At 43.7% G+C, this 115,343-nt stretch carries 113 protein-coding genes, 5 pseudogenes and 2 riboswitches (2 of these 120 cut by a window edge); of the genes and pseudogenes, 24 read left to right on the top strand and 94 right to left on the bottom strand.

What is annotated here, in order from left to right:
- A protein-coding gene (locus tag MKX59_RS13545; protein WP_069080612.1) for a copper amine oxidase N-terminal domain-containing protein crosses the window boundary here: on the bottom strand, positions 1-619 show its 5' portion. Its footprint begins 386 nt before the window's first position; only the first 619 of its 1,005 coding nucleotides appear in the window; it begins with the start codon at positions 617-619; its stop codon lies off the left edge, out of view.
- A gap of 250 nt (positions 620-869) precedes the next feature.
- Here MKX59_RS13545 and MKX59_RS13540 point away from each other — a divergent pair, with 250 nt between their 5' ends.
- Positions 870-1,787, top strand: a complete 918-nt coding sequence (locus MKX59_RS13540; RefSeq protein WP_075154260.1) for an AEC family transporter — start codon at positions 870-872, stop codon at positions 1,785-1,787.
- A gap of 344 nt (positions 1,788-2,131) precedes the next feature.
- On the opposite strand, the gene MKX59_RS13535 is transcribed toward MKX59_RS13540, so the two are convergent.
- From MKX59_RS13535 to MKX59_RS13505, 7 genes are all read right to left on the bottom strand, one after another.
- Positions 2,132-5,203, bottom strand: coding sequence for a X2-like carbohydrate binding domain-containing protein (locus MKX59_RS13535; protein WP_076265284.1), 3,072 nt, complete (start codon positions 5,201-5,203; stop codon positions 2,132-2,134).
- A gap of 472 nt (positions 5,204-5,675) precedes the next feature.
- The gene (locus tag MKX59_RS13530) at positions 5,676-6,848 is read right to left on the bottom strand and encodes a M20 metallopeptidase family protein (RefSeq protein ID WP_053325583.1); all 1,173 of its coding nucleotides are present in this window, start codon (positions 6,846-6,848) and stop codon (positions 5,676-5,678) included.
- 114 nt (positions 6,849-6,962) lie between these two features.
- Positions 6,963-9,095, bottom strand: coding sequence for an ABC transporter ATP-binding protein (locus MKX59_RS13525; protein ID WP_076159580.1), 2,133 nt, complete (start codon positions 9,093-9,095; stop codon positions 6,963-6,965).
- Between the two features lie 45 nt (positions 9,096-9,140).
- Positions 9,141-10,037: an ABC transporter permease gene (locus MKX59_RS13520; RefSeq protein WP_053325585.1), complete on the bottom strand. Its 897-nt coding sequence runs from the start codon at positions 10,035-10,037 to the stop codon at positions 9,141-9,143.
- Positions 10,038-10,067: 30 nt separating this feature from the next.
- Positions 10,068-10,994, bottom strand: a complete 927-nt coding sequence (locus tag MKX59_RS13515; RefSeq protein ID WP_028541690.1) for an ABC transporter permease — start codon at positions 10,992-10,994, stop codon at positions 10,068-10,070.
- Positions 10,995-11,044: 50 nt separating this feature from the next.
- Entirely contained in the window at positions 11,045-12,661 is a 1,617-nt protein-coding gene (locus tag MKX59_RS13510) for an ABC transporter substrate-binding protein (RefSeq protein ID WP_049828432.1), read from the bottom strand.
- Between the two features lie 284 nt (positions 12,662-12,945).
- Positions 12,946-13,455, bottom strand: a complete 510-nt coding sequence (locus tag MKX59_RS13505) for a GNAT family N-acetyltransferase (RefSeq protein ID WP_023988942.1) — start codon at positions 13,453-13,455, stop codon at positions 12,946-12,948.
- A gap of 116 nt (positions 13,456-13,571) precedes the next feature.
- On the opposite strand from MKX59_RS13505, the gene xerS reads away from it, so the two are divergent.
- The gene (gene xerS / locus MKX59_RS13500; RefSeq protein WP_023988943.1) at positions 13,572-14,672 is read left to right on the top strand and encodes a tyrosine recombinase XerS; all 1,101 of its coding nucleotides are present in this window, start codon (positions 13,572-13,574) and stop codon (positions 14,670-14,672) included.
- 4 nt (positions 14,673-14,676) lie between these two features.
- Here the strand turns inward: xerS and mobB are convergent, their stop codons facing one another.
- The 11 genes from mobB to MKX59_RS13445 form a co-directional block, all read right to left on the bottom strand.
- Positions 14,677-15,225 (bottom strand): molybdopterin-guanine dinucleotide biosynthesis protein B, encoded by a 549-nt coding sequence (mobB, locus tag MKX59_RS13495; RefSeq protein WP_069080608.1) that lies wholly within the window; start codon positions 15,223-15,225, stop codon positions 14,677-14,679.
- A complete protein-coding gene (locus tag MKX59_RS13490; RefSeq protein ID WP_053325587.1) occupies positions 15,222-16,499 on the bottom strand; it encodes a molybdopterin molybdotransferase MoeA in 1,278 nt (425 codons plus the stop codon). Before MKX59_RS13490 ends, mobB begins: the two co-directional genes overlap by 4 nt.
- A 366-nt stretch (positions 16,500-16,865) precedes the next feature.
- Entirely contained in the window at positions 16,866-16,997 is a 132-nt protein-coding gene (locus MKX59_RS13485; RefSeq protein WP_256026492.1) for a hypothetical protein, read from the bottom strand.
- On the bottom strand, positions 16,970-17,518 hold the full coding sequence (locus MKX59_RS13480; protein ID WP_071558668.1) for an accessory gene regulator ArgB-like protein: 549 nt from the start codon (positions 17,516-17,518) through the stop codon (positions 16,970-16,972). Before MKX59_RS13480 ends, MKX59_RS13485 begins: the two co-directional genes overlap by 28 nt.
- Positions 17,469-18,182 carry a hypothetical protein gene (locus MKX59_RS13475; RefSeq protein ID WP_013310481.1) on the bottom strand — a complete coding sequence of 238 codons (714 nt, stop codon included), beginning with the start codon at positions 18,180-18,182 and terminating at the stop codon, positions 17,469-17,471. Before MKX59_RS13475 ends, MKX59_RS13480 begins: the two co-directional genes overlap by 50 nt.
- A 192-nt stretch (positions 18,183-18,374) precedes the next feature.
- Positions 18,375-18,827, bottom strand: coding sequence for an SRPBCC family protein (locus MKX59_RS13470; RefSeq protein WP_028541695.1), 453 nt, complete (start codon positions 18,825-18,827; stop codon positions 18,375-18,377).
- Between the two features lie 186 nt (positions 18,828-19,013).
- Entirely contained in the window at positions 19,014-19,769 is a 756-nt protein-coding gene (locus MKX59_RS13465) for a DUF4247 domain-containing protein (protein ID WP_028541696.1), read from the bottom strand.
- 13 nt (positions 19,770-19,782) lie between these two features.
- Complete coding sequence (locus MKX59_RS13460; protein WP_028541697.1) at positions 19,783-20,289, bottom strand: DUF4178 domain-containing protein; 507 nt, start codon at positions 20,287-20,289, stop codon at positions 19,783-19,785.
- Positions 20,290-20,313: 24 nt separating this feature from the next.
- Positions 20,314-20,721 carry a DUF350 domain-containing protein gene (locus MKX59_RS13455; protein WP_013310484.1) on the bottom strand — a complete coding sequence of 136 codons (408 nt, stop codon included), beginning with the start codon at positions 20,719-20,721 and terminating at the stop codon, positions 20,314-20,316.
- A 131-nt stretch (positions 20,722-20,852) separates the two neighbouring features.
- The gene (locus MKX59_RS13450; RefSeq protein ID WP_013310486.1) at positions 20,853-21,521 is read right to left on the bottom strand and encodes a PspA/IM30 family protein; all 669 of its coding nucleotides are present in this window, start codon (positions 21,519-21,521) and stop codon (positions 20,853-20,855) included.
- Between the two features lie 87 nt (positions 21,522-21,608).
- Complete coding sequence (locus MKX59_RS13445; RefSeq protein WP_023988950.1) at positions 21,609-22,631, bottom strand: NADH:flavin oxidoreductase/NADH oxidase; 1,023 nt, start codon at positions 22,629-22,631, stop codon at positions 21,609-21,611.
- A 305-nt stretch (positions 22,632-22,936) separates the two neighbouring features.
- Between MKX59_RS13445 and MKX59_RS13440 the strand changes: the two genes are divergently transcribed.
- Positions 22,937-23,743 carry a polysaccharide deacetylase family protein gene (locus tag MKX59_RS13440; protein WP_340858481.1) on the top strand — a complete coding sequence of 269 codons (807 nt, stop codon included), beginning with the start codon at positions 22,937-22,939 and terminating at the stop codon, positions 23,741-23,743.
- A gap of 198 nt (positions 23,744-23,941) precedes the next feature.
- Here the strand turns inward: MKX59_RS13440 and MKX59_RS13435 are convergent, their stop codons facing one another.
- The 3 genes from MKX59_RS13435 to MKX59_RS13425 form a co-directional block, all read right to left on the bottom strand.
- The gene (locus tag MKX59_RS13435; RefSeq protein ID WP_023988952.1) at positions 23,942-24,610 is read right to left on the bottom strand and encodes a 3D domain-containing protein; all 669 of its coding nucleotides are present in this window, start codon (positions 24,608-24,610) and stop codon (positions 23,942-23,944) included.
- Between the two features lie 6 nt (positions 24,611-24,616).
- Positions 24,617-24,785, bottom strand: a riboswitch (cyclic di-AMP (ydaO/yuaA leader).
- Positions 24,786-25,019: 234 nt separating this feature from the next.
- Positions 25,020-25,742 carry an amino acid ABC transporter ATP-binding protein gene (locus MKX59_RS13430; RefSeq protein ID WP_068942600.1) on the bottom strand — a complete coding sequence of 241 codons (723 nt, stop codon included), beginning with the start codon at positions 25,740-25,742 and terminating at the stop codon, positions 25,020-25,022.
- Positions 25,729-27,192 carry an ABC transporter substrate-binding protein/permease gene (locus MKX59_RS13425; protein ID WP_023988953.1) on the bottom strand — a complete coding sequence of 488 codons (1,464 nt, stop codon included), beginning with the start codon at positions 27,190-27,192 and terminating at the stop codon, positions 25,729-25,731. Before MKX59_RS13425 ends, MKX59_RS13430 begins: the two co-directional genes overlap by 14 nt.
- A 148-nt stretch (positions 27,193-27,340) precedes the next feature.
- On the opposite strand from MKX59_RS13425, the gene MKX59_RS13420 reads away from it, so the two are divergent.
- Positions 27,341-28,519: a M20 family metallopeptidase gene (locus tag MKX59_RS13420; protein WP_264453699.1), complete on the top strand. Its 1,179-nt coding sequence runs from the start codon at positions 27,341-27,343 to the stop codon at positions 28,517-28,519.
- Positions 28,520-28,561: 42 nt separating this feature from the next.
- Positions 28,562-29,632 carry a hypothetical protein gene (locus tag MKX59_RS13415; RefSeq protein WP_339200227.1) on the top strand — a complete coding sequence of 357 codons (1,071 nt, stop codon included), beginning with the start codon at positions 28,562-28,564 and terminating at the stop codon, positions 29,630-29,632.
- An 80-nt stretch (positions 29,633-29,712) separates the two neighbouring features.
- Here MKX59_RS13415 and glgA read toward each other — a convergent pair whose 3' ends face one another.
- Together glgA and glgB are read right to left on the bottom strand one after the other, a co-directional pair.
- A complete protein-coding gene (glgA, locus tag MKX59_RS13410) occupies positions 29,713-31,164 on the bottom strand; it encodes a glycogen synthase GlgA (RefSeq protein ID WP_340858480.1) in 1,452 nt (483 codons plus the stop codon).
- Positions 31,165-31,185: 21 nt separating this feature from the next.
- Positions 31,186-33,108 carry a 1,4-alpha-glucan branching protein GlgB gene (glgB, locus tag MKX59_RS13405; protein WP_023988957.1) on the bottom strand — a complete coding sequence of 641 codons (1,923 nt, stop codon included), beginning with the start codon at positions 33,106-33,108 and terminating at the stop codon, positions 31,186-31,188.
- Positions 33,109-33,344: 236 nt separating this feature from the next.
- Between glgB and MKX59_RS13400 the strand changes: the two genes are divergently transcribed.
- Positions 33,345-34,571, top strand: coding sequence for a glucose-1-phosphate adenylyltransferase (locus MKX59_RS13400; RefSeq protein ID WP_023988958.1), 1,227 nt, complete (start codon positions 33,345-33,347; stop codon positions 34,569-34,571).
- Positions 34,572-34,650: 79 nt separating this feature from the next.
- Here MKX59_RS13400 and MKX59_RS13395 read toward each other — a convergent pair whose 3' ends face one another.
- The 5 genes from MKX59_RS13395 to MKX59_RS13375 form a co-directional block, all read right to left on the bottom strand.
- A complete protein-coding gene (locus tag MKX59_RS13395; RefSeq protein ID WP_023988959.1) occupies positions 34,651-36,081 on the bottom strand; it encodes a sensor histidine kinase in 1,431 nt (476 codons plus the stop codon).
- Positions 36,078-36,776, bottom strand: coding sequence for a response regulator transcription factor (locus tag MKX59_RS13390; protein WP_023988960.1), 699 nt, complete (start codon positions 36,774-36,776; stop codon positions 36,078-36,080). The genes MKX59_RS13395 and MKX59_RS13390 overlap by 4 nt, the downstream gene beginning before the upstream one ends.
- 1 nt (position 36,777) lies before the next feature.
- Positions 36,778-38,112, bottom strand: a complete 1,335-nt coding sequence (locus MKX59_RS13385; protein ID WP_023988961.1) for a hypothetical protein — start codon at positions 38,110-38,112, stop codon at positions 36,778-36,780.
- The gene (locus MKX59_RS13380) at positions 38,109-38,834 is read right to left on the bottom strand and encodes a phosphonate ABC transporter ATP-binding protein (RefSeq protein ID WP_023988962.1); all 726 of its coding nucleotides are present in this window, start codon (positions 38,832-38,834) and stop codon (positions 38,109-38,111) included. The genes MKX59_RS13385 and MKX59_RS13380 overlap by 4 nt, the downstream gene beginning before the upstream one ends.
- A gap of 82 nt (positions 38,835-38,916) precedes the next feature.
- Positions 38,917-40,074 (bottom strand): MFS transporter, encoded by a 1,158-nt coding sequence (locus MKX59_RS13375; protein WP_023988963.1) that lies wholly within the window; start codon positions 40,072-40,074, stop codon positions 38,917-38,919.
- A 437-nt stretch (positions 40,075-40,511) separates the two neighbouring features.
- Here MKX59_RS13375 and MKX59_RS13370 point away from each other — a divergent pair, with 437 nt between their 5' ends.
- Entirely contained in the window at positions 40,512-41,429 is a 918-nt protein-coding gene (locus tag MKX59_RS13370) for a hypothetical protein (protein WP_023988964.1), read from the top strand.
- 66 nt (positions 41,430-41,495) lie between these two features.
- Positions 41,496-42,260: an HAD family hydrolase gene (locus MKX59_RS13365; protein WP_028541704.1), complete on the top strand. Its 765-nt coding sequence runs from the start codon at positions 41,496-41,498 to the stop codon at positions 42,258-42,260.
- Positions 42,261-42,329: 69 nt separating this feature from the next.
- On the opposite strand, the gene MKX59_RS13360 is transcribed toward MKX59_RS13365, so the two are convergent.
- The 8 genes from MKX59_RS13360 to pdhA all read right to left on the bottom strand — a co-directional run bounded on the left by MKX59_RS13360 (position 42,330) and on the right by pdhA (position 53,744).
- On the bottom strand, positions 42,330-44,678 hold the full coding sequence (locus MKX59_RS13360; RefSeq protein ID WP_028541705.1) for a type IA DNA topoisomerase: 2,349 nt from the start codon (positions 44,676-44,678) through the stop codon (positions 42,330-42,332).
- A 563-nt stretch (positions 44,679-45,241) separates the two neighbouring features.
- Complete coding sequence (locus MKX59_RS13355) at positions 45,242-46,729, bottom strand: glutamate synthase subunit beta (protein WP_023988967.1); 1,488 nt, start codon at positions 46,727-46,729, stop codon at positions 45,242-45,244.
- 238 nt (positions 46,730-46,967) lie between these two features.
- Positions 46,968-47,456: a dihydrofolate reductase gene (locus tag MKX59_RS13350; protein WP_340858479.1), complete on the bottom strand. Its 489-nt coding sequence runs from the start codon at positions 47,454-47,456 to the stop codon at positions 46,968-46,970.
- A 17-nt stretch (positions 47,457-47,473) separates the two neighbouring features.
- Complete coding sequence (thyA, locus tag MKX59_RS13345; RefSeq protein ID WP_340858478.1) at positions 47,474-48,268, bottom strand: thymidylate synthase; 795 nt, start codon at positions 48,266-48,268, stop codon at positions 47,474-47,476.
- 254 nt (positions 48,269-48,522) lie between these two features.
- Complete coding sequence (gene lpdA / locus MKX59_RS13340) at positions 48,523-49,944, bottom strand: dihydrolipoyl dehydrogenase (protein WP_023988970.1); 1,422 nt, start codon at positions 49,942-49,944, stop codon at positions 48,523-48,525.
- Between the two features lie 3 nt (positions 49,945-49,947).
- On the bottom strand, positions 49,948-51,561 hold the full coding sequence (locus tag MKX59_RS13335; RefSeq protein WP_028541707.1) for a 2-oxo acid dehydrogenase subunit E2: 1,614 nt from the start codon (positions 51,559-51,561) through the stop codon (positions 49,948-49,950).
- Positions 51,562-51,595: 34 nt separating this feature from the next.
- Positions 51,596-52,576, bottom strand: coding sequence for an alpha-ketoacid dehydrogenase subunit beta (locus tag MKX59_RS13330; protein WP_013310510.1), 981 nt, complete (start codon positions 52,574-52,576; stop codon positions 51,596-51,598).
- Positions 52,577-52,676: 100 nt separating this feature from the next.
- Complete coding sequence (gene pdhA / locus MKX59_RS13325) at positions 52,677-53,744, bottom strand: pyruvate dehydrogenase (acetyl-transferring) E1 component subunit alpha (RefSeq protein ID WP_340858477.1); 1,068 nt, start codon at positions 53,742-53,744, stop codon at positions 52,677-52,679.
- A 255-nt stretch (positions 53,745-53,999) separates the two neighbouring features.
- Here pdhA and MKX59_RS13320 point away from each other — a divergent pair, with 255 nt between their 5' ends.
- On the top strand, positions 54,000-54,734 hold the full coding sequence (locus MKX59_RS13320) for an alpha/beta hydrolase (protein WP_316243783.1): 735 nt from the start codon (positions 54,000-54,002) through the stop codon (positions 54,732-54,734).
- 144 nt (positions 54,735-54,878) lie between these two features.
- Here MKX59_RS13320 and MKX59_RS13315 read toward each other — a convergent pair whose 3' ends face one another.
- On the bottom strand, positions 54,879-55,343 hold the full coding sequence (locus MKX59_RS13315) for a low molecular weight protein-tyrosine-phosphatase (protein ID WP_023988973.1): 465 nt from the start codon (positions 55,341-55,343) through the stop codon (positions 54,879-54,881).
- A 148-nt stretch (positions 55,344-55,491) separates the two neighbouring features.
- Between MKX59_RS13315 and MKX59_RS13310 the strand changes: the two genes are divergently transcribed.
- Complete coding sequence (locus MKX59_RS13310) at positions 55,492-56,133, top strand: thiamine diphosphokinase (protein ID WP_069080597.1); 642 nt, start codon at positions 55,492-55,494, stop codon at positions 56,131-56,133.
- Between the two features lie 280 nt (positions 56,134-56,413).
- A complete protein-coding gene (locus MKX59_RS13305; RefSeq protein WP_028541710.1) occupies positions 56,414-56,911 on the top strand; it encodes a C40 family peptidase in 498 nt (165 codons plus the stop codon).
- Between the two features lie 65 nt (positions 56,912-56,976).
- Here the strand turns inward: MKX59_RS13305 and MKX59_RS13300 are convergent, their stop codons facing one another.
- The 26 genes from MKX59_RS13300 to metH all read right to left on the bottom strand — a co-directional run bounded on the left by MKX59_RS13300 (position 56,977) and on the right by metH (position 84,608).
- Entirely contained in the window at positions 56,977-57,669 is a 693-nt protein-coding gene (locus tag MKX59_RS13300; protein ID WP_340858476.1) for a response regulator transcription factor, read from the bottom strand.
- Positions 57,670-57,807: 138 nt separating this feature from the next.
- Positions 57,808-58,869 carry a ThiF family adenylyltransferase gene (locus MKX59_RS13295; RefSeq protein ID WP_053325600.1) on the bottom strand — a complete coding sequence of 354 codons (1,062 nt, stop codon included), beginning with the start codon at positions 58,867-58,869 and terminating at the stop codon, positions 57,808-57,810.
- Positions 58,866-59,633, bottom strand: a complete 768-nt coding sequence (locus MKX59_RS13290; RefSeq protein WP_338532477.1) for a thiazole synthase — start codon at positions 59,631-59,633, stop codon at positions 58,866-58,868. The genes MKX59_RS13295 and MKX59_RS13290 overlap by 4 nt, the downstream gene beginning before the upstream one ends.
- Positions 59,634-59,635: 2 nt before the next feature.
- Positions 59,636-59,839 carry a sulfur carrier protein ThiS gene (gene thiS / locus MKX59_RS13285; RefSeq protein WP_013310519.1) on the bottom strand — a complete coding sequence of 68 codons (204 nt, stop codon included), beginning with the start codon at positions 59,837-59,839 and terminating at the stop codon, positions 59,636-59,638.
- Positions 59,836-60,984 (bottom strand): glycine oxidase ThiO, encoded by a 1,149-nt coding sequence (gene thiO / locus MKX59_RS13280; protein WP_340858475.1) that lies wholly within the window; start codon positions 60,982-60,984, stop codon positions 59,836-59,838. Before thiO ends, thiS begins: the two co-directional genes overlap by 4 nt.
- A gap of 64 nt (positions 60,985-61,048) precedes the next feature.
- Positions 61,049-61,642 (bottom strand): thiamine phosphate synthase, encoded by a 594-nt coding sequence (locus MKX59_RS13275; RefSeq protein WP_081391172.1) that lies wholly within the window; start codon positions 61,640-61,642, stop codon positions 61,049-61,051.
- A 264-nt stretch (positions 61,643-61,906) separates the two neighbouring features.
- Positions 61,907-62,015: riboswitch (TPP riboswitch) on the bottom strand.
- Positions 62,016-62,108: 93 nt separating this feature from the next.
- A complete protein-coding gene (locus tag MKX59_RS13270) occupies positions 62,109-63,662 on the bottom strand; it encodes an ABC-F family ATP-binding cassette domain-containing protein (protein ID WP_023988981.1) in 1,554 nt (517 codons plus the stop codon).
- A 183-nt stretch (positions 63,663-63,845) separates the two neighbouring features.
- The gene (locus MKX59_RS13265; RefSeq protein ID WP_028541715.1) at positions 63,846-64,835 is read right to left on the bottom strand and encodes a hypothetical protein; all 990 of its coding nucleotides are present in this window, start codon (positions 64,833-64,835) and stop codon (positions 63,846-63,848) included.
- Entirely contained in the window at positions 64,822-65,376 is a 555-nt protein-coding gene (locus MKX59_RS13260) for a hypothetical protein (protein ID WP_028541716.1), read from the bottom strand. Before MKX59_RS13260 ends, MKX59_RS13265 begins: the two co-directional genes overlap by 14 nt.
- Position 65,377: 1 nt before the next feature.
- Positions 65,378-65,773 carry a hypothetical protein gene (locus MKX59_RS13255; RefSeq protein WP_076264873.1) on the bottom strand — a complete coding sequence of 132 codons (396 nt, stop codon included), beginning with the start codon at positions 65,771-65,773 and terminating at the stop codon, positions 65,378-65,380.
- A 40-nt stretch (positions 65,774-65,813) separates the two neighbouring features.
- Positions 65,814-66,293, bottom strand: coding sequence for a hypothetical protein (locus tag MKX59_RS13250; protein WP_023988985.1), 480 nt, complete (start codon positions 66,291-66,293; stop codon positions 65,814-65,816).
- Between the two features lie 51 nt (positions 66,294-66,344).
- A complete protein-coding gene (locus tag MKX59_RS13245; protein ID WP_340858474.1) occupies positions 66,345-68,429 on the bottom strand; it encodes a hypothetical protein in 2,085 nt (694 codons plus the stop codon).
- A complete protein-coding gene (locus MKX59_RS13240) occupies positions 68,419-70,254 on the bottom strand; it encodes an ATPase, T2SS/T4P/T4SS family (protein WP_053325607.1) in 1,836 nt (611 codons plus the stop codon). The genes MKX59_RS13245 and MKX59_RS13240 overlap by 11 nt, the downstream gene beginning before the upstream one ends.
- The gene (locus MKX59_RS13235) at positions 70,255-71,112 is read right to left on the bottom strand and encodes a hypothetical protein (RefSeq protein WP_023988988.1); all 858 of its coding nucleotides are present in this window, start codon (positions 71,110-71,112) and stop codon (positions 70,255-70,257) included.
- The gene (locus MKX59_RS13230) at positions 71,109-71,822 is read right to left on the bottom strand and encodes a hypothetical protein (protein ID WP_071558653.1); all 714 of its coding nucleotides are present in this window, start codon (positions 71,820-71,822) and stop codon (positions 71,109-71,111) included. Before MKX59_RS13230 ends, MKX59_RS13235 begins: the two co-directional genes overlap by 4 nt.
- A 22-nt stretch (positions 71,823-71,844) precedes the next feature.
- Positions 71,845-72,831 carry an SAF domain-containing protein gene (locus tag MKX59_RS13225; RefSeq protein ID WP_075154275.1) on the bottom strand — a complete coding sequence of 329 codons (987 nt, stop codon included), beginning with the start codon at positions 72,829-72,831 and terminating at the stop codon, positions 71,845-71,847.
- Between the two features lie 39 nt (positions 72,832-72,870).
- Positions 72,871-74,364, bottom strand: coding sequence for a serine/threonine-protein kinase (locus MKX59_RS13220; RefSeq protein WP_081326442.1), 1,494 nt, complete (start codon positions 74,362-74,364; stop codon positions 72,871-72,873).
- 181 nt (positions 74,365-74,545) lie between these two features.
- Positions 74,546-75,604, bottom strand: coding sequence for an SAM-dependent methyltransferase (locus MKX59_RS13215; protein WP_076264882.1), 1,059 nt, complete (start codon positions 75,602-75,604; stop codon positions 74,546-74,548).
- Between the two features lie 22 nt (positions 75,605-75,626).
- Positions 75,627-76,400, bottom strand: a complete 774-nt coding sequence (locus tag MKX59_RS13210) for an ABC transporter ATP-binding protein (RefSeq protein ID WP_076264870.1) — start codon at positions 76,398-76,400, stop codon at positions 75,627-75,629.
- Positions 76,397-76,711: a thioredoxin family protein gene (locus MKX59_RS13205; protein ID WP_076264869.1), complete on the bottom strand. Its 315-nt coding sequence runs from the start codon at positions 76,709-76,711 to the stop codon at positions 76,397-76,399. The genes MKX59_RS13210 and MKX59_RS13205 overlap by 4 nt, the downstream gene beginning before the upstream one ends.
- Complete coding sequence (locus MKX59_RS13200) at positions 76,708-77,046, bottom strand: cyclic-phosphate processing receiver domain-containing protein (protein WP_025724126.1); 339 nt, start codon at positions 77,044-77,046, stop codon at positions 76,708-76,710. The genes MKX59_RS13205 and MKX59_RS13200 overlap by 4 nt, the downstream gene beginning before the upstream one ends.
- Before the next feature lie 72 nt (positions 77,047-77,118).
- Entirely contained in the window at positions 77,119-77,967 is an 849-nt protein-coding gene (locus MKX59_RS13195; protein WP_179085457.1) for a deoxyribonuclease IV, read from the bottom strand.
- Positions 77,957-78,775, bottom strand: a complete 819-nt coding sequence (locus tag MKX59_RS13190) for an Fpg/Nei family DNA glycosylase (protein ID WP_028541727.1) — start codon at positions 78,773-78,775, stop codon at positions 77,957-77,959. The genes MKX59_RS13195 and MKX59_RS13190 overlap by 11 nt, the downstream gene beginning before the upstream one ends.
- Positions 78,776-78,845: 70 nt before the next feature.
- Positions 78,846-79,694, bottom strand: coding sequence for a TIGR01457 family HAD-type hydrolase (locus tag MKX59_RS13185; protein WP_081384262.1), 849 nt, complete (start codon positions 79,692-79,694; stop codon positions 78,846-78,848).
- 464 nt (positions 79,695-80,158) lie between these two features.
- A complete protein-coding gene (rnz, locus tag MKX59_RS13180; RefSeq protein WP_028541729.1) occupies positions 80,159-81,088 on the bottom strand; it encodes a ribonuclease Z in 930 nt (309 codons plus the stop codon).
- A 79-nt stretch (positions 81,089-81,167) separates the two neighbouring features.
- Positions 81,168-84,608, bottom strand: a complete 3,441-nt coding sequence (gene metH / locus MKX59_RS13175; RefSeq protein WP_068942630.1) for a methionine synthase — start codon at positions 84,606-84,608, stop codon at positions 81,168-81,170.
- A gap of 281 nt (positions 84,609-84,889) precedes the next feature.
- On the opposite strand from metH, the gene MKX59_RS13170 reads away from it, so the two are divergent.
- A complete protein-coding gene (locus MKX59_RS13170; protein WP_023989001.1) occupies positions 84,890-85,432 on the top strand; it encodes a 1,2-dihydroxy-3-keto-5-methylthiopentene dioxygenase in 543 nt (180 codons plus the stop codon).
- A 99-nt stretch (positions 85,433-85,531) separates the two neighbouring features.
- Here MKX59_RS13170 and MKX59_RS13165 read toward each other — a convergent pair whose 3' ends face one another.
- From MKX59_RS13165 to MKX59_RS13150, 4 genes are all read right to left on the bottom strand, one after another.
- Positions 85,532-86,326: an HAD family hydrolase gene (locus MKX59_RS13165; RefSeq protein ID WP_218638979.1), complete on the bottom strand. Its 795-nt coding sequence runs from the start codon at positions 86,324-86,326 to the stop codon at positions 85,532-85,534.
- A 155-nt stretch (positions 86,327-86,481) separates the two neighbouring features.
- Complete coding sequence (locus tag MKX59_RS13160) at positions 86,482-86,991, bottom strand: hypothetical protein (protein ID WP_023989003.1); 510 nt, start codon at positions 86,989-86,991, stop codon at positions 86,482-86,484.
- 120 nt (positions 86,992-87,111) lie between these two features.
- Positions 87,112-87,318, bottom strand: a complete 207-nt coding sequence (locus MKX59_RS13155) for a DUF896 domain-containing protein (RefSeq protein ID WP_013310543.1) — start codon at positions 87,316-87,318, stop codon at positions 87,112-87,114.
- A gap of 108 nt (positions 87,319-87,426) precedes the next feature.
- Positions 87,427-87,795: a LysM peptidoglycan-binding domain-containing protein gene (locus MKX59_RS13150; protein ID WP_034095187.1), complete on the bottom strand. Its 369-nt coding sequence runs from the start codon at positions 87,793-87,795 to the stop codon at positions 87,427-87,429.
- 188 nt (positions 87,796-87,983) lie between these two features.
- Between MKX59_RS13150 and lexA the strand changes: the two genes are divergently transcribed.
- The 5 genes from lexA (at position 87,984) to MKX59_RS13125 (ending at position 90,968) form a co-directional block, all read left to right on the top strand.
- Positions 87,984-88,610, top strand: a complete 627-nt coding sequence (gene lexA / locus MKX59_RS13145) for a transcriptional repressor LexA (protein ID WP_013310545.1) — start codon at positions 87,984-87,986, stop codon at positions 88,608-88,610.
- Between the two features lie 282 nt (positions 88,611-88,892).
- Entirely contained in the window at positions 88,893-89,195 is a 303-nt protein-coding gene (locus MKX59_RS13140; protein ID WP_028541732.1) for a hypothetical protein, read from the top strand.
- Between the two features lie 236 nt (positions 89,196-89,431).
- Positions 89,432-89,596, top strand: coding sequence for a hypothetical protein (locus MKX59_RS13135; RefSeq protein WP_013310546.1), 165 nt, complete (start codon positions 89,432-89,434; stop codon positions 89,594-89,596).
- A gap of 40 nt (positions 89,597-89,636) precedes the next feature.
- Positions 89,637-89,777: a hypothetical protein gene (locus tag MKX59_RS13130; protein ID WP_167348633.1), complete on the top strand. Its 141-nt coding sequence runs from the start codon at positions 89,637-89,639 to the stop codon at positions 89,775-89,777.
- Between the two features lie 699 nt (positions 89,778-90,476).
- Complete coding sequence (locus MKX59_RS13125; RefSeq protein WP_023989006.1) at positions 90,477-90,968, top strand: PLAT/LH2 domain-containing protein; 492 nt, start codon at positions 90,477-90,479, stop codon at positions 90,966-90,968.
- An 853-nt stretch (positions 90,969-91,821) separates the two neighbouring features.
- Here MKX59_RS13125 and MKX59_RS13120 read toward each other — a convergent pair.
- The 5 genes and pseudogenes from MKX59_RS13120 to MKX59_RS13095 form a co-directional block, all read right to left on the bottom strand.
- Positions 91,822-91,929 (bottom strand): hypothetical protein, encoded by a 108-nt coding sequence (locus tag MKX59_RS13120; protein WP_023989007.1) that lies wholly within the window; start codon positions 91,927-91,929, stop codon positions 91,822-91,824.
- Between the two features lie 884 nt (positions 91,930-92,813).
- Positions 92,814-93,083, bottom strand: a complete 270-nt coding sequence (locus tag MKX59_RS13110; protein ID WP_023989009.1) for a CPCC family cysteine-rich protein — start codon at positions 93,081-93,083, stop codon at positions 92,814-92,816.
- 503 nt (positions 93,084-93,586) lie between these two features.
- Entirely contained in the window at positions 93,587-93,973 is a 387-nt protein-coding gene (locus MKX59_RS13105; RefSeq protein ID WP_179085455.1) for a hypothetical protein, read from the bottom strand.
- Positions 93,974-93,987: 14 nt separating this feature from the next.
- Positions 93,988-95,133: a hypothetical protein gene (locus tag MKX59_RS13100; protein ID WP_076264866.1), complete on the bottom strand. Its 1,146-nt coding sequence runs from the start codon at positions 95,131-95,133 to the stop codon at positions 93,988-93,990.
- Between the two features lie 153 nt (positions 95,134-95,286).
- Positions 95,287-95,488 (bottom strand): annotated as a pseudogene (locus tag MKX59_RS13095) (YolD-like family protein).
- 932 nt (positions 95,489-96,420) lie between these two features.
- Here MKX59_RS13095 and MKX59_RS13090 point away from each other — a divergent pair.
- Positions 96,421-96,753: a hypothetical protein gene (locus tag MKX59_RS13090; RefSeq protein ID WP_023989013.1), complete on the top strand. Its 333-nt coding sequence runs from the start codon at positions 96,421-96,423 to the stop codon at positions 96,751-96,753.
- 57 nt (positions 96,754-96,810) lie between these two features.
- Here the strand turns inward: MKX59_RS13090 and MKX59_RS13085 are convergent, their stop codons facing one another.
- The 6 genes and pseudogenes from MKX59_RS13085 to MKX59_RS13060 all read right to left on the bottom strand — a co-directional run.
- Complete coding sequence (locus MKX59_RS13085) at positions 96,811-97,614, bottom strand: Kelch repeat-containing protein (protein WP_218638978.1); 804 nt, start codon at positions 97,612-97,614, stop codon at positions 96,811-96,813.
- Between the two features lie 25 nt (positions 97,615-97,639).
- Complete coding sequence (locus tag MKX59_RS13080) at positions 97,640-98,047, bottom strand: Kelch repeat-containing protein (protein ID WP_076264865.1); 408 nt, start codon at positions 98,045-98,047, stop codon at positions 97,640-97,642.
- Positions 98,048-98,380: 333 nt separating this feature from the next.
- The gene (locus tag MKX59_RS13075) at positions 98,381-98,863 is read right to left on the bottom strand and encodes a hypothetical protein (protein ID WP_028541738.1); all 483 of its coding nucleotides are present in this window, start codon (positions 98,861-98,863) and stop codon (positions 98,381-98,383) included.
- Between the two features lie 404 nt (positions 98,864-99,267).
- Positions 99,268-100,716: pseudogene (locus MKX59_RS13070) on the bottom strand (6-phospho-beta-glucosidase).
- A 22-nt stretch (positions 100,717-100,738) separates the two neighbouring features.
- Positions 100,739-101,203: a PTS sugar transporter subunit IIA gene (locus MKX59_RS13065; protein ID WP_340858473.1), complete on the bottom strand. Its 465-nt coding sequence runs from the start codon at positions 101,201-101,203 to the stop codon at positions 100,739-100,741.
- A gap of 78 nt (positions 101,204-101,281) precedes the next feature.
- Positions 101,282-101,419, bottom strand: a pseudogene (locus MKX59_RS13060) (PTS transporter subunit EIIB); the annotation flags it as partial.
- Positions 101,420-102,087: 668 nt separating this feature from the next.
- On the opposite strand from MKX59_RS13060, the gene MKX59_RS13055 reads away from it, so the two are divergent.
- Together MKX59_RS13055 and MKX59_RS27595 are read left to right on the top strand one after the other, a co-directional pair.
- Positions 102,088-102,993 (top strand): EamA family transporter, encoded by a 906-nt coding sequence (locus tag MKX59_RS13055; RefSeq protein WP_340858472.1) that lies wholly within the window; start codon positions 102,088-102,090, stop codon positions 102,991-102,993.
- 986 nt (positions 102,994-103,979) lie between these two features.
- A complete protein-coding gene (locus MKX59_RS27595) occupies positions 103,980-104,222 on the top strand; it encodes an IS3 family transposase (RefSeq protein WP_091002005.1) in 243 nt (80 codons plus the stop codon).
- 547 nt (positions 104,223-104,769) lie between these two features.
- On the opposite strand, the gene MKX59_RS13050 is transcribed toward MKX59_RS27595, so the two are convergent.
- A complete protein-coding gene (locus MKX59_RS13050; protein ID WP_340858471.1) occupies positions 104,770-105,522 on the bottom strand; it encodes a collagen-like protein in 753 nt (250 codons plus the stop codon).
- Between the two features lie 482 nt (positions 105,523-106,004).
- Between MKX59_RS13050 and MKX59_RS27590 the strand changes: the two are divergent.
- Positions 106,005-106,428: pseudogene (locus MKX59_RS27590) on the top strand (MepB family protein).
- A gap of 107 nt (positions 106,429-106,535) precedes the next feature.
- Here MKX59_RS27590 and MKX59_RS13035 read toward each other — a convergent pair.
- The 5 genes and pseudogenes from MKX59_RS13035 to MKX59_RS13015 all read right to left on the bottom strand — a co-directional run bounded on the left by MKX59_RS13035 (position 106,536) and on the right by MKX59_RS13015 (position 109,177).
- The gene (locus MKX59_RS13035; protein ID WP_340858469.1) at positions 106,536-106,892 is read right to left on the bottom strand and encodes a DNA methyltransferase; all 357 of its coding nucleotides are present in this window, start codon (positions 106,890-106,892) and stop codon (positions 106,536-106,538) included.
- On the bottom strand, positions 106,846-107,064 hold the full coding sequence (locus MKX59_RS13030; RefSeq protein WP_023989025.1) for a hypothetical protein: 219 nt from the start codon (positions 107,062-107,064) through the stop codon (positions 106,846-106,848). The genes MKX59_RS13035 and MKX59_RS13030 overlap by 47 nt, the downstream gene beginning before the upstream one ends.
- Before the next feature lie 404 nt (positions 107,065-107,468).
- A complete protein-coding gene (locus MKX59_RS13025; protein WP_071558644.1) occupies positions 107,469-107,924 on the bottom strand; it encodes a DinB family protein in 456 nt (151 codons plus the stop codon).
- A gap of 54 nt (positions 107,925-107,978) precedes the next feature.
- Positions 107,979-108,236 (bottom strand): YdcF family protein, encoded by a 258-nt coding sequence (locus MKX59_RS13020; protein ID WP_075154283.1) that lies wholly within the window; start codon positions 108,234-108,236, stop codon positions 107,979-107,981.
- 302 nt (positions 108,237-108,538) lie between these two features.
- A pseudogene (locus tag MKX59_RS13015) lies at positions 108,539-109,177 on the bottom strand (hypothetical protein).
- Positions 109,178-109,312: 135 nt separating this feature from the next.
- On the opposite strand from MKX59_RS13015, the gene MKX59_RS13010 reads away from it, so the two are divergent.
- Entirely contained in the window at positions 109,313-109,639 is a 327-nt protein-coding gene (locus MKX59_RS13010; protein ID WP_023989029.1) for a hypothetical protein, read from the top strand.
- Between the two features lie 61 nt (positions 109,640-109,700).
- Here the strand turns inward: MKX59_RS13010 and MKX59_RS13005 are convergent, their stop codons facing one another.
- The 5 genes from MKX59_RS13005 to MKX59_RS12985 form a co-directional block, all read right to left on the bottom strand.
- Complete coding sequence (locus MKX59_RS13005) at positions 109,701-109,826, bottom strand: hypothetical protein (protein WP_023989030.1); 126 nt, start codon at positions 109,824-109,826, stop codon at positions 109,701-109,703.
- A gap of 170 nt (positions 109,827-109,996) precedes the next feature.
- Positions 109,997-110,167: a hypothetical protein gene (locus tag MKX59_RS13000; protein WP_340858468.1), complete on the bottom strand. Its 171-nt coding sequence runs from the start codon at positions 110,165-110,167 to the stop codon at positions 109,997-109,999.
- 144 nt (positions 110,168-110,311) lie between these two features.
- Positions 110,312-110,530 carry a hypothetical protein gene (locus tag MKX59_RS12995; RefSeq protein ID WP_264453675.1) on the bottom strand — a complete coding sequence of 73 codons (219 nt, stop codon included), beginning with the start codon at positions 110,528-110,530 and terminating at the stop codon, positions 110,312-110,314.
- A 54-nt stretch (positions 110,531-110,584) separates the two neighbouring features.
- Positions 110,585-110,857 (bottom strand): hypothetical protein, encoded by a 273-nt coding sequence (locus MKX59_RS12990; RefSeq protein WP_071653168.1) that lies wholly within the window; start codon positions 110,855-110,857, stop codon positions 110,585-110,587.
- A gap of 177 nt (positions 110,858-111,034) precedes the next feature.
- A complete protein-coding gene (locus MKX59_RS12985) occupies positions 111,035-111,178 on the bottom strand; it encodes a hypothetical protein (protein WP_340858467.1) in 144 nt (47 codons plus the stop codon).
- A 401-nt stretch (positions 111,179-111,579) separates the two neighbouring features.
- Between MKX59_RS12985 and MKX59_RS12980 the strand changes: the two genes are divergently transcribed.
- Both MKX59_RS12980 and MKX59_RS12975 read left to right on the top strand, forming a co-directional pair.
- Positions 111,580-111,978, top strand: a complete 399-nt coding sequence (locus tag MKX59_RS12980) for a hypothetical protein (RefSeq protein ID WP_340858466.1) — start codon at positions 111,580-111,582, stop codon at positions 111,976-111,978.
- Positions 111,962-112,318, top strand: coding sequence for a DUF6199 family natural product biosynthesis protein (locus MKX59_RS12975; RefSeq protein WP_233903729.1), 357 nt, complete (start codon positions 111,962-111,964; stop codon positions 112,316-112,318). Before MKX59_RS12980 ends, MKX59_RS12975 begins: the two co-directional genes overlap by 17 nt.
- Before the next feature lie 28 nt (positions 112,319-112,346).
- Here MKX59_RS12975 and MKX59_RS12970 read toward each other — a convergent pair whose 3' ends face one another.
- From MKX59_RS12970 to MKX59_RS12955, 4 genes are all read right to left on the bottom strand, one after another.
- Positions 112,347-112,532 carry a hypothetical protein gene (locus MKX59_RS12970; protein ID WP_068942649.1) on the bottom strand — a complete coding sequence of 62 codons (186 nt, stop codon included), beginning with the start codon at positions 112,530-112,532 and terminating at the stop codon, positions 112,347-112,349.
- A gap of 1,115 nt (positions 112,533-113,647) precedes the next feature.
- Complete coding sequence (locus MKX59_RS12965; RefSeq protein WP_076295965.1) at positions 113,648-114,367, bottom strand: hypothetical protein; 720 nt, start codon at positions 114,365-114,367, stop codon at positions 113,648-113,650.
- Positions 114,368-114,493: 126 nt separating this feature from the next.
- Positions 114,494-115,015 carry an accessory gene regulator ArgB-like protein gene (locus tag MKX59_RS12960; RefSeq protein WP_076295966.1) on the bottom strand — a complete coding sequence of 174 codons (522 nt, stop codon included), beginning with the start codon at positions 115,013-115,015 and terminating at the stop codon, positions 114,494-114,496.
- On the bottom strand, positions 114,966-115,343 hold the 3' portion of the coding sequence (locus MKX59_RS12955) for a hypothetical protein (RefSeq protein ID WP_076295967.1). 336 nt of this gene lie beyond the right edge of the window; only the last 378 of its 714 coding nucleotides appear in the window; the start codon falls outside the window, past its right edge; it ends in the stop codon at positions 114,966-114,968. Before MKX59_RS12955 ends, MKX59_RS12960 begins: the two co-directional genes overlap by 50 nt.

Here is a 115,343-nt window from a genome sequence, read left to right as displayed (position 1 = left end):
TCTTCGAGAATTCACCCAGCTTTTTGTAGCTGTCCAGATCGGACACATTAGCCAGTACCGCCTCCTCCTGCATGTAAACGGCATCAGTCACATTTCCGTTTTCAGCCAGTAGCTCAGCTGCCTCAGTCAGTGCTTTACCAGAATTCCGGATCAATTCAAGTTCAGCAACCTGCTCCGGAGTCAAACGGTTTGGGTATTTCGTAAGCAGCAGATTCGCAATAACCGCTCCTGCCGGCTTATCCTTCGTATTTTCTACCGCGTGAAGCAGACCCTTATAACCGTTGCGTCCCTTGTGACCATTATGGTCTTTGGACTCCTCGTATGTATCATCTGTTACTGCAACAGGTTCGGTTTTTCTGATTTCTGCGTGTTTGTCTTTTTTACTGTTTTCATCCTTTTTCCCGGATGCTTTGTCTTTTTGTTTTTTGGACTGATCATTGTCTGAGTCATGGGGATTGATTGGCTCTTCCCCGCTCTTTTCATTCCCGTCTTTAACAGACGTCTTTGCTTCCTGTTTGTTCTCCTGATCATTTCCGCGTCCCTGCTTGGCTTCAGCGGTTCCCGCTGCCAAACCCAAGACCAGTATACACGCTAGTAAAGCTGTCCAAGTGTTTCTCATGATGCGATTCCTCCTTATAGTAAAGACCGGGCTCAAATGTCCCTAGATGTATTAACGGCTTCTCTAAGCTGATTTTTTATCTTTTCTTATCTAATGTGTGAGACACTACTATAGCTGCAGTCCATATTGTCAAAATCACTATAAAATTTTATTATACGCCTAACCTATTTACACAGTATAATGAGAATTACACATGCATTTTTAAGAATCAGCCTTTACATTCGCATAATAGAAAGAAGATGAAACAGACATGTTCGGCACCATTCTTTTGGACGTTGTTTTACCTATTTTTGTACTTATCGGTTTTGGTTGTATCATGCAATATTATTTTCGACTGGATTTGTATACCTTAGCTAAAATCAATTTTTACTATATCACCCCCGCAGTTGTGTTTACAGGTCTTTATAACTCGGAAATTTCTTTAATGCTCATGGGTGAGGTTTCACTTTTTTATGCCTTGTACATAGCTATTCTGTACGTAATCAGCACTACCGTCGCCAGATCTCTGAAATACAGCCCCGGAATGCGCGGAGCTTTTACAAATAGTGTGATGCTAGATAATTCAGGAAATTATGGTCTGCCAATCAATCAGTTGGTGTTCAAAGGTGACCCGTTGGCCATTTCCGTTCAAGCTCTGATTATGACCTTTCAAAGCTTTGTCACTTTTACATACGGCACTTTTGTTGTGCAAAACGGCAAGGCCAATACTCGAAAAATATTAATTAATTTTTTAAAAATGCCTGTTCCCTATGCGCTTGCGCTAGGTTTGCTCCTAAATCTGCTGCATAGTCCATTGCCTAATTTACTGGCTGAACCTTTGAATTATATTAGTCAGTCGATGGTTGCCGTGGCTCTGCTTACTTTGGGAGCACAAATTGTGCAATATCCCTTTCGTTTGCGCCGGACAGCCGTGTACATCAGTATGGTACTGCGCCTGATTGCTGGTCCAATGGTCGGTTTTATGCTCGTCTTGCTGTTGGGTCTTAAGGGGATTCCGGCTCAAGCCTTGCTCATTGCATCGGGTATGCCTACCGGCGTTAATACAAGTATTTTGGCGGAAGAATATAAAAATGAACCCGATTTTGCCGCACAAACAGTATTACTTTCTACGATTGTGAATGTCATTACGATGACACTGTTAATTTCAGCATCTCGGCATCTTGTTTGAGGTGTATGATAAATATAAAAAATGGATTAGAGACGCTTTTTGTCTAAGGACAGGAGCGTTTCTTTTTTGAGATAAAAGAACATATGTTCGTGTTAGTGTTTCTTTTTTCTACTTAAAGTGGTGTGTTTGTTTTGTGGAGATCGTATGCGAGAAAGAGTTTTTTTTCTATTATGAATTTTTCATATAGTGAAATAATTATATTATATAATTTGAATCTCTATTAGTAGCTGTTTTCAACTTGTCGTTGCTTTTTCCCCAAAAAAAGAATGCGGGACAACAGGTCGTCAAAAATAAAGCCAGCTCACTCATTAGAGTGGCTGACTTAGGATTATCCTTATTAAGGTTTAGGGCTCAATTCCCCATTGCTTGCTTCCAGACAGGTAAGCGGTTATTTTAGCAGAATCTTGTAAACTGTTTGCTGTGGGATTAAATGAATAATCATCGGTTTGTGTGTAACTGCTCCAGTCCTCTTTGGATATCCGGGTTTGCAACTCCACACTTTGACCGGGTTCTAAAGAACCCGCAGCCGATTTAAACCCGATTTCTGCATAAGAATCTGCCCCTGGCTTCGCATTGGATAATGTTTTGAAGCTAGCAATCACATTCCCTGTACCGACGCTCGACCAATCCGTGAAGAAATTTTGTGCTTTCTCCCCGTTAATGGTGTAATAATAACGCAATGTCACGTCTGCTAGGGAAATTGATGAGGTTCCCGTATTGGTTATTTTAAATTTGGAACTGATTGTATTGCTTGTGGCGGATACATTCCCATTGAAGGTTTGCACCTTCAGAACGCCCTCGCCTGTTCCCGGCTCACTTGGCGTATCCTCTTTCACCGTAATCGTAAACAACGCATCATTGCCTGTACTAAAATGGAAGTTTAGTGCTGTCTCTCCTTTAGGAAGTTTAGATAAATACTTGTTGGTAAGAACGACTGTTTCTTCACTAAGCGTATAATCTTCACCTTTGTTCAACACCACACTCCCCTGCTTAATAGCTTCTAGCGTATTGCCGTTAAGTGTTAGCTTGACAGTAAGATCCGTATTGCTGGTATCCACTCCATAGGTTGCAGTCGTTGGTGTAATACTTGCTTGCCCGGTAGACGGCTGATCACCACCCACACGATCTGCCACCAGAATGCCGCGGCCATTCGTTCCCAGATAAGCACGTCCATAAACCCGAGGGTCCCCAATAATTTTGGTCACTCGAGCATATTGATGCTTGTCGTCATTAATGCGCGCCCAGTTTGCGCCAGCATCGTCCGAACGGTAAAATCCACGTGTACCATCAATTTTACCAACGATAAATACCGCTGCATTCGTACGGTTCGGCGCTGCCTTACCAAAGCCTACAAAATCCGCTTCCTGCACATTATCGAGTTTGGTGAATGTAACACCTGAATCCTTGGAATGCCATAAGCCGTATGGTCCTCCATCCTCGGAGCCTCCGGCGAACCACACATCTCCTTCTGCTCCTCGTACAGCATCAATATCAGCATTGCCTGCTGTCGGCAAGCCAGTTACCGCTGATGGCGTAAAGGATACGCCTCCATTGGTGCTCACATATATTTTCCCGGAGGCAAATGCGTAATATTTATTAGGGTTCACTCGGTCAGAGACGATCTTTGCATTCGCTGGAATCCCTGTGCTTGCTGTCCATGAGTTGCCGCCAGTTTTGGAGTAGAACACACCTTTGTCTGATGTACTCCACAGCAAGCCATTACCATCTGTTGCTACGGCGATGCTGCCTCCTCCTGCTGTACCGGAAGGCTCACTATTTGCTTTATACCAGTTGGCTCCTCCATCATTGGAAAAACCGATGGATTTGGCATTTGGATCTTTTTTATAATCCGCTTTACCTACTCGGGCCATAAAAGAAGGATTCAGCTCGGCATAATCAATGCTTTCGCTGCTTGTAAAGGTCGGATTATCCAGCATTTTAGCTGGAGCCTTGAATAAATCGTCATGTCTGAATCCAGAGACATCACCTACTGCGCTCACCAAAGGCGCGCCGGTTGGAGGGCTCACCAGATCCAAAATTGCCGTTTCCTCTACCCCTTTAGCGGCTACTGAAATATCCAGCTTTCCGCCTTTATCCCAATTGGTCAGATTTTTAGAGCCATAAATCGTAGCTCCGGTGCCGTACAACATATGGTCTGAATTAAATGGATCTATCTCCAGATCTCCAATCATCCACCCCAGCTTGGGCGATACTTCCGGTGGTGCAGGGTTGGCATTGAAAGTCAGCCAAGGCGCACCGCTTATATCCAGATTGTATTTCAGCTTACGAGACGGATAACCATCAAATTCCCAAATAGGATTCCAAGTTGCCCCACTATCAGTGCTGCGATAAATCGTTTCATCCGGCCACCAGGCATTCAACGTAGCAACCATGAGTGTACCTGGCTTCTGGGCATCCACCGTCAGTCCACCATATCCAAAATGATTGTCCGCACTACTGCTACCTATGGGGCTAATGTTAGTCCATTGCCCGCTTGCTGTATTCAATTTCCACAGTTCACCCTTTGATCCATCATATGGACCTGCTCCATCGCTATAAGAAATATATAGATTGCCGTCCGGTGATAACACACCGTGATGTGGCAAATAGCCCGTAGGCTGTCCCGCTATAGCAGACCAGGTTGTCCCGCCATCTGTACTGCGATAGACACTTTGCTTTTTATCTGCAACACCTACATAGATCGTCTGCGTTGCTTTACTGGAAGAGCCTGTTTTTTTGTCAAAGGTGATCCACGCTAAACCGACAATGTCGCTGGTATATTCATTGGAAGGGTCCTGTACATACGTCCCTGGATTCGGGAAACTGCTTACCTTGCTCCAAGTTGCTCCAAAATCAGAGCTTTTCCATAGTCCATTACCACTTCGAGCTCCAAAGAACAAAATATTATTTTTATTTGGATCAATCGTCAGACGTTCACCCATTGAACGCCCCGGCATATTGCCCCCCACCTTAAAAGGAAGCTTGGTTGTCTGCCACGTATTGCCCCTGTCGATGGAACGCATAATTTGCCCGTTTTGTTTATCCCATGAATTAGTATACGTACCTGTAGCTATATATACACGATTCGGATCAACAGAATCAGTCGCTAGTGCATCGACACCATTTTTGTTCCAATCCTCCCAGCCCACAGAATCCGTCAGCGGAATCCAACTCTCATTGGCAGCATTCCAGCGGTAAGCTCCTCCAATATCTGTACGGGCATAGATCAGGTCTTTTTCCGTTTCATTAAAAATAATGCCAGGTACAAAACCACCTCCTCCACCCGTAACCACACTTTTCCAACTGTAATCGTCACTTGGAGCAGCATGAGTCGGCGCTATCATTCCTGTCCAGGAAGCACCCGCTACCACAAGCGCCAAACAAGCAATTCTCAACCTGTTTTTTGCCTTAGTCAATGAATTCAACCTCCTTCTTCATTATCAATTGAATATGCGAGTCATTTTGAGATAAAAGTAATCAGCCGATTCTGAATTCGTTCCTATCGTTATCGTTGCTTCTCACAATTCTGACAAATGTCCTCTCAGACTCACCCCCATTCATTCCCAATAAATACGGTGCAACACTGGTTTTGTTAGCGCTTACATCGGTGTCTTGCTCAATAGATTCGTCATCTTTTTCCCATTTCCTTGTGCGAAAAATCAAGATAATACAATTTTATCTCCTGCTCCGCAGCTTATAATAGGAGGTTTGAACTTCCTTCAGAGTTAATACCTTTTATTTAATTCTATTATGAATTTTTCATATAGTGAATTAATTACTTAATTTTCATTCTTTATGGGTGTCAAAATACTTGGATTTACAACAAAAAACCGCGCTATGCGCGGTTCCAGCTTCGTTAATATGTCGTCAGTCATAAACATATGCCTATTATTGCAAGTATTCAAGCGCCAGTGCTAAAAAAATATGCCCTGAGACGAGCAATGCCCGCTCATCAAAATCAAAGTGAGGATGGTGATGAGCAAAATGCGTTCGTTCATCCTCATTGCGTGCACCCACATGAATGAAGGCTCCCGGTCGATGCTCCAAATAATAAGCAAAATCCTCTGCTCCCATGACCGGCTTCAAATCCAAAAAAGCGTCTGCTCCATACAGTCTGCCGATGAGCTCGCGTACACGTTCCGTTTCGGCTTCGGCATTCACCAAAGAAGGATAGCCATTCAGATAGTCAATTTCGTATCCGGCATGATAAGCCTCAGTCAACCCCTTGACGATACTGCGAATTTCATTCTCGGCTTCCTTACGCACTTCCTTATTAAACGTACGTACGGTGCCTTCAATTTTAGCCTTATCTGCAATCACATTAAAGGCAGTTCCAGCTTGAAATACCCCAATCGTTAACACTGCTGATTCAATAGGGTCCACCCTGCGACTAACCACCTGCTGCAACCCGTTCACAATTTGACTGCCGATAACAATAGAGTCCACCGTCTGATGCGGTCGTGCGCCATGCCCGCCTTTACCGTTGATCTGGATCGTAAACGCGTCGACAGCCGCCATCGCAGGCCCACTCTTTAATCCAATTTTACCAAAAGGAATTTCAGATGCGAGGTGAATACCATATACCGCCTCTACCCCATCCAGACAGCCATCCTCAATCATAAACTTGGCTCCGCCAGGCGGTTTTTCTTCCGCATGTTGAAAAATAAACACAAGCTTTCCCTTCAGCGCCTCACGGTTATGGCTCAACACGCGTGCCACTCCAAGTAACGCAGCCGTGTGACCATCATGTCCGCAGGCATGCATAACGCCCGGAACGGTCGATTTATAAGGCACATCCTTTTCATCCTGAATGGGAAGTGCATCAAAATCAGCACGAAATGCAATCGTTCTACCTGGCTGACCGCCTTCTAAAAACCCGAGCACACCGTTTCCACCCACATTCGTTCTTACCTCAATACCAAAAGAGCGCAATTGATCGGCGATAAATGCAGACGTATTCGTTTCTTCAAAAGACAGCTCGGGATGCTGATGTAGATGTCTTCTCCACGCAATCAGCTCTTGTTCATCATCTTTTAATTCCTGAACCCATTTATCTAGCATAATACCCTCTTTTCCTATTGAATTTATATACTTCTATCCTTATCTTACCATGAACGGCCTGTAGAATGTAGCTCTCTTATCATGCCGATAGCAGATCAAAGGAAGGGGTTGAACCTAGGCCGGGTAATGACAAGCGGCATAATGTCCTGTGCTAATTGCTGTCAGCTCAGGTGCTTCCTCACGACAACGCGAGGTCGCTAGTGGACAGCGGGTATGAAAACGACAGCCGGATGGCGGCTTCGCAGGCGAAGGAATCTCACCTTGTACCGTAATTAGCTCCCGACGGTTTTTCGGATTTGGATTAGGTATCGAGGCAACAAGCCCCCGGGTATACGGATGGGCAGGATGCCTGAACAACTCGTCACTTGGCGCAATTTCTACAAGTTTCCCCAAGTACATAACCCCTATCCGATCTGAAATATGGCGGACAATGTGCAATCCGTGTGCAATAAACAAATAGGTTGTATCCAGCTTACGCTGTAAGTCCTGAAGCAGATTGACAATTTGTGACTGAACGGAAACATCCAAAGCCGACACTGCCTCATCCGCCAAAATAAACTGCGGTTGCAGAGCAATGGCACGGGCTATCCCGATTCGCTGCCGCTGTCCTCCCGAAAATTCATGCGGAAACCGCGTAACCAGCGAAGGTGATAATCCAACAGCGCTCAGGAGTTCTTCCACCCGTTCCTGCTTTGCCTTGCCATACAACCCTTCATGAACCGCAAGCGGCTCCCCTATGATATCTCCCACATTCCACCGTGGATCAAGTGATCCGTAGGGGTCTTGAAAAATCATCTGCATATCACGGCGAACGGATCGCAACTCAGAATTTCCTAAACGTGTCAGCTCCCGATCCTGGAACCATACCTGCCCTGAGGTCGGACGTTCCAGCTGCATCAGCAGCCGGCCTAAAGTAGACTTACCGCTGCCGGATTCTCCGACCAATCCAAAGGTTTCGCCCTGCCGGATTGAGAACGATACATCATCCACCGCCCGGATCGAAGCACCCGTCCGACCGGGAAAGCTTTTTTTCACCGGATAATACTTGCGAATTCCATCCACTCTAAACAAGTCCTGCTTGTTCTGGACGGTTTCCGTGATAGTCTCATTGGATTTAGGGGAGTTCTTTACCTGTACGCCATGACTGCTCACCTTAGCCCCATCAACAGCAGATACGTTCGTCAATTCTTCCTTTACTTCGGTTGCCTTTGCAACAGCATCTGCCGTGATCTGCCCTTTCACCGATAGCTCTGTAATAAACCAATCGCCGGACGCAGCCAATTGCTCCGAATGCCAGCAAGCTACCTCGCGTTCATCCTTGGCTGCCAGCGGTGGCGCTTCGTTTTTGCATTGATCTGTCGCATGCGGGCAACGCGGGTGAAACAAGCAGCCGGAAGGCAATGCACTCAGGCTCGGAATTGCCCCCGGGATCGAAAACAGCTTGCTGCTGCGATCTGTATCCAGTGTAGCCACCGAACGAAGTAACCCTCTAGTGTAAGGGTGCAATGGCAGCTCGAACAGTTCTTCCGTTACTGCTTGCTCCACAACTCGACCGGCATACATCACAACAATTCGATCCGCAACCTCTGCGGCAATACCCAAATCATGCGTAATCAACAGAATCGACATGTTGAATTCTGTCTTTAATTCCTGAAGCAATTGCAAAATTTGTGACTGAATCGTTACATCCAGCGCCGTTGTTGGTTCATCCGCTATTAGCAGCTCAGGGCCACATGAAAGTGCCATTGCAATCATCGCCCGTTGTAGCATCCCACCGGACAGCTCTCCGGGGTATTGCTTCATACGAATTTCCGGTTCAGGAATCCCTACCCTGTTCAGCAAATGAACCGCATGAGCCCATGCTTGCTTTCGTGTCTTCCGGTCATGCTCCATGATGATTTCTATCAGCTGATACCCGATAGTGTACACCGGATCAAACGCCGACATCGGCTCCTGAAATACCATCGCCATCTTTTTACCACGAAGTGAGCGTAATTCCTGCTGTGACAAAACGGTCAAATCTATGCCCTGCAACCGTATTTGTCCTTGGGCAATTCGTCCGTTCTCATAATCGATTAGCCGCATAATCGCCTTGGAGGTAATCGTTTTTCCGCTGCCAGATTCACCGACGAGGCAGACCGTTTCTCCCGCCCTGATCGTCAGTGATACGTTGTCGAGTGCTTGCAGCAAACCTTTTTTAGTGTGAAAATCGACCGACAAATGTTCAATCTCCAGCAATGATGACAAACGAACTCCCTCCTTCTATAGCACTTAAGAATAGGCTTCCTGATGCTAGTTTGCGTTCTTTTTCGGGTCCAACTGGTCTCTCAGCTTGTCGCCCAAAATATTGACTGACAACACAAACAACGTAATGGCTAGGCCAGGAAAGGTACATATCCACCAAGCTACTGTCAAATATCCTCGTCCTTGAGACAATACTGTTCCCCAATCTGGAATTTCCTTTACCGTGCCAAGTCCCAGAAAGCTTAATCCCGATCCGGCCAAAATAGCGCTACCGATGCCAAGCGTCGCCATCACGAGCAAAGGGGACAAGGAATTAGGAAGCACATGACGCCAAAAGATGCCGAAAGGTGTAACTCCGATGGAACGCGAAGCAATGACGTAAGAACGTCCTTTTATACTCATAATTTGGCCTCGCATAACTCTTGCATAACCGGGGACAGCAGATATGGCTACCGCCAGCACAATATTGAACAAGCTTGGGCCAAGAGCCGCCGCAATCGCCAAAGCCAGCAGAATTCCGGGAATAGTCATCAAAATATCTATAAATCGCATCAGTATCGAATCCACTGTACCGCCAATGTAACCTGAGAGCGCACCAATAATTCCACCCACCAGACCGCCGACGAGTACCGACATAAAGCCAATAAATAGAGAATCCCGACTTCCGTGAACAACCAGACTGAATACATCCCGCCCAAAATAGTCCGTTCCGAACCAGTGAGACGCACTTGGTCCTTGTAATATATGGTCGCTTAACATTTCTGTGGGTGCATAAGAAGCAATCCATTGCGGAAACGCCGCACAGACGATTACGAACACAATAATCAGTCCCGCCGCATATAAGAACCCATCCGACACTCCACCGAGCCGCCACCTTCCAGTTTGCCGAGCTACCCGCAGCTTTCTTTCCTTCCAAATTGTTTTGGCAGCCATTGTTTCTCTCAACCGACTTCCTCCTCCCTGAATCCTTCCGGCTTACGCCGAGCGTCTAACCCTTGGATCAATGAACGTATACGATATATCCACCAGCAGATTTACGATCACATACATGATGGCAGAGAACAATACAACTCCCTGCACAACTGGCAAGTCTTTAGCCATAATTGCGTCCGCAATTAAACGCCCAATGCCTTGCCGTGAAAATACCGTCTCACTCACAACTGCTCCGGCCAGCATTTCTCCCATCAGCATCCCGATCATCGTTATCGCTGGAATCAACGCATTGCGTAGCGCATGGCGATACATAATAACCTTCTCAGACAAACCCTTGGAACGGAGCGTTACGATGAACTGCTCATTAATGACTTCCAGCATACTGTTACGCACCATTCTGACAATGAACCCTGCACCGACAATGCCCAAAGTGAGAGACGGAAGCACAAGAGTTTTCCAACCGTCCGAGCCCATAGCAGGCAGCCATCCCAAGTGAATGGAGAAAATAAGCAACAGCAGAATGCCTGACCAGAATGTGGGCATAGAAATGCCGAACAATCCAACGATTCGAGCGATGATATCAATCGGTTTATCCCGATGAATGGCCGACAGCACTCCAAGCAGGACACCAATAATGACCGAAATAGCAGAACCGGCAAGCGTCAGCGCCAGTGTAGGCGGGAGATTGACCCATATTTTAGGCAGCACCGGATCAGCATTGAGCAGTGATTTTCCAAAATCACCTTGTAGCAGATTTCCGAAATAGTTCAAAAACTGAACATGAAAAGGCTGATCCACTCCCAGCTTATGACGCAAATTGGCGATCATCTCTGGCGTGGCCGTTGAAGGGTCAAAAATCGAATCCACCGGGTCCCCCGGGAGCAGATACAAAATGCTGAATACTAAAATGCAGGAACCCAGAATGACCAACAAAGAAGTAACCAGTCTTTCTGCAACAGCTCTGATCATAGCCCACACTCCTTCCTTACTGGATGGTCCCCAGAAATTATTTAGCAATACTATTTTTGAATACGCACATCGTTAAAGAGCGGATAACCCACTAAATCGAATTTGAGACCCTGCACTGACTTGGCTGCTCCAACCGTATAAGGGAAAACATAAATCGGAATGATGACGGCCTGATCACGTATTAGCTGTTGCACCTTTTTATAAATCTCCTCCCGCTTGGCATCGTCCTGTTCAATAGCTCCCTGCTCCAACAGCTTGTCGACCTCTGGATTGGAGAAGTTAGGAAGTGTAGGCCGCTGATTTGGTGCCGCTGTGTGGTAAAAAGCATATAAAGCGTTCGGGTCCACATTGACCTGGCTATTTCCGTAGAAATCATAGTTTCCGTTCGTATATACAACTGTTGCAATATCCTTGGTAATTTCAATCTTCACATCAACACCGATTTTCTTCAGCTGCTGCTGAATAATGGCTGCAATGTCGTTCCGTTTTTCACGGTTCGGTGTGCCGTCTACATAATGCAGCGTAAGACGTTGTCCATCCTTCACCCGGAAACCATCCGTTCCCTTAACCCACCCCAACTCATCCAGTAACTGATTGGCCTTGTTAAGATCAGGCTGTAAACCGTTTTCCAGTGATTTATCATATCCAAAAATACCTGGAGTGAGTGGCGACCAAGCCTGTTCATAAGTTCCTAGATACAGCGTTTTGACGACCGTCCCCACATCAATACCATATTGTAATGCCTGCCTCGCCTTTAATTCATTCCACGGTGTCTTCTTTTGGTTAATGAACAGCGTATATGGCAGTCCTAGGGTATTGACCTGCAACAATTGGAAATTAGGGTCACTCTTCAACGTTAAAATGTTCTGCGGTGGGACGGTTTCAGCGGCCAAAGCCTGCCCACTCTGCACACTGCCGATCCGGGTCGCCTCCTCCGGAACAATTTTAAAGGTCACGCTGTCCAAATACGGTGCTCCCTGATTCTCAATAGTTTCCGGTGCCCATTTGTAATCCGGGTTACGTTCGATTTTGATTTCTGCATTTTCGTCCCATTTTACAAACTTAAAGGGCCCTGTACCCACTGGATGCTTACCGAATTGATCTCCATATTTTTTAACTCCTGCCGGTGAAACAATGGCTACTGCCGGAACACTTAAATTGCTCAAAAAAGCCTGCGATGGTCGTTTCAGATTCAATTTAATCGTGTATTCGTCAATCACCTGTGAGGATTCATAGGGAGCCAGCAAGTTAGCGGCATTACCTACTACGGCTTGCGGATCAATAATTCGATCATAGCTAAATTTAACGGCTTCCGCATTGAACGGGGTTCCGTCATGGAACTTAACATCCTTGCGCAGCTTGAATGTATAGCTTTTGCCATCCTCGGAAACGCTCCATTCGGTTGCCAGCCAAGGCTTAATCGTATTGTCTGGTAGCTTTACCACCAAGTTATCGAATATCGCACGATATACCCGAGATGCTACTGCCAATCCACTCTTATGCGGGTCCAGTGAATCCGGCGATGTTGCCAGTGCATAGGTAAGATCTCCACCTTCTGCAGCTTGCCCGCCTCCCGCTGCATTCGCCTCAGTATTCGTAGAATTGGCCCCGCTATTACCCGAGCATGCCGATAAGACCAGCACCATCGACAGGGTTAAAGCTACCATTTTTGCAAATCGACTTGTTCGTTTCACCTAAAAACACTCTCCGATCTGATGGGTGATGTTATGATTACATTGCATTTTTGGAGCCGATGTTTCATTGTCGATAATTCCAATCAGATATATATGAATTATGTTAATAACTGTATACCTGCGTTTTTATAGTGTCAATGCAGGTTCTAATTGGAATGATCTATAGATGGATAGAAGACTTGAATTGACAACAAAAAAGAGCCGATAGGATACTCTCCTCGACTCTTTTTCATTACTTACTTTCTATTTCGAATTTTTCAGGTATTGAAAAACTGACTGATATTCCCTCTTACCGGATGTGTCTGTTCCCTGTACTCACCTTTCGTATAGCTTCCAATCACCTTACGCCAAAAGGACTGTGCCGGCCTATTCGTGCTCATTTGGGTCACCTTCCAACGTCCGTTAAAACGTCCAAACAGCTCATGAGCCGCCCAAGTCCCAACCCCATTATGCCGATAAGGACGAAGTACAAAGAACTCAGCCATGTAGTAGTCAGCTTCTCGATTGCTGGACATTCGGTCAACGAGTGCAAAACCCACAGGAATATCCTGTCTCCAAATCAGAAAAGGTAGCTTCTGTTCACCGCTCGTCCAATATTGATACAAGTCTGGATAAGCCGGGAATGTCCCCTTCTCAGTGACATCAATTCGAAGATAGGCTGTAAAATCATATAAATAAAATTGCATGAGCTGTACAATAATGTCCTTTTGCGACTCCGGTACACTCTTAATAGACAGCTTCAGTTCCGATTTGATATTATACCCCATACTTTCACCTCTCTTGGCGGTTCAATCTGTTCTTTAACTTCGAATTACATCCCATCCAGTGCTGTTCAAAATATGCTAAAATACATATATATTATGACCGGACGAGGTGGAACTCAATGAATATACAAAAGATCATCGACCGGCGCAAACTAGATGAAAAAATGCCGGGATTACCATGGTACGTGCAGCAATTTATGGATTATAAGCTGCCCGACCTGTCCCCTTCCACATTACTAGAATATGTGCGGGATTACGAAGCTTTCTTTTCATGGCTTCGCGCGGAAGGCTTGTCCACCGGAGAAACGAATGCCCAAGTTACACTGGAAGAGTTGGAGACACTTCATATGGACAGTATTACAGGCTTTCGATTATTCCTGTCTACTAAGCGCGAAGGCTCCAACTCCCGTATTACCATTTCACGTAAGCTATCGTCTCTGCGTTCGCTTTTTCATTATTTAAGTCAGATCGCTGAGGATGAAAATTTTTATCCGTTGCTCAAACGCAACATTATGGCTAAGGTCGAAATCAAGCGTATACATAAACCCAAGGATACGGCGGCTAAGCTTAAAGGTAAAATACTGGAAGAGGAAGAACTGCTTGAATTCATCGGTTATATTTATGAAGGCTATGGTCAAGATTTGGCCGATAACAAGCAGGCATTATACTCCTATGAACTAAATAAGGAACGGGATGCCTGCATCGCCAGCCTCATTCTGAACTCAGGCCTGCGCGTATCTGAAATCGTCAATCTGAATCTGGACGATTTAGACATAAACAATAAACTATTATATGTGTACCGCAAAGGCAATAACGACGAAACCTTTAAAACGCCGGTGTATTTCCGCGAGCAATCCAAAGATGATCTCGTACTTTATTTGTCCCTGAGACATACCCGTTATCGCGCTCCAAAAAAAGAAAAGGCTCTCTTTGTCACACGTCCTAACGGCAGTACAGAAGGCAAACGAATGACCAAAAGAGCGATTCAGGCAATGATCATTAAGTACGCCAAACGGTTCGGCAAGCCTTACCTTACCGTGCATAAGCTTCGTCATTCCTTTGCTACTGACTATTATTTACAAAATGATATTTACAAAACAAAGGAACAGCTGGGGCACGCTTCGACAGAAACAACAGAAGTGTATGCTCACCTGACTGACAAAACCATGTCTCAGGCGATCGAACGGCGGGTAGAGACTCTAACCGACTCAGCCGATTGATGTCTCACCCCTGCTCATTCCTCATTCCTTCTATCTGCTTTTGAATCTGTTCGAGTAGCCAGCGGCCTGCGGGTCCGTTGGCCTCGGCAGGATATATCTGTATCATTTCATCTGAGTAGTGACCTTGAGCCCAATCCATTTGATGCTCCCAAACCGCTACTCCCTGTACATTTGTCAGCTTATCGGTAAGCTGAGCATCCGATTGTTCCCGCACCATGACCAGCTTCGGATAATCCTCTTGCTTGAAGCCTTCTAGCAACACACAATCATAGGCCTGAAAATGCCGGATCAGTCCGGTGACAGGCTGACTATTCTCCTCTAAAATGGCTGTTCTTCCAGCCGAAACAATAGCTATGCCTTCAGCACCCGCCTGTCGGTGCTTGAACGTATCTGTACCCTCATGATCCATTTCAAATTCATGTCCATCATGCTTAATCACTGCTACGCGTAGACCTGACTTCTGCACATAACGAATCAATCCTCCGAGAAAGGTCGTTTTTCCCGTATTTTTGAATCCGACGATTTGACATACAAATGGATGTTTCGTATTCACGTCACCTGTCCACCTTGTAACACCAGTACACGCACCTCTTCACCTTCGCGTAATCCTTCTGTTGTGGGAGGAATCACGATCAGACAGTCGCTGTCCTTAATGGTCACCATGACACTGGATTCATCTACTCGCGCAGGAATCGCGTATACTTGTCCACCACGTATCTCCAGAGAGCTGCGTACAAAGCGTGTATAGTTGTTTACCTTCATATAATCTGCGCCTAACTTCGCCGTCCAGGTTTGTAAATATGGATGTGCCGAAGATAACATCATTTGGATCGTCGGCCGTACAAACAGCTCACAGCCTACAAAGCACGCACCGGGGTTGCCTGAAAGCGCAAATAACAGCTTGCCGTCAATTACTGCGGCTGTGGTCACACTTCCTGGACGCATCGTAACCTTGTTGAACAGCATATTCACATCTTCTTGTCGTACCAGATCACCCATAATATCAAAATCCCCCACCGATACTCCTCCACTCGTGACCACGATATCATAGGCATCTATCGCTTCACGTACAGAAGTACGGGCAAGGCTCAAATCATCATGAATGGCTTGTAAAATAAACGGCTCTCCTCCTGCCTCTCTAATTTGAGAAGCCAACATATATGTATTACTGTTTCGAATTTTCCCCGGTTGTAACGGCTCATCCACTGCAAGTAATTCCGATCCTGTAGAAAATACGGCCACCCTTGGCTTCCTGTAAACAGGTACCCGGTGTACTCCAAAAGTAGCCAGTACCGAGATGTGCCCTGCTCCCAGGCAGGTTCCCTTACTAAGCAAAAGCCGACCTTCCTGAATCTCATGACCAATCTGTGTCACATTTTTGCCAACTTCTATACGCTTCTTCAAGCCGACATATGTCTGTGCGTTTTCCTCACGCAGCTGTGTCGCTTCCAGCATGACAACCGTGTCCGCTCCTTCAGGTAATTGCGCTCCTGTCATGATGCGGGCAGCCATTCCAGTCTCCACCCGCTTGTCCGATACGGTGCCACATGGAATTTCATCAATCACATGTAGCCAGATTTCCTGACCGGATGAGCACACTTCGGTGTCCGAGCCTAGGATCGCATAACCGTCCATACCTGACCGACGAAAACGGGGATACGGGTGTGGTGCGGTCAAATCCATCGCCAAATAACGTCCATGCGCCTGCTCCAGCTCTACGTCTTCCCTTTCACCCTGTTTAACATAGCTAGCTATCCTGCTTTGTGCCTCTTCCACCTGAACTGCTTTACGCTGGAATTTTTCTGCGTTTAATGATGTATGATTCATAATCTCACTCCGTTCTTCTAAAATGCCCTCTTTCTGTTATAACGCTAAAACCGTTATCTGGCAAATCGGGAGGGGGTGTTTAGATCTTCGACTTCGGTTGCTTTTACCCCTATTGACAGTCTAAGTATGTATGGCAATAAAAATAACCCGTGAATTCTACGGGTCATTTCTATAACTTTTTAAGTGCTTTAAGCTTATTATGAGACATAGAGCAAGTGAAGTCAGATTCTTCGAATCGTACCTCCAAATGCGTTAGACTCGATCTCACAAAACCAAGTCGTGATAGCTGAAAAGCTTCCTTGCAAGTCTGTGCGGTTAGCCCGATCGTATAAAAGCAATGCCCCAAATTGAAAACGCGGTACTTCATCAGTTCTTTTCATTTTTCTTAAGCTCAGCCGGTATCGGTTTAGCACCAAATACTGTTTTTTCATTTTTGGTAGATTCGTTAGCGTATTTTCCCAGTCTTATATTTAAAACTCTCGCCAATCTCTTATCCATTTTCGCTCACCTCCTTTCCATAAAGGAAGAATGCTGAATGCTTGAATAGCTAAAGCTAAGCATATTATGTGGGACTGTATAAAAAAATTCACTGCGCAAACCAAAACACATACCGTTTTATAATATTTGTGGTTATTGGTCTTATGAATATAAATAAAATGATTGGGTGCATAAACTAAAAACACTAATATTGAACAAGCATTAATAATTGAAATTGTAGATAAATTTAAAGAGACGAAGGGTATAGTTACACATATTACCGTTGTAAAACAGACACAAAATGTAAGATTGCTGAAGTGTGCCCCTCCTGAAAATCTTCTTACAAACATGATAGTAACCAGAGCAAATAACGATCCCCAAAAATGCCCGGTCATCCAAGCGATAACCGCAACCATTAGTATTGATGATACTTCGGTAATTTTTATACCAAGCGCATACTCCATCACTTCTACACTTGTTGGACCATCAGGATCAGCTTTTTTTATTTCCGTTGCGATGTACCTTGATAGCGCTTCTAGCACCCTCGTAATCTCCTCTCTCTGAAAAGAAATACGACAAGCCGAAAGTAAGCAATGAAATGGATAGTAATCCTATGGTATTTGAGCTATAGAGCATATACAAAGTAATAAAAATGGTGGCAGCTGATATTAGAGCACCTAGAATCAACAGCTTATTTAGGGACGATAAGTAATTTTCAGCTCTTAAAAAATCATGTGGAGGCTGAATTATAAACGAGAATCCAAAGTTATATTTTCCCATCACAAAAGAAATAAAGTACGCAATAATAATAGAAGATAACTGAATAACGTAAATAGAAGAGCCAGAAGTATCATTAATAACACCTGGTTCTGCTACGCCGAAAAAATTCGCAAACAGAAATACAAATAGTTGTAGGTTAATGTAGGCCGTTAGACCAGAACCAGCAGAAAAAGCTGCTAAATGGGTTTTGATCCCTAAACCGAATCTAAAAAAGATAACCATTAACAAATACTGAAGCGGCAAATCTAATTTAGGCAAGCCTATAACTTCCCTCATTAGAAAGGAAAACAAAGCTATGCCAATTGCATAAAATAATATTTTTCTACGATATTCCCTCACGGGAAGCATATAAAGCTTTAAGACCAAAATAACAGCGGCCAAAGCATCGAATACACCAAGTAATATATATAAAAAAGCAGATAACACAGATACACCATCCTCTTATTTCGCCTGTTGTAATTGTATATTTTACTATTAGATGTGGCAATGAAATAATCTAGTAAACTGGTAATATTTGTTTTTATGTAAGGTAAATATTTATTTTTGTCATCAAAAAATATAAAAAGAACGATTTTAAAATCGTCCTCTTGTTGCAGTTTTAGCCTGGAACCTTCTGAATTATCTATCTGGCATCATCCTTTTGTCGAGCTGCTCAAGTACAAGCGGCCAAGCCTGCTCATGTTGATTTCTTGAATTCTCGTCTGGTAAACCTGCATGCGTTAAGTAAAGATGCGTGCCATTACCGCGAGGTTTAAGCTCAACAGTGAGAACTGTTTCAGCTCCCTTGGTACCGCCTTCGCCAGTAATCCAAGTCAGCTCGATCAGTCGGTTTTGCTCAAGTCTTAGAAATCTTCCGTAATGTGGATGACGCTTCCCCTCAAAATGCGTTTCGAAAAAGAAGGTCGAGTTCACTTTAGCCTCCATTAATACTGATCCTGGGGCTGCAAACCAACTGTCAAACTGCTTCGTCCAAGCCTGATACAGGACATTCGGAGAACACTCCATTTTTCGTTCCACCATTAGATTAAATGGTCTTTGTGAAAGATCTGGCCAAGAAATAGATAGTACCATTTAATTTTCAATCCCTTCAATCAAACAAAGTTTTGATTATCTCTACATTATTATATCCATAAAAGTGTAGGTTTGGCTGTGCCGCTAGATGATCACCAACGTCATCTCTAAAAATAAAAAAAGGAACTGTGCATCAGTACCACAGTTCCGCGAATCTTTTGTTTTCAAATAAATTGACGATACCCATTATCGTCGACTTCGTCGGCTGATTTTACCTGAACCGCTACGTGTTTTGGGCTTACTATAAGATCTACGCGGCGAATCAAATATGCTGGAACCGTCGCTGTCGCTCCGGTCACGTGAAATCGAGCCTCTGCTCGGTGAACTGCTGGACCCTCTGTCAAACAAACTTCCGCTTGATCCAACGCTAGAATCCGAGTTCTTTCCTCTACGGGTAACCGAACCTTTCCGCTCCACCGTAATCGGCGGAATTGCCTTTTTCTCCTGCACTGTAGGAGCACGATATTGGCCCTGAGAAGGTCGGTATACATCTCTGCTGGAGTAGCCTCGATAGGAGCCTGAACCACGCAACGAATCAAACAGAGCATCTAGTACAGTTGCGGTTAAGTATCCTTTTAGAAAGCTTGAACTGTAATTTTGTTCGACATACTTTTTACTGTCAATTTCAATGAGTGTATCTTCCTTCTTAGCTGGATCTTGCTGCAAATGGTACCACTCATCGCTATATACCAGAAACATCCGCTCATTGCTCTGCGGTGACATTTGTTCCGGTGTACGCTGTTCTTTCAATTCCTCCGCTACTTCCGGGACTGTCTTGCCAGCTGCCCGGTATACATACGAGGTCGAGTTTCCGCTGCCACTAACCGATTCCAGCGGATACGTATCTTTTACACTTGGCGCGCCGCAGCCGCTTAACACGGATACGAACAAGCTCAGCGCCACAATGACCTTTAATGCATACTGCCAGGTGCGTTTGCTCATGTGTAACCCTCTCCTAGCTTGCCCGAATAACCTTGACGTCTCCGGTAATCACTTCTTCTCCTTCATAAAGCATAAAGCGACCGTCCTGCCACTCTACTCGCAACAGATGGTAATCATCAGACTGGTACTGCCACACATGCTGCTCTCCACCCTGTCGGAAAGGAGCACGGGCCATGACGGTAACATGCCCAGAATACTGCTCCTCCAAATGATACGTTGTATCATCCAACTCTAAAATGGTCGGCACTTCCTCAGGGTTGTCAAGTCTGCCGTCGATGGCCTGATATAGTCCAAATTGCAGTGTTTCCCGTTCCTCAATATGAAGATAACTGACTTGATTACCATCCTGAAGCGTCAAAACAACGGCATTCCGGGCACGATTATGTACACGACCTACCACTTCATAGGTGACAAGCGACACTTCACAGATATCACCTGGATTTAAGTGAAGCATGCTTTTCTCTGCTTTCGGCGGCTCCGGCTTAGCAAATAGATTTGAAATTCGTTTCCACACACTCATGGTTATATTCCTGCCTTTCTTAGCCTAGAAGCATGCTGTAATGATCAAGGCGCCAACCAGATGCAGCGCTCCTGAAAACAGACCGAAACCAATTTTACCTTCCTGTGTCCCTTTATCCAGATCAAACTGAGCCCAGTACCGCAACAGCAGACGTACAATAACTTCCAAAACAAGCAGGATGACAAAGGCAATCACAGAATACACAAGCGCTTCGAGCAAATTATTAGCTGTAGCGATAGAGCCTGACAAGATATAACCTTGTGCAACTAACTTCATAATCATTCGTACCGTTACGGCCATATTTCCAGCCTTCACTTCGGCAAAATCCTTATACTTCGTAAATAAAGAGTCGACATACATTAATGCGAAGATCAAAATAGCCCCCGCACCAGTCCATACAAGCATTGCTTTCATCGTTTCTAAAAAATGCATTTCATACCATCCTCCACATCTTCTTGACCTTCATATAATGTTTTACGCCTCCAGGCAGGGAAAAGCGAAGGAGAAAACGTTTCTCCTTCGCTTCCTGAGCAATCACTCTTGGCGGCACTGCTAAAATGTTCTTATTTATTTTCGTATTGCTTCAACAAAGCGGCAAGCTCATCATCCACGGCGCTTTTCTTATCCAGCTCCTTGAACTCCTCATCCAACGATTTTTCCTTAGAAGACATTTCGTTGCTCGCTTCGGCACGTGCTTCTGCTTGCAGCATTTTTTCTTCCATACGCTTCAATCCGGCAGTTGCCGTATCAGAGCTAAAACCGTTCATAGCTTTGTTAATTTCAGTTTGCGCTTTAGCTGCATTATAACGGGCAACCAGTGTCTCGCGCTTGTTTTTCATTTCTGTCAGCTGTCTGCGCATTTCATCCAGCTTGCCACGCAGGTTATCGGCTGCAGCTTTGTTCTGTTCGTAACCAGCTTTGAACTCATTCATTTTTTGTTCAGCAGATTTCTTTTCTTCCAGCGCGCGACGAGCCAGATCTACATTTTGTGCTTTTGCAGCGGTATGTGCCTGTTCTTCGCGTTTCTTTACCAAAGCAGCCTGTTCTTCGTATTGCTGTTTGAATCTCTTTTCAATAGCAATTTGAGCGGCTACCGCTTTCTCTGCATCTTCCAGGTCCTCTTGCATATCACGAATGTATTGATCCGTCATTTTAATTGGGTCTTCTGCCTTGTCAATAATGGCGTTAATGTTGGACATCGTAAGATCTCTTAATCGTTTGAAAATAGACATGTGAAGTTCCTCCTAGAGTTGAATGCTTAAATTTTAAGCTCTGTACACATGTTTACGCAAGCTTTGCAAAGAGGGTTTCAAAAATATCTAAAAGCCGCGCAAATAAGGCTCTGGGATGTCGGCCTGTACTTTTAGCTCCCGCGATGCATGCAACGCCCAATAGGGATCACGCAGCATGGCACGGCCTATTGCTACCAGATCAGCTTCTTTCTGCTGAACAACCCGACGGGCGTCCTCATAATCATCCAGTAAGCCAACAGCAATTACAGGTACATTCAGCTTTTCACGGATGGTATGAGCCAAATCCACCTGATAGCCGGCACGCGCAGACGGGCCTCCGCCAGAACCAATCGGACCCTCACCACCAGAAGAGATATGGAAAATGTCCACACCCGCATCACGATATCGTTCCCCTACGCCTGTTATGTATTCCACATTATATCCATCCTCGACGTATTCTTTGGCAGATATCCGCATAAGCACAGGCATATCAGCAGGAAGAACCTCTTTAACAGCATGTATGACCTCAACACCGAACAGTGACAAATCCTGCCCATATTCATCTTCTCTGGCATTTGTTAAAGGCGAATGAAATTGATGGATCAGATAGCCGTGAGCGCCATGTATCTCGACCGTGTCAAAACCTGCTTCCACCGCGCGGCGCGCGCCTTCTTTGTATGCCTGAACCAGTTCCCTGACTTCAGCTGTCTTTAAGGCGTGCGGCTCTTTAAAGCGTTCGCTAAAAGGAATCGAGGAAGGACCCACAGGTTGCTCAGCATCTTCAGCCTTGCGTCCAGCGTGGCCTAGTTGAATGCCAATTTTGGCACCATACTTGTGAACTTCCTCTACAATCTTACGATATGCAGGAATATGTTCGTCACTCCAAATACCCAAATCACGATCTGTAATACGTCCATCTGGATGGACCGCTGTCATTTCCACAATAATAAGTCCAGTGCCTCCTACTGCCCGGCTCACATAATGGACATGATGCCAATCCGTTGGATTTCCGTCCTTGGCCTCCACGCTGTATTGGCACATCGGGGGCATGACAATCCGATTTTTTAAAGAAAGCCCCTTTAATTGATAAGGAGTAAACAAGTCGGTCACTTTTATCCATCCTTCCTTCAATTCCATGTCTGTATAATTATGAATTGCATCCCCATTATACACCAGCTGTCACGGTATACCGAATTCGTTGTAAGGCTAAAACTTGCGAAAATGCTCCTGTTTTCGGTCATGTTTAAGAGAATATGTACGTTTAGCTCCATCATCTTCATTGATAATCGTTTCATCGTGGACTTCTTTCCAGTCGTTTATGAGCCGAACTTGGTAACCAGCATATTTTTAATAGGACAGGTACATAATAGTCGAGAGCACCACTAGGTATCACTGCACGGAAAGGGGGGATACATATGCCGTACAGGGGAGTGTTGCCAGGCTTGGCACTGTTACTAGCATTTTCAAGTTTACCCGTTCACGCGGATGCGCCTCCCAACATCGGAACGCCCCATCCCAAGGAAGCAACTGTTGCTTCTTCTGTACAACAGAGCACAGATCGAGCAACTCCTACATTAGCAATGCTGCGAAAAAAACATGCGGACATTTTTAAAATGTGCGGCCCACACACCCGCCAAATTGCCCTAACCTTTGATGATGTGCCCGATTCTAGGTATACGCCGCAGGTTTTGGACGTATTACACGCCAATGGCATCAAAGCTACATTTTTCATCGTCGGTCACCGTGCGGAAAAGCATCCGGGGATCATACGCCGTATTATCCGTGAAGGCCATGCTATAGGAAACCATTCCTATACTCATCCGGATTTTAGGAAGGCCACACCAGAACGCTTTCGCAACCAGATTACAAAAACAGAACGTATTTTACAAGCCAGCGCAGGTTTTCGCCCCAAGTTGATTCGTCCACCCTACGGTGAAATCACGGAGCCTCAAATCCAGTGGGCACGTCGTCATGGCTACATGATTGTCAATTGGAATGTAGACTCTCTCGACTGGAAGGGACTAAGTAAAACACAAATTCAGCGCAATGTGATCCCAGCTACTGGGCCTGGCTCTATTATTTTAATGCACGCAGGTGGAGGTCAAAGTTCCAACTTGCAAGGCACTGTCCAAGCTCTGCCGGGTCTAATTCACTCTCTAAAAGCTAAGGGCTACAAATTTGTGACAGTCCCCCGGCTACTCCACACATCGGAACAGAAATAACCATATGTTTATGATTGAGCTACAAGCTAAAGCAACGTAAAAAGGCTGTCTTACCAGCAGAAGTTTTCTGCTCGTCAAGACAGCCTTTTTTATGGATAGGACCTGATAAGAGTCTGACCTAGTTATATGCGGTAGGATACAGGCATTAAGTTTACATAATATATATTATGTTTAATTAAACCATATACACGTATAATGCTATTTATCAATAACGTACAGCTTCACATTTTGAAATCCAAAGTCGTTCACAAATGATTTGTTGCCAGGAATAAAGATATCAATCCGTTTTCCTGTAATGGCGCTGCCCTGATCACGAGCGACAGCTACAAAAGAATGATCCGGCAAACCTGGGTGGGAATAGCCTGTAACCAGCACTTTCGTGCCCATCGGAATGACGTTCGGGTCTACCGCAATTGTACCTAGTTTAAGCGGATTGCCGTAGTAGTCCACAGCTCCCCATTTACCATTCTCATCGGCTGCGGCAGAATACGCAGTAGCCTTAACGTCAACTATTTTGCTATAGTTAAATGTTTTGCCCCACGCTTCAATCGTTGGCCCCTCATTCGCTGGTGCTTTCTCCGTAAGAAGCTGAGGCTTCGAATCCGAAGCTGCATTCACACTTTTTTCACCAGGTACCTTAATTTGCAGACCTGCATATATATTGTTAGAGGCAATGTTTGGGTTCGCCTTCGTCAGCTCGTCCACTGATACTCCATAACGTTGAGCAAGCAAAAAGAAGGTATCGCCATCTTTGGCAGTATGAAGCGAAGCAGCATCCGCTACTCCAGCTGTCTGTGCCAGCCCTGCAATGGCTGCGGCAAGCACCGCAAATTTCATGGTTTTTCCAATATGTTTTAGATGTTTCAAAGATATGTACCTCCTCTGTTATGCCTGCGAAGTTAGCTGTCGGATTCGGACTCAGGAGAAGCCCTATGCTTGTGCAATTCACCCCTAGGCATATTCCATATCGTCTTATGACGTTTCGGAAAGACTGCCGTTGTTACGTCCCCCGCACTTCCCATAGTTTGGGCCCAGCATTCAGCGTTTGTCATAACCGCATGCTGTCCCGGTAAGTTTTGGCTTACTGCATAATATCACAATTTTGTAACCTTATCCGCATGAAAATGTTGGGAACCTTGAACATCATACTATACTCGTTACAATTTTGTCACCAAGAAATCGATATTTGTTACGAAAATATGGTGAAATGGTGACAAAAAAAGAAAAAGCCCTCCGTCAAACGGAGGGCTTTTTTATAGCTCATATCAGCACTTTCTTACAATACTTTGGCAAGAAAATCACGGGTGCGATCATGGCTTGGAGTACCAAATACCTGCTCTGGTGTACCTTGTTCCACAATTTGACCGTTATCCATAAAGATGATTCGATCGCCTACCTCGCGGGCAAAGCCCATTTCATGCGTCACGATTACCATGGTCATGCCGCCTTCGGCGAGCTTCTTCATTACATCCAGAACCTCTCCAACCATTTCAGGGTCCAATGCAGAAGTCGGCTCATCGAACAGCATTACGTGCGGCTGCATGGCCAAAGCACGCGCAATCGCAATACGTTGCTTCTGACCACCGGATAGCTGGTTCGGATAGGTATTCTTCTTATCCTCAAGCCCTACGGTACGCAGGAGTTCTAGCGCAATTTTTTCCGCTTCCTTCCCTGACTGTCTTCTAACCTGCGTTGGTGCTAGCGTCAGGTTCTGCAACACTGTTTTATGCGGGAACAGATTAAAATGCTGGAACACCATCCCCATCTTCTCCCGGGTTACATTAATATTATGACCACGAGCTGTAATCGGCTCGCCCTCAAACAAAATCTCCCCGTTCGTAGGCTGTTCTAGCAGATTCATGCAACGCAAAAACGTACTCTTCCCCGAACCGCTGGGACCGATGATGACGACGACTTCACCTTTGGCGATATCTATATCAATGCCTTTTAAAATCTCATTCTTGCCGAACGATTTACGCAGTTGTTTAACGGTGATCACTGGCTCTCAACTTCCTTTCCCATAAACCCAGCAGCTTAGACAAGCTGAATGTCATTACAAAATAAATAGCGGCTGCGATTACGAACGGACTTAACCCTTCGTAGGTAATGTTCTTAATGACCTGGGCCTGATACATAATATCCACCATCCCAATGGTCGAAATAATGGATGATTCTTTAATGATCGTAATAAACTCATTACCGATAGCAGGCAAAATAGATTTAAATGCTTGCGGCAAAATGACATGACGCATAGCTTTGCCTCGTCCCATACCCAATGAACGGGCAGCCTCCATCTGTCCACGGTCTACTGCCTGGATACCTGCACGGAAAATTTCAGCCAGATATGCCGAGCTATTCAGAGACAATGTGATTATACCAGACTGGAGTGGAGTAAAATTGACACCCAGCGTCAAAGCAACCCCGTAGTGAATAATCATGAGTTGCACCAGCATAGGTGTGCCACGCAGTATCTCTACATAAGTGGTACCTAACCACTCAATGATGCGTACTCCACTCATACGTAGCAAGGATATGATCAGACCAATGATGAATCCGAACAGTACTCCGAGCGCAGACAGCAACAAGGTGTAGCCGATACCCGTAGCGTATAAACTGCGGTATTTCCAAAAAATATCTACAATGTTATTAGAAGAAACCTGACGATCCGCAGAAAGTGCACTCGCTTCCGTGGAAAACTTCTCAATCGACCCGTCTGCTTTCAGGCGAGCCAACGTTTTATTTACAGAAGCAAGCAATTCTGCATTCCCTTTACGGATACCTACAGCTGTTTCTGCTCCCGCATCCTCAGGCACAGCCTTGGCAAGGGTTACGGTACCGTCTAACGTGTATCCTTTAGCAACCGTATCTTCGATCACGACAGCGTTCACACGCTGGGTCCGCAGCTGGAGTACCAGGTCAGATATTTTATCCAGTGAAGTTACAGAGGCATTGGGCACTTTTTGAGCAATCTCTTCCTGAATACTTCCCTTTTGTGCTCCGATCTTCTCGCCTTTCAAAGCATCCATCGTCGGATATTTGTCTTTATCCTCTGGGCGTACCATGATGACTTGCTTGGAGCGATAGTATACATCCGAAAAATCAATACTCTTTCTGCGTTCATCCGTTGGTGTCATACCGGACAGTACCAAGTCTACACGACCACTTTGCAGAGCAGGCAGCAAAGAGTCAAAACTCATGTCTTCAGGGACCATCTCCGCATCCAAATCTTTGGCGATTTCCTTGGCGATATCCACATCGAACCCAACAATGGTATCCTTACCGTTAATGACTTTATGAAACTCATACGGCGGAAAGTCGGCACTCATGCCCACTACAAGTTTTTTCTGTGGCTTTGCTTCCGTTCCGTATGCATTGAGCATGGGAAGACCAGTCAACAGCAAGATAACCGCCGTCAAAACCAGGGCGGTAAAACGATATGCCTTTTTCAATCTTTTTTTCTCTCCTTAAATTCTTTATAATAAATAAGATTGTGTCATTATAAATGAATATGCATGATTATGCAATGAATGTTATAGTACAATTTCAGCATACCTAACGCAGTACCTACATTACAGCTTATATAAAGGAGTTTTCAGCATGGATTTTAAACAGACCATTCAACAGACCATCGAGCAGCATGCCCCACGGTTTAAGGACATTTCGTTATTTATTGGCGCAAATCCTGAACTTGGAAACGAGGAATTTCTGGCCGCTGCCCGTTTAAAAGAAGAACTGGTTTTTCACGGATTTGAGGTCCAGGCACCTGTATTGGGCATAGAAACAGCCTTTATTGCAACTTACAAAGCTGCAAAACCCGGGCCGGTTGTCGCTTTTCTGGCAGAATATGACGCTCTGAAAGGTCTAGGACACGCCTGTGGGCACCATTTGATATGTATGATGAGTACTGGTGCTGCCGTCGGCCTCAAGTCGATCATCGACGAAACTGGTGGAGAAGTACGGGTATATGGCACACCTGCCGAAGAAACACGCGGTGCAAAGGTCCCTATGGCCGCTGCCGGATTGTTTGATGATTGCGACATCGCACTTATGACGCATCCTTATGACCGTTACGAAAAATCAGGCAAATCACTGGCGATTGATGCTGTACAATTCGAATTTTTTGGTCAATCTGCTCACGCGGCTGCCAGCCCGCACGAAGGCATTAACGCGCTGGACGCTGTGATTCAAACGTTCAATGGCATCAATGCGTTCCGTCAACAAGTAAAAAGTACAGTGCGTATCCATGGGATCATTAACCAGGGTGGGCAAGCAGCCAATATTATTCCTGATTACGCCTCAGCCCAATTTTATGTAAGAGCGGCTACACGTCAAGAACTGAACCCACTGACTCGCCGTGTTATTCAAATTGCTGAAGGAGCTGCTTTACAGGCCGGGTGTCGTTTGGAGACCTCCAATTATGAGACTTCTTATGATGAAATGGTCACGAACCGTGTACTTTCCGATGCGTTTACCGCAAATTTGGTGCAGGCTGGCATTTCACAAGAAGATATAACGGAAGGCGAAGATCACGGCTCCATGGATATCGGAAATGTATCGCTTCATTGCCCTGCTATCCATCCTTACATTCAAGTTATTGACGAGAAGCATGCCTTGCATACACCAGAATTCCGCGATTTGGCGATGCAGGACCGGGCCATGGAAGGAACGCTGCTGGCTGCGAGAACTTTGGCATGGACTGCTTGCGATGTAATCACGAATCCTGAACTGCTAGCCCGGATAAAAAAAGAATTCGCTCTGCTGAATAACGAACGCTAAATCTTAATTCCGTGTTCTTTCAGAAAGGAGTAGTCAGCCATCATGGATAGTATGAGCAGCTTTTGGACGTTGTTTATTGTGGTGATCCTCTTCATTTTTTGGTTTATATTCCGTGCAATACGCAGAAACCGGGGAAACAGAAAAACACGGAGCCGGAATGCTTTTTTCCTCAGCTCCCCATCCCCTTCGTCCCTTGCGCAGGAGCGTCATCCAGAGATTACAGAGCTGATGCAGCTACTGGAGCAATCCATTCCCGCCTCCTATGCTCATAGCGTAAGGAGTCGTGTAATCGAAGCCCACCCTGAGCTGACGGAGCAAGAATATGATTGGCGCTGGCATGAGCTAAAACGATATTTTATGCTATGCGCGATTATGAATCGAGTGCCTATGTTCAGTAGTGATGTGGATGAATTATGGCACGAAATGTTGATGTTTACCCGCGAATATCAGCAATTCTCGGAAGCTTTTTTTGGTCGTATGCTTCACCATGCTCCTCATTCCGGCGGCTCTCAGCCGATGCCTGAGGAGCGGGCGTGGTTTGACTGGTTGTATGTAGAATGCTTTGGCTGGAACCGCTATAGCGCCAGTTTGTGGGGAACTTTTTTTAATCATCCATTACCTAGCGACGAGCTTTCGCGCTATTACAAACTCACAACTTCCGCGCAGCCAGCAGGTGACCGCTGGAATACGCAGGAGAATATAGCCATTTCACAGCAGGCCCAACAAGCGGTTCATAAGATTGTACAACATCTGCGCGAGCGGGTGAATAAAGCGGTGGATGATCCTGAGGGTAAGCAATTGCCTAAGGTCAACTATTTACAGGTCGACTACTTGTTATTAGCTTTTGTGTGGTATTCATGGTATCAACCTGAGCAATTTGCCATACACATGCACCCGGATGCTACAGGTAATGCCGTATTAGCTAGCTCATCCGGCTGTAGCTCGGCAAGCGGCTGTTCGAACTGGGATACACATCACTCGCACCATCATTCCTCTCATGACAGTTCTCATCATGGAGGCTCTTCTCATCATGATTCAGGCGATTCTGGTAGCCATTCTTCGTGTAGCAGTGGCTCTTCATGTGGAAGCAGCTGTGGTGGTGGGGGCGACTGATCATAGCAAAAAAGGGAATTCCTCAGCCAGAAAACTTGGCTAAAGGGATTCCCTTTTTCTTTAACATGACTGGGGTGTTCCTACTCTGTCCAGTCCGTTTTTGTTAGCAAATGGTAAATATCCATATACGCTTCGGCTGAAACATCCCAACTATATTCTCCTGCAAAAGCCGTCTGTGTAAGCTTCGACCAATGCTCAGATTGGCGATAAAAATGAACAGCACGACGAATGGTGTTCAGCATATCATGTGCATTGTAGTTCGTGAAACTAAATCCGTTTCCTTCACCTGTGGATTCATTGTAAGCCTGCACAGTATCGTTAAGGCCCCCTGTTTCTCGTACAATAGGGATACTTCCATAACGAAGTGCCAGCAGTTGGCTGATCCCGCAAGGTTCAAACCTTGATGGCATAAGATACATATCGCTTGCCGCATATATTTTTCGTGACAGAGGTTCGCTAAAAGCGAGCTGCGCCGACATTTTCAGTGGATAGCGTCCTGCTGCCTCACGGAACCAATGCTCAAAAGCCGGATCCCCTGTTCCCAGCACGACAAACTGGAGATCATCATAATACAAGATTTCGTCAAGCACTCTCGTTACCAGATCTAGCCCCTTCATATCTACAAGCCGGGTTACCATGGCAATCATAGGTACGTCTGGCCGCACCGGCAGACCCAGCTCCTTCTGCAGGCCAATTTTGTTTTCCTTTTTCTTTGTCAGACTCGTGCGGTACTTCGTATAAATACGATTGTCCGTGGCAGGATTGTAGCTTTTGGTGTCAATTCCGTTCACAATCCCCGTTAAGCGACCCTGATCTCCCAATTTACGAAGCAGACCCTCCAGCCCATATCCGTAAAATTCCGTTTGAATCTCCTCTGCATAGGTTGGACTTACGGTCGTGACATGATCCGAGTACGTAAGCCCACCTTTCATAAAATTCAGTCTGCCATGATATTCCACACCCTCGGGGGTGAAATAGCTCCCATCCAGGTTGAGCAGCTCAGTTAAGACCTCATACGGAAAATCCCCCTGATACAGCAGATTATGTATCGTAAACACTGTGCGAATATCACTGTAGAAGGGCAAATGTCGATAATCAGCATTCAGAAGCAGCGGAACCATCGCCGTATGCCAATCATGACAATGCAAAATATCCGGCCGAAAGTTCAGTTCAGGCAGCACTTCTAAAATCGCCCGGTTAAAAAAGGAAAAACGTTCGCCATCATCCATATAACCGTAAATACCGTCACGACCGAAGTAATACTCATTGTCTATAAAATAAACCTTGATTCCGTCTAATGTCAGTTCCTCTATTCCACAATATTGATTACGCCAGCCTACGGCTACTTGCTTCACCGCTACCGGACGCAGAGACTTTTTATAAGTATTGGGAATCCCCGCATATTTAGGTAAAATGATTCGGACGTCGCACCCCGCCTGACGAAGTGCCTTCGGCAGTGCGCCAATGACATCAGCCAACCCGCCTGTTTTAATAAATGGATGTGCTTCTGCTGCCGCAAACAAAATGTTCATATGTGCTTCCTCCTTATGTGTTTAATCTGCTTTTTTAGGCCTCCGAGGCGCTTTCTTGAGTATAACGATGCTCAGGGGTGGTATGGTCACCTCCAAGCTGTGAAGCTGTCCGTGGCAAGGGATGGGGGCGGTCCGTATTATTCCCGTATTCAGCTGGTCCCTTCCCCCAAAGTCCTTATGATCACTGTTCAGCAGTTCGATATAACTCCCGGCCTTTTCCAGCCCAATTCGGTAGTTCTCTCTGGGCACGGGCTGAAAGTTAATAAGCACGACCAGTGTATCTCCCGGCTTTTTACTTTTACGTAAATACGTAATTACGCTCTGCCCACGGTCCTCCGCCTCAATCCACTGATATCCATCCCACGAATGATCCAGTTCCCATAATGCCTTTTCCTGAATATACAAATGATTCAGCGCTTTCGTAAAGGCGTGCAGCGAACGGTGACTGTCATAATCCAGCAGAAACCAGTCAAGCTGCTCCTCATCCTTCCATTCGATGAATTGGCCGAATTCCCCTCCCATAAATAAGAGTTTTTTGCCCGGTGAGGTGATTTGGTAACCGAGAAGCGCTCGAAGCCCGGCAAATTTTTGCTCATAGCTACCCGGCATTTTATCAAGCAACGACTTCTTACCATGAACAACCTCATCGTGCGACAACGGCAGTGTAAAATTCTCGCTGTACGCATAAGCTATGGGGAATGTCAGCAAATTATGGCGCTCCGGCCTCTGATCGAAATCCGTTTCGATATAATCAAGCGTATCGTTCATCCAGCCCATATTCCATTTGTAATTAAAACCGAGTCCTCCATCGCTTACCGGGGAAGTCACCATCGGCCAGGCACTGGACTCCTCTGCCATCATCAGAGCATACGGATAATAGCGGAATACTGTTTCATTCAGTTGTTGAAGGAAGGCAATAGCCTCCTCATTTTCAATGCCTCCTTTAGAGTTAAAACGATATTGACCGTCCTGCTTTTCAAAATCCAGTCGTAGCATACTCGTCACTGCATCTACGCGCAGGCCGTCAATATGGTACACATCCATCCAGAATAGCGCATTAGATATCAGGAAAGAACGCACCTCCGGCTTGCTGTAATCAAACGTCAGTGTTCCCCAGCCGGGCTTTTCCGCAATCAGCGGATCCGCGTATTCGAACAGGGGCGATCCGTCAAACAGCCTTAATCCATGAGCATCCTTGGCAAAATGGGCTGGAACCCAATCCATCAGCACTCCGATTCCCGCCTGATGGCAACGATCCACCAAATACATAAAATCATGCGGTTCTCCATACCGGCTTGTGAGTGCAAAATATCCGGTGAGCTGGTAGCCCCAGGAAAGATCATACGGATGTTCACTCAGCGGCATCAGCTCAATATGTGTATACCCCATATCGGTCACATAAGGCACAAGAAGATCTGCTATTTCCCTGTATGTATAAAACGTACCATCTTCTTTTTGCTTCCAAGTGCCCAGATGAAGCTCGTATATGTGCAGAGGCTTTCCATAAGGTGCTCTACGTTTTCGGCGCCAAATCGCATCGTTCCAAGCATAACCATCTATAGAAGCTACCACAGAAGCCGTTGCCGGTCTCACTTCAGCACGTACCGCGTAAGGGTCTGCTTTCAGGAATCGTTCACCGTTTGCCCCCGTAATGTCGTATTTGTAAAAAGTTCCTTGGGATATCCCCGGAAAAAAACGACTCCAAAAACCGGATTTGGGAACCCTATATAAGGAATCCTGTTCCCCATTCCAGTTGTTGCGATCTGTAGCAAGCCCGACATGGAGAGCATGAGGAGCCCAGACCGTAAAGCGGACGCCCTGTTCTCCGTTCTCCACAGTAAGGTGGGAACCCAAAGATCGGTAGCTGTGATAAAGCGTTCCTTCATGAAACAAATAAATATCTTCCGATGAAATAGCCTGTTGCGGAAGAGTTTGGTCTGTCATCACGTCACCACCCTTATATGTTTTGTAAGTAAAAATGTATGAATCGGTAATGCATTCGCTTTTGGGTCAAAGCTGACCTGAGTTATTACCCCATTCTAGCCACAATGAACAGAAAAATGACTAGGAAAAAAATAAACCTTAGTTTTGGGGGAATCTTATATACCTTATGGTTTCAAGAGTACCCCATACCGTTTATGTATGTACTACACTGACAACTAAACCGGGAGGGAAACGAAATGTTTAATAAAGAATGCATTGCCATGCTGCTGGCAGGCGGAGAGGGACGCCGTCTTGCTCCCCTTACTTCAACGATTGCAAAACCCGCCGTACCTTTTGGCGGTCATTACCGGATCATCGATTTTCCTCTCAGTAACTGCGTAAATTCAGACATTGATACTGTAGGTGTACTGACGCAATATGAGGCAGAATCCTTGCACGAACATATCGGGGATGGAACACCATGGGGTCTTACAAAAACAGATGACAAAGGAATTACCCTGCTTCCATCTTATAACACAGGTAACGCTGAATACTTAGGAACGGCAGATGCTATTCATAAGAATATCGAATATATTGACAGCCAAAATCCGGAGCATGTGCTTATTTTATCCGGTGATCATATTTACTATATGAATTATCGTGAAATGCTGAACCACCATAAGGAAAAAGGAGCTGCAGCTACCATTTCTGTCATGGAGGTACCTTGGGATGAAGCACACCGTTTTGGTGTTATGAGTGCCGATGAAGATCTGCGTGTCACAGAATTTGCAGAGAAACCGGAGAAACCGGAAAGTAATTTGGCCTCCATGGGGATTTACCTTTTCAAATGGGATTACTTAAGAAATTACCTGTTAGAAGACGCACAGGATGCTCAATCCAGTCATGATTTTGGTAAAGATATCATACCTAAAATGTTAGCGGACCAAGAATCCTTGTACGTTTATGAATTCCAGGGCTATTGGAAGGACGTGGGTACCGTTAAAAGCCTATGGGATTCACACATGGATTTGTTACAGGATGATTGTGCTATCGACCTTCAACGCAAGGACTGGCCGATGTATACACGTGAACGCCGCACAAGGTTGAGCGCACAAAAGGTACCTAACCGTCAAACACAACCATTGGGTAGCTTGTTGCATGATTCCTGCCAAGTAGAGGGCCGAATAGAACGCTCCGTTGTATTTAGTGGTGTCGAGGTAGGTAAAGGATCAGCCATCAAAGAAAGTATCGTTATGCCTGACACACGTATTGGACGTAACGTCCATATTGAACATGCGATTATCGGTGAAGGTGCTGTGATTCGCGATGGTGCTGTCATTAAAGGTAACCCGGGCGAAATTATGGTCATCGGACCCAATGAAACGGTATTTGGTAAAATGGCGGTACGACCGCAAACTACACGTATGCTGAAAGAAGCTTACGAGCGCAATACACGCTTGCGTGCCGAAGGTTTTACTTCATAACGTACCCCCAAATTAAAAACAGCCAGCCCTCCCGATTGAGAGGACTGGCTGTTTTTCTAATTACACCTATAAGTAGGCTTTAAATCTGTCCTTCAGTAAGTTGTGATGGTTCCACGGACTGCTCTGCTTGCAGAGCAGGTAATGAAACCGTAATGGTAGTTCCAGCCCCCAATTCACTTCTGATGAGCATCTGACCATGATGACGCTCGATAAACTGTTGCGAGATTGCCAATCCCAGTCCAGTACCACCGTTTTGGTGGTCTACCTGGAAAAAGCGGTCTCTGACTCTGGCAAGATTTTCAGCACTAATTCCAATCCCTGTATCTTGTACGGATATCTCGATATTGCCATCAATCCGTTGTAGAGACAGGAAAATAATTGAGCTTTCATGCGAAAACTTGATAGCATTGTCCACAATGTTCAAAAACACCTGTTTTAGACGGTTACCGTCTCCATGGACGAGATATGCCGTTTCCTCCGAATCCAGCTGAAGTTTTATCTGCTTCATTTCTGCTTTGGCCCATACGTTCAGCATAATTTCCTGCAAAAGCTCCCGTAGATCCACCGTTCCCATCACAAGCTTCATGGCATTTTGCTCCAGCTTGGAAAAATCGAGGATTTCCTCCACCAAGCCAATCAGTCGATCCGTCTCTTTAGAAATAATCTTCATCCCGATTTTCGTCTCTTCCGGGTCATAACCGCCAGAATTTAACGTTTCACTCCAACCTTTAATAGATGTAAGCGGAGTACGCAATTCATGAGATATGGATGATATAAAATCATCCTTGATTTGATTTGTTCTGACAATTTCCTGTGCCATATAGTTCAGAGTCGAAGCCAGTTCACCCAACTCATAGCGATAATCGCCTTCAATGCGTGCATCAAACCTCCCCTGAGCCATCTGAGCAGATACATCGCGGATATTATTAATTGGTCTAACAATGGAATTCGCGAGCCCTGTACTGACCACAAATACAATAACCAGTACAGCTGCCATGATGCCAAGAGAAAACAGCGTAATCGTAAACAACTTATCATTTACCAATTCCAGCGAAGTCGTATACCGAATAACATACACCTGGTCTCCGACGATATTGTCCAGTTTTTGAGATACCGCCATCACCTGCTGCCCCGTACTCGGTTGCTTTCCGATCCATTTGCCCGTATCTCCAGCTAATGCTTGTGTCACATCACTTGTTTGCACACTTAGATCTGCTGCAAAATTAGTCGAGTTATCAATTACATTTCCCTGTTCATCAAGCAACTGCAGTTCAGTGAAGGGCAGAGAAAATGTATTTAACAAATACGATTGCAAAGACTGTTCCGGCTCTTTGAATTTGGGTGCAAATTCACTTACCGATTCGATACGGCTTTCGATATGTTTGTAAATGGAATCGTAATAGTACGACCGGAGTGCAAACATAAAAATGACTTCTACTAACAGAAGCGCCAAGAACACTACGAAAAAATAGTGAAGCACAATCTGTCGGCGAATCCCCTTTTTGATCATTGAGACTGACCTTTCCATTTATATCCATGTCCCCACACTGTTTGTAAAAAAGCTGGCTCAGATGGATTGTTTTCAATTTTCTGCCGCAAACGTCGGATGTTCACATCCACAATTTTCGGATCGCCCATATATTCCTTGCCCCATACGTGATCAAGTAGAACATCTCGGCTGAGCGGCGTGTTTTCTTTTTCGAGAAAAAATTGAATCAGGGAAAACTCAGTCGGTGTCAACTCGATCAGCTGCCCGCTCTTCTTAAATTGCTTAGCAATCAAATCTAGCGTAAACGGTCCAGACTGGAAGGACACTTTGGCTGCTGTTTCACGATGTACATTCACCCGACGCAATAACGATTGAATACGTGCAATCAGCTCCGTCGGGCTAAAAGGTTTACTCACATGGTCATCGGCCCCTACAGACAAGGCATACACCTTATCCTGCTCCTGTACCTTCGCTGTGAGAAAAATAATGCCGATGCGTTCATTCGTTTCCCGGATTCTCCGACAGACTTCAAAACCATCCATACCGGGTACCATTACGTCAAGCAGTGCAATATCAATATCCCGCACCGTGTTCAAAATATTCAGAGCCTCATGCCCTTCCGACGCCTCCAGCACCTCAAAACCGTTACGTTTCAAGTTAATGACGATAAAACTGCGAATGGATTCCTCGTCTTCCATGATTAAAACTTTACTCACTCTACTCTACCTGCCTTTCCCCCATCTTGTTTTTTATGGTTTTACGCGGTTCCAGCTCACTGGATCGCTTAATGCCAATGACCTGCGCATTCGTTCGCCACAGTTGGCTATACCCTTCGTTGTTTCGCTCCCATTGTGACAACGAGAAAAATTTAATTTCCGCTATCGTTTTGTCTGTATCATCCAAAATGAAGCGCAAATAGCTGTCCTTCTTCGAAACTTTCGGATCAATCGTCACCTTGCCATGCAGCTCTTTCGGTAATCTGAAGTAGACCTGTTCATTAGAATCACGATACTGCTGCTGCTTAAAAATCGTCCCTTTCGCCCCGTCCCACTGATAGAACGACACAAAATATGGAACCTCATCCAGCGGCTTGTTACTCCAACCTTTTGGCTTCTCCAAATTACCAAATTCCAGAATACCGTCACCATCCACATCACCACTGGCGATGGTCGCATCCTTAAAGGTGACATCCATAAGATTAAGCTTCCTGAGCTTGCCGTGATCCATCACAATGACATTGGAGACGGTAGTGGTCTGGGCAATTTTGGTATCTATAACAATCCCCTGCCTACCCTCGGCTACCTTGCCAGCAACGACATTATAGACACCTAAGACCTGACTGTCCAAATCCAACGATCCGATTTCCTTAAAGGTTCCCCCACTGAATTGAAATGTTTTAACTGTAAAGAATTCATTACGTCGCAGCGTGATAATCGTCAAATCATTCAAATTATCCCCGTTCAAGTCCATCTTGTTATGGTTAAAATCATCTACGACGAAGTCCGTATAGCCTGTAGCATATATTTTCTCCAGAGTTCCTCCGGTATAGGAATACACGATGAGTCCCTTCTGATCCCCGCCATCGCCACTATCTCCACTGGAAAAACCCGCTACAATATCGAGTGTTCCATCATTCGTTAAATCCACGAGCTTAAATGACTCTAGCACAGTGCCTTCCCCATCAAACGTTAGCTTCTTTACCCACGTTCCGCCCTGATCTTCAAACAAGGCACCATGTATTTTTACGCTCTCATCTGGCGTTTCATAAAAGAGCACTGCTTCGTCTGTGCCATCATTGTTCAGATCACCCGTCCGAATTGGCGTCGGGTCATCTGGGTCATTCGGTCTTAAAGGCTGTACCGCCCCTAGTTGCGTATTCACTGCACCATTCAACTGCTGTTTCTCGTCAGACATCGTCGGTGTCTCCATCAGCGAAATGGGATCGCTAATAACATTACAGCCGCTTAAAAATCCAGCAAGGAGCAGCAAGGAACAGCAGCCAGCTACCATTCTCAACAGCATTATTTTCACTTCTCTTGCCGTCCCCTTCACAATTTGTTCTTTTCTGCTTGTGTCAATCGTCTTCCCTGAATATCAAACACCAATTCACCATCATTCAACCCCCATATACGGGAAGCAAAGCGTTCAGCCATTTCCAGCGGCAATACAGTAATGATCGTCACCCGCTCGTCAGAACACAGCTTGCGAAAGGTCTCCAATACATGCGCTGCCGAAGCTGGATCAAGTCCATTTACAGGCTCATCAGCTAAAATAACTTTGGCTCCGTGCACGAGAGCACGCGCAGTCGCTACCCGCTGCCGCTCGCCACCGCTGAGCTTGTCGCATTTATCATGCGCCTTATCCAGCAGACCCAGATCCTCCAGTACGTCCATCGCTCCCATGTAATCGTCGGAACGCACCATACCGGTCACCATTCTCCACATTGGAGTTTGACCGGATCTGCCAATGAGCACATTTTTAAGAGCGGTTCGATTCATATTTAGATGCGGGTTTTGCTCCAGGTATGCCCATTCCCGCTTTATTTTCATCTTGCCCGTCCACCCGGATTTCAGCACATCATTGCCACCTACAATTAAACTGCCTTCATCCCATGGCTCTAGTAAAGCAAGACAGCGAAGCAACGTCGTTTTGCCGCTTCCACTTGGCCCTACTATGGCAATGAATTCGCCCTGATGAATTTCAGCATCAATTCCTCGAAGTAGCTGGGTCCGTTCAGGCCCCACTTGCTTGGTCAGCTTCCGAATTTTAATCATCTAAGTGATTCCCCTTTGCGCGCCATCAATACTGTTTATATTTTATAGTAAATGTGAAACAAATACCATGCAAACCGCAGTTTTAAACCGCCGGTACTCTTTTTCTGGAAAACAGACCTAACAATCCGAAAACAACGTAACTACCTCCAAGGACAAGAAACATGCTGCCTTGAGTTCCATAGTCCAGCAATCCTCCGCTAATATTAGGTCCGATCACACTTCCCAGATTAAAGTGAAAGGATGCCAGTACATTCGCGGCTGCTAAAAATGATTTGGGCAGCAGATCAGCGGCATAGGCCAAACCGAGGGAGAAAAAGGAGCCTACTAAACCACCTGCTAGGGTCAGCAATATCAAAGTGAACATAAAATGATTACCGCTCCATGGTAGCAACATAAAGGTTATTCCCCCTGCTATACCTACGCTCATTAGCACCTTTTTACGTCCCCAACGGTCACTCAGTATCCCTAGCGGTAGCTGCAGCACTAACCCTCCCAAACTGACGAACGGCAGCAAGGCGGCGATTTCATCGGTATGAAAGCCAATACGTAGGCCATAGACTGGAAAGTTACTGTTCAGGCTCGCTTCCATATAGCCGTATAGAAATGCTGGCAAAAGAGCGTACCATGCCCAGCTGTAACTGCGACGAAATCTTTGAGTGGGACGTGCCTCGGACTCCAGCTTCTCCGGTCTGGAGTCCGGCAGCTTAATTAACACCAACAGCAAGACAAGCAAGCACAATAAGGCCAACGCAGCGAATGGAACCAGCATTCCATAATCGAGTAGCCATAATCCCAATGGTCCTAATGCAAAACCCAGACCGTATGACATACCATAAAAGGAAATGTTGCGGCCTCGCTTCTCTGCTGGAGTCACCAGCAATATCCATAGCTGCGCAGAGTAGTGCAGTGCACTGTCACCAATACCTACTAGCAGACGCAGTACGAACCATACCCGAATATCAGGGATTAGCGGGAACAGCAGCAGCGTAATGAGCACTAGCACAAGCCCTCCGGCCATCAGCTTTTTGAACCCTAACAAGCCCAATGTCCGTTCTGCCACCAACGTCATTGCGAATGAGCCAATATACAGGGCAGCCGCATTCATTCCGTTTAGTGAAGATGAAACTCCCATTTGTTCCAACGAGATAGACAGAATAGGTAATAATAAACCTTGGCATAATCCAGCAACAATAATAACAGCAATTAAAATAAAATAATGAACCCGTAACGACGACGACATCCTAGCTCCTCCTGATCGAACAAATAAAATAATTAAAATTAATGTTAAGAAATGATTTGCATTTGATTCCATAATCAATAATAATTCTTATCACTATGTATTCCATACCGTCCTGCAAAACCGACAAACACATACAAATTCAGGTGTAATTAGTGTATTAGAGAATAGAAGAAAAAAATCGCCATCTGAGATGACGATTTTACGGAAAGAGCTTGTCTGGTATGTATCCGACTCCTTTGGTTAAGGAGCCTCGTATGTTCAATCCGAACCCATTCACGTCACAACGCACTATTTCATATTATAGTGGACAATCCCTGGCAGAACAAGCCATAATAAATAAGTGAGCAATTATTAAAATGCTCATGTTTTGCTTATGGACGGGCTTAATTACGTTCACCGCTCTGGGCTAGAAGACAGAATAGGAGGCATTGGGTTCCATGAGTTATCAAATTAAAATAGACACTTCTCCAATTTATGAATTGCTCGGCAGCTTCATGGCCTATGTGACTAAAAAGTGGGTCCAAGATATGGACTTGGGCCATGAATGGATCGACAAGGTGGATGCACGACTACAACATGAAGTTCGTACTGAGCTTGCTACAGCTCAGGATTGCCCTTTTAGCGATTATGACGCACTCTATGCCTGGGCGTTACTTCGACCGGAATCGGATGAAATATCTGATTATATCTCTTATTTGGACCACGGTCCGGATAAAGATATGTTTGAGCTGCTCGTTCCGCATATCCCTTTTTTAACCTTTGAAGAATCTTTACGCATTCGTAAGGTATACGCACCACTCCTCAAATTGTGGGATCGTGATTATTTTCGGGCCTTGGAAGGCGAACTACGTGTGTTGGCAGAAGAAGACGCTGCGGAAAAGCGCATGCTACTGAGTAAAATGGAACCGGAAGCACTGGTTGAGTATGCGACAGCTGGACTAGTCGTGCCACACATGGAAGACCTGGATACAGTAGTCCTATTTCCGGTTGTCCATAATCGCCCGATTAATTCATACTGTTTTTATACCCGCACACTGCTGATCCAGTATCCAGTAGATATTCCCGAGGAGAGCGAGGAAGAACCGCCTACGCTTCTGCTACGGCTCACTCGTGCGGTCAATGATCCGCAGCGGCTGCGAATTCTGCGTTATGTAGCTCAAGGTCCTAAGTCTCTCGAAGATATGCGCCATGATTTGAGCCGTTTGGAAGATACACTCATGTCTGATATGATGATTTTACGAGTGGCTGGTCTGCTCCGTATTCACATCGGACGTTATCATAAGGAAAAATTCAGCATCCGTCCCGATGGCGCGGCTGATTTACAGGTATTTTTGGAATCCTATATTGGATTGTAATTTGAATTGTACTTTTAGTTATAACCAAAGCAGCGTTAAAGCTTTGGCTTGGAAGGAGTATGCATCATGTCGTATCCGAAGCAGCACATTTTATTTGATCTTGATGACACCTTAGTCCACTGCAACAAGTATTTTGACCTTATCCTCAACCACTTTTTCGATTTGCTTCAGGAATGGTTTGCAACTCATAATCTAACGAAAAATACGATTCGTGAAAAACAAATCGAAATTGATGTGGCTGGAGTTCATCAAGTGGGCTTTGCCAGCGAGCATTTTCCACAATCTCTGATAGATACGTACCAATTTTTCTCGGAACAATTCGGACGCCGTCTCGATTTTCGGGAAGAGCAGGAGCTTCGCTCTCTTGGCCGAAGTGTGTACGAACAGGAAATCGAACCGTATCCAGGCATGGTCGAAACGTTGAACTCCCTCCAAAAAGCAGGGCATTCCCTCCACCTTTATACTGGGGGTGAGCAGATCATTCAAGAAAGAAAGATTGAACAAATGAAACTGGCTACCTACTTTAATGAGCGCATCTACATTCGCCAGCATAAAAATGTCGAAGCACTGGAAGAAATCATCCAGATGAATCGCTTGGACCGAAGCATCACCTGGATGATCGGGAATTCTCTGCGCACTGATGTATCTCCAGCCCTTGCCGCAGGTATTCATGCTGTGTATCTCAAGCAGCCTAAGGAATGGATTTACAATATGGTTGAATTGCAAAAAAACGTGAACTCCGTGATGTATACGATACAGAAGCTAACGGAAGTACCACGAGTTATCCACGAAAGCATACAATTGCATCAACAAAAAAGGACCCTCGGATAGGGTCCCTTTTTTGTTTTTAAAATGTTATTCAACCTTTGATTCAGCCAAAATGGTGGTCTAAACCCTGTCTCAGGATTCCTCTCGAACGCTAAGTTGTCCTGTACCTGGCTCATTCAGAACAATTCGCGCTTTCACGGTCGATCCATCTTTACGCTTAAAAGACAACAATTGCGTCTGTCCCTTCGTCAACAGAGATTTGAGCATCGTTCCGGTAATCTGCTTTCCAGCATATTCCTTCCAGACGACAAAGCCACAACCCTTCTTGTAGTGGCTGCACCCATACCCTTTGCGGCCTTCTATAATGCTTCCGCCGCAATTAGAGCGTGGGCAGCTACCCAAAGCTTGCCTTTGGCTCACCGAAAAGCCTGAGGCTCCTTCGGAGGAGCTGCGTGCAGCGGAACCCGCTGTTCCCGCAGCACGACTTGCTGGTGCTGCTGCCTGCTCCAGCGTTGCGCTTCCACCGCGTCCTGATGTAGCACGCCCCACCCCTTTAGCGGCGGTGCCTCCACTCGCGCGTGCATTACGTGCGCCTTCTTTTCCAGCTGCACGCTTTCCCCTTGCTTCCTCGCCAAAGGCATTTGCCGGAGCCGGTGGCTGCTGCCTCACCTTGTCAATGATGGACAACGTAAATCTTTTAACGTTATCCATAAACTTCTCTTGAGCCGCCTCTCCTTTGGAAATTTGGTGTAGACGACGTTCCCATTGACCAGTCATCTCCGGCGAGGCTAATAGATCAACCCCAGCATGACGGATCAGGTCAATAGCCATCTTTCCCTTTTCCGTAATAAGAATCTTTTTGCCCTTCATTTCAATATAGCCAACCTTTTTCAATCGTTCAATTGTGGCGGCCCGCGTCGCAGGTGTGCCTAAACCGGCGTCCTTCATGACCTCACGCAATTCCTCATTCTCCATCTGTTTGCCCGCGCTTTCCATCGCCTTAAGCAATGTACCCTCCGTGTAGCTTTTAGGGGGCTGAGTCGCCTTTTCTTTCATCTCGGCCCGAACACAATCCACGGGACGCCCCGCATCAATCTCAAACTTCTTATCCGTCCACTCGTCCGTTTCCTCTTCATCCTCTTTTTTCGGTGATTTGCTCTTTTTACCTTTATCCTGATCAGCCTTACTCAAAACCACTTTCCATCCCAAGGAAAGAAGCTCTTTGATATTTGTTTTAAACAGATGCTTGTCCACCTGTGTCATTACGGTATGCATTTTGTATTCAGCAGGTGGGAAAAAATGTGACAAAAACCTGCGAATAACCAGGTCATATACATTTTGCTCCTCCTTGTTTAACGTTCCTGGCCTTTTTAACGTCGGCAGAATAGCATGGTGATCCTCAACACGAGATGGATTGCAGACCGATTTATTCTGTTTATGGACCAAATTGGGGTTGGCTTGTTGTACCAGATCAGCATAAGGACCTGTCCCCAGCATCCGTAGTGCCTTGTGCATGCCGTCTATATTTTGCTCTGTCACATAGTTAGAATTGGTACGCGGATAGGAAATGACCTTGTGTCGCTCATAAAGCGCTTGTGCCACATCCAGTGTTTTTTTGGCCGAATAACCGTACTTGGCATTCGCCTCGCGTTGAAGCAGCGTTAAATCGTACAATTTAAAAGGATACTCTTTTGTCTGCTTAGTATCATATTTGGTGATTTTACCTGTTTTTCCACGAACGGCCGCAGCGATCGCCTCAGCTTCCTCTGGCTTCGTCAACCGATCCCCCTGCCACGCACCTTTGTACTTGATCTGTTCTTGCTTAAATTCAGCCCACACATCATAGAAGGTTTGAGACTGAAATGCCTCAATTTCCTTTTCCCGGTCATGAATCAGTGCCAGCACGGGAGTCTGCACCCGTCCTACTGACAGCAGTGTATTATGTCGTGTTGTGAACGCTCTGGAAGCATTCATTCCGATCAGCCAGTCCGCTTCACTTCGTGCCCTCGCAGCTTGAGTCAGAAATTCAAACTCCGAAGCATCTCGCAATCGTTCAAAGCCTGTCGCAATACTTTCCGCTGTCAAATCTGAAATCCACAGCCGCTTAACTGGCTGATGCAACTTCAATTGCTGCTGAATCAACGCAAAAATATATTGCCCTTCCCGTCCAGCATCACAAGCATTTACGATAGCATTGCAGCGTTTAGCCAGTTCACCAATCATTTTCAGCTGATCTTTTGTTTTCGGATTCGGTACAATTTTGAACTGCTCAGGGATAATAGGAAGATCCTTAATATTCCATCGTTTGTACTTATCATCGTATGCATCCGGCTCAGCCAAACCCAACAAATGTCCGATCGCCCAGGTTACAATGTATTTCTCACCTTCCAAATAGGTACGGTTATTTTTAGCCCGCGGCTCCATAACAGCGGCAATCGTCCGTCCCATATCTGGTTTCTCAGCAATAATCAACGTCTTCATTCATACTCCATTCCTTCCTGACGGCCTTCTGTTTCTCCTCCATGAATCATACATATACATGGAATGTTAATGAAAACACAGGTATCCTGGCCTCATGCAAAAGGAGCCTTCTCCCGATGAAAGCTCCTTTGTAAATTCATTTAGTCAAACGCTTCAACAATATACGTGTATTATACCATAGATGCCATGCTTCTCTCAGGTCATGATTTTAAACAGTCAATAAAAGTTATGTATATGTTAATTTATATTACATAAATATCGGATTTTATCTAATTTTCTTGTGAATTAATTCTTTTTTCTATAAAAAAGCTACACTAAACACTCTTTTTTATGTTATGATCATTTTATATAAGAGATATATGATTACACAACTGAATAAAAGTCATATTATATAACATACATTTCACAATACTTTACATACCACCATAGAAAATTAATTGAGAAAAATATTGTAGACCAATAAACATTTATTCATCTTTCACTTCTGAGACACTCAGCTTGAAATACAATAAAACCCCATCCGAAGATGGAGCTTTGACTGATCCGTAACATAAAATTTATAATTACACCAAAACGGTAGCGCCCATGAGGTATTTATCAACCTCTCGTGCAGCTTCGCGACCTTCATTAATAGCCCACACGACAAGACTTTGTCCGCGACGCATATCACCTGCAGCAAAAACCTTATCTACATTGGTAACATATTTTCCATAACGTGCTTTAACGTTGGAGCGACGATCCGTCTCCAAACCAATTTGCTCTACAATCGTTTGCTCAGGACCATCAAATCCAATGGCAATAAGAGCAATTTGTGCAGGGAATATGCGCTCCGTACCTGGAATCGGTTGATAGATTTTGCGGCCCGTTTCATCAACAATCCGTTGAATTTGAATGGTGTGTAGCTCTTTCAAATTACCGTTCTCATCACCTACAAATTTGGTCGTCATGATGGAGAACTCACGCGGATCTTCTCCGAACAGCGCCTTCGCTTCTTCCTGTGCATAATCGAGAGAATACACGTTTGGAAATTGTGGCCAAGGATTGGCAATCGGGTCACGCTCCATAGGCGCTTTGGTGTGAGTACCAAATTGAGTGACACTCCGACAACCATGACGCAAAGAAGTAGCTACACAGTCTGAACCCGTATCACCACCACCGATTACAATAACGTCTTTACCTTGGGAGGACAAATAGTTGCCATCTTCCAGGTTGGAATCCAAGTAACTTTTGATGGTACCATTCAGATAGTCCATCGCATAATGAACACCCTTCAAATCGCTACCTTCAATGTTGAATTCTCTTGGCTTCGTAGAACCACCGCATAGGACAACCGCATCATATTCAGCAATCAACTGATCGGTAGGGATATCTTTGCCGATTTCCGTATTTGTGATGAATTGAATACCTTCAGCCTCTAGCAAATCCACACGCCGCTGAACAACCTTCTTATCCAATTTCATAGACGGTATTCCATACATCAATAATCCACCCACACGGTCCGCACGCTCATACACAGTCACGCTGTGCCCTGCTTTGTTAAGCTGAGCAGCTGCAGCCAAACCTGCCGGACCCGAACCAACAACAGCCACACGTTTGCCTGTACGCTTTTCTGGCGGATTAGGAACGACCCAACCTTCCTCAAAGCCTTTTTCGATAATAGCTTCCTCAATGGTTTTAATTGTAACAGACTGTCCGATCAGGCCGACTGTACACGAACCTTCACATGGCGCAGGACAGACACGACCTGTGAATTCCGGGAAGTTATTCGTTTTGTGCAGCCGCTCTAGCGCTTCCTTCCACAAACCACGATATACGAGATTGTTCCATTCCGGAATGAGATTATGAACCGGGCAGCCTAAAGTTGCTCCCATGATATCCATCCCCGTATGACAATAAGGAGTTCCGCAGTCCATACAACGCGCCCCTTGGGTACGCAGCTCTTCTTCAGACATATGCTTATGGAATTCTTCCCAATCCTTTATACGTTCTGCCGGGTCCCGGTCTGTAGGAAGCTGCCGTGTGTATTCCATAAATCCAGTTGGTGTAGACATGTTACGTTCCCCCATCTCTTCGCTTATGAACCCCGATCATCCATTCAGAATTTAAGTCAAATTCGAATTTGTCTGTTTGTATTATGAAAGGGTCTGTTCTCGTTGAATTTGATTTATTGTATCACAATACAGCGTAAAAGTGATGAAAACTTATGCAACTTTCTGCATCAACAGCCAAAAGGATTTTTTATATGGTTTATTAATTTTTCAAATGAGTGGGGTCGAATACAGTCTATTCTTATTCCGTTCTCTCGTAAACAACAAAACGATACTCATAGGGATTTTTGTCATCCTTGATACCCGGGGTCTCACTGACTATATTCCAGCCGTTCCAACCCAGCTCAGGGAAGGTTGTATCGCCTTCAAAAGTCTCCTCAATCCGAGTCACAATCAGCCGATCAGCATGTGGCCAAAACAGTGAATAAATCTCCGCTCCTCCAATGACCATTAACTCCTCCTGCTTTGCTAATTGGAGCCCTTTTTCCAGTGAATGAATTACTTCTGCACCTTCTGCCTGATAGCGCTGATCTCGAGTCAAGACGACGTTACGTCGGTTTGGCAGGCTTTTTCCTCCAAAGGATTCCCACGTCTTGCGTCCCATGAGTACCGTTTTATTAATCGTCTGCTCTTTGAAAAAGGCCATGTCTCTAGGGAGGCGCCAGGGAAGTTTGTTATCCCGGCCAATCACACCATTTTGTGCCATAGCCCATATCATTGAAATGCCCATTTTTCCACCTCCTCTAATCAGATGGCGACAGGCGCCTTAATCCCTGGATGATACTCGTAATTTTCAAAAGCAAAATCGTCGTAGGTATAATCAAAAATCGAATCCGGCTTGCGCAGAATTTTCAACTGAGGCAACGGATAAGGATCACGTTCCAACTGCGTATGCACTTGCTGCATATGATTTGAATAAATATGCACATCGCCGCCTGACCAAATAAATTCGCCGGGCTCCAAACCGCACTGCTGTGCAACCATATGCGTTAGCAATGCATAACTTGCGATATTGAACGGTAACCCTAAAAAGGTATCCACAGAACGCATCGTTAGCATACAGGAAAGTTTCCCTCCAGCTACATAGAACTGAAATACAAAATGACATGGAGGCAACTTCATCGATTCGATTTCAGCCACATTCCAAGCACTGACGATGTGTCGACGTGAATCCGGATTATTTTTAATAGCCTCAATGACATTCGAAATTTGGTCAATATGTTGTCCATCTGTTGTTTCCCACGAGCGCCATTGCGATCCATATACAGGCCCCAGATCGCCCTGCTCATCGGCCCATTCATCCCAAATGGTAACTCCGTTCTCTTTGAGATAAGAAATGTTGGTATCTCCCCGCAAAAACCATAACAGCTCATGAATAACGGATTTCAAATGTACTCTTTTGGTGGTCACCAAGGGGAAGCCCTTGGCCAGATCAAAACGAAGTTGTCTTCCGAAAACAGATAGTGTACCCGTTCCTGTACGATCCTCTTTTTTTACTCCATTCTCTAAAATATCCTCCAGCAGTTCCAAATAGTTACGCACGTTATTCCTCTCCTTTGAGCATGAATAAAAACCTGGCATCGCCAGATTCTAATCTTTAAAATTCTTTTTCTGCACCAATATCTATATTTAGTTTATCATGTACGGTGCTTCGTTGACCATGTACTGTGTGAATTTTCATTGTAGTCCTGAAAATCCTAAAGTTTGAAAAAAAAGAGACAAAGAGCGCAGATATAGCGCTCCTTGCCTCTCTTTGTCATGTATGAAAACCAAAAACGAGATAATGAAAAATGGTATTAGCGACGTGGTGCCAATGCGTGGATCGGATGACCCAGCACGACTTCTGCTGCTTCCATAACGATTTCGCCCAATGTAGGGTGAGCATGAATAGTCAAGGAGATATCTTCGAGTGTAGCACCCATTTCAATCGCCAGACCCAGCTCAGCAATAAGGTTGGAAGCTTCCAGACCTACGATTTGCGTACCCAGTACCAGACCTGTGTCAGCGTCAGCTACGATTTTCACAAAACCTTCAGCAGCGTTCAGGGAAACCGCACGACCGTTTGCTCCATAAGAGAACTTGCCAACTTTGACATTGTAGCCTTTTTCTTTGGCTTGTGTCTCTGTGTAGCCTACACTGGAGCATTCTGGATCTGTGAAAACGACAGCCGGCATACACTTGTAATCTACTACAGACGGCTCGCCTGCGATTGCTTCAGCAGCTACTTTACCTTCGTAAGAAGCTTTGTGCGCCAGAGCAAGACCAGCTACGATATCGCCGATTGCAAAGATGTGAGGAATGCTAGTACGTCCTTGGTGGTCAACTTTCACCATTCCGCGCTCATCTAGTTCGAGGCCGATCAGATCCAGACCCAGTTCACCGTCAGTGTTTGGACGACGTCCAACAGTTACAAGCAGATAATCAGCAGTTACTTCTTTGCTTTCGCCGTTGACGGAGAATTTCACTGTTACGTCTTTATCTGTTTGCTCTGCACTTTCCGCTTTAGCGCCAGTGAAGATTTCGATGCCAGTTTTCTTCATGCTTTTCGCAACGATTGAAGTCATATCTTTGTCGAAACCAGGAAGCACTGTATCCATACCTTCAATGATCGTTACTTTGGAACCGAATTTGGAGTACATTTGTCCAAGTTCTGCACCAATGTATCCACCACCGATTACGATCAGGCTTTTCGGAATTTCAGGCAGGTTCAATGCTTCTGTAGAAGACAGAATGCGTCCGCCAAATGGGAATGGTTTCAGTTCGATTGGACGGGAACCTGTTGCGATAATTGCATTTTTAAAACGGTAACGTGGTGATTCATGTTCGTTGAATACACGCGCTTCGTTTTCGTTGATGAACATGCACTCACCATTGAAAACTTCAACTTTGTTGCCTTTGAGCAAGCCACTTACGCCGCCTGTCATTTTCTTAACAACACCGTTTTTGAATTCTTGTGTTTTAGCAAAGTCTACTTTTACGTTCTCAGCCGTAATACCGAAAGACTCGCCATGTTTAGCTGCTTCGTATTGATGAGCTGCAGAGATCAAAGCTTTGGATGGAATACATCCACGGTTCAGACAGACACCGCCCAGCTCAGATTTGTCAACGATCAATACGCTTTGTCCCAATTGTGCGGCACGGATGGCAGCTACATAGCCGCCAGGACCCGCACCGATAACCAATGTGTCAATATCCAGAGAAGCGTCTCCTACTACCATTGATTACACCTCCATAACAAGCAACTCAGGGTTAGCGAGCAGCTGTTTGATATAGTTCATGAAGTTTTGAGCAGTTGCACCGTCAATAATACGGTGGTCAAAGCTCAAGGAAAGAGCCATTACTGGAGCAGCTACAATTTCACCGTTTTTCACGACTGCTTTTTCACTGATGCGGCCAGTACCCAAAATCGCAACTTCAGGGAAGTTAATGATTGGAGTAAAGAACATACCGCCTGCGGAACCGATGTTAGTGATTGAGATTGTGCTCCCTCTCATCTCATTCGCAGCCAATTTTCCATCACGACCGCGCACAGCTAGATCACGAATGGAATCAGCAATCATCCAGATACTCTTACGATCAGCATCTTTGATAACAGGAACGATCAAGCCGTTGTCTGTATCTGTAGCGATACCGATGTTGTAGTATTTTTTGTAGACAATTTCGTTTGCTTCTTCGTCGATCGTGGCATTCAGAGCCGGGAATTGACGGGAAGCAGCAACCAAAGCTTTTACGATGAATGGCAGGTATGTTACTTTTGTGCCTTTCTTCTCAGCAATTGGTTTGATACGAGTACGGAAAGCAACCAGTTCAGTTACATCTACTTCATCCATAATCGTAACGTGCGGAGCCGTATAAGCCGATTTAACCATAGCATTGGAAATAGCTTTGCGGATACCTTTAAATGGTACGCGCTCTTCCTCAGCACGTGGATCTGCTGCTGGTGCAGATGGTGCTGCAGCTTTCGCTTCTTTCTTAGCAGGCTCTTGTGCTTTTGCAGCTTCTTTCGCTACTGGTGCAGCCGCTTGACCTCCACCATTTTTGAAAGCTTCTACATCTTCTTTGGTGATTTTACCATTTTTGCCGGAGCCACTCACTTGAGCGATGTTTACACCTTGCTCACGAGCAAATTTGCGGACGCTAGGTGTAGCCAATACGTCTTTGTTAGAAGCAGCAGGTGTTGCAGCTGGTTTTGTGTTAGCTCCGCCTTTTGCAGCATCCTCTTCTTGTTTCACAGCAGCTGGTGCATCTTCTTGTTCAGGAAGTTCGCCCTCTGCAGCGATTACAGCCACAACTTGACCTACATTAAAGATGTCGCCGTCTTTGGCAAATACTTCTTGAACCGTACCATTGACTGGACACGGAACTTCAACTACTGCCTTATCGTTCTGTACTTCCATGATGATATCTTCATCTGTTACTTTGTCGCCGGGCTTGATGTGAATCTTGATGATTTCGCCTTCGTGAAGACCTTCACCCAGCTCTGGGAATTTATATTCAAATCTAGCTGTACCTGCAGCTCCGCCTTGTGCAGCAGCACTTGGTTCAGGGCTAGCAGCTGGTGCTTCTGGTGCATCTTCTTGTTCAGGAAGTTCACCTTCTGCATCAATTACAGCTACGACTTGACCTACGTTAAAGATGTCGCCGTCTTTGGCAAATACTTCTTGTACTGTACCATTAACCGGACAAGGAACTTCAACTACAGCCTTATCGTTTTGTACTTCCATGATGATATCTTCATCTGTTACTTTGTCGCCGGGCTTGATGTGAATCTTGATGATTTCGCCTTCGTGAAGACCTTCACCTAGCTCCGGGAATTTATATTCAAATTTAGCCACGTTTAAAACCTCCCAAATTTACGGTGTGCTTTAATTAAAATTCCAATACTTTATTAACCGCATCAATGATACGTGTTGGCGTTGGCAACCAAGTATCTTCAATTTGAGCAAAAGGATAAACGGTATCTGGACCTGCTACACGCAGAACGGGTGCTTCCAGATGCAGGATTGCTTTTTCGTTAATTTGTGCAATAACTTCAGCAGCTACACCGGAACTCTTTTGCGCTTCTTGAACAACGATGGCACGATTGGTTTTTTGAATAGAAGCAACAACGGTATCAATGTCAATCGGGCTAATGGTACGCAAATCAATGATTTCTACTTTGATACCTTTTGTTTTTTCCAGCTCATCAGCAGCTTTAATCGAAGTGTGTACCATCATACCGTAAGTAATGATCGTCACATCGGAACCTTCACGAACTACATTAGCTTTGCCCAGTTCAACTGTGTAATCATTCTCAGGAACTTCAGCGCGGAATGCATGATACAGGTTCAAATGCTCCATGAAAAATACTGGATCATTGTCGCGTATAGACGCGATCATAAGGCCTTTTGCATCGTAAGGGTTGGAAGGAACAACAACCTTGATACCAGGTGTTTGAGCCAGAAGACCTTCCAAGGAATCTGTATGCAGCTCGGCTGCCTTAACACCACCACCAAAAGGTGTACGGAATACGATTGGAGAATTGTAACGTCCACCGGAACGGTAACGCATACGGGATGCTTGAATTGCCATTTGATCGAGTGCTTCAAAGATAAAGCCTACGAACTGGATTTCAGCTACAGGGCGGAAGCCTTGAATACCCAGACCCACAGCAAGACCCCCGATTGCGGATTCCGCTAGCGGAGTATCGAATACACGTTCTTCGCCAAATTCTTTTTGCAGACCTTCCGTAGCGCGGAATACGCCACCTACATGACCTACGTCTTCACCGAAAAGCAGGACGTTAGGGTCGCGTTTCAACTCTACGCGCAGTGCGTCACGAATCGCTTCTTTCATGTTCATTTGTGCCATTTGCTTCATTTCCTCCTTAAACATTGACAGATCAATTTCAGTTCAGGTCAATCGAAAAGCAGACCGGATCGGGTTACCGCCCGGTCTCTTTTAAGTTCAATTATTTAAAATCAGCTTTTTGTTCTTCCAAGTGCTTAGGCGTTGTTTCGAACATGCTATCAATCAGGCCAGGAATTGTCATTTTCTCTGTTTTCTCGGCTTTTTTGATCTCTTCGTTCACTTTTGCCTTAGCTTCTTCTTTTACGCGAGCTGTATCTTCTTCAGTCCAAAGACCTTTTTTCTGAAGGTATTTCGCAAAGCGGGCAATCGGATCTTTCGCATTCCATTCGCCTTCTTCTTCTTTGGAACGATATTTTGTTGCATCATCAGAAAGGGAATGCGGACGGAAACGGTACGTTACAGCTTCAATCAATGTAGCACCTTCACCATTACGTCCACGTTCTGCAGCTTCTTGAACGGCTTTAATAACTGCAAGCACGTCCATGCCGTCAATTTTCACACCTTTAATACCAGCAGCTACTGCTTTATGAGCGATCGAAAGAGCAGCCGTTTGTTTTGAAAATGGAGTCGTGATTGCGTAACCATTGTTTTGCACAAAGAAAATAACTGGCAACTTGTATACACCAGCATAGTTCAGGCCTTCGTAGAAATCACCTTCAGAAGAACCGCCGTCACCTGTATATGTAATGGCGACTTGTTTTTGCTTTTTCAGTTTGTAACCCATCGCAATACCCATAGCATGCAAGATTTGCGCGCCAATGATGATTTGCGGCATCAGCACATTAACACCGTCCGGCACTTGGCCTCCGTGTTGATGACCACGGGAATACAAGAAAGCTTGGTATAATGGCAGGCCATGCCAAACGATTTGCGGAATATCGCGGTAGCCTGGAGCAATAAAGTCTTCTTTTTGGAGCGCATATTCGCTACCAATCATGGTTGCTTCTTGTCCGGATACCGGAGCGTAGAAACCGAGACGTCCTTGACGGCCTAAGTTAACGGCACGGTCATCCCAAGTACGTGTAAATACCATTCGATACATAATTTCTTTCAATTGATCATCTGTAAGTTTAGGCAACATATCTTTATTGATAATTTCACCATCCGGAGAAAGTACGGACAGCGCCTCAACTTCCTCTGTGTAAACTTCATAAGGAACCTTGCTCATTTTCTTCACCTCAACAAAAAAATTTGAATATCAAGTTCCGCTGTTATAGGATTATTATACACCTGTTATATCGCTCGCGTCAAAGATTTAGTTATTTTTTTTGAGTTTGCCACATTTTTGTGTGTGTAACAGGGTATGTTTTTTACTATAACAGCTTAGTACATGATTGAAATTTTAAACATCTATTGCAATCAGGGTAATCTTAACTTATTGTGATCCCGAATGCAAAATAATACCCAAGAAAGGTGACGAAAAATGACGGATTCTCGGTATTTAAAACGAACCATCCTTAAAGACGAAGTAGGTAGCCGCTTTCTTGGCGAGACCAGAACTCTCCGGATTTATTTGCCGCCGGGCTATAATGAAATATTGAGCTACCCGGTCGTGTACTGTCAGGACGGAGAAGAATTTTTCAATTTTGGCCGCATTGCAACTCACGCCAACCGCCTCATTTTAGATGAGGGCGTCGAACCCTTCATTATTGTAGGAGTGGAAGTGAATACCAAAATCAGAACTCAGGAGTATGCTCCCTTTGGCAATCGTTTTGAGGCGTATACAGCCTGTTTTGCAGAAGAGATTATTCCCTATGTAGAGCAAAAGTATCCTATAAGAAAAGATGCAGCGTCCCGCATTTTGGCGGGGGATTCACTGGGAGGCAGTGTGTCTCTGCATTTGGCTTTGATGTATCCTCAGCTGTTCAACCGCATTATCAGCCTCTCAGGTGCTTACTATGAAGCTTCGCAGGAAATCATCGCCCGTGAGAAAGATCTGTCTCATTTGCGGGTGTGGATGACAGTTGGCCTTCAGGAAGATGCATTTGAGAGTGATACTGGCATTTACAACTTTGTAGAGCTTAACCGTCAATGTGCAGATTTGCTGCGCGAACGGAACGCTGAAGTTTCTTACCGTGAAAAGGATGGCAAACATTTGTGGGGCTTTTGGCAAAACGAGTTGCCTGACGCGCTAATGTATTTTTTGGATCGCGCCTGAGTAAATATTCTTCCAGGTAACTAAGGGGAATGAGAGCATTGACCTAATAGGTCATAAAGCTCCTTCCTCTTTTTCATAATTTGGTTACGCTTTCAAAAATGTATGACGAAAAACGGCAATTATTGCCGTCATCTTTCGTTCACATTATAGCTTTTCTTCTATGATCTTGTCCAGCAAGGCGTCGCACCCTGCGTCCATTAATCGATAGGTCTCTTCAAAATTCCCTGTAAAATACGGGTCGGGTACTTCTCTTAATTTTTCTTGAGGGAGCAAATCCATAAATTTTAGAATATCAGCCTCCGCCCCACCTGCAATCTTACGCATGTTTTGTTCATTGGAGTCATCCATGCACACAATATAATCAAACGCGTCAAAATCGCGGCCCGTTACTTGCCTCGCCTGTATGCCTTGTTCGCTGATTCCATGCAGCTTAAGTTGCTTTAGTGTTCCCTCATGCGGGGGATTTCCGATGTGCCAGTCGCCTGTCCCGGCCGAGTCTACCCCGATTTCTGCACCCAATCCCCGTTCCTGCGCCTTATGTCTCAGTATCGCCTCCCCCATCGGAGAGCGGCAAATATTGCCCAAACATACAAACAAAACGTTAATCATTTCGTTCTCCTTCCTATTACACGTTACACTTCCTTTTTTCTGTTTCATTGTATCCGTGTCCTCCAAAATTGTGCAAGCCATATTTAACGCGGTATACTTAAAAACGATAGTATATATAGGATCGTATCAGAAAGAAAGGATGTTGATTATGACAAAAAAACGAGCGATTGTATTTTCAGGCGGTCGACTTAATGAAGAAGATTTACATCAAATACAACCCGATGATTTTATTATAGGTGCAGATAAAGGTGCTCTTTTCCTGATCGAACACGGTATTACACCACATGTCTCTGTAGGAGATTTTGATTCGATCACACCAGAGGAAAAAGAAAAGGTAGAATTAGCAAGCCAACGTATGATTGCGTGTGATCCAGTACTTAAAGACTTAACAGATACTGAGCTTGCTTTGGAAATCGCTATGGACGAGCACGTAGATCATGTATTGTTGCTTGGTGTGACTGGCACCCGGATGGATCACACATTAGCTAATGTTCAAATATTGGTACGCGCAATGCAGCATCATATTAGCTGCGCTATTATGGACGCACATAATTATATTGAGCTCACCGGATCAACGCTTGAGATCCAGCCTATGGGCTATACATATACATCGCTGCTTCCTATGACTGCCGAAGTAACAGGTATACAACTGGAAGGATTTATGTATCCGCTACATAATGCCACCCTCAAAATGGGACAATCGCGTGCTGTCAGTAATAAGCTAACGGCTTCAAAAGGTACGATTTCCATCAAAAGCGGTCTACTACTCGTTATTCAAAGCAAGGATTAATTATGACATTGTTGTAACCATTGTTCAGATTGTTCTTTCACTCAAAACCCTTGATTAACAAGGGTTTTTCCGTTTATAGAGATCTATGAATCGATCTATTTTTTACAAATTGTAATTTTTAATCGTTTTTTAATAAACGCTGTGTAAGTCTTGTCCCTCAAGCATTTGAGAGTTCTTTTCCAACTATTAGGCGGTTTCAAAACTGTTATACTCAACGCTGTCAGTTAGTTAGCAACTCAGCAAAATATTGCACAAATCAATTTCTGGAGGTACTTACAACATGAATATGCAGAAAATCATAAAAAAGGTAATTATAGCAGGGGTCGCAGCCACTATCGGCTTTGGTACTTTTGCAATTGAGGGAACAAATACGGCACAAGCTGCCACTACTACTTCAGTAGGCCAAAAAGTAATTAACTACGGTGAAAAATATATGGGAACTCCTTATAAGTTTGGAGCTTCCACGAGCACTACACGTAATTTTGACTGTTCTTCTTTCATGAAGCACATATTCAAGAAATACGGAGTGGATTTGCCACGTACTTCTGTTCAACAGTCTAAAGTCGGACATGCCGTATCCAAGTCCAATTTGAAAAAAGGTGACTTAGTGTTCTTTTCAAGCGGTAGCCGTGCCACAGGACGCAACATTACCCACGTAGCAGTCTATATGGGCGGGGGTAAAATTTTACACACTTACGGCGGACCTGGCGTGACCATCTCCGATTTGAACTCCGGCAACTGGAAAAGAACATACATTAAAGCACGCCGCGTGCTGTAGTATGAAACTCATTTTGAAATATGCGAGCCGGGACGAAAAGTTCCGGCTTTTTTATATACCTTATGCTATTCTGATACGGTTGGTGTTCTGAGTGAATAACCAATACCTCGTTCCGTACGGATCATTTTAAACTTATACCCTTTATCTACTTTAACCCTCAAATGTCTGATATAGACGTCTACTACGTTCGTATCAACGATATAATCATGTTTCCAAACATCCTTCAGAATTTGCTGCCTGCTACAAACTTGGTTAAGATGTATCGCCAGATGAAGCAAAAGATCAAATTCTTTCGGAGTTAGTTCCAGTTTTTGTCCCCCTCTGCTCACCATTCTGCTTGCATTGTCTATATGTAAATCACCCGCTTCGATCGCCCTTTTCACATCACGTTCAATACCAAAAATCCGCAATAAATTAGCCACTCTTGCCTGAAAAACTCTAGGATAAAAGGGAAGAACGATCACATCATGTGCCCCTTGTTCAAAGCAGGAAACAATATGGTCCTCCTCATCTGATGAAGTCATTGCAAATAGCGGGACATGAGGATGGTTTTGCTGCAAAATGCGAATCAAGCCTTGTGTATCCGCCTGTTCATCTCCTATGTTCAGAAGTAGCAAATTCACCGGATTGTGGGCTGCATAAGAGCTTGCATCCGATGTATTGCTAACATGTACCACCTGATAACCTGCCTGCTCCAATGGAAGAACAAATACGGGAGACGCTTCATTTACATCCACAAGTAAAATTAACGGGCTCATCTTTTCACCCACCTGGTTTGGACATAGCATTACATTGGATACGAACAAGTTTGTTATAAGCCATTAAAGCATATTAATATTATTGTAACAAAAAAGCAGAAAATCATTCTCCAAAGAATGGCTTTCTGCTTTTATGGTTTAACCCAAATAGCGATGATACAGACTTCTTGCTTTTGCCACGTCCTTTGTCCCATGGATCAACGCTCTGCCATCTGCAAAAACAACTAAGCGATGCTCGCTTGTACTAAAGGAAACCAAAAACGGATTCTGCTCTACTTTTCCTTCTCCCAAAGAAGCAAATCTATCTGCTATTTCCGCAAGATTCAGATGTGTCGGGTTTGCTGGTCTAATTTGAACGGTATCCCTGCCGCACAAAACATCTGTTTTCTGCCGATGAGAGGCCGACAAGTAGGGATACGTCGGTTGGTTGCCGCAAGAAGGACAATTCTCCTTTTTAACGCTATCTACTGCTATCGTTACATACTCATTTTTCCACAAATCAAACGAAAGCAGCTTTCCTCTCAAATCTTCTGGATATCCACCCAGAAGTTTGAAAGCTTCCGTAGTTTGGTTAGCCGTGACCATCTGTACGGCCTGCGGAATAATCCCGGCGCTATCACAGGTTTCACCACCAAACGGCACAGTTCCCAGCAGACAGTGAAGACAAGGCGTTTGACCCGGTAAAATGGTGTAGGTTACACCATAGCTGCCCACACATCCCCCATAAATCCAAGGAATCCGATGCTTTAGTGCCATGTCATTCATAAGAAGTCGGGTATCGAAATTATCGGTTGCATCCATTACGAGATCTACCCCCTGGATCAACTCTTCCAGCTCTTCCACCCTAACATCCAGTACATGTGCATGTATAACCGTTTCCGAATTAATATCCTTTAATCTTCGCTGAGCAGCTACTGCTTTGGGACATCTTTGCGCAGCATCACTTTCCTGAAAAAGCTGTTGGCGCTGCAAATTGCTCCATTCCACATAGTCCCGGTCTACGAGGCTCACTGTACCTACGCCCCCGCGAACAAGTGTTTCCGCAATACCTGTGCCTAGCGCTCCAACACCTATGATTAATACGTGAGAGGAAGCAAGCCGACGTTGTCCTGTCGGTCCAAAGGGTGTGAATCTTTCTTGTCTGGAATAACGGTCACTTGGATGTGTTCCTCCTGCACCGGATTTGTCAGATACCTTCATGCCTGAATCATGCCTTCTGTCGGACTGCTCGCTGAAGCGTAACGTTTTACAGGAATCATCCCCGCCTCAAAACCATATCTTCCAGCACGAACAGCCAGTTTCATGGCCTCAGCCATTTTTACTGGGTTCTTCGCTCCTGATACGGCTGTGTTCAACAAAACAGCATCTGCCCCCAACTGCATAGCCATTGCCGCGTCACTGGGTGAGCGAATACCCGCATCGACAATAACCGGAACCTCCGCCTGTTCAATAATTAGCTCTAATGAAAACGGATTGAGCAAACCATGTCCTGTACCAATCGGTGAAGCTCCAGGCATAACGGCGTGTACTCCAAGCTCTTGTAGCCTCTTGGCTAGAATCACATCGTCCGATATGTAGGGCAGCACGATAAAGCCTTCTTCTAACAGCTTTTCACTAGCTTTCAACGTTTCAAAAGGGTCAGGCAGCAGTGTCTTGCTATCCCCAATGACTTCCACCTTAATCATATCGCACAAGCCGGAGGCTTTTGCCAATTGGGCAATACGAATGGCCTCCTCTGCTGTTGTAGCCCCTGCTGTGTTGGGAAGAAGTGTATACCGGCTCAAATCCAGCATATCGAGAAAATGCTGCTTATCCCGTTCCTCCAAGTTCAATCTCCGTACAGCAAACGTCAATATTTCCGTCTCAGCAGCCTCTACGGCTTGGGATTGGATATCTAGATCAGAGAATTTTCCTGTTCCCAACAACAACCTTGAGGTAAAAGATGCTTTTCCAATGGTTAACATGATCAACCGCCTCCCACAAAATGTACAATCTCTAGGCAATCTCCATCCTTCAGTACCGCTTCATCATGATCTTCACGGGTCAATATACGCCGATTCAGCTCTACCACTACGGTTTTCACCTTTACATCAAGCTCATGTAGCAATTGATCCACATGAGTGATTCGATTAGAAAAGGTCAGGCTCTGGCCGTTAATCGTCAGCTTCATAAGCTTTCCTCCTTGAGGAGCTCAGAAGAAAATCTACTTATCCCAAGTTCAGCTGCACCAGCCCCATTAAGCATAGCTGCCAGCGCACGCCCGGTAGCATCACTCAGCAGGACACCGTTGCGATAATGCCCGACGGCAGCATATACGCCCTCGACCCCAGGGACAGTGCCTATAAAAGGATGACCTGATGCGGCCTGCGGACGTAAGCCCGCCCAAGTGCGTATAAAAGAAGCTTCACGGACGCGCGGCAGCCAAGCAGAGGCACGTGCCAGCAACCCCTCCAAGCCTCCTACGGTCACCTCTTCGTCATATTGATGCGGAAGGCTCGTTGCCCCAATCCAAAGCTCGTTATTCTGTTTAGGCACGAGGTAAATATCATCAGCATAAATGGTGTATTCTAACGGGTGATCCTTCAAGGAGACCGCTACCGCTTCACCCTTGACCGGATAAAGTGGATATTCAAATCCAACCTGCGCTAGCAATTTCATGCTATCCAAGCCTCCGGCAATAATGACCTGATCGCAGGAAAAAAAGCCACTATCTGTTCGAACACCGCAAACTCGACCATTCTGTATGACCAGTTGCTCTGCCTGTGTACCAGACCATACCGTTGCCCCCAGCACCACAGCAGCACCTGCATAAGCATGGCAAAGCTGGACAGGAGCCACTTGTGTCTCTTTTGAACGATATATTGCCCCGATCGCTTGTTCATCCAAACCTGGAATTCGTCGGGCCAATTCCTTCGCATCCCACCAGATAGGACAATCATCCTCTCGCGTTTTAGCAGCTTTCCAGCGTTTTTGGCCTTCAGTTTCCGTACGGAAAGGAGTCACAAATCCTTCTGTACGGAATTCCACCGAAATACCTGACAAACGCTCCAGATCACAGACAAGCTCAGGGAATGCGTCTCGACTTATGCGAGCAAACCGTGCCAGCTCAGAGTCGGTGAACTCTTCACTTTCCGCTGCCAGCATTCCAACCGCTGCTCCTGAGGCTCCCTCACCCGGGATCAATCGTTCCAGCATGATCGTACTTCTTCCCTCCTTGGCCACATGGTAAGCAATGGAACTGCCGATGACACCTCCACCTATGACCAAGCATTCAGCGTGTCCTATCGCTCTTGCCTCTATGTGTATCTTTGGCATTTGTTCCGTGTCTCCTCTCCATAAACCATTCTGCTTTCAGCTTGCCTCTACTCTCGTTTTCTCGCTACAGGTCGTGAACTACAAGATCTGCCATTCGCCGATATTCCAGCGCAGCTGCAACGGGCGACTCAGCCTCCCATATACCAGACATCACCGCAATTCCGCTTGCTCCGGCCCTATAAAGCTCCGGGATATGGTGCGGTTGTATGCCGCCCAGCGCGATCACCGGAATGTTCGACAGCCTGCAAATATGTTCAAGCTGAGCTAAACCCCGTGGTACAATACCGGGCTTACAATGGGTCTCATATATGTGACCATAAAGTACATAGTCCGCTCCTACCCGCTCGGCAGTCTGCGCCTCCTTCAAGGAATGCACAGATACTCCACAGCGTGTACCCTTTGGAAGTAGGCTTTTCACATCCGCTACAGGTAATCCATTAGCTGGTAGCTGGACGGCTCCAACCAAAGTAAGTAAAGCTACATCCACACGATCATTTACTACAATTTGTTGCAAAGGAACTCCCTGCTCCACCATGCTGCGAGTCAAAGATAGCAATGCAGAGGCACCATTCTGTTTTAAACGTGCGTGTACATAATGAACATACGGACAAATCACAGCAGCCACTTGGGCTGCTTGTGCAAAAGTGCCCTTTTCCATCGAAATTGCGTGTAATTCGATTTTGTCTTCACCTCACATTGGACTAAAAGATCTAAGCTTAGCCAGTCACGTCTACCAGCAGTAATGAAAGAGGATTGTATGTGAATCGTCTACGGAAGCTCGAACAACTTAAAGTGAACGAAACGCAAAAAAACCACTTCCCCAAGGAAGTGGTTTAACGAACGTCCAATAATCGAACGGACAATGATATCCGTATACGTGTATCGTCCCACGCACAAACAAAAATAAGATGGTGTTGCCTTGTTTGTACGGCGCTCACTTCCCTACGCTGGCATAACCCAGATCAGGTGCAAAGGGTCCGAAATCCATTTATTCCGTCTCAGCCGCATGGGCGGCTCCCCTAGTGTGACTATTTTATTGTATAAGCTAAAGATAGCTTAGCATATTTTCCTAATTCTGCAAACCCCACTTCGTGTGAAATATGCAGAATTGGATTTAGTTGATGTTAGTTAACTTTACTTGACCACTCTTCCACATTCCACGTTTTGGTTACCCAATCCTCGTAAAAGTCCGGTTCGTGAGATACAAGCAATACGGTCCCTTTGTATTCCTTCAAGGCACGTTTCAGCTCATCCTTAGCTTTAACATCCAAGTGGTTGGTAGGCTCATCGAACAGTACCCAGTTGCTTTCACGCATTAACAGTTTGCAAAGACGGACTTTAGCCTGTTCTCCACCACTGAGCGCAGATAGCGGACGCGTGATATGCTCATTCTTTAAACCGCAACGCGCCAAATGCGCTCGTACTTCATGCTGGTTCAAATGTGGGAATTCATTCCACACATCGTCAATCGGTGTAATTTTCTCCGCCTTTACTTCCTGCTCAAAATAAGCGGGCTGCAAAAAATCACCTTGATAGGTTTTTCCACTGATTGGTGGAATTTTTCCCAATATGGTTTTGAGCAATGTCGATTTACCGACACCGTTGTAGCCAACAATAGCAATCTTTTCGCCACGTTCAATCGTCATGGACATTTTAGGCAAAAGGGCATGCGTATAACCAATCTCAAAATCAATACCCTCAAATACCGTCTTTCCGCTTGCACGTGCTTCTTTGAATTGAAAGGTTGGCTTCGCAGCTTCTTCAGGCTTATCTATACGTTCGATCCGATCAAGTTGCTTTTCACGGCTCTTTGCTCGGCCAGATGTAGAGGCACGCGCTTTATTACGCTGAATAAAATCTTCCTGTTTCTTAATAAAGTCCTGTTGCTTCTCATAAGCATCAATATGCTGAGCTTTGTTCAGATCCGCCATTTCAAGAAACTTTTCATAGTTAGCTGAATAACGGGTCATCTTGGCAAATTCAAGATGGTAAATAACATTAACGACCTGGTTCATAAACTCAGTATCATGTGAAATAAGGATAAAAGCATAGGGATAATCCTTCAAATAGCGCGTAAGCCATTCAATATGCTCTACATCCAAATAGTTGGTAGGCTCATCCAGCAGCAGGACATTTGGCTTTTCCAACAGCAACTTAGCAAGAAGCACCTTTGTCCGTTGCCCACCGCTAAGTGCAGATACATCCCGATCCAGTCCTATGGCCGACAGACCTAGTCCATTCGCCATTTCTTCAACCTTCACATCAATGAGGTAAAAATCCCCCATATCCAGTTGCTCCTGAATTTCACCCATCTGTTCCAGCAGCACTTCCAACTCTTCAGGAGAAGCATCCCCCATCTTGTCAGTAATCTGCATCATTTCCTTTTCCAATTCCAACAAAGGAAGAAAAGCGTCTTTCAAAACATCACGTACCGTTTTGCCCGGTGTCAGCTTGGTATGCTGATCCAGATAGCCGTAACGTACACGTGGAGTCCATTCCACTTTACCCTCATCCTTAAGCAATTTTCCAGTCAGAATGTTCATGAGTGTCGATTTACCGACACCGTTAGCTCCTACCAAACCTACACGTTCCCCCGCAAGCAATCGAAAGGAAACATTTTTAAATAATGCGCGGTCCCCAAAGTTGTGAGATACATTTTCTACAGTCAATAAACTCATAAGCTGTTTTTGGCTCCTTATTGTCATCGGCGCTGCCGACTGTTCTTATTTCATATGCATTTCGTTTCTTTCAAAGCTTTATTGTAGCACATTCTGCAACCATATCGGAATATGGAAAACAGCGATTTTTAAGGTTTTTGATATGGATCTGCCTAAAAAAAGAAAAACCACCCATGAAGGTGATTATTTTAAGCCATTATAACATTTGTACTCAAAGTATCCCGCAGCTGCTGCAGATTTTTCATCCGCAAAACGTTCACTCGCTTTAAAGGGAGCTGGACATGAATCTCTATAAAAATATTTCATCCCAGTATCTGGTTCTATGCCGCCTATAATGTCTTGCTTTCTAACGACTCTCCCACCACCAAATCCATAGTTATTGTAATACCTGTCTCCGACCGGAATGCCTTGGATAAACGCGATCAGACCCACATCATCTACTGTGTTGTACCACTCCTCTTGCGGAATGAGCGGTAGCGTGAACGTATAAGTTATGCCGTTACGTGCAGCTTTTTCGTTATGGACATTAATAATTCGCGCCAGGTCCTCTTGGACGCTGCGAACGATGGTGGAACGACGTATTTGCTCAAAAGTTTCTGAATTATTCAGTAAAGATATAGGGGTCTGGTCCTGAAGTTCCTTTTGAAAGCCCTCCACCCACCTGTGATTCCGCGCATCATATGCGTGCACATAATTATCCAAGGTGAACCCCACACTGTTGTCTACTGAATCAACATAGGCATATGGCTTTTTTTCGCTCCATTTGGGACCTATGGCAGCTTGTCCATGCTCGTCGGTATAGGCTTCTGAAGTGAACGCATAATAACCGTCATAATCTAGAATTACAATGGCTGGTATGTAATCCAATAATGCACGTTGTGCTACTATATCCCCATCAATGCCTACATTAAGAAAAAGGGTGTGCAGGAACGTGTGCAGCGCTGCTTCTTTATCTACACGAAAAAACTTATCCGATCCGTATCCGGCCTCGCGTTCTTGACGTTCATTCTGTGAGAGCATAACCCCTGCATCCTGAACTGCGGTACGGAGAGCCGACGTATATTTCATTTCTAGCTGCTGCACTTCACGCTGATTCTGGACCCGTAAGTCACTAACTACACCAAAGGGCAAAAACAAAAGTATAAATATGACTGCAAAATCAGTAATCTTCATTCAGAACCATGCCCCCGTAAGAAGCTGTAACTGCCGGCTTTCCGCTATCTGCCCCACCGAGAAGCCATGATTTATACAAGTCCGCAGGAGTCCGATTCGTATTATGTAGCCGGACCGTAAAATAATCCCCGGCCATCAAGGTATACCGACGTGGCTGATCTGATTTTGGCTGCTGATTGTCAGGAAACAGTACAGGTAAGATTTGCGGATTATAGTACCCATCATATACAGTTTCATAATTGCCCAGAAAACTGTCTGGCTTCGCGGCATCTGCATAGTCCGGTACATACTTTTTGTGCATATGCTCCAAGTCAACTTTGTAGATATTGCCTGTCAATTCCAGATCACGCATAAAATCGTTATACATCGTCGGTGTAATGTAACCTTTGGTTCTTACCATATCAACAAAACGTACAGTTGAATGATATGTATTTAACCCGGATATATCTTCCTGCCGTTCAGCAGCTTGAGCTGCGGGTACGATGTACAAAAGCAATACAGCGATCAGCGCCCCCAACAGCTTGGATATTGTTTGAACCACTTCATTCCTCCCCCAATTTCTCAAAACGTACAGATGTTATGTCCCCATTCCCATTACGCTGTGGGTATATGGAATATAAAGAAGAAGCATCTAAGGTCGATACATCAGGCTCAAACGGTTCAGAATACGCATCGTACTCTGTCCCGTCGACATGAATCGAAATCCCCTCCTGTAAGTTCATGCGAATTGCCTGCATTACCTGAGTCCCTTTTATCCGTTCCGGCAACCCCACCCCAGCAGTACGGGCTATTCGCCCTTCAGAATGCTCCTCCTGCTGTGATCTTAATTCCAGTGCACCATCCAGCTGGCTGGACAAGTCTGCTTCCGTTACACATGCGGTTATGAACAGAATAACTGACACACCAAGCCGCAGCATGCTTGAAGCGTGATCAGACATACCCTCATCCCCCTTATGATTATTATCTTTACTGTAGTGCTTAGGACTGGGTAAACAACAATCCACGGACAACGTTCGATTTGTCCTTGACGATTTCAGCCTTGAATTTGCCACTTGGATTTACGTATTCATTCTCTTTCTCATTAAGCGTATTCGTGATTTTCCCAGTCTTATCACTGCCGCCATTCACGGCGCCATACTGTTCACTGTCTGGGCTAATGTTCAGAGCATTACCGTACCACTGGCCTGCCATATTTTTGCCGGTTTTAATCTGAATGCCGAATTGGTCCTTCCCCTGAAACTTCCGCAGCGCATTGGTCACCTGGGAACCGCTAATCGTTGTGCCGTCATATACCGTAAAAGAGGCCTGAGACAATTCGGTCTGGATATCAGCAAAATTGTTTTGTGCCGTTTTAGTCGCCTCCTGGGCTGAAATAAACAGTATAACTACAATCGTAATTAGAGCGATGGTCAAAAATATCCCAGCGGCTACCTTTAAAGCTGTTGATGCGTTATTCATTGTTTTTCTCTCCTCAGCTTGTTATTTTGTATTAGTCATAATAGAACTTTTTTACTGAATTTTTTGTATTTGCTCATAATAGTTATCCATTTGAACAAAGCTCATACCGATCAACGGAATCACCAAATATAAAAAGATAAGACCATACATCGGGGCAAAACCAATCATCCTTCCCCAGATAGCCTTGCTGTCTATTATTTTTTCATACTCCTGTTTTCTTTGTTCGAAATAGTAGGACATATGGGATTCCAAATCATCGAAGGCCTCTCGAATCGTAATTTTACCCAAAGACAAATGGAGCTTGTCCACTAGACGTTGAAATTCCGGCAAAGGTGCCTCTTCTTTTAGCAAGTCGAGAGCTGCCTCTGGCCCGTGTTCATAATGAAGCAAACATTTTTGCAGAGGTCTTTTGAATATAACTGAAAATCTGTTCAGCCACTCCAATATTTCCTCGACAGACATTCGTTCCATAACCCGTAAAATGGAAATAACCGTTTGAAATTGATACACCTCATGCCTCATATCCAACCGACGCATTTTTCGTTGCAAATATAATAAAAGCATAGGCATTTGATAGGCTACATACCCAACAATCAAACTAATCAGTACTTCCCACCACTTGATGTATTCATCATTCCAATCTTTCAGCTTTTGGAGGATACGCCGAGTATTTGTGGATAGCTGTTCAGGAGTAGCAGTTCCATTAGCATTATGCTCTAAAACAATGTACGTTTGTTCGTATGTGCTGTTCGCCCTCATGTTCAGCGAATGCATGATTTTGCGATCAATCTCACTCTGCTTCGAAGCTTCTTTTTGCTCCACCGGACTTAAACGTCCAAACATTTGACCTGATTGTACTGGGGCGTGAAGGATATGCGTTTTCTCAGCTTCATGTAAAAAAAATATCGTACTGATGCTGAGCACCAATCCTACGATAAAAAGAGCCATTCTGCGTATGTAGAGCCACTCCAGCTTAACCTCCGCACCACTTTCCTTTAATAGACGGGTTATTTGGAAATAAGAAGACATATGCTGACGCGGAATTAAAGAATCCACCACATTACGAATGATGGGAAAACGGTATAGCTTCTGCTCCCAAACCCTCCGGCCTCTACCCGCACGATATCCTGTCTCATCGGTCTGTTGCAGTTTCTGTAACAGGAAATAAGATACGATTATCACAATATAAACGGACAATTTCGTTATATAACCCAATTTTCCCTGATAAAACTCATTCATGGATGGAAAGCTGGATCTCGCCCATGTCTCGATTGGGGTCGTAAAGAAAACAGGTGCCAGTGCGATCACGTTTAGACTTTTTAACAGATAGTCCAGTTTATTTCTTCGCAGCAACTCCAACTGGATTTCGCGTGCGAGACTGCCGAGCCCCTTCAAATAAATGGAGCCCCCCTCATCAACCCGGTCACCAAACTCCATTACCATATATGAGATACCGGCAAAAGCTTTTAAAAATCGATTAGGAGCCGACTCATAGTATCTTTCCAATGCTTCGTGCGGATCAACATCTGTTAGCGCCTCATGGATGAGTCGTGCGTGTCTCCCAGCCTCTGCCTCCGCCAAATCGGCCGCTTCGGATATGGCTTCCTCCACCATACCGTGCTGATGGTAATAATGACGTACATTGGCGAATAATTCGATCATCTGTGCAAGTAGCATTTTCTCCATCCGGCTAATGGCCATATCCAAAATAAGACTGTTGATTACCACTCCGCATAAAACAGCCAATATAGCAAACTCTATTCCTGGCTTCATCATGACCAGCACAACGCCACTGCAAGTAAAAGCCCCCCAGATGAACAGCGTCATCTTCATGGTCTGTAGGCGAAGCTTGTACTCATCGTAGGCATGCTGACCAGCTAGACGCTTACGTACACTTGTGATGTATCCAGATAAAAAAGGCACCTTCATACACAGCGTGTACAACTTATGCAGTAAGGCTTGCAGCTCACGTTGAAGTACCGCTTTTCCTTTGCGACCTTCCTGAACAGAATGAATTCGTCCTCTGCGAACTGCATGACTACTTCGCTTACGCAACCCCCACAAAACTATATATAGAAGCGCAAAGCCCCCACCTGATATTAGTAAAATCCATAATAAAATTTCTTTAAGACTCATAGTCTTCCTCCCAATAGCGGGTCAAAAAACTGCGGAAATCTCTGGCATCCTTTACATTCATCTGCTCACACATTTCTTTTGCACTTTTGGCAGTAAGGGGCTCCATCGGTATATAGCTTCCGTTCCGATATTCCATAATGTGGCGATAACTATAGCTCGTTGAAACATTGGAGCCTGCATCCGTATGATCCGGGTCACGCGGCACACATTCTGTGATCCGTTCGATGTAGCGTCGCCCTTCCGCATCACGTTTGAGATGCACATCAAAGTTAATGACATGAACTACCTGTTCCTCAGCGATGCCTTCATGCTGAAATACTCCTGTTTTGAGCAATGAATTACGAAGTGAAAACACGAGATCACGAAATGTTTTGGCATGATGAGTAAAAATGGTGAACAGACTGGCAACCTGCGACATTTGAATCATCCAAGCAGCTACTTCATCACTTGCTACTTCGCCTAGTATATTGACGGTTCCATCTGTTTTTTTCTGCAAGTCAAGCCCTTGTTGTCCTGAAATATGGTCCGTTTCTCGAAAGGTAAGAATGTTACGGCGACTGTAAATGCTGCGTAGATGCAGTTCAAAGGCCATTTCTTGAACACGAAGCGTATACGAAGCATAAATATGCTTGACCATCGCCATTAACAACGTCGTCTTACCTGAACCCTGCGCGCCTGTAATAGCGGTAATCCGGCTGCCTTTCATTAAATAAGAAAGTAGCTGGATTGGAAAATCAGCATTCTGTCCCTTAATTAACTGTTCCAGCGATGCGCTTTGAATATCGAATTTACGGATAAAGAAAGCCCACGATTCTGAGAAAGGAGGGCGCACCACCACTACCCGTGACCCATCCTTCATTTCGTTGACCTTATAACCATTCGCTTCGGAAAGCTGTCCCGGGTAATTGTATTTATAAATATTTTGGCACACCCTTTTAAGTTCACGCTCAGATCCGAAGGAAAGGAACGAAAGATGGATAGTTTTACCTTTATAAAAGATCCATACGCTCTCATAACCATTGGCAGTAGGCGCAGATGTTTGTTCAAATACATACCCATCCGAAGGCCAGTCTGATGATGCAGGAATCCCACCTTCCGGCATACCACTGACGCCCCCACTTACACCGTCGATCCGCTGGTCACGAATATCATCAATGACGGAAAAGCCTTTGTAATGCTGATAAATCCGCTGGACAATAATATCCACTTTCTCCAAAAAGGAAAGAGGGCGGTACTCACAGTCATAGATATAACGAATATCCTCTGCGGTAACGAGATAACTTCCATCTTCTTCACCTTGCTGTGAATACCTCATTTCGGCCAAGTCATAAGTATCCAGTAAACGTGATAGTGCATCAGCGCCAAACTTCTGCTGGTATTGGTAAAATATAATTTCGAATTGATCCTGTATGCTAAACAACTCAGGTCGGGAGAATGGCATAACAATATCGACAATTTTCTCGTTTAAGCCGTAACCGTTAATCAGAAGCTCAGCCATCAGATTTTTAACAAAACGTTTATCACCCATGCTGCCATTGGCACAGTCCTTTAACGCCCTGCGTAGTTCCGCCCTTTGATGGATACGCCGTCTATATTCCTCTTCATGCAATCCGGCATCCGCCATCTGGCTATGACTTAGTTCATGAAGTGCATTTTTGATATACTCTATTAATGTTTCGAATGTGGCATCTTCGTTCTTTTTTTCTACCCGAAGGGTTGAATGTCGCGAGTGAAGATTCCCTCGGTATTTAACAATAATCAGTACGATGCACATCAGTACTATACAGGTAAGAATCAATCCGTTGATCATTTGAGCGGACAGCATTTAAGCGCCCCTCTCCAAAGCCTTGAGCCGAAGATCGGACTCTGCCGCCTCCAGAATAGCTTTGCTGATATGCCGTATACTCTGCGCCCATCTCACGGGCATAAAAAGCTTGCGGTGCTGCTCTTTTCCACTTCGCACCTCACGCTGCACATGGCCGATCACATCCCTGCGGTTCCATGCGTCCATAAATCCGGTGCTATAAGGGACTGTATACAAAGCACCTTTGTAGCCATATCTCCTGCGAATATTCGTTTCATTCACTTGAGAATGCACATCATATTTCCCAAGTACAATCAATAAGGGTAACGATGAATAGGTAGATAACGGAGACACAGATTCAAAATAAGCGTCTAACTCTCGCATATTCTGAGTGAGTGAAAGAACGGCCAGTTTGGCTCGTGCACATGCTTCATGCTGTACAGCCCCCCACCCTGCTCCACTTCCTGCATCAATCAGCGTTAAATCATAATATTGATTCGCTGTATCTATTACTGCCCGTACAAGCCCTGGAGATAGTAACGGCGGTGCAGCTCCAAAGCTGGAGGTTCCCTCAAGTACATCCAAAGTATGTTCGAGTACAGGCGTCGTATAATTACGAATATTTTCTTTAGACAGTGTCCCTCGCAGAACTAAACGTGCGGCAGCATCCCAGCCCCCTTCCTGAAGCTGTAGGGTTGGATCGTCCATACCATACTCTTGTATAGGTAATCCTGATTCAATACCGGTATATTTACGACCCAAATGAGTCAATAATAGTCTTCCTCGATATAGATTGCCTATGGTAATTGCTATTGCTGCCGCCAAAGAGCTACTTCCACTAGCCCCCTTTATGGGGCTCCAAAACAAAATGGTACTCATGCTCTACTCCTTTCCGCACGCTTTAACGCACGACGACTCACTTTTAATTCCCAATTCATCCATTCCCCAATACAAAGGCATAATTGTTTCTTATACATTCTGGATAGCGGTTTTAGTAGCAGCTGTTTTTTATGCTCATTTTCCAGTTTCAGAGCAAGCAGCCCCTCATCCCATGGCAGTACATATGGCTCTTGCTGCCAAGAAGCTGGGAAATGATTCATGTATTCCCACAGGTACGGCTCCTCCACACCACAATCCACAGCCTGTAAAAAAAGCTTGTGAAATACAAGATCTTTAGGAAATTCAGGTTGACTGAATAAATGCTCAAGCCAATTCTGTCCGTTATGCATTAGCATGCGGCTATAATCACTGACCCAAACTCGCAGTTCTGCCCTTTTCCAAACAGAAATTGGGCAAAAATCAGGTAACTCTACATCCAAAATAACAATGTCATAAGCCTGCTCTGCCTTCTGATCAGCCGTCATACCTATATGCAGGTCTTCCCATGCTGTAAATCCAATTGCTACATCAAAACCACTAAACTGCGTAATGGGAAGTGGTTTGTCAAGCATCCCTATGCTATACCGATACCGTCCCCGCAACGTAGCATCTACAAGCAGTACCTGTTGGCCGGAAGCTGCTAATATGCTGCTGATGTATAACAAGGTATCGCTTTTGTCACAAAGCCCGGCAAATATCCATGTTTTCATACTTCCGTTCCTTTTCTCTCATTTATTTGGCATACGGATCAGAGCTTCCGTCCTGCGTCAGAATCTTTGTTTGTTCTTGATGATCCTGCTCGTTCTCATATTCATTTCTTGTATCATCATTTCCGCTTGCTGGGTTTTCTATAGTAGCACCCGCATGCTGAGCTGCAATTTCCTCACTCAGACTCCTTTCCACAGGTGTTGAAATCACACTGTTTGATGAATTAATTGCATTTTCAAGGGAATCCCGCAGCTGCTTGGACAGCTTTTGTTCAGCAATGTGTATCAAATTCGGATCACTATTCATTAACGCTAACACCTGCGCATTGGGCGGATAGGTCGGGATTGCTTTGGGCTGAAATTGGGGATCGACATATGTCAGAGCATAAATGGATGCTTTATGCAGATAGGCATCAACAATCGCGCTCGAAAGCGATAATATTTCCTGCTCATTCAAAGTGACCCAGACAATTGGACCTTCCAGTCGGGAAATCTTCTTTTTGGATAATAGAATGTAATCCTGACCTGTTGGAAATTGAATGCGAATATCCACTTCGTCCCCCGACTTCAGGCTGTTGGGTAGTACCACCACCTTTAGCTCACGGTTGCGTAAATCTTTAGGTGTGGGTTCATCAGCAGTTATCATAGCCGATGTAAGCACAGATCCTTTTTTAAGCTCAATCTTGGCTGTGGTTCCGGAAACTTCACTTTTATCTGCCAGCAAATTTGATGGAGCCTGAGAACCGGGAACTTTAATTCCCTTCAAATCATTAGATGCAATCTGTTCACCTGGAGAAATGTCACGGACAACCACCCAGCCTTGTTTTGCGGTTCGTTGCTCCTGTTCATACACTTTCCATTTCAGTTCTGCCTCTACCTCAGCCTGTTTCCTGACCTCATTCATTTGATGGATATTAACCATAAGGTAGCCGGCAAAGATAATGCCAACAATCCCAGCGCCAATGCAACCGGCGTATAGTTTTTGTTTACTGCTTTTTCTTAGCTTGGACACACAACTTCTCCCCTGCCTCTTTTGATATATACCTTCTATCTAGCGCCGTCGCTTAAGGAATACGAAGCGTCTTCTCCGGGTATCTGGAATGACTCCGCGAAACAGCTCGTCCAACACCTGATCCATCTCATCATCCGGTTCGAAGGGGTCTGAGTGGAACGGTAGAGCAAATACTTTATCGTGATCCAGCTCCTTACGAAGCCTGCGGGCCGCCTCCGAGGTTGCCAATGGCAAGCAGTAATTCCATTTGTGCTGTGGATGGCGCTGAAGAGATCGGGCTAACCCTGCTATATCCTGAACTCTCCATTCGGCCCCTGAGCCAACGACGAGCGGATAATCGGCTCTCAAGAATTCTTCCAGTCGTTCATTGTCCTGCCCACTCCCCAGGTCCAGTACGATAAATCTATAGGAACCACCCAACAAAGAAATGACATCCGCACGAGATGTTTGTCGCCAGTAATGTACTCCATCGACTTCAAAACGCCGACTTGAACTCGATTGTCCAACAGATGTGCCTTCTACGACTTCTTGAAGTCGGGCAAATGCTTTGGCTGTGCTGTGCAGCTCAACCAAAGCTACGGAGCGGGACCTTCGAGCCAGATAGTGGCTCACCGCAATTGCTGTATGCGTAGCACCGGAGCCGGCAGATACACCCAGTACAGCCACTACTCTTGTACCTGCATAATCCATTGAGGCATCATTAACGGATATTCCTTGTTGAGCAGGCTGAAAATCAGCACTGCGCCGCAGTTCTCCAATGACCTCCCCGGCAGATTGAAATCGTTCCTCAGGATGCTGACGCAGCAGTTTTCGAATCACTGGGATCAAATGGCGGGGCAATTCTCCGCGAATATACCCTTCTACTCCCGCAGTCCACTCGCTATATTTGCCTCCTGTACAAAGATACAATAGCAGCGCTCCCAAACTGTATAAGTCTGAACGAGCATCCGTCTGACCAGCTCCATATTGCTCCGGAGCAGCGAAGCCCACTGTGCCCAGCTTTACCGTATCTTGATCCAGTTCAGCCTTATAGCTCCTCGCTATTCCAAAATCAATCAGTATAAATTCCATTTCCGGTGTCAGCATAATATTCGTTGGTTTCAGATCCCGGTAAATGACTGGCGGTTGACGGGTATGCAAATAGTCCAACACATCCAGTAGCTGCAAAGCGAATGGGACGATTTGCTCCTGTGGAATATAGCCTTGGTAGCCCTTCATGTATGCTTCCAGCGTAATTCCTTCGATGTAATCCATGACCAGATATACCGCACCAGATGGAGGATGCTCAAAAAAATCAACAATTCTCGGTAAACGTGGATGGCTTAGCGAAATCAGCATCTCTGCCTCCGTGCGTACAAGCTTCATCACTTGTGGCCCGGCAACCGACTCCTTCACCGCCCATTGCTTGCCTGGCAGTTTTAAATCCTCTGCCATGAACACGCGGCTCATTCCTCCCGAACCCAATGTGCGAACAATACGGTAACGCTCACCGATAATTGATCCGAATTCCAACTGTGATGGTTGCTTCATTATTCTCCTACCTCCTTTCTCAAGCGGACAACGCAAAAAAGGGAAAGCTGCCGCAAAATCAAATTTCCATGTCGTCATGAAAACCGTTTTCGCGGGATGCTTTCCCTTGATTTAAACGTGATTATTATTTTTTAAGGAACAATTTGGATTTATTATATAGCACACCTGTATCCATTGTAAAGTATTATTTTCCATACTTGATCATGTACAGGGTGATCTCATCTCGGTTATGGAATAGCTGCTTAGCTCGCTGAATCTGCATGCCGGACTCTTCAAATGAAGCAATTACATCATGAATGAGCGCCAAGGGCTTTTTATGCATTAGCTTGACCGTAACGATAGCAGTACCACCACTTCGCAAACTATATAGTAAATCAGTAACGAGCCTTGCCATTTGCTTAGGACTCCAGCTCATATCACAAACCAGCAGATCGAACGAATTCTCTTTAAATTTGACTTCACTTGCATTTTTACGCAAAAAAGTCAGATTGGCGTACTTCATCAGTGATGGCTCCATCTTTGCCGGATCAACCGCTGTAACTTTCAGTCCCCGTTCCAGTAAGAAGGAAGTCCATCCACCCGGTGCTGCCCCAATATCCAGTCCCTGATGGAAAGCGACAAAATCTATGCCGAACGTTGCTTCTGCTTCCAATAGCTTGAATTTGGCACGAGAAATTTGTCCATCTTCTTTTTGAAAACGAACCGCGCCTCCGCTCCAATCCGATAGATTGTCCTCAGGACGCGATACACCTGCATACCACGTATCTGTATCTGCAAAAACGGACACAATAACATCGGCGCCTTGTACTGTCTGCTCCATAGGTAGATCACTTAATTGTTCACTCAAAGCCTGCTTGAGCGCACCTGCGCTTTCAATCCAACTGCTATTAGATCCTTTGCGCACTTGTAAAGAAACACGTTGATCAATCAGTTCCTTGCGGTTACGGATGAATGCAACCAGACGCTCCTGTACCTGAACCAGGTCCGTTCCTTCTTCCTGAAAATGAACAGGAAATAAGTGACGTAAAAACATCGGCGGCTGACCTGTAATTGTCCTCACTGCCTCAATTTCTTCCGCAGGTAATGTAGCCAGAAAAATTTCACCAGGTAAAAGCATCGTGCTTTTAACAGAGCCAAATATTCTTCTAAGCTCCTCTTGAGCATAGGGTGCAAAACCGTGATTGGCTGTACAAACAAATCTTGATGATGACAAAGTAGATTCACTTTGTTCATCTGTACTGATATATAGTTCCTCCAAAATAACATTACCCTCCAGTGCACACCCGAATCCAGGGGCGTTCTCCATCCCAATCCAGCTCAACCGGAACTTCATATGTGTGCATAATCAATTCTTTCGTTAAAACTTCCTTTTTCGGGCCAGCTGCTGCGACCTTACCATCACGAATCAATGCAACATGCGTAAAGAGGGGGACAATCTCCTCAATGTGATGAGTCACATAGACCACTGATAACTCCCGCTTGCGGAGCCGATCAATCTCGACCAGCATTTTTTCCCGCTCAAATAGATCCAACCCGGCACAAGGCTCGTCCATAATTAGCAGACGAGGTTCTGCCATCAGTGAGCGGGCCAGCATCACCTTTTTACGTTCTCCTTGAGATAACGTCCCCAGCGGGTGATGAATCAAGTCGCCTAAATTCATACCCTCCAGCAAAGATAGAGCCTTTTCTTTTGCCTCTGTCGGAATTTCCTGATAAAAGCGCAAAAAAGCATACGCACCTGTAGCGACCACTTCCCAAACGGGATCTTTTAGCGCCAGCTTTTCCAACAAAGTCTGGCTGATATATCCGATTTGTTTGCGAACTTCCCGCACATCACATTGACCATACATTTGCCCAAGGACTTCAACCGTACCACGACTTGGAAACATATACCCTGTCATCATTTCCAGCAATGTTGTTTTACCGGAACCATTGCGACCCAGAATAGCCCAATGTTCACCTTCTCGTATGTCCAGGCTTACATCGTCCAAAATCCATCTTTCTTCCCGCTGCAACGTAATGCTCTTCATGGATATCATTCCATCACGCTCCTTATTTTGCTCAGCAAGTGTTCTACAGATTCCATTTTGTAGATGATTTCAGGATTTTTGTTTTCACCATTATATATAAGAAGCGCGGGAACACTGGATATCCGGTACTCCTGTACCAGTTCAGGAATATAGTTAATGTTGCTCTGCACCACTGCTTCTTCAGGGAGCAAATGCTCTGCTACCTCCAGCATTTTACGGGCAGCCGCGCATGTTCCACACATGGGAGTGTACACAAACAAAGCCAGCTTGCATCCCTCCCATATGGCACGGCGCACCTCTTTTTGTCCGATCTCTTTCATCGTTCAGACCCTTTTCTGATCTCTCGCATACGCTCCTCGGGTATGGGCCCGTTATGCACGGTGACTCCCTCTGGCTTATTCGCATAGAGTAGCTCGTACATGGCTCGCCGCCCCTCTGGACTGGAGGAATGCAAGTAAATTTCACGTGGATATAACCGTTTCCCTGCGATAGCAGCAGCCACATCCTTTCCCGTAGGCTGACCTGGACCCAAATCATAATCTAGCGATAGTATTGAAATAGGGTATTCATGAAGTAGCAGTAGACACTCATCCGCATCTCTTGCCAGCTTAAAGCCCGGAGGACAAGGCCGATAATCGTCCATAAACAAATACATCAACTTCTCCTCCTTTTTCCCATAAATGCAAGCTCACAAGCCTCAAAGATAGTTATTACCAATCAGACCGATTTACTCCCAGCTTAGAATCATTTGAATATCCTCCTGATGTGTCCCATCAGGTCCCGTCCCACTCTCCAAAACGATAGGAATACCTCTTACAGCATCCTGATCTGTCATCCAACGCATTCCTTGAGTACCAATGTAGCCTTGTCCCACACGGGCGTGTCTGTCTTTTTTAGAGCCATACGGGTATTGAGAATCGTTCAAATGAACTCCGCACAGAGCTGACCAATAGCCGAGACGATTCCCTTTTTCGATCAAAGCCTCGTCCATTCCACCGTTCCATAATCCCGCTGCATACGCATGACAAGTGTCCAAGCAAAAGCCGATACTGTCAGGATTCTGGCACAACTGACGGATTTGCACCATTTCCTCAAGCGTGGTTCCCATGGGCCCGTGATCCCCCGCCTGATTTTCAATCAATATTTTAGCTTTTCCTTGCCAGCCTTCCAGCACATCATTAAAACAGTTAATAATGTTACGATAGCCCTCTAGTGGGTCTGACGAATGCAGATGCCCAAAATGAACGACGATCCCTTTTGACCCACAGGCTTCAGCAATATCCAGATCATTGCGTAATGAAGCAATCGTCAGCTCATAAAGTTCCTGGCCACGCTCGGACCCATTAGCCGGATTAACGGGATATGGCGAATGAGCAATGGATTGAAGCTGGTGCTCTAAACAGTAAGCGTTGCAAGCAGCAGCATCAGTAGCACTCCATTCCTTCAGCCTAAGACTACGAGGATTTTTCGGGAAATATTGAAATGAACGTCCCCCCTGCTCTCGCGCACGCATAGCGGCTTTGGAAAAGCCACCACGCGTACTCACATGGGAGCCGATGAGCAAATTAGGCATCATGCTGCTGTACCGGGCAATAAAATGCTTTTTTCCCCGCCAGTTCAACCCTTACAATTTTTCCGCCACTTGGAGATTCTTCTCCTTCGCGGTCATATACTCGACACTGATGATCAAATCCACCTGTTAGCGTGTCCCCCTCCATTAGAGGCATTTCCATGTACCCGCCTTCCGCAGTAGCTTCACGTAGTACGGATTGAGTGGCATGATATAGCTTTTCCACTTTTTCTGGCGACTGCACAATGTTTTGTACTTTGGAACCCGGTGTAAATCCGGCGATATAAGCAATTTCGTCCGAATAACAATTGCCAATACCCGAAAAAATCTGCTGATTCACCAGCGTTGTTTTCAAAATCCCCCGGCGTCCCTTCAGCCGTGCTGTAAACTTTTCCAATGTCATGCGGCGGTCTAACGGATCAGGTCCCAGGTCTGACAAAGCCTCCTCTGTTTCTTTAGCCGTCAGCAAGTGCAGATAACCTAAGCGCAGTCCGATAAAATAAAGCTTTAATCCACTAAAATCTAATTCGATCTGAACTGTACGATCTGGACGCTGCTCCTCCGTTCCCAGATATAACAGTCCTCCCAACATCAGATGAAGTACGAGCCGCCCGCCCGTGTTTAAATGAAAAATCAAATGCTTGCCTCGACGCTCTAAATATACAACGGTCGTTCCCAGCAATTGCTTCTCAAACGTTTCCACTTCAGTATTAATGGACTTTTCACGGCTAACCGTCACTCCAGTAATCGGAATGTCCAAAATTTGTTTTGATAATAAGATTCTGTAGTTTTCCATTTCAGGAAGTTCCGGCATATCAACATCTTTCCTTTCGTAGCTACATAGCTTTTAATTCTCGCAAGTTTTGTAAGACATATACTTTCTATTATTTCAGCTCTTCTTTCATCCAGTCCTGCAGTTCAGCGAGATTTTCAAACATCAGGTCAGGTTTCACTCCAACGGTACGCACATGTTCATCCATATTAGCGCGGGTCGTCACGCCCGACAGGATCAGAGCTGTTTTACAACCTGCTGCTGCACCTGCCGCAATATCTGTAAGCATATTATCGCCCACAACCAGAGCTTCATCCGCCCTAATGTTTAAGCGGTTCAGCGCATAGTTCATCAATACGCTTGAAGGCTTACCGATGACAATAGGCTTTACCTGTGAAGCCGCTTCAATTGCAGCTCCAATCGTACCTGCACCTGGCGTTAGCCCATCATGTGAAGGCAATTGGAGATCCGGGTTTGTCAAAATAAAAGTTGCTCCTTCCCGAATCCAACGCATGGCAGCGGCCAGCGCATCATATGTAAATTGACGATCTATCCCCTGCACCACATAATCAGGATGGTTCTCAACAAGCTGCAAACCGGCTCCTGTGAGTGCATCGCGTAATCCTGTTTCACCAATACAATAGACACGAGCTCCAGGACTTTGCTGTGCAACATATTGTGCAGCTGCTAACGCCGAAGTATATACTTCATGGCTGGCCGCTTCAATTCCCATACCAACCAAATGCTCAGCCACCGATTCGGGTGTACGTGAAGCATTGTTTGTAACATAAGCATAAGGTATCTGGTCTGTACGCAATCGGGATATGAACAGATCCGCACCCTTGATCATCCGATTTCCATGATAAAGTGTTCCATCCAGATCAATTAGTAACGATTTTATCGCAATCCCCTCCCCCACTTCAAATCCATTCACATCATAGCATTGAAAATTATAATTCATCCCATGAACGATGTTCTCCTTCTTATTTAACCACCTTAATTATTCAGGTCATTAAATAATCGGCCGTCTCCATTCATCTCATCTATCTTAAGTCAAAAATGCTTATGAAGTCCATGAATTGCTGGTAAACCCTCCAAAATGGCGCCATTCCTCGCTAAAAGCCGTCGCTTTCACATGACATAAGTTCACTTCTTCGTCGAAATCCATCGAAGGAGCTATTTCCTCAAAGGAAATCTCCTGTATTTCCTGGTCATACTCAAGAAATAGAATCCTTTAAATTCGATATATAGAAACTCGAATATGACACGCCTCTATATGTGGTAGAACAAATTCATCCCCTACCACCGTGTACGGGTTCTCATCTCTTGTCGCATCCTGCGCTTTCCCGGAAAATAATTTGGGTGAAAAACAAAGGCACCGGGGCTTGCCCCGGCACCCATGCACATATCTTCTCCAATCGTTTATTAACCGATATCAGGTACCGATAACAACACATGCTGCTCCGCAAGCAATGAATTGGGAAATATGCTTCGCGCTTCCTCCAGCAATGGCTGAAGCTGCTCCTGATCTTTATACCTAGAACTAAAATGCGTCATGATTAGCTGACCCGCACCTGCGGCTTTTGCAGCTTCCGCTGCTTGAAGCGCCGTACTATGATGATACTCGTATGCTGTATCTGACAGTTCATGCAGAAAAGTGGCTTCATGAACGACGACAGTTGCATCTTGAGCCAGCACTACCGTATTCGGACAAGGTCTCGTATCCCCTAAAATCGTGATGATACGCCCTTTTTTCGGCGAACCCAGTACATCCTGAGGATGCAAAATAACTCCACCTTCTACCTCCACGCTTTCCCCACGCTTTAACTTACCGTACACCGGGCCGGGCTTAATACCATATCGCTCCAACAGCTCTTGGTTAAGCTTACCGGGCTTATCCATCTCTACAACTCGGTAGCCATAGCTGTCGATCCGATGATCCAGTAAAGCTGACTCCACCCGGAATTGACCGTCATCAAACAGAACCCCGCCCGTATGCTCCACAATATGTAGTTGGTAATTGATACGCGATTGGCTGATCCCTAAAGATAGCTCGATATATTGCTGGATTCCAGGCGGTCCATATACCGTCAGTGGTGTCGTTCCCCCCTGATACGCCCTGCTCGACAGCAGTCCCGGCAGACCGAAAAGATGATCCCCATGCAAATGGGTGATAAATATTTTTTCAAGTCTGCTTAGTTTGAGCGGCGAACGCAATACCTCTTGTTGAGTGCCTTCGCCACAGTCGAACAGCCACATGCTTCTTCGTTCTTCCAGCAAACGAAGAGCGATGGACGTTACATTTCGCTGAATCGTAGGCACCCCTGCATTTGTACCGAGAAAATAAAATTCCATAACATTAACCTTCTTCCTGCTGACCAGCAAAAAACCTCCGAAGCTCGGAGGGTATTTGCTATCCTATCTGATAAAGGTGTTAAACCTTTTCGACGTTAAAATACTGCGCCTGAGGGTGGCTGAACACCATGGCTGATACAGAAGCCTCCGGTTCCATCATAAACCCTTCCGTCAGCTCAACGCCAATATCCTCAGGTTTTAACAACTGGAACAACGGCCCCTGATCCTCCAGATCTGGACATGCCGGATAGCCAAAGGATACCCGTATGCCTTGATATCTGGCACCGTGTCGCTGTTTCATTGTCATATCGGCAGGGTCTGGGAACCCCCAGCTATCCCTGATAATATGGTGAAGCCGTTCCGCTAACCCTTCTGCTACTTCGAGTGCTACCGCTTGAAGTGCATGCGAGCGCAGATAATCCCCTTTATCTTTCCACCGGGTAGATATCTGCTGAATCCCATGACCAGCTGTAACGACCATGAAACCTACATAGTCCATAACCCCGGATTCCACTGATTTCAAGAAATCAGCCAGACATAGATAAGGCTCTACCTGCTGGCGCGGGAATGTAAATGTGTGCAGTACCTTGCTCACATCCGACGGATCATAGATCAGAATTTGATTTCCTTGGGACTGCGCTGGAAAGAAACGATACATAGCATGTGCCTGGATGATTCCGTCCGTCACAGCTTCAAACATGATGCTGTCCACGGTTTCCTTCAACTGAATCGCTTTCGGATCTTCCGAAGCCAGCAGCTGCTCAACATTGCCTTTTAAACCAAGATGATGCCCCATTAGCATTTGCATATTCACGTAAGGCAAAATATAATTCAGTGGATAATTACGCAGTACATGACGATCCGTATCTGGTGGAATATAGACGGGCAGATCCTGAGCAATGTTAGAGCGCACAGCTCGAGTGAGCTTAGGGAGCGGCTTGGCTTCCACTACTATTGCCGCTTCAGCCTCCCGCTCAGCCTCCATGTCCTCAGCCATTTTTTTGCGGGACTCAGGATTCATAAGCTTGTTGGCAATATCCAGCCCATCCATAGCATCCTTTGCATAGGCAACCAGACCATCATACTCAGGACGGATACGATTTTTAGTGAACTTACGTGTTAAAGCAGCTCCACCAACCATTATTGGAATATCAATATTCGCATTTTTCAAATCCTGTGCGGTCAGCACCATTTGTTGTGCCGATTTAACAAGCAGTCCGGATAAGCCAATCATATCGGCCTTTTCTTCACGGTAAGCCTCAATAATGCGTTCTGGTGGTACTTTTATACCCAGATTCACGATATGGTAACCATTGTTGGATAGAATAATCTCCACCAGATTCTTACCAATGTCATGCACATCACCTTTGACTGTAGCCAACAAAATCTTACCTTTTACTGAGGATTCATTCTTCTCCATGAACGGCTCTAAATAGGCTACGGACGCCTTCATCACTTCAGCGCTTTGCAGCACCTCCGCAACAATCAGTTCGTTATTGTTAAACAGTCGTCCTACTTCCTCCATCCCCTTCATCAGCGGGCCGTTAATAATCTCCAGCGAAGAATATTTCACGAGCGCTTGCTCCAGATCCGGAATGAGTCCCTCCTTACTTCCCTCGACTACATAGGAAGCCAGTCGTTCTTCGAGCGAAAGGTTTGATATCTTTTCTTTTTTCTCCACTTTCTTGTTACGGAAAGCTGCTACAAAAGCGGATAAAGTATCGTCATTTGTTTTATAGATCAAGTCTTCCGCAAGTTTCCGCTCATGCTCTGGAATGGATGCATAACGTTCAAGCTTCTCAGTGTTTACAATCGCATAGTCCAGACCTGCTTTGGTGCATTCATATAAATAGACGGAATTGAGCACTTCACGACCCGCTTCCGGCAAACCAAAAGATACGTTACTGATGCCCAGGATGGTATGCACCCCGGGAAGCGCTTCTTTAATAATGCGAATGCCCTCAATGGTTTCCTTAGCTGAACCGATATATTGCTCATCACCTGTTCCTACTGGGAATACGAGCGTATCAAAAATTAGATCCTCCGCTGCCAAACCATAACGGTTCACCAACAGATCATAAGAACGTTTAGCTACCTCAAGCTTATCCTCACGTGAAATAGCCTGTCCGCGTTCATCAATTGTTCCAACAACAACAGCGGCGCCGTACTTATGAATAAGAGGAGCCATTTTCTCAAATTTCTCTTCACCATCCTCCAAATTAATGGAGTTAATTATTGCCTTGCCTTGCGAATATTGAAGTGCTTTATCAATGACTTTAATATCCGTGGTATCAATCACTAAAGGTACCTTTACCTTGTTTACAACCAGTTTCAAAAATGCTTCCATATCCGTCATTTCATCGCGATCCGGGTCCTGCACACAAATATCAATGACATGCGCTCCGCTTTTTACCTGAGCACGGGCAATTTCAGATGCCTCTTCATATTTGCCTTCCACGATCAAACGCTTGAATTTGCGGGAGCCCAGAACATTCGTTCGCTCACCAACCATATACGGACGATTGTCCTGTTCAATATATACAGGCTCAATGCCCGATACGGCAGGAGGATGATGACCTACCAGCGGACGCGGCTCAAACTGCGCCATACTTTCACTCATAACTCGAATATGCTCAGGCGTGGTACCACAACAACCCCCAGCAATATTCAACCAGCCTTTTTCAGCAAAAGCAGCCATTTTTCGTGCTAAAGAATCAGGCGATTCATGGTATTGGCCATTTTCATCGGGCAAGCCCGCATTTGGATAACAACTAATAGCTGCAGAGGACATTTCAGACAGAGAGCGAATATGATCACGCATAAACTCTGGACCTGTAGCACAATTCAATCCAATCGAAATTGGGTGCAAGTGTTCCAGTGATATGCAAAAGGATTCGATATTTTGTCCGGCCAACGTCGTTCCCATAGGCTCAATCGTGCCTGAAATCATTAGCGGAAGCTCGATACCTGTCTGCTCAAAAGCTTGCCGAATTCCGATGCTTCCAGCTTTGACGTTAAGCGTATCCTGTGAGGTCTCCAAAAGGAGTACATCCACGCCGCCTTCAATAAGCGCCAAGGCCTGCTCTTGATAGCTTTCAATCAGCTCAGCAAATGTAACCCCACCTGTGACAGACAAGGTTTTCGTGGTTGGGCCCATAGCTCCTACTACAAAACGAGGCTTGTCCGCAGTGCTGTATTTATCCACCGCGTTACGCGCCAGTTTGGCCGCCACCAGATTAATTTCACGGGCACGTTCTGGTATATCGTAATCCGCCAAAACGACGGATGTTGCTCCAAATGTATTCGTTTCAATTAGATCTGCTCCGGCCTTCAAGTATGCTTCATGAATCCCTTGAATGACATCCGGTCTCGTTAAGACCAGCATTTCATTACAGCCCTCCAGCTCTTCCCCACCAAAATCATCGGGGGAAAGGTCTTCCTGTTGAATCATGGTGCCCATGGCCCCATCAAGAAGGAGTATTCTTCGTTGTAATGCATCCTGCAAGCTAACTTTATCCAAATTTCTTCACCCCCGCAAAACGTTAAATCCTAGTTTAGCAGAAACCGTATCATTTAGATAGATTGAAGTAAAAACATACGTTTTATACAGGTTGTTCTTTGTAAAAATGACTTCTCTTATCCATTTTTATAGTTTGTAGCATTATAGAGCGTACTTAACCCTGTATCCTTTAGCTATGGTCATTTGCATTATAAAATGTTGAAATCCTGTATTGTACAACCTTTCAAGACATGGTATTCTTTATACAACATTAATCCAAGTGGAAAAGAGGGAATATACATATGGCCGAAATCTTAATACGTAATACGAATGAACGAATTAGCGGTGAAGAACAAGTACGTGAATTTCTGGAGAGTCACGAGATATTGTATGAACATTGGGATGCTTCCAAATTGTCTGGGGAGTTGCAAGAAAACTTTACCTTAACAGATGATCAAAAGGCCGCTGTTCTCAAAACATTTGAACCCGAAATCAAGGATTTAGCCGCACGTCGCGGATATAAAATATGGGACGTTATCACTTTATCTGAAGCAACGCCGAATTTGAACGAGCTGCTGGCCAAGTTTGAGCAAATTCACACCCACACCGAGGATGAAATCCGTGCCATTGTCGCTGGTAAAGGCATCTTCATCATTAAAGGCCCTGAAGAGATCGGCTATTTTAACGTAGAGCTTTCACCGGGGGACGTTATCTCCGTACCTGAAAATATACCTCACTTCTTCACTTTAATGGAGAATCAAAAGATCGTCGCAATCCGCTTGTTCATCGAAGAAAATGGCTGGATTGCCGAACCGTATGAAGATCCAACCTTCATTAAAGCATAATTACGAATTTATCCTTGTGTGAATAAAAAAACTCCCTCTGCTCTGTAACAATAGCGAAGGGAGTTTTCTTAATACTCGTTTCTAAAGACTATTGATTTCTTACTTTAACGATTGAATAATTCCGTCCAATTCAGACAGGTGCTTGATTTGGAACTTCGGCTTGATCTCTGTGGTATTGGTTTTAGCGTTTCGGTTCACCCAGACCGAGTGTACACCTGCTGCCAACGCTCCTTGAATATCAGTCGTCAGTTTATCTCCTACCATTAAAGCATGTTCAGGCTCAATACCAAGAAGCCCCAAAGCATGCTGGAATATAGACGGATCAGGCTTGCCTCGACCAAATGAACCTGAAATGACAACATGATCAAAGAAAGGAGCTAATTGAGGAACTCCATCCAGTTTCTCCTGTTGTAGATCAGGGGAGCCATTTGTCAGCAATAACAGCTTGTAACGTCCCTTCAATTGTTCTAGAATCTCGAACGTTTCTTCATATACATGTGGACGCGCGCGTCTTTCCGAAGCAAATTGGGTAGCCAGCTTTTCCGCCAACTTCTCATTATCTATCCCTAGTTGCTGGAGTCCTCTGCGCCATGATTCCTTTCTATAAACAGGGGCCAACTGTTCCAATTGGCGGAATTCAGGTTGCTCACCTGCTGTAAAATTCGCCCACAATCCTTCAAACGGATTAATGCCGATCATTTGAGTAAAACTAAAGGTTTCATAGGATTCATACAAAGCGCGTGCTTCCTTACGTACGGCTTCCTCCAGAGTTTTTGGATCAACGCCTGCTTCACGGGAGCCTGTTTGACACGCTGCATCAAATGCCTCTTCTACACTACGTTCATCCCACAAAAGGGTATCATCAAGATCAAACATTACCGCCTGAATCGTCATCTGAATTATCCACTCTCTTTCCACAGTATATGTACGCCTATTTGCTTGATTAAGCATTTGAATCGTTATGTGTGCCCATATTAAGCAAGCGGCCGCAGCATGTTATATGAAATAACATCATACGGCCTTTGTTACAGAGCTACAGGCTAAATCAGTTATTTCTTGTCTACCTGTATCTGATTGGATAGCGCAAACTTCTCAAGTCGCTCTGCAATGGCATCCGTGTCATAGCGACCTAATGATTTTGTGAAAATAAAATTACCACCCTTACCTTTTCTTTCAACGGTTACGTAACCCTTTTCAATCTTGATGGCTTTCATGTCCCCTGCCGTCATTGGACGTTCTCTACCACCTTTCAGCATATAGAGAGTATCCTTTCCCACTTTCAAATAAGGACGACGGATGAAAAAGATAACAGCCAGCATCAAGTACAGGCCGAATACAAGCCAATCCATCCCTCGCATACCGGTCTTAGTCAAAAAGTAACTCATAAGCATGTACAATACAGAAAGACCAGCCAGCATAATTGGCACAGTAATGTTACGGCCACGGAAAATATCCATTGTAGAACCTGCGCCGCTAATGGTTTGAATGCCTTGCTTTTTGCGCGATTTATTTAAATGCGCTGTGTTTTTGCGTACTTTTCTTTCAAATGATCGGGCCATCTCTCAATTCCTTCCCAGATATATTACATTAAAACAATTGCCTCAAAGCTGATCTATATAGATACCATAAAAGGTACCTAAAACAAAAGGCAAATTGCAGGCTTGGGCACTTTAACAACATTAATGCTTCAGCCCGTCATTTCCTTTCGATGTATCATCGTCCACAAATTCAATCGTCTCAAGCTGCTGCCGAAAATTACGGCGAATGTTACCTAAATAAATTTCCCGAAGATTGGCGCGCTCTGTGGCTTCCTCTTCCGTCAAACCCTCGGATTTTGCTTTGCGCGCTAATTCATTAATGCGCTGTACCAAGCTGTCTATATCCAAATTGTGTCCCCTCCATAAAAGCAAAGATATAATACACTTTGACATGTAGAAAAGAGCTTGTCAAGGCTCCCGTATTACGCTCCCTGACAAGCTCTAATAGTCTATAGATCAGAAGTTAGGAAGCTTGAGTACCTGACCTGCCTGCACTCCCCGATCCTCCAAACCGTTAATCCGCACAATTCCTTCTATATATACCCGTGTATCCATTCGTTCCGGTTTATGATTTGCGGCAATCTCCCACAACGTATCCCCAGGTTGTACGGTCAGTTTAGTCACTTCTTCCTTGGAAGCTGAAGGTGCCGCGAAAACTGTAAGTACACCTGCCCCTGCAATCCAAGCAACAATCACTATAATAAGAAGCTTAAGTAAAAGAGTATTGGTAATAATCTGCATAAAACGTGCCCTACCCTCTTTTCGAGTCTCCTGTAAATTTTCTAAATTCATCGGAAAAATACTTTGATAAGTGCTATATTTCATCATTGGCTGTGTCCTCCAAACGTTTGTTCTTATGTTTTCACAATATAACACGAACATTTGTTTTGTTCAATAGAAAAGAGAACAAAAGTTCGTAATTATTTTTAGGGATTATTTAGAACTTATGTTTGTACGAACGGAGGTTCTATGCTATAATTTTCCCAAACGTTACTAAATGGGGTTGATACGGTATGTCTAAGATTTCGAGCCGCCAGCAGGCCATTCTTGAATTTATCCGCAATGAAGTGCGTCTAAAGGGATACCCCCCTTCTGTACGCGAAATAGGCGAGGCTGTCGGATTAGCCTCCAGTTCTACGGTTCATGGTCATTTGGATCGTTTAGAGAAAAAAGGACTCATTCGCCGCGATCCTACAAAACCACGGGCTATTGAGTTACTCGGTCAAGACGAATCGGATAACAGCAACTTGATTAATTACTCCATTAGTCGTGTCCCCGTCGTCGGCAAAGTAACTGCTGGCCTTCCTATTACGGCGACAGAAAATATTGAAGATTACTTTCCTCTTCCCCAACACTTTGTTGGTGAGGATAAAATATTCATGTTATCTGTTGTAGGCGAAAGCATGATTGAAGCTGGTATTGCTAACGGAGACTATGTAATCGTACGTCAGCAGCAGACCGCTGATAATGGTGATATTGTTGTAGCTATGACAGATGAAGACGAAGCTACAGTTAAAACCTTCTACAAAGAAAAGGATCATATCCGGCTTCAACCTGAAAATCCAGCCTTTGAACCGCTTCGCCTGACACACGTCAGCATTTTGGGCAAGGTTGTAGGACTCTTCCGGGACTTCCACTGATTTCTCGTTCTTTCTTCCCCGTTATTCTATCCACTAATATAAAACCGGCTGCCTAGGGCAAGCCGGTTTTGTATTGCTATTATGTTTATTATGTATCTCACAACTTTTTTTTCATTTCAGCAACCTATCCCTATTTTTTCTACTAAAAATCAGCCTCCTCATCTCAAATAATTCCCCACTGACCTTGAGCAGCTATACTGTCATGGGCAAAACTAATAGATCTTTCTTTGTTTTAGATAAATATGGTATATTAATTACTTATAGCTCTGTAGGAGGAATTAAATGAAAAAAATTATAATTTCAGCGTTTGTTGTGATATTTATCGCCATAAGCTGTGTAGTTCCAACAATGGATCATTTGTATGCAAAAGAGAACTCCCACATAACAACTTACGACCGTATTAAGTATATACAAATACTTATCCATTTCAGGTATTTAGAAAAGCAACTCGAAGCTGTAATTTTCGAAAGAAATAATTATCCAGAAGACAGCCAAGAATATAAACAGCTCTCTGAACAACTGAATCATATTCTTGCTCAAGAGGCGTACTACGAGAAAAAACTTAACACTCTTAATAGTAAATAATTTTCATACTAACTGCCTATTATCTTTATCTACACTATTAGACTCATGCCGACCTGCCTATAACATTCTCCTGCAACGTAAAGTTGAAAAGGCGAAGACAGGTTCGCATGAGTTTTTTTATTATCCATTAGGAATATAGGTACTAGCTTCTTTTTGCTTTTAATAGATTTATGCTGATACATTACTATCACAATTGACATATGTATATAGCAGAACTAAGCAAAGGAGATATGCAGATGATCAGAAATAGAGTTAAAACGTATAAGCATCGCATCGGGAAAAACAGATATCTGGTCGTTAAAGTCTTTCAAGCCGCAGCTGCTAAAACAGGAAGCGGAAATGCACTAGCAACCAATGCCTTGAATATCAAAATTTCCAAGCGTAAGCATAAACGCCACTAAGATTTAACCGTACCTTCATTTCTTGAAGGGAGGTGATATTATGAGCAGAAGACATTGCAAACGTGATTTAAGAAGAAGAAGATTAAACATCCGTTCCACTCAAAGAGCCATTGCGCGTGCAAGAGGTAACGCACTGGCTGTTAATCTGTTTAGCGTAAATGATAGACAACGCAGACGTTAATAATCGTTTTCAAGCAAAAGCGGGAAGGATTCTTCCTGCTTTTTTTGTGTTAAACGATACACCCAACTCCTAAATTCCATAGAACTGCTAAATTCAGTTGCCTTCCTTTTAAATACCATACATATTCAACTATGCTTCCACTGGTTAAAACAGAAGCGAAATGGTACCCAGTCAAAAGCAGCAGCATTCTTGACTCAAATACTTTGTGTACAACTGACCACACCTATAGCCCTCAAACTTGCTTCAGCTTTTTTCACTTAAGTATTCCGGCTGTATATCCGTCCATGGTTTGTACGTTGCTGCATTGTTTGCTCAATTTTTTATTTTAAAACTTTATAAGGCCCCACTTGCCCACCACCGTATTCCACAAACTCCATCATATCCTACTCAACGGCTGGACTACAGATGCTCTTATCTGACTTAATGCAGCTGAAAACAATTCGATATTGGATCAACACTTCATATGTATGATTCATGTTGATCAACTCGACAATTCATTCTGGATAAGCGCTAAAAATCCTTCTCTAAATAATCATACCCTTACATGATTATTTAGAAAGCTAATATCCGACACATAAAGATAAAATACAACAAACAAAGACAAGAAAAAAATTTCTCTTCACAACCAATGAACTATGTACAAATACATTACACATGTATAACATTAAATACAAATACTAGAAAGGTGGTAACAATTTAATGAAAAAAGTATCTTTACTAGCATCAGTAGCAATGCTTATCTCATCTGTAGCTTTTGCTGCACCTTCTTTTGCAGATCAGGTCACAAGTGACACTTATAGTTCATTACAAGACTCAAATAGAAGTATAGAGTCTGTTACGCCTTTTGCTAATGTTGAATATGTCGTTACTGTAAATACGGCCAATCTCAAAGATGCCGGAACAGACTCGAACATCTCTATAACTCTGTATGGTTCTAATGGAGATTATGCTACCGCTACACTCAATGGTAGCTTTGAACAAGGAGATTCCGATACAACAAGAATCAGCACTAGTAACCTAGGTGACATCAGAAAAATTACTATTAGAACTGATGGATCTGGGTATAAACCAGGTTGGAAAATCGCTAATGTCAAAATATCTGGAAACGGGAAAACTTTCTCATTTGCAGGTCCTAACCGTTGGCTTGGTGACGGCGGTTCCGCAGATTCCGAAACACTTTTTCCATCCTAAAACAAATATTCATACAAAAGACTCTGTCGATATTTGGATAGAGTCTTTTAGTTTTGGATGAATAATCCTACTAAAATTGTATCGCCGTAATTATAACCCCATCTCAAGAATCAATTTTAAGAATAAACTCACTAATGGGAAAAATGTTATGTAATTTTGCTATATAAACAAAAGCTAAGAAATGGCCGCTGGAAAAATATATTGAATCTACCAAGAAAATCATAGCTTTAAAAAGAATTCAAGCATCAAATCACAACACCTAATTTTTTCGATTTAGCATGTCTCTTTTAGTCTCAATACTTTTAAGTTGATCATGTACATTTTCGAATATTGGATTATTATTTCCATCTACCTGACTTAGCGTAGCTGCGAACAGTTCGGTATTCTACTTTACCACTTTGTACTTATGATCAACAGTTACATTACTCTCTTGTATTTTCACAATAATCTCATCCCCAATAGCCGCCAGTGAAAGCAATTAACCCTCAAGCCAATTCTCTTATCATAGGATACCTCCAAAGTATAATAAATCTTCTAAATACTATAAAAGATGTGTCAAAGTATCGTGCGTATTATCGCAAATAAAAGACTCATACCAGTTATTGTTGCAAACTAATAAGGCCCTATCTGAGATTAAATTTAGGTATTAGGAAGGATTGTACCCATTCAATGAAACATTCCCCTTCTTACAAAATACAATAAGCGCAAATCTATTATGGCAGGAAATCCACCAAGTATTCGCCAAAAGAGAAGCGAATACTGTAGCTATTGCCAAATAGCTTATGCGCTCATTGAGTTCAACTATTTGCCATCCATGAGTGAAGTGGTATTATCCAACAGTTCTTTTCACGAATTAAACCCAAAGTGATTTAGTGATGATAACTAAGAGAATAAAGAGCACTAAAATTGCCGCTGTAGAAGTCCATACACCGCCGCCACCTGCACCTTCATATGCACCCATGTCTTAAACCTCCTTTATTTGTCGTTCACCTTAATATATGTATAAATACGTTCAGTGATAGGGCATGCAGGTAAACAAAACAAAGGCTCACACCCAGATAAACCGGTAGAGCCTAATAATCTTTATAAAAGAATTAATTTCAAGATGATTACCAACAAAATGAAGAGTGCCAAGACAGCAGCTATCGATGTCCAAATCTTCCCGGCCGTCTCTTCGTAGCCTCTTTCTATTCCTCTCACACGTAACGCCTCCTTTGTTTACTCCACAGGCTATGCGAGGTCTTGTTTATGGGATGGACTTCTAGGAAAATAAAAACACTTTACCAGCGTATCCAGCAAGGTGCCACTGATGAAGAACTTTTACTATTGCCACAACTAAAGAACAACAAGAAGGACTCCTACAGCATTTAGCTGATAGAGTCCTTCTTTATATCTGCCTTAATTCAATTTAATTGCATTGAGTTATGGCTTCGAGTATATATTTTTCACTCCTCAAGACTCAATTAATGAATTCTACTATATTCCAAAACAATAAACATCCCGTCAGCGCATGCCAGTAGGGTATCACCCATTCTTTCGGATTATGCAACGGTTTGGTGATATTTCAAAAGAATTTATGTAAGGTCAGGCTGCTCGCCTTACGATATTAAACGTACTGTCCAGTTCCAAGTACCTTGGCTTGTTACTTTGATCTTATCCCCAACGATAAAAAAGGCCGTATTTGTGGTGGAATCCCCGAAGAAGCCTTGTACCACTCTTTGCCTGGCTAATCGATTAAACCCTTCGGCGCGTTCCAGTGCCACCCCACATATCTATATTTGCTCCTTCAAAAACTTCAAGAAAATTCCTCTTAACATTAGATGGCAAGTAGAACTAACGTTTCAGTTAGTTATAGGGTTCCCAGTTCGTATCGCGTATATCTTTATCTGAGGCTTTTCTCACAAACTCTATGCATTTTTCTTCGCAAGCGCCAAATACTTTATAATTTTGCTGGCCCTGTCTTAAAGATACTATGTTTGCCCCACCATCATAATCAGGATCTGCAAACTGAATACCATCATCTTCCCAAAAACAAATTTCACAAATATCATAGGTTCCAGGCGGTTCATCGTTTAAGGTTTTGTAACCACAGCAAGGACAAGTATATTTTCCCACCGCTATAAGACCTCTCCTTATTATGTATCTATTTTTTGTTCTGTCAGCCAGTTATGTGAGTCCTTCATTACTTGTAATTTAAGGAGATAGGAAGATATCTTTCGGATAAATCGCTTTAAACTTTAAACATCAATATATCGGTCTGTATATCCTGTCTGTATCTGTATCAATCACATAACCAACCTCTGTGTCATCTTCAAAACGCAATCGATTAAAATTATGAAGTCGACAAAATATATCAGGTAAATCTCTAATATTAAGAGTTATCATTTTTGCTTGTATATACTTTTGATATAGTTCTTCTTGTGTGCATTGGTGACCAGTAATCAAATTTTGAAAAAAGTAACCTTCAATTTTAATAATCATAAAATCACCACTGGTGGTTAACCATTTTTTATAAATTTAGAATACTTACATAACAATTACTCAACTAAAGCGCATATTAACTTAACCTTAGTGAACAAATTAAAGCTCCCTTTCTAACACATTTGCTATGATAACTTCTATTTTTCTATTAATTTATTGAATATTTCTCTATCTTTGGAAGTAAAGTCGGAAATCCGTTTCTTTTGCTCGTACGTGTTGGTACTTGAATCCAATTTAATGAAGCCTTTTTCACCAACCACGTATACGATATTTTTTTCTATTTTATAAGACAGAACGTTATCAATCACTGAATTTGGAGCTTCAATTTGATGAGTGTATAGTATTGGAGGCTCACCCGCTCCTCCTCCTCTGTAAATCTGAAAAGTCCCATCTCCAAAAAACTCTAACGTATCTTTGCCATATGGATACTTCCTGATCGTGTCGTCTCCAGAATTTGCCAGAAAAATTATAGTAGTAGCTATAACTAGTAGAGAGATCAAGATGTAGATGTATCTGCGCTTCATCTGCACTTCACACCTCACTTCCAAGCCTTTTTTGTATCAGTTACTGTAACATAAGATGTATACTCATTGAGTGTTCCCCATGATTCCATTAAATTTGTTAGGTTGGCCGCAGCCCAACCGAGCTTGTTGTCCCCAGTAAACATTTGTTTAAAATTATATTCAAAATTATATACATCATAATATATTGTAGTAATTTTCCATTGTCCGTTTACATATGTTCCATCTATTTTGTACTTCATTTTGTGAAAAGCGTTATACAAATCTCTGTCGCTTTCAATTGCAATAGACTCATAACTTGAAAAACTTTTAACTTTTTTGTCGTTAGCTTTTTGTACTGCTTTATCAATTACATACATATTATGTTCTTTAGATTTTTTAACTTGCTGCGCCTCATATGACCACTCGTTAAAGTGTAAATGTCCTGGTTTGTAATCAAGTGAATGCTGAAGTAAATTTGCTGTGATGTCCCCGTACTTCTTTCGAGCTATAGGAACAGCTACTAATGTAAATGCTTTACGATCAGGATAATGTATTACAGTGTCTGTCGAATCTTTTACCTGCTCTACGCCTCGCACCCAAGTCTTTTCTAGTTCTACCATAGGATTTTCAAACGGAAAAGTATTATTTCCTGCATACACTAACATATTCTTACTATATGCGCCTTCTAGTATTTTTTGCGAGACATCAGGCTGATCCTGTTCTCTTGTTTCCTTAGGTTCTAACTGAGGAGTGTACTGAATTTTTCCCAATTGATCTTCTTTTTGTTTTAAAACAAGTTCAAACTCAAGAATCTTTTTGCTGGTATCAATCTGTTCTTGATACTTATCTACATAAGCGTGTGTAAACGTAATATCACGGATCGCGTTTTCATTTCTCACGACTTGGATGTTACATTTTCGATAGTAGTGCTCACTATCAGGTTTATATTCTGCGTTTGCCCATGTGTACAGCATGTTGGAATTATCCGCATTGTATATAACTGAAGGAAGCGAATGAAGCGGAATTTTGCTTCGAATATGTAGCGAATGAGCCAAGTTTGTAGACTTAGCTGAAAGGTTTATGGAACTATTATTCTTATAAGTAAAGCCAGTGATCTCACCTTTTATAAACTCGATTGGTTCAACACCGGATTTGCGTTCTATTCTTAATGAAATGCTCATTGAGATAATCTCCTCTATTAATTTAATCTATTTTTGCAGGAAAAATTTATGAAAAATAATTTCCAAATATTAATATATACGAAAAAAAATAAATAGTAAACATATTTTTAACTTGGTAAAAGACGTAAAAAAGACCCGGTTACCTAGGGCCTTTTATGTACTTGCAGAAATAATATCCTCCAACTTAATCCAGCTAAAATCATCCTCACCGCGTGACAGCCGTACGTGAGTTGTAGGAATCTATTAGCGCTTGCTCGATTAGCTGCACTTCCTGATCATCCAACTCTGGCTTGCCGCGCCGTTGACGGCCTTTCATGAGCTTTAGATACGCTTCCTTATGTTCCAGTATGAAGATTCAGCTGCTTTCCCATAATCCATTACCTTCGAGTCTTTTTGACATGTATGTAGCCTCCTGATGTGTAATGCACAAATTATATTCTGAGTACAAAAAATAAACTCCCGATCATTGGAGGTTTAATACCGTATAATGCCTATTTCCAGACGAGGAAAATGTAATGATCTTTTGGTCACCATCCCAGCCCTCTATGATTACAATATAGAGCGCATATCGCTCTTGTTGTCCCCTTCTTCCCAAAGCCAGCAACCGCGCGCCTTTATGTCCACTACACTGCTACCTGTCTTTATCTCCAGTTCCATCATGTTGGGCACCCGTCTTCGCTCAGCAGAATTATTGTAGAGTATTGGAGTAGCGTTCGATATCAGGTAACAAAGCGTTCAACTTCTTTGTTACCCGGCGTTTCCGTATACTATACAGATCAGAACAATGAACGACGAAAGCGGACACAACTATTATGCAACAACAATAGCGGAATAGACGGTTGCCAAAGTTACACTAAACTTTTGCAGAAGTTTACGATGGCGCACGTAAAGCCATGGAAGGAATATGGGGGCGATATTCCTGAGCCAATAGGATAAGACAAGAACAGCAGTAAATTTAATGTGTGTATTCCTAAAAGCCTACTCGTCCATTGTCAAAAGGGGCTACTGCCGAAAATTCTCCCTTGAACCAGCATTGCCTTTACAAATTGAGCAAATGAGGGATTTACAATAAAGTTCGGACCTCCCCCCCATTAACCCAACCTAAACAGACGCATCGCAGTTCGTGCCAACATCAAACGGCAGGTCATTCACCCCATTGGTGCCAAGATGCCAAAGGCTGAGGATAGCTGCGAGTTCCCAAAAAACAGTGTTCAATAAAGCGTACAATCGCAGCACGTTAGTTACATTTAACTAATCAGGAAATTATCCAAGTAGGAGGAAATAACCATGGCATTTGAAGGTTATAGAGAAGACAAGCGAGAACATTGGTTTGACTGGCCATTCCCCTTGTCGGTATCAATACTGTATGTGGATGCGGATGTAGATCTAGATGTAGATGAAACAGAAACGAAATGGTACCTCATTGACGAACAAGAAAAACACTTGATCCGAATTAGGGATGAAAAACAAATTGAACTGCTTCATCACTGCATGTATGGAGTCTTGTTAAATGACGAGAAGATCAACTGGATTATTGATAAAAATGGCGGTAGATTTACCTATCATGATGGCGTGGAAGATTATATCAAATCCCAGAAAGAATACCTTGATACATTATAAGAGGCGTGAACAGTTAAAAGCTCTACCGACCAATTAAGGTTAGCAGAGCTTTTAAATTTATTTAGAATATTCACTTACTTCAAATGTTAGGATACGATCATATAGCATGTAATCCTTTCGGCTGCTGAATGGACCTTTATTATTATCGTGTTTATTAATGGCGTATGAAGCCGATCCAGAACAAGCCTGCTTGCCCTCATACCATGAGATAAAGTCATTGACCTCTTTCATGCTTAGGTCAAACTCCTTTTCCAAACCAGTTGTCATAGTAACCACCAGAATTGCACGGTCCCCAGTTGGTAGAGATGGATCGGTTGGTTCGGGAGTTGGTGTCGGCTCAGGTGTGGAACCATCAATCTTCCCGAATATTTCTATAGTATTAACCGGAGAATTAGCCAATGTACTCTGACTTCCTCCAATAACGTAAATTTGTCCACCTAATGTTATAGCCCCAGCCCCACTTCTGGCTTGCTTTAAGCTAGCCTCAGGAGACCATTTATTCTGTTCAAAATCAAAGGATTCTACTGTATTAAGTTCATAACTACGTCCATCTGCTTCAGTTTTTCCAGCAATAGCAAATATTTTATTGGAATAAATGACAGCTTGGGCCCCTCCACGTGCTGTCAAAAGATTGGGTTTAGTTGACCAGTTATCGTTATCGGGATCACATTCAAGAAATGTGTTTAGTGAAACATTTAAATTATTATCAATATGTCTACCTGCTACAAGATAGATTTTGTCCTTATGTACAACTGCAGAGGAACCATGAAGTGTATTCGGCATAGGTTTCTTCGTTGACCAGATGTCGGAAGCCGGATCATATACTTGGACAGTAGCAACTGAACGCGTATTTGTTGTCATCCCACCAAACACATAAATCTTTCCCTTATACAAAACACTTGTCAACGAACCTAAAGCCAGCCTGCGGCATAGCTTTCCTAACACTCCATGTATCTGTCTGGGTATTGTAAACTTCAACATTATTTACTGAGGAGCCTCCTGTCCAGCTAAAGGCATTACCTGTATAGCCACCAATAACATAAATATCATTTCTATAAACAACGGAAGTTGCTGTAGAACGAGCCGTAGGCATGCTACTTCCTGAGGCCCATATATTATTTTTCGGCTCATAAATTTGAATATCCTTATATGGGTTTGATTCTGAAGAACCACCGAAAATATATATCTTGCCATTCAATTCAGAAACAGCACTTACCGCCTTAGGATTTTCTATAGTCGTTTTAATCGACCATTCATCGCTTACAGCTTCTGCTTTTACCTCTAAAGCTGACATATTCAAGAACACTATCGCTACAATTAAAATGCTCCATAATGCTTTAATTTTACTTATTACTCGATCTCCTCCTAGCCATATATTGAACTATTACCAAGATAAATCATTCTTAAAAACCTGTCTAAACATAAACTTGCTGATATATGAATATATTCTAAATATTTGTATATTTAGTTTTCATTGGGTATAAAAAACTCAGCCAGTTACCCGGTTGAGCCTTTCACATCTACTCTAATTCAAACTGGTCAACGAAAAATCTCTGCCGACCAATTGTGGTTAGCAGAGATTTCTGTTTTATTTGAGCATTCACTTACCTCAAACGTTAAGGATTTTTTAATATTTAATTATAGCTGATCCTGCTTTAGCCCACTCTTTTGATTCTAATTGAATCCATCCATATACTTTTGAATCAGAGTTGATCTTTTGTTTTATCAGAGAAAGGTTCTCATAGCTACTGGAACCGTAAAGACTCCCTGTTTTTGGTGCAATTTTTACTGATAACGTATTTTCTATACTCGGTGTATTTTCATCACTTGTCCAGACCAAACGATTATAATAATTAGCATTAAAAGGATTTTCCAAACCATTAATTGAAAATTTCACTCTTTTCCCTGTAACTGATACATCTGTATATGCCGTGTCATCTTTAAATATTACTGATTGTGATAAAACTATTTCTTGATTTGTGAAATTTTTGTAAGTGTCAAGCGTTACAGTTGCTGCATCTGCAGAAGCTGACAACGGAGCAATAACTGAAAACAAGAGAGCGATTGTGGAAAAACATAAAGTAGCTTTCCTTCCTAATTTCATTCTCATTTTTTTGTCCTCTCCTTCTTTTAATACTCATTAATAAACATACAGCTTAATGACTGTCAAAGTAAGGGGAGCTTTGTCTGACATGAAAAATACACATTTGATTAAGTCTCCTTTTTCGCGTCCACTCTAAATTCAAACTGCTCACGAAAGAAATAAGATCCGTTAATCTTAATTAACTCCGGTGTAATCTTCTCCAACTGCGCCCGTAGTCCACAATATCTATCAAATCCTCACCCAACGGTTGTATTACACCAAAGCCACTAAACTTGGTGATATATACAAAAAAATTCAATAAACAATATTTTTCACCCTAACTAAAGAAAAGGGCATCAGTGTCTGATGCCCTTTCAATTTGCAGCAGTTTCAAAAATTTAAGATTATGCGGTCCATTACAGATAAAGTGATTATTTCTGAAAGTACTTTGTTCCATTACTCGCAATGACGTCTTTGTACCAATGAAAACTTTTCTTTCTAATTCTTCTAAGCGTGCCAGAACCGTCATTGTTTTTGTCCACATAGATGTAACCATACCGCTTCTTCATTTCGCCGGTACCGTTACTCACAAGATCAATCGGCCCCCAACTTGTGTACCCTATAATATCAACCCCATCTTTTATTGCTTCAGCAATCTCTGCAAAGTGAAGATCCAAATACGAGATGCGGTAATCGTCTTCAATGGTATCGTTGTCCATAAGAGTATCTCGCGCACCAAGTCCGTTCTCAACGATAGACAATGGTTTGTTGTACCTTTCATGCAACTGGTTGCAGGTAATACGCATGCCTTATGGATCAATCGTCCATCCCCACTCGGAGGTTTCCAAGTAAGGATTGATCACGGAACCAAACACATTCCTATCCGTAAAATTTTTCAGAATTTCAGGATCAGCACTGGCACAACGGCTCGAATAATAGCTGAAACCGATGTAATCCACAGTATATGTCTTCAAAATCTCTAAATCTTCAGACTCAAGCTCTAGCTGAATTCCATTCTCGATGAAAAAGCGTTTGGCATAACCGGGATACTCCCCTTCGGACTGCACATCAATCAAGAAGTATGAATCACGCTCCATTTTCATTACTTCCCAGTAATCTTCCGGATTGCTACTGTATGGATACACATTTCCAGCCGCCAACATACATCCCATCATGGCGTTAGGAATAATTTCATGACAAGCCTTGACTGCTAGTGCACTTGCAACCAGTTCATGATGCGCTGCTTGATACAGAACTTGTTGTTTGTCCTCGCCTTCTTCAAAAATAATGCCCGCTCCTGTATAAGGAAGATGCAATAACATATTAATTTCATTGAATGTCATCCAGTATTTCACTTTATTTTTATAGCGTTCAAACAGTGTTTTAGAGTATTTTTCAAATAGTTTAATCATGATTCGGTTTTTCCAGCCGCCATACGTTTTCGCCAAGTTCACGGGTAAATCAAAGTGACAAATCGAAACGACAGGCTCAATATTGTACTTCAGAAGTTCATCAAACACGTCATCGTAAAATTGCAATCCTGCTTCATTTGGAGTTATATCGTCACCATTGGGAAAGATACGGGCCCAGGAGATCGACATTCGAAATGATTTGAAACCCATTTCAGCAAAAAGCGCGATATCCTCTTTATAACGATGATAAAAATCGATAGCTTCATGTGAAGGATAAAACTCGCCTTCCTCGGGTACAAATGAATTTAAGTTGCCAGTCGAAACCTGATTACGTTTGGGCCCCGTCGGCATCAAATCAATGGTCGTCAGTTCCTTACCATCAGCCAGGTAAGCTCCCTCAATTTGATTCGCAGCTGTAGCTCCACCCCACAGAAAATTATCCGGGAATTTAGTGATTTCATTAAACATTTCCACGTACCTCCCTATTTTTCTATACATATACTTTGATTAATTGTTCTTTTTCATTAACCATGTCATTTTGGGTCCCTACAATGACATCACTGACCTGAACACGATCACCATCCTTAACAAATGCATTGAAATGCTGACCTTTTAACTGAACCGTATCTTGTCCGATATGAATGAATATTTCTACCCCGTCATCACTAATGAGACCAATGGCATGTTTAGTACGGTAAATCGTTTGTACAATGCCGTTCACTGGGGAAACGACACGTCCATTCGTGGGGCGGATGGCTATCCCTTTCCCCATATGCTCTCCTGCAAAAGTCTCGTCTTTAATATCTTGGAGTCTAACAACAGTACCGGTCATCGGACTAACAATTTCAAATGGTTGGTCATTCAATTGACTTATGTTGGGAATGGGTTCTTGTTTGTCGCCCATATTTGTTGACATTGTTTCTGTTGGATCTTTAAAACCAATGAAGTAGATCAAGACAATTGATACATCCCAGATGTTTCAGTAATCCAACCGAAAGCAAAAACAGTTCATTGAATCCTTTAATCATTCCTGTCGCAGCCATTCCGTTTTGGACAATCCTTCGTCCTTCAATTGAAAGCGCAATCGTGTTACACAATGAACAATGCTGGTAACGCTTTCAATACCGCCAACTCGAGACAAAATCTCCTTGGCCAACTGGTCATAGTTCATGAATACTCTTCCTCTCTGGCTGTGACTTTGCATCAAAATAACTGAATAGCTGCCCCGTGCATAGATCTTAGGCAACATCACCATGCTGGAAGTTTAGCGATCCAGGTTTTGCCCTGCGACGGTTACAATCCTGTAAGGCTGTGTTAGCGATTTCCGATTTGTCACAGGCCTCAAATTTTGTGAAAGTTAGCTGAAGGTACGTCTTTTCTGGCCAGAAATGGTATTGCCTGATTGAACAGTCACAATCCAGTTGATGTACAAGCTCCCTTTGCGGACAATAATAAAACACTCTTTTTTGAAAATGCAAGGTTTTTTTCTCTGGAATTTAACTTGTAGAGAGGAATTCACATGAACATTCTTACATTTCATATATGAAGTAATTTTGGCCCAAATATTTAAAAAATAATTTGGGCTTGATTGCTATTTAATCATATTACTTTGTATTTAACTGTTACTGTCGCTTTGACCTACTTTAGATTTCATCCTGATTCTCTCCGAATCAGATTATTGACAAGAACAAACCTTTGCTTTTATACTGATACCGAAATGAACGAAATACTAAAACCCGATGGATGTGGATTTTTCTAGAGAGTCATCTCTATTTTCGCCACACGAATGCCTTTACGCATTTGTGTGGCTTTTTTGTATTCAAAAAAGGAGGATTGTTCATGAAGTTGTGGCATTATGCAGTTATTGTTTTCTTGGGAGGTTGTTGTTACGGCATACTTTCCACATTTGTTAAACTGGCATATAGCGCTGGTTTTTCAACACCAGAGGTAACTGGTGTGCAGTATTTCTTTGGTGCAGTTTTGAGTTGGATGTTTGTAATTTTTGTAAAAAAGAAAAACCTTACGTACAAGCAGGTTACAAAACTCCTTCTATCCGGAATTCCATTTGGACTGACAGGTATGTTTTATTATCAATCGCTACAGACCATAAATGCTTCCCTAGCTATCGTCCTTTTATTTCAGTTTGTTTGGATTGGGACACTATACGAATGGGTTCTCCAGAAGAAAAAACCAACCAGGGGTAAACTTATCTCGATTGGAATACTGCTCATCGGCTCGGTTTTGGCGGCAAACATTTTTTCTCAAGGTGATCTCTCACTCTCGTGGCAAGGAACGATTTGGGGGCTATTGGCTGCTTCAACATTCGCTTTATTTGTTTTCCTCAGTGGTGCTGTTGCGAAAGAAACTTCGCCCACACTGAAAAGCGCCCTTCTTTCAACCGGAGCTGTTATTACTGTTTTTGTGGTATTTCCGCCAACCTTCTTATTTAACCTCGATGTGCTGGCAGGATTGAGTCCTTTTGGATTAGTCCTCGGGGTGTTCGGAGTTGTGCTGCCTCCGCTTTTGTACTCCATAGGTATGCCACATATTGGTTCAGGAATGGGTACAATTATGACTGCATCTGAATTACCCATGGCCGTTATTATGTCTTCTCTTGTATTAGGAGAATTTGTAGGCTGGTCTCAATGGATCGGTGTTATCATCATTTTATGTGGCATCGCATTTAGCAACATAAGACACAGAGGATCAAAACCACAGACTTTAGTGAAGAAGAACACAGCATAACAAGATATCTATAATTTTAATAGGTTAGATGGACAATGATTTCAGAATAAGATTTGAAGCATTTACAACGCTGTGTAAAATGCGGGGGCTTATAACGCTCATCCCAGATTTCAAAATCATAGTCTTAGAATATTCACCCGCTCTGTTCAAACAAAAAAAAGGACCTATCGGTCCTTTTTTGAATATATGGCTAAACCTGTTTTTCATGTTTGAAAGGTTAAATTTTTTTCGCAGGATTAGATACCTCAGTTTCAAATATAGCTCCCCAAATTTTCCAAACTCGTATGTTTTCTGTTTTTATTATCAAGCATAATCAAATTATCTTTAGGCTGGTTAAGCTCCTCTTTTAGATTCTTAGCCTCGTTATAATGCTCAATGAAAGTTGCTTCGATGAAGTGAAGCTCGTTAAATATTTTGTTTTTGTCATTTTTATAAACTTCAAAGATTTGTTCAATATTTGGAAAGTATACATCATCATTTTCTGTTAATCCGATAGTCCTTGGGATTCGCTTGTTTAAATCATGGATTGCTACAGGTATACGCCAGATCCATGTATTCCTGCCGATTCCGGTTTCTCTTTCTAAGAGAAGATAAGTTAGTTAATGCTCTAGAGGGAAAACGAGGCAAAGCAAAAGGGCCAGGCATCGGCAGACCTCGAACACGACCCGAATATCCGGAGGTCAAGCTGAAACGCCTCGAAGCGGAAAATGAAATGCTAAAAAAGCTCTTGCAAATGTGAACGGAGGAATGGATGCTGTACCCAAGAGTAAAAAGTTTGCGGTGATCCAAGAATTGCTTAGTAAGGGACATAGCATCGTACTACTATGGCAAGAAAGTAGCCTACGTTGTTTCTGGCAATCATCTGAACCGGGAGTTTAAGACTGACCAGCCGAATCAAAAGTGGGTAACGGACATCACTTACCTCATGTTCAATGGACAGAGACTCTACCTTTCCACGATTCAGGATCTTCTTAACAACGTAATGGTTGCCTACCAGATCAGCCGCAGAAAGATTTGAGCCTGGTGTTAGATACGGTGAAAAAGGCAAGGAAACGACAGGACGCGCGAGGTGTTACTGCATAGCGACCAAGGATTTCAATATCCCTCTCGCCTCAGCTCAACAGGTGGAGCATGCCATCCAGAAGTATATCCATTTCTACAACCATGAACGCTTTCATGAGAAACTAAACAACCTGACTCCTTATGAATACAGTACTCAGGCTGCTTAATTATTGCTTTTTGATAGCTGCCTGCTTGAAAGGGGTCACTTCATGATTGCGGAATTTGCGAAGAAACCAAGATCAGATAGCGACTTGATGCAATGCCTAAACTTTAGGCCAATCGACCTCGGCCCGTTCTTCTGTAGCTTCCCATTTTTCGCGACCAATCGAAAAAGAAAATTTATATTGATTGCCGCTCATGAGTTGTCGTTTCTGACGGATCAAAGCAATAGTTCCTATTTTGTCACAACAAAAAAAGAAGGTAGGAAAAGTTTCCTGACCTTCTTAGCATCCATATTTCTATGTCTGAATAATATCATTGCTTTTTACCATGTTACTACGGATTTTCCATTTTAACTTTAAAGATAGGCTTTGGAGTAGTGGTAATGTTTAATGGATCTTATTACTACCACTACGTTCTCTTGCCATGCTACACAATCCCCCCCATAAATACGTCTGCTTACTATGAGTGTAATTAGACAAACTGACGATATGAAATCGTACAGTCTTTTCTAAAGCGGCTACATATAATGTTCTATATATCATTAAGAATGGCTTAAATAGTCAACTTTAATATAGTAAGAGTAGTATTGGTAAAGTTATGAAGTTGGGCTGGGGTTGCATTTGCATTTACTAATTGAATAGTTGTAGGAACGACCCCTACAGTAATAATGACTTCTGCCGAAGTTGGTCCGCCACCGTTACCCGTGAAAGGAACTGGGGTAACAGGGAATCCATTTACGGTAAGGTTAAAGTCAGCATTGCCTTGGTTATGAATTGTAAAATCTATTAGATAGCTCCCCGTTTCGTTGATTGTTATCGTTGGAGATGGAGGAGTGAAAGTAAATGCACCACCAACATTAGCCAAAACTCCAGTAAAGGTAATTGGTGAGTTACCCGGAACTGTGTCAGTTCCCGTACCAGGATCTGCTCGGAAAACACTTAAGAAGTCTGATATCCCGGCGCCTGCAGGCCCTGTTGCCCCCGTTGCTCCTGCTGGTCCTACCGCCCCTACCGTTCCCGCTGGTCCTGCTGGTCCTATCGCTCCTGCCGGTCCCACTGGTCCTGCTGGACCTACTGCTCCTGCTGGTCCTGTTGGTCCAGGAATTCCTTGAAAACCTTGTAGCCCTTGCTGGCCTTGAGCGCCTGGAACTCCCTGTGGACCCGGCAGTCCCTGAGGTCCTTGAGGTCCTTGAGGTCCTCGGATCCCTTTAACAATAACTTTCGGTAAAACTTTGACTTTTTTAACTACACATCTTCTAAATTTTCTCCGATGCATTTTCTTTTGCCAATAATAATGTCGAAACATATTTAATGATCACCTCCAAAGTCTAGTCAAAGTAGCTTATTGTGCAATTAACCAAAAAGATTGGGCTGTTGACTTCATCTTGGGAAAATAGGCATAGGTCTGACTCTATCGTGTTAGCATTATTACAGCTCATCCTTCTGAAGCTTATATCCAGTTCAATCAACCGATCCAGATTCTGCACTATCTGCATTTTTATATTTCTAGCCTGTAGGTCTTTGACCCACTGAGCTATACCAGCCTTAACAATCTTTCGGTACTATACCATTGATCAAAGATACCCTCGACGAACTCTATTTCGCGCTGTAGTAGTGTCTCTTGCTATTCGTTGTCTGTCCCATTGTCATTGGGGAGACGTTCACGCGTCTCCCTTTTTATTTATACTAGGCAGAATATACACAAACTTGTGAACCATCTGCGGTTACATTAATATAGTGAATGCTACGTTAAACAACGGTTTTATATATGGGGGAGAATAAATAACAATGGTTAACAAAGAAATATCTTCTGGTGACCAAAATTCTTGGACAGCATCTGATAAGATTCATACCGACCTGCTTGCCGCTAAAGTTTCAGTTTATAATCCATGCAATTTTAAATGTACTGGACCAATTCCAGAAAAACAAAACGCTGACTATGGGGCCTACTTCTTTAATTTAAATGCCCACTCTATACGATTCCGTATTGCAAAGACAACTCCAAAAAAGATCAGGAAATTTGTGACTATATAAGAGAATTGGGGATGGACCAATACAACCCTATGACGTATCAGATCCAATCGACTTTTTGGTTATTAGTACACGTAAAGACAGTAGCTTGAGGCAATTTGTATTCCCAAAATCTATTCTGATTAAATTATCAAACAAAGATGAAGGTGGTAAAAGAGCAATACGTATTTATCCACCATAGGACGCGCCTACAAGCCTTCAGGCTCAGAAAACTCAGACATGGCAGTTAAAGTATTTTCTTAACATACCTGTAAACGAACCAATAGACATTTCTCGTACAAACATACTTTACGATTTAGAATAATGTGTTGCAACATTAGAAAGACGTACCGGCTCCATGCCGGTCGCCTGCTGATATCGCATTTTAATCACATCACAAAATACTGGGTCGAGTTCCATGGTCCTGCAACAGCGGTCAAGCTGATCACAGGTCATAAGGGCAGAGTCGCTGCCGCCAAAGAAATTGACAACTACGCCACTATGCTGGCTACTATTCATAATTGGAATGGCTAGTAGATCAAGGGACTTCTGAGTGGGGTGAACATACTTATTTACATTGCCCCGTGAAACTTCCCATACTGTCCTAGGCAGCGGTTCCTCAACAGGAAGACCAGCCTTCCATACCGTAGTCTGTGTTCCGATCACCGTATCGGGCTGGAGCCTTGCTTTTCAGATGAGCGTAAAAGATCGGCTCATGTTTAAAACGATACTGTGCCCAACCAAAGGAAGCAGCATTCATAGCATCCTCAAATTTTCTTTCTACAATAACAAAAGTATGTTTCTTAGTAGAAACAAAAGCCTGATGAACAAGTGTCATCAGGCTTTGCTAAAATCAGGACGGCTGCTTTGGTTTAAATAGAGAGCGGTATTATGGTAAAGAAATATTTGAAAAGTTAAAGACAGGAGAACATATTTATAAGGGTTTAACGTACATATTTTTAGAATATTAAAAAAAATATAAATCGCAGATATTGGATTTTGGTACACAACTTTATTGTATATCGCACAGGGGAAAATAATTGTAGTTGACTCGCTAGTACACAACTTTATTGTTCGAAGAAAACTCCATAAAATAAGTTTTAGACTGACCTTAGAAATTAGAACAGCGACAACCAAGGATGAAAAAATAAAGGTCCTAGACTGTCGCTGTTCCATTAAACTAACGTGTCCCGTTAGTTCAATACCAATCCCATTCCGAGTAATGGTGATTATTAGGCCCTGTTAGAGCCTCGCGAACGTGATGTAATCGACTTGGGCAGGCTCTGCCGATTCGATCCGAAGTGCCCGGTTGATCTGCCCCCGGTGATATTGCCCATGTAAGAGGACCTGCGACAGGATGTCCCGTACGGACGTTCGGAACGGAACCCCGCTCTGGTTCGCATAGTCGATCATCTCGTCCAACTCGGATTCCTCGAGCCCTTCGATATAGACGCGATATTGCTCGGCGTTTTCTTCGAACATCGTCCGGATCGCCTTCAGGTCTTCCACTTCCTCCCACAACGAATATTGCGTGCTGCCCTTGCCCTGCAATCGGGACAGCCAGACTCGTTCCGCGACCGCGACGTGCCGAACCAGCTTCAGAAGGTCCTTGTTCTTCGTCTCACTCTCCTCAAGCACGTCCAAGATGCGCCCGTCCGCCCAGTACAGGTGGTCCATCATGCACTTGATCGTCTTCATTTCGGCCCCCCTCTTCGTCTCATCGATTACTTGAACCTACTGTTATTCGTTAGTTTAATCATTTGAATGAACTAAAACAACCTTTTTTGGATGAATTCCTTGTTGCTGTAACACTTCCAAGGAGAAACGTACATTTTCAAAGGTATTAGTTGCTTTATCTTCTTTAAGTAATGATTCTGAAGGTACTCCTAACGCTACCCCGACATTTTTTAGAAACTCCCATTCGGTTGTTTCTACATGAAGGGTCGTACCACCAGAAGGTAGAATAAATTGAGCGATACCGCTATGGTACAATGTTGCAACTCTTTCCATTAATTGAGGATGACTTGCTCCTGGGAATTAATATAATGTCTGACTGTTCCAACTCCGTTTCGAAAAACATAAAATCACTAATACAATCAAAGGGGAATGACATATGTAGAACTCCTCAGTATTAACACCCTGGAATCCGGTATTTTCGAAGTATTCAAAGACTATCCATTCGCTATTTGGTTAAACTTTCCTGCCCGTTAGCTTAATGAAGCATCGTCAGACTATTACTTTATTTTTCTGTCTAGAACTTTATTTTCTTCTGACACCTCAATAAAGACCGCAAAGGCTTAAGCCCTTACGGTCTAATTTACTTCTGGCATCCTAAGTCCGATTTCACCTTCCTTGTTGCGGTCCCGACCATAGTCAATAACCACAAAATCCAAAGTCCGATTAATTTTAAGACTGTTTGCTATATTTACAATCGCTCGTCGTCGTTTAACTGCAAATGTCGTAGCTGAGATACCAGGCACATCTTTTCTGTATCCCTTCTCCATATACTGCTGGGCCTTGAGGTATTTTTTACCGTCTATGAACAGCAGCTTAGCAGCAAGTCCCTCGTGTGGATCCCTCATGTTGTTTACGGCGAAGCGGACATTGTTTGTGATGAATTGATAGAATTTGTAATTCATATGCCGTTTGTCCTTTAGGATTACAGCGTTTGCTGTTACACCTGCCGTTAACTCCTGACCTGACTCTCGTTTTGCAATTGCCCCCTCGGCGGAAAGTAACTCATACGCAGACATTCCGTTTTCAATCTACTGGAGAGCAAACTCATAGTTTTTGATCACCTCGATCATATCAACATACTTACTAAGAAGCCACTTTGTTTTTCGAATATCTTCCTGCTCAATGTCCGAAAAAAAGTTTACCTGGATTATCTTTTGTGTATCAGAAGACTCATCTTCAAGACTATTAACTATACACATTTGATCGTCATTCATCGTTTATCATTCCTTTATATAATGTGATAATTTGGTGAAATCGTTATTTTTGGTAGATATATGTAAATCAAAACACTATAATTACCTTACACCATAGTTTGCATACGAAGAAAACAAACTAAGGAGGCTTTACTTTTGAGAAAATCTATTATTGCTTTGGCTGCTGGCACAGTTCTTCTTGGGGCATTGTCTGTACCGTCTTTAGGTTTTGCAGAACAAGCCCCAACTTCAGCAAATATTTCTTCTCAGTCACCATATGATCCGCCTCAAGGGAACAAAAAATGGGTAAGTGGCATCAGAGGTGCAACAGTTAAAGAGGATATGAAATCGACAGTTCCAACTCAAAAATTTTACATGACAGGAGGATTTGGAGGAAATATTAATTTATATAAATGGCAACAAAAAGGCAACAACAAAGTATGCCCATTATATCAAGGCTACATTTACAAAATATTCCCTTAATAATAAAACTAACTTTAAAGTAAGCACTTTTTTTCATAGGTGCTTACTTTTTTCATCGTTATTATTTGCCATATTTAATCCTCACCTCGCTTGCCGGCACAGTCTCAATCAACATATACCTATCTACTTGTACTACACCTATAAACAACAGTACAGCAGCTAATATAGTGGTATATGCGCGTATCATGTGGCATCCTCCTTGACCGCCGCATTCGCAAACACTTTAGATAACTCGATATTAATACACGCTTTGCCCTCTGCGTTCGGTGCATTAAAATAATCAGTCCACAGCTGGAAGGCTTTCATGAGTGACCCGTTTAGTCTGGCTATCTCTGCATCCTTTGTTGTATTAGGGATTCAGATTCCTTTTGAGTATCGACGAGTACCTTTATGTTTCCTTTCAATAATTTCATTTTCGGTGTTCGAAAAATACAACCGTTTTTCTATATCATCTACCCAACTTTTTTCTTTTTCGGCTTCCAGTATCCAGTAAACCATTCGCTTTTCCCAGTCTGGTTTATCTGTCATTGTTGTTCCTCCCCCAGCATTCGTCGTCTTCATCGTCTCCTATAAGACGTTCTGAGCAGCACGGACATAGACGATTGTAACAATCGTCGCATCGCCAAGTAGCCCGCGATTCAGGAGAATCCATCGCTTTTCACTCACTATAGGTTAATCTTCATCGCGATTGTTTCCCGTCGTATGAGTACCACAGTGTATGCATTCTCCTGTCACCCAATCGTCGTCTCGAAATTTCAGTTCTTCTTCTTTTCGATCAATCTCTATATGCAGTTCTGACCAAAAAAATCCTTCTGCCAAAATGCGAAAATCTTCTCCTTGCAAGTCTTCTGTGTCTTCTTGTTTTTCCTTTTCTGATTTGATCAAGTCCATGATCGAATATTCGTGTCCGTCTTGGAAGAAGCGACGCAGTCCGCTTCCTGCTCATTATTCACTACGATTTTCATCTATATATTCTCCCTTTGGTGCCGTGTGACCGACACCCTGTATAGGCTTAATATTCAAATCACGATATCTTATCCCATGTTCAATGGGGCTGCCTAATTCTTCATGTTCATCATCACATTCCCGACAGCAAGCAAACTCCCCATCGTATAACCTCCCTGTAAGTATTTCTCTAGCTTCGCTTATCGGCTTTCCGCAGTTGGCACATCTGGACTTACCATCTTGTTTAATAGCCGATATCGGCCACACATTCATATCTATCATCCTTCCAACGTTCCTGGGTGAGCGTATTGTATTGGTGGTTACTCCCTACCCCATCCACGTAAAACCGCTCTATGTAGCGTTTGAGGTGTATTACCCCACTGTGCTTATCGCTCATTATAGGTATATTTGTCTAATATCTATGTCAATCAGTTCTAATCTCCCTAATTCTTATATTTCTTGTGGGTTTATGATCATATTGGGCTTTTCAGACCGAATCTGCGCTCCGATCTCACGCATTCTATTCCCTTCGTATTCTCCTAGATATACCAACTGTCTCACCGCTACTGTTTCATACACTTTGTATTTACTCACGGGTTATCTCTCCTTTGGTATAGGGGATGCATTGTGTCTCTCTCCTTTATGGAAAGTTGCCCCTTCTTCTTGTCCCCTATGGGTTCAAAACTTTTTAATGCAATGCTCCAAAATACTTTCATGGCATTGGCTTTGTATAAACGGTCTTCGCATCTTCATATGTCAGGCGAAAATATGCACTTTTCTCATCCCATCCGCCTCGTTTTGTAGCTAACCCTTTAGCAACAAGATCATTCCAAACCGATCGACCGTGTCACAGTAAAAATTGTTTTTGTCGGCTTCATGTTGTAGTTAAGCACAAAGCGTGCTCACCAAGCCCTCAACACTGAATATCTTCTGCATAAACTATCAAAAAGGAGATGAGATAATGACTAGATTGTTAGATGCTCGAACATCTCAAAATGCAAGCTATGGTAATACAATCTCAATTCTTGCCAGCCAATACTCCTGTAGCCATCGCAGAGCTTGGCTTAGACGTGACGGGCGCTGGGGAAAATATGCGTGTACAATTATCAGGGATTGCTGAGCTTTCATTTCCCACTACTCCACCATTTGACTCCGTTATTGCTATTTCTATTGTTAGAGGCACTCTCGACTCTCCTGTTGCTTACGCCCTTTACTCTGTTAGTGTCTCCGAGGCAAATCCCAACGCTGTGCAGGTCGTCACCATTAATGCTCCCGATTACAATGTCCCTCTACCACCATCAAATGAATTGGTGTATACCTTATATCTATTTTGCACAGCGGATGCCACCCGAATAGGAATAGAAAGTTTTAACGCGGTTGCCTATTCAGATTAAAATTACACCTTCAAATGGAGGGCAAAGCCCTCTTATTTTTCTTCTATCCGTTCTTGAGGGACGATACTTTCCATCTGTCGTTCTTTTTTGGTATAGTTTACTTAAAGGGGCTGATCCAATGGGATTCATGCTTATTTTTATTGCGATTATTTTTTTCTCGCTTGGTATTTTAAGTAAACGAAATCCCACTTGGGGATGGCGTGCAAACGAAGCCTGGAAGATCAAAGGTGACTCAGAACCAAGTGATGCTTACATTGATGACATGAAATTTAGAGGCTCTGTATCGATTCTCTTTGGGTTCTTCTTTTTAACATGTGGACTTTTGGTTATATTCCTGTAAGTTCTACTATCTGTTTTCAATCCTCAAATTACCCACATCCATAAGGCACTTGCTGTTTGGCGGCGACTCCCAAAATGTCACTGCTCACGTTTTCAAAAACAGAAATCTGTCTCTCATCCATAGCTTCCAGCAAACGAACTTCCTTAATCTTCAAAGACCGACTGCCGCTGTAGTAAGTAGTAAAAATCATTTTTCTCGCATAGTATTTACTCATCTAACCAGCCACCTATAAGGAAGAACAATGTAGAAACTCGACTCGTCACTTTGGAGTGTGAGTAGCTTAGAAGAGCCAGTATACCCGAGTGTAATGACTTCATTTTCTAAGACTTTCAAGGCATCCAACACATATTTGCATTCAACGTTAGTTTGAAATTTTTTCACAGCCGACGTTTATGCACACATCTCCAAAAAAATAGAGATGAATAGCATGGAGAAATATGAGTCTTTTACCGGGAGTCTACTTCAATAATATTTTTTTATGGGGAGATTGTGGGGAGAACTAATTAGTCTCAAATGACGGATGGATTACCCACATACAAAAAAATCCCTCAACGCTTAGAGCGCCAAGGGATTCCCATTTTAGTAAAGAGTCAGATATTGATCACGTTCCCATTGATGCACTTGGGTGCGATATAAGTTTTATGGATTTTTAAATTATCATATGGTGCTTTAATAGCGATAAAGCACATTATAATGGATATTTTTATTTTCTGAAATATCATGTAATATTTTAAGTTCGGGGGCAATTTGGGGGAGGTGTTGGGGGCAGTTACAAAGAAGGCTTGAAACGTGACTACATTACGTTTCAAGCCTTTTAATTTAATCGGTAATAGTGAAAACATGTATCGCCGAGGGAGTTAATACCTCAACGTCAACTGGCATCTTTACGCAATGAGCTATAACTATTGACCTGATAAATAATCTTATGTTGTCTTTCTCTAAATCCCAAGGCAGTGTAACTTTATGTTTAGTCATTTTATTGATGCACTCCTTAAGTGTTTGTCTTTACTGACGACAAAATATCATGTATACTCGCTGTGAATCATTATCAGTGGGACTAAATTCGGCTATCCTGGCAGGGATGCCAACCCACAATTAAGCGCCTCTCTCATGGGAGGCGCTTTTTCACATCCTTCCCTCTAACAAGAATTTGCGTTCCCGTTATTCTATTTTTTTGAATCTCTTAACCCTTTTATATCAATATTCACATCATGACGTAAAGGGGAAAAATGTCGTTTCACGTCGAATCGATTTGCGCTATCCTAGGGTAGATTGCTATTGACTTTGTATAAAAAGTATGTTAAAAACCCGACCGTAGGCCGGGTTTTGTTATTTTCGTAATATTTTTTTTAATGCTCTGTGCTTCGGTCTGGATATAGGACACGTATAATCCGTGTCTTTAAATCTGACTCTTGTCTCAAAACTGCGTTCTTCAAATCCGGCTACTCTGGATACATTTATAAGGTGGCCTGGAGTGGCCGGGAATAGATAGGGAAATGCCTCCTGGCACTGGCGCATGGTAAGAGCAACCACGTAAAATCCTCCCATATGGTGAAAACGCGGTACGTGATAATTTTTCTTCGGGTCCCACATATCCATATAATAAACGTCCCTAGCAGGAAAAAGGCCTGCTTTAGAATTATTCACGCCCATAATAAACCGTTGATCGGTGGGCCGCTTATTAGCAGCCTCTATAAGATCCAACAGAACCGCTGAATTGAGCTTATTAACGCCGGTATGCATCGCAGTCCCGGGAAAAAAAACCTTGCCTCCATAATCGGCTGTTTCTGATTCGGAAACATTTTTAAGATTAACCAAATTCCCCGTGTCCAAGTTACAAAAATCGGGGAATCCATCAGCGAATTCCCCGTGTGTTGTAGGAGCAGTGAAGTTTCCATCCATTGTAATAAAGAAGGGTATTTCGTAATTTGACTTCGGTATCCATCGTTCTACACACACTAAATCATTTTCAAAAAATGAATACCGTTCTCCGTATTGCCCATCTGGCAAAACTTCCGGTGCAAAAATCTCTCTGTTGTCGTTGTCCATAGGATTGGTATCATTTCTTCAGTTCTTTTGGAAGCGGCATTGCGCCTACTAATGTTTTTTCGGCTTTGGAAGATTTTTCAGCATCTTTAGTTAAACGATTAGCTACAAAACGTGCGATTCCCTTTTTCATTGTTGCTCACCTCCCTTCTTTAATAAAAGTAGAATGGCCTGGGCCATGAAAGAAAGAGCAATTATAGGTGATTGGAATATAAAATTAGTGATTACGACAGCTAACGAAATCCATTTTAAATATGGGTCTAATCCCGAAGGATTAAGGTCCTCAGATTTGCGAGGGGCCACCCATAAGACCACTAAAGCTGTTATGGATGTAAGCAAGATTGTGCCATCATGTCCAAGATGTATTAGAGGTATACTAGCGAAAAGCGTTGCAGAAAATAAGGCACAGAATGTTAAAGAACGAAAGTGGAACCCGCCCGAGAACTTTCTAAGTGCTACAAAACTGAAAAAAGCCAAAAGGGCATTTAAAATATCACCCAGTACCCATCCAAATAGCACTGTAAGTATTAACCCCGTATACCAATTAAGCTTAATCCCGATTGCGTAGGTCAATACTTCGACGCTGCCGGGTCCATCTGGATCAGCTTTTTTTATTTCGCTCGCTATACGCTTCGAGAGCTTTTCTAGCATCCTCGTAATCGCTCCTCTTGGAGAAGATATAAGAAAGGGCAAAAGTGAACACAGACACCAACAGTATTGCAAGCGGGTTTAGATAGTATAAAAGTAATACTCCTGAACTTATCGTTATTGTCGAAAACAAAGTGCTTGTTAAGACCATTTTATTTTCTTGGGTTGTATAGTCTTCCTTCCAAATGAAATCATGTGGAGGTGCTGATATAAAAGAAAAACCTGTGCCATATAACTTAAAAAGCGCGGCAATGAGATAAGTGATAAGTATAGATGTACCTTGTAGCAAGAATACTTGAAGTGTAGCATTCTCCTTAAGAACGTTAATTTG

It is taken from the genome of Paenibacillus sp. FSL R7-0340, from assembly GCF_038002205.1.
In the GTDB taxonomy this organism is placed as follows: Bacteria; Bacillota; Bacilli; order Paenibacillales; family Paenibacillaceae; genus Paenibacillus; species Paenibacillus polymyxa_B.
Note: the sequence above shows the minus strand (reverse complement) of the source record. Positions and strands in the feature narration are given on the sequence as shown.

Excerpts from the sequence above, each read along its gene's own strand:
- MKX59_RS13200 (WP_025724126.1), bottom strand. The coding sequence starts at position 77,046 with ATGTATTTGTTTATGGACGATTATCGGCCTTGTCCTCCGGGCTTTAAG.
- glgB (WP_023988957.1), bottom strand. The coding sequence starts at position 33,108 with ATGACAGACCAAACTCTTCCGCAACAGGCTATTTCATCGGAAGATATT.
- MKX59_RS13250 (WP_023988985.1), bottom strand. The coding sequence starts at position 66,293 with ATGAATAACGCATCAACAGCTTTAAAGGTAGCCGCTGGGATATTTTTG.
- MKX59_RS13360 (WP_028541705.1), bottom strand. The coding sequence starts at position 44,678 with ATGAAGACGTTGATTATTGCTGAGAAACCAGATATGGGACGGACGATT.
- MKX59_RS13380 (WP_023988962.1), bottom strand. The coding sequence starts at position 38,834 with ATGATTAAAATTCGGAAGCTGACCAAGCAAGTGGGGCCTGAACGGACC.
- MKX59_RS13375 (WP_023988963.1), bottom strand. The coding sequence starts at position 40,074 with ATGTCGTCGTCGTTACGGGTTCATTATTTTATTTTAATTGCTGTTATT.
- MKX59_RS13170 (WP_023989001.1), top strand. The coding sequence starts at position 84,890 with ATGGCCGAAATCTTAATACGTAATACGAATGAACGAATTAGCGGTGAA.
- MKX59_RS13540 (WP_075154260.1), top strand. The coding sequence starts at position 870 with ATGTTCGGCACCATTCTTTTGGACGTTGTTTTACCTATTTTTGTACTT.
- MKX59_RS13455 (WP_013310484.1), bottom strand. The coding sequence starts at position 20,721 with ATGCATTTTTTAGAAACGATGAAAGCAATGCTTGTATGGACTGGTGCG.
- MKX59_RS13470 (WP_028541695.1), bottom strand. The coding sequence starts at position 18,827 with ATGGTACTATCTATTTCTTGGCCAGATCTTTCACAAAGACCATTTAAT.
- MKX59_RS13460 (WP_028541697.1), bottom strand. The coding sequence starts at position 20,289 with ATGAGTGTGTGGAAACGAATTTCAAATCTATTTGCTAAGCCGGAGCCG.
- MKX59_RS13295 (WP_053325600.1), bottom strand. The coding sequence starts at position 58,869 with ATGAAGGTATCTGACAAATCCGGTGCAGGAGGAACACATCCAAGTGAC.
- MKX59_RS13450 (WP_013310486.1), bottom strand. The coding sequence starts at position 21,521 with ATGTCTATTTTCAAACGATTAAGAGATCTTACGATGTCCAACATTAAC.
- MKX59_RS13365 (WP_028541704.1), top strand. The coding sequence starts at position 41,496 with ATGTCGTATCCGAAGCAGCACATTTTATTTGATCTTGATGACACCTTA.
- MKX59_RS13240 (WP_053325607.1), bottom strand. The coding sequence starts at position 70,254 with ATGCTGTCCGCTCAAATGATCAACGGATTGATTCTTACCTGTATAGTA.
- MKX59_RS13090 (WP_023989013.1), top strand. The coding sequence starts at position 96,421 with ATGGCATTTGAAGGTTATAGAGAAGACAAGCGAGAACATTGGTTTGAC.
- MKX59_RS13420 (WP_264453699.1), top strand. The coding sequence starts at position 27,341 with ATGGATTTTAAACAGACCATTCAACAGACCATCGAGCAGCATGCCCCA.
- MKX59_RS13275 (WP_081391172.1), bottom strand. The coding sequence starts at position 61,642 with ATGGAAAAGGGCACTTTTGCACAAGCAGCCCAAGTGGCTGCTGTGATT.
- MKX59_RS13305 (WP_028541710.1), top strand. The coding sequence starts at position 56,414 with ATGAATATGCAGAAAATCATAAAAAAGGTAATTATAGCAGGGGTCGCA.
- MKX59_RS13270 (WP_023988981.1), bottom strand. The coding sequence starts at position 63,662 with ATGAGTTTATTGACTGTAGAAAATGTATCTCACAACTTTGGGGACCGC.
- MKX59_RS13265 (WP_028541715.1), bottom strand. The coding sequence starts at position 64,835 with ATGAAGATTACTGATTTTGCAGTCATATTTATACTTTTGTTTTTGCCC.
- thiO (WP_340858475.1), bottom strand. The coding sequence starts at position 60,984 with ATGCCAAAGATACACATAGAGGCAAGAGCGATAGGACACGCTGAATGC.
- MKX59_RS13230 (WP_071558653.1), bottom strand. The coding sequence starts at position 71,822 with ATGAAAACATGGATATTTGCCGGGCTTTGTGACAAAAGCGATACCTTG.
- MKX59_RS13190 (WP_028541727.1), bottom strand. The coding sequence starts at position 78,775 with ATGCCGGAACTTCCTGAAATGGAAAACTACAGAATCTTATTATCAAAA.
- MKX59_RS12960 (WP_076295966.1), bottom strand. The coding sequence starts at position 115,015 with ATGCTAGAAAAGCTCTCGAAGCGTATAGCGAGCGAAATAAAAAAAGCT.
- MKX59_RS13395 (WP_023988959.1), bottom strand. The coding sequence starts at position 36,081 with ATGATCAAAAAGGGGATTCGCCGACAGATTGTGCTTCACTATTTTTTC.
- MKX59_RS13530 (WP_053325583.1), bottom strand. The coding sequence starts at position 6,848 with ATGCTAGATAAATGGGTTCAGGAATTAAAAGATGATGAACAAGAGCTG.
- xerS (WP_023988943.1), top strand. The coding sequence starts at position 13,572 with ATGAATATACAAAAGATCATCGACCGGCGCAAACTAGATGAAAAAATG.
- MKX59_RS13085 (WP_218638978.1), bottom strand. The coding sequence starts at position 97,614 with ATGACAACAAATACGCGTTCAGTTGCTACTGTCCAAGTATATGATCCG.
- MKX59_RS13400 (WP_023988958.1), top strand. The coding sequence starts at position 33,345 with ATGTTTAATAAAGAATGCATTGCCATGCTGCTGGCAGGCGGAGAGGGA.
- MKX59_RS13330 (WP_013310510.1), bottom strand. The coding sequence starts at position 52,576 with ATGGCACAAATGAACATGAAAGAAGCGATTCGTGACGCACTGCGCGTA.
- MKX59_RS13505 (WP_023988942.1), bottom strand. The coding sequence starts at position 13,455 with ATGGGGTATAATATCAAATCGGAACTGAAGCTGTCTATTAAGAGTGTA.
- MKX59_RS13050 (WP_340858471.1), bottom strand. The coding sequence starts at position 105,522 with ATGTTTCGACATTATTATTGGCAAAAGAAAATGCATCGGAGAAAATTT.
- MKX59_RS13370 (WP_023988964.1), top strand. The coding sequence starts at position 40,512 with ATGAGTTATCAAATTAAAATAGACACTTCTCCAATTTATGAATTGCTC.
- MKX59_RS12970 (WP_068942649.1), bottom strand. The coding sequence starts at position 112,532 with ATGAGTAAATACTATGCGAGAAAAATGATTTTTACTACTTACTACAGC.
- MKX59_RS13465 (WP_028541696.1), bottom strand. The coding sequence starts at position 19,769 with ATGAGCAAACGCACCTGGCAGTATGCATTAAAGGTCATTGTGGCGCTG.
- MKX59_RS13100 (WP_076264866.1), bottom strand. The coding sequence starts at position 95,133 with ATGAGCATTTCATTAAGAATAGAACGCAAATCCGGTGTTGAACCAATC.
- MKX59_RS13290 (WP_338532477.1), bottom strand. The coding sequence starts at position 59,633 with ATGTTAACCATTGGAAAAGCATCTTTTACCTCAAGGTTGTTGTTGGGA.
- MKX59_RS13205 (WP_076264869.1), bottom strand. The coding sequence starts at position 76,711 with ATGAAAGAGATCGGACAAAAAGAGGTGCGCCGTGCCATATGGGAGGGA.
- MKX59_RS12990 (WP_071653168.1), bottom strand. The coding sequence starts at position 110,857 with ATGAATGTGTGGCCGATATCGGCTATTAAACAAGATGGTAAGTCCAGA.
- pdhA (WP_340858477.1), bottom strand. The coding sequence starts at position 53,744 with ATGAGCAAGGTTCCTTATGAAGTTTACACAGAGGAAGTTGAGGCGCTG.
- MKX59_RS13245 (WP_340858474.1), bottom strand. The coding sequence starts at position 68,429 with ATGAGTCTTAAAGAAATTTTATTATGGATTTTACTAATATCAGGTGGG.
- MKX59_RS13160 (WP_023989003.1), bottom strand. The coding sequence starts at position 86,991 with ATGGCCCGATCATTTGAAAGAAAAGTACGCAAAAACACAGCGCATTTA.
- MKX59_RS13150 (WP_034095187.1), bottom strand. The coding sequence starts at position 87,795 with ATGAAATATAGCACTTATCAAAGTATTTTTCCGATGAATTTAGAAAAT.
- MKX59_RS13415 (WP_339200227.1), top strand. The coding sequence starts at position 28,562 with ATGGATAGTATGAGCAGCTTTTGGACGTTGTTTATTGTGGTGATCCTC.
- MKX59_RS13490 (WP_053325587.1), bottom strand. The coding sequence starts at position 16,499 with ATGAATCATACATCATTAAACGCAGAAAAATTCCAGCGTAAAGCAGTT.
- MKX59_RS12995 (WP_264453675.1), bottom strand. The coding sequence starts at position 110,530 with ATGGACTTGATCAAATCAGAAAAGGAAAAACAAGAAGACACAGAAGAC.
- MKX59_RS13440 (WP_340858481.1), top strand. The coding sequence starts at position 22,937 with ATGCCGTACAGGGGAGTGTTGCCAGGCTTGGCACTGTTACTAGCATTT.
- MKX59_RS13300 (WP_340858476.1), bottom strand. The coding sequence starts at position 57,669 with ATGAGCCCGTTAATTTTACTTGTGGATGTAAATGAAGCGTCTCCCGTA.
- MKX59_RS13235 (WP_023988988.1), bottom strand. The coding sequence starts at position 71,112 with ATGAGTACCATTTTGTTTTGGAGCCCCATAAAGGGGGCTAGTGGAAGT.
- MKX59_RS13185 (WP_081384262.1), bottom strand. The coding sequence starts at position 79,694 with ATGAATTATAATTTTCAATGCTATGATGTGAATGGATTTGAAGTGGGG.
- MKX59_RS13485 (WP_256026492.1), bottom strand. The coding sequence starts at position 16,997 with ATGGATAAGAGATTGGCGAGAGTTTTAAATATAAGACTGGGAAAATAC.
- MKX59_RS12965 (WP_076295965.1), bottom strand. The coding sequence starts at position 114,367 with ATGGACAACGACAACAGAGAGATTTTTGCACCGGAAGTTTTGCCAGAT.
- thiS (WP_013310519.1), bottom strand. The coding sequence starts at position 59,839 with ATGAAGCTGACGATTAACGGCCAGAGCCTGACCTTTTCTAATCGAATC.
- MKX59_RS13320 (WP_316243783.1), top strand. The coding sequence starts at position 54,000 with ATGACGGATTCTCGGTATTTAAAACGAACCATCCTTAAAGACGAAGTA.
- MKX59_RS13310 (WP_069080597.1), top strand. The coding sequence starts at position 55,492 with ATGACAAAAAAACGAGCGATTGTATTTTCAGGCGGTCGACTTAATGAA.
- MKX59_RS13120 (WP_023989007.1), bottom strand. The coding sequence starts at position 91,929 with ATGGGTGCATATGAAGGTGCAGGTGGCGGCGGTGTATGGACTTCTACA.
- MKX59_RS12980 (WP_340858466.1), top strand. The coding sequence starts at position 111,580 with ATGCAAGCTATGGTAATACAATCTCAATTCTTGCCAGCCAATACTCCT.
- MKX59_RS13210 (WP_076264870.1), bottom strand. The coding sequence starts at position 76,400 with ATGATATCCATGAAGAGCATTACGTTGCAGCGGGAAGAAAGATGGATT.
- MKX59_RS13195 (WP_179085457.1), bottom strand. The coding sequence starts at position 77,967 with ATGATGCCTAATTTGCTCATCGGCTCCCATGTGAGTACGCGTGGTGGC.
- MKX59_RS13125 (WP_023989006.1), top strand. The coding sequence starts at position 90,477 with ATGAAAAAAGTATCTTTACTAGCATCAGTAGCAATGCTTATCTCATCT.
- MKX59_RS13255 (WP_076264873.1), bottom strand. The coding sequence starts at position 65,773 with ATGTCTGATCACGCTTCAAGCATGCTGCGGCTTGGTGTGTCAGTTATT.
- MKX59_RS13020 (WP_075154283.1), bottom strand. The coding sequence starts at position 108,236 with ATGGAAAGAGTTGCAACATTGTACCATAGCGGTATCGCTCAATTTATT.
- MKX59_RS13030 (WP_023989025.1), bottom strand. The coding sequence starts at position 107,064 with ATGACACTTGTTCATCAGGCTTTTGTTTCTACTAAGAAACATACTTTT.
- MKX59_RS13140 (WP_028541732.1), top strand. The coding sequence starts at position 88,893 with ATGAAAAAAATTATAATTTCAGCGTTTGTTGTGATATTTATCGCCATA.
- MKX59_RS13315 (WP_023988973.1), bottom strand. The coding sequence starts at position 55,343 with ATGATTAACGTTTTGTTTGTATGTTTGGGCAATATTTGCCGCTCTCCG.
- lpdA (WP_023988970.1), bottom strand. The coding sequence starts at position 49,944 with ATGGTAGTAGGAGACGCTTCTCTGGATATTGACACATTGGTTATCGGT.
- MKX59_RS13055 (WP_340858472.1), top strand. The coding sequence starts at position 102,088 with ATGAAGTTGTGGCATTATGCAGTTATTGTTTTCTTGGGAGGTTGTTGT.
- MKX59_RS13515 (WP_028541690.1), bottom strand. The coding sequence starts at position 10,994 with ATGATCAGAGCTGTTGCAGAAAGACTGGTTACTTCTTTGTTGGTCATT.
- MKX59_RS13350 (WP_340858479.1), bottom strand. The coding sequence starts at position 47,456 with ATGGGCATTTCAATGATATGGGCTATGGCACAAAATGGTGTGATTGGC.
- rnz (WP_028541729.1), bottom strand. The coding sequence starts at position 81,088 with ATGGAATTTTATTTTCTCGGTACAAATGCAGGGGTGCCTACGATTCAG.
- MKX59_RS13000 (WP_340858468.1), bottom strand. The coding sequence starts at position 110,167 with ATGACAGATAAACCAGACTGGGAAAAGCGAATGGTTTACTGGATACTG.
- MKX59_RS13135 (WP_013310546.1), top strand. The coding sequence starts at position 89,432 with ATGATCAGAAATAGAGTTAAAACGTATAAGCATCGCATCGGGAAAAAC.
- MKX59_RS13510 (WP_049828432.1), bottom strand. The coding sequence starts at position 12,661 with ATGGTAGCTTTAACCCTGTCGATGGTGCTGGTCTTATCGGCATGCTCG.
- MKX59_RS13025 (WP_071558644.1), bottom strand. The coding sequence starts at position 107,924 with ATGAAGACGATCAAGTGCATGATGGACCACCTGTACTGGGCGGACGGG.
- MKX59_RS13075 (WP_028541738.1), bottom strand. The coding sequence starts at position 98,863 with ATGAGAATGAAATTAGGAAGGAAAGCTACTTTATGTTTTTCCACAATC.
- MKX59_RS13165 (WP_218638979.1), bottom strand. The coding sequence starts at position 86,326 with ATGACGATTCAGGCGGTAATGTTTGATCTTGATGATACCCTTTTGTGG.
- MKX59_RS13005 (WP_023989030.1), bottom strand. The coding sequence starts at position 109,826 with ATGATACGCGCATATACCACTATATTAGCTGCTGTACTGTTGTTTATA.
- MKX59_RS13130 (WP_167348633.1), top strand. The coding sequence starts at position 89,637 with ATGAGCAGAAGACATTGCAAACGTGATTTAAGAAGAAGAAGATTAAAC.
- MKX59_RS13080 (WP_076264865.1), bottom strand. The coding sequence starts at position 98,047 with ATGTCAGCTTTAGAGGTAAAAGCAGAAGCTGTAAGCGATGAATGGTCG.
- MKX59_RS13105 (WP_179085455.1), bottom strand. The coding sequence starts at position 93,973 with ATGAAGCGCAGATACATCTACATCTTGATCTCTCTACTAGTTATAGCT.
- lexA (WP_013310545.1), top strand. The coding sequence starts at position 87,984 with ATGTCTAAGATTTCGAGCCGCCAGCAGGCCATTCTTGAATTTATCCGC.
- MKX59_RS13355 (WP_023988967.1), bottom strand. The coding sequence starts at position 46,729 with ATGTCTACACCAACTGGATTTATGGAATACACACGGCAGCTTCCTACA.
- glgA (WP_340858480.1), bottom strand. The coding sequence starts at position 31,164 with ATGAACATTTTGTTTGCGGCAGCAGAAGCACATCCATTTATTAAAACA.